Below are 115,343 nucleotides of genomic sequence, written 5' to 3'. Positions count from 1 at the left end.
AAAATAAGAGGAAAAATCACATTTTGAAAGGAGGAATAAGCATGAAGAAACTGCTCCTACCCCTCGTTCTGGCAGGTGTTCTCCTTGCAACGCTACTCGTTTCACAGAGTTCCTCGAGCCCTTCCCTGAGGGTAGCCTACGTCGATGTTGAAAAAGCGACAGAGAGTTACTACAAGTGGCAGGATCTGAACGAAAAGTACAAGAGAGACTATTCTTTCTATCAGAACAAGTTGAAGGAGATGGAGGATGAGCTCAAAAAGATGCAGGAAGAAGGAAGATCTCAGGAAGAGATACAGGCAAAACAGAAGGAGATTCTCTCGAAAAAGGCTGAATACGAAAATCTTCTGAAGACTGAATACCAGCAGAAGATTCAGGAAGTGATGAAAGAAGTTGTGAGTAAAATCCAGGAATACGCGAGTGTTATGGGATACGATCTTGTGATTGCGAAACAGATGGTTCTCTATGGAAAGCCATCTTACGATATAACAGACCAGGTGATCGCTTACATCAATCAGAAATGATGGATGTTTTGAGGTGCGAGAACCTCAAAAAGAGGTTCGGCAGAAGATACGTCGTGAACGGAGTGAATCTGGAGTTTCACAGGGGTGAGATAGTCGGTCTTCTCGGTCCCAACGGAGCCGGGAAGACCACTATTTTCAACATGATTCTTGGTGTCGTTGTACCGACTTCGGGAAAGATCATCTTCAGGGATGTTGATATAACGAAGTTTCCCGTTTACAGGAGAGCAAGACTCGGTATCACCTATCTTCAGCAGGAGACTTCGATCTTCGGGGGCCTCACTGTGAGGGAAAACATAGACCTCGTGCTTCGCTTCCATGAGAAAGATAAAGAAAAAAGAGAAAGAAAAATAGAAGAACTCCTCCACGAATTCCATCTGAAACACCTCGAGAATCAACCCGCGAGCTTTCTTTCCGGGGGAGAGAAGAGAAAGCTAGAACTCGCAAGAATGATGTGTTTGAATCCCGCTTTCATTCTGCTCGATGAACCCTTCAGCGGAATAGATCCGAAGACTGTGAAAGAAATTCAAAAAATGACCCTGGAATTGAAGCAGAAAAATTTCGGAATCGTCATCACCGACCACAACGTCGATGAACTCGTTGAAATCGCTGACAGGATCTACGTCATCTACAAGGGAGAGATCCTCGCCGAAGGTTCTCCTGAAAGAATTTTGGAAGACGAAACAGTGAGGGAGGTGTACCTCGGAACGTGAAAAAAGTCGTCGTTGTCGGATACTCCGGACCGGTGAACAAATCTCCGGTGTCGGAACTTCGAGATATTTGTCTGGAACTTGGAAGAACCCTGGCAAAGAAAGGGTACCTCGTGTTCAACGGCGGAAGAGACGGTGTGATGGAACTCGTATCTCAGGGGGTCAGAGAAGCGGGCGGAACCGTGGTGGGAATACTTCCCGATGAAGAAGCGGGGAATCCGTATCTTTCCGTCGCCGTGAAAACAGGCCTTGACTTTCAGATGAGATCTTTCGTTCTTTTGAGAAACGCAGATGTAGTTGTCTCGATTGGCGGAGAGATTGGAACAGCGATAGAGATTCTGGGAGCTTATGCGCTAGGGAAGCCTGTGATCCTGCTGAGAGGAACGGGTGGGTGGACGGACAGGATCTCTCAGGTTCTGATAGACGGAAAGTACCTGGACAACAGAAGAATCGTAGAGATTCATCAGGCGTGGACTGTGGAGGAAGCTGTTCAGATCATAGAACAGATTCTCTGAGCCAGTTCATGTATTCAGTCAGGACGTTTTCCACCTTCAGTGTGAAGATCGCGGGTGTTTCGTATGGATGAAGTTTTCTCAACTCTTCGTAGAGTTCCTTTTCTTTTTCTTCTGTAGTCTTGAAAATAGCCGCCCACTCTTTGTCTTGAACGATTTCACCTTTCCACCAGTATCCGGATCTGATTTCGAACGCGTTGAAGCAAGCTATTAGCCTTTTCTCGAGGAGTTTTCTTCCTATCTCGAGCGCTTTTTCTTCATTTGGAAAGGTCGAATACACGAGTATCATTCTATCCCTCCTCGATTAATCTGTGGAGTTTTTCGAAGTGATCGCTTTTTCCCACCACCATGAGCCTGTCCTCCGGGAGTATCTTCGTGTCTCCCGTCGGGTTGAAGATCACCTCTCCTCCACGTCTGATCGCAATGACGATGGTTCCGGCTCTCTTCGCAAGGTTTATTTCACCGAGCGTTTTGTTGGCAACAGGACTCTCTGGGGGTATTACCACTTCCTCTATTCTGAAGGATTCCTCGCCGAAGGAGAGAATGTCCAGGAAGCTTATAGTAGTGGGATTGAGAGCCATCTGAGCGAGCCTCACACCCGCGAGCTCCGATGTAGCGATCACTTTGTCCGCCCCCGCGTAAACGAGCTTGCTCAAAGCCTTCATGTCAGAGACTCTGGATACAATCTCGAGATTCGGATTCAAGGACTTTGCGGTGAGAACAACGAACGTGCTTTTCGCGTCGTCGGGAAGTGTCACCACAAGAGAACGAGCCCTTTCAACCCCCGCTTTCATGAGAATTTCTTCTTCTGTGGCATCTCCCACAACGTAGGGGAATTCCTCTCCCAGAAAATCTTTGAGTCTGGCGATTGCTTCTTCCGATTGATCTATCACAACAAAGGGCTTCTTTGCTTTCATTATCTCCAGGGTGGTGTGCCTTCCTGTTCTTCCCGCTCCCACTACGATGAAGTGTTCTCTGAGTTTATCTATCATCTTTTTCATCCTCCTGTTCCTGAAGTACTCTCCTATGTGTCCCTCAACGATCATCGATGTCACCGATGTGAAACCGTACAGCACGATCGTCACACCAGCGCTTATGAGAATGGAAGCTATCACCTTTCCAGCTTGAGAGAGGTTCTCAGGAATAGAGTATCCCACCGTGGAAACTGTGATGAGCGTGAAGAAAAATGAATCGAAAAGGTTCCACCCTTCTATCAGGTGAAAGGCAACCGTTCCAAAAACAAATACGAACACTATCATGAGTGCGAGTATGATTACATTTTTTTTCACACTTTTATACCTCCTCATACAAATATTACAATATTTTGACTGCCTCTTGTAGTCCTCTCTGTTTGTTTTATAATTAATCAAAATCTCTGGCATATAAATTCCATTTGGGGGGAACGGTAGTGGGAAACCTCAGAAGGCCAAATGCGAACGAAGCGACTGGAACGTTCAACCGCTCAAGGGATGTTGTCCCTATGTCAGGCCTGTGCGCCAAGTGTGTAGATGGCTGTACCGGAGGATGTGAAACCTGGCTTGCGTCGTTCAGGGGAAGAGAGGTTCTCTATCCAGGTCCGTTCGGTGACATCACCGCGGGTGCCGTCAAGGACTATCCTGTTGACTACTCACACCTTAACATTCTCGGGTACGCACGCGGTGCGGAAGGTCTTCCCGAAGGAGTGGAACCAGGTCCTGACACCGCAATATTCACGAACGTTGATACAACCACAGAGTACGGCTGGGACATCAAAGTGAAGATGAAGGTTCCCATATTCACGGGGGCACTCGGTTCCACAGAAATCGCGAGGAAGAACTGGGATCACATAGCGGTGGGAGCTGCCATCAGTGGAATAACGGTTGTCTGTGGAGAAAATGTAGCGGGTGTCGATCCGGATCTGGAACTCGACAGCAACGGAAAAGTGAAGAAATCACCGGAACTCGACAGGAGAATAGAAATATACAAGAGATACCACGACGGGGAATACGGTGAAATACTTATTCAAATGAACGTTGAGGATACAAGGCTGGGTGTTGCGGAGTACGTTATAAACAAACACGGCATCGAAACCATTGAGCTCAAGTGGGGGCAGGGAGCCAAGAGCATCGGTGGAGAGATAAAGGTGAGATCCCTTGAACGCGCTCTGGAACTGAAAAGAAGAGGTTATATAGTTCTCCCCGATCCCGAACTTCCGGAAGTCCAGAGAGCGTTCAAAGAAGGAGAAATCAAGGAGTTCGAAAGACACTCAAGACTTGGTTTTGTCTCTAAGGAATCCTTCCTAAAAGAAGTGGAAAGACTCAGAAAACTCGGATTCAAGCGGATCACCTTGAAGACGGGAGCTTACTCGGCTGTTGAACTTGCCATGGCTCTCAGATACGGTGCTGAGGCGAAGGTGGATTTGATCACCGTCGATGGAGCACCGGGTGGAACGGGTATGAGCCCGTGGCCGATGATGAACGAGTGGGGAATTCCTACGTTCTACCTCGAGGCTTTGACGTATCAATTCGCGGAAAAGTTGAGCAGGAGAGGAATCAGGGTTCCTGACATAGCCATAGCCGGCGGTTTCTCCACAGAAGACGGTGTTCTCAAGGCCATTGCGATGGGTTCTCCGTACGTGAAGGCCGTCTGTATGGGAAGGGCTCTCATGATACCCGCGATGGTGGGAAAGAACATAGGCGAGTGGCTCAAGAGTGGAAACTTGCCGAAGACAGTTTCGAAATACGGAACAACCGTAGAGGAAATCTTCGTCACCTACGAAGAACTGAGATCCCGATTTGGAGAGGAAGAAGTCAAGAAATTGCCTCTTGGTGCCATAGGAGTCTACACGTTCGTTCAGAAGTTCAAAACGGGTCTGCAGCAACTCATGGCGGGTGCGAGAAAGTTCAGGCTCTCTGCTCTTTCCAGGAAAGATCTCATCGCTCTCACAAAAGACGCAGCAGAAATCTCAGGAATTCCATACGTTATGGAATCTTACAGGGATGAAGCGGAAAGGATCCTCGAGGAGTGAAACAAGAAATGGGAAAAATCAAAGGGGAGCTGATGCTCCCCTTCAGCTTTTTGGAAAGACTATGAACTTGATGGCTGTCCGCTTTTCGTTTTCGATCTCGACGTCCGTGAAGGCAGGAACGAAAACGAGATCGATACCACTCGGTGCCAGGTACCCCCGCGCAATGGCGATGGCCTTCACTGCCTGGTTCACTGCACCGGCTCCAATGGCCTGAATCTCCGCTTTACCGTGCTCCCTCACCACACCGGCAATAGCACCAGCGACCTTGTTAGGATCGGACTTCGACGATACCTTCAGTACTTCCATGTTACTTACCCCCTTCGTTGTGTGATCTCAATATTATTTTACCATGTCTCAACGTTTTCTTCTAAAAATGTTCAGTGTGTTCAACCTTTCTCTGATCCACGGAACCGTTCCTGAGAAGAACGACTCCTTCACAGCCTGGATCAGAGAATCCACTTTTTGAGGTGTTCCAAGATCCATCCTGGATATTATGTACGCCGCCGATGCTCTCAAAAAGAACGATATGAACATGGTGAGTCTGATAGCGGATATTCCAAAGGGAAGACTGATGTTCTCCAGCAAGGCAACTAAAACGCTTGCAAATAAAGATCCAGCGAACAAAGAAAGATTGGACAGACTGTTGAACACAGAGAAGGCTTCAGTTTTGAGGGATGAAGGTGCTGTGTACATGAGGGTGTAGAAAACAAGCTGGCTTGTTCCTGCTGTTACGAATATACCAATTATTATCTGGAGGAAGAAGACGTAAAGGAACGATCTAGGAGTCAGTGCCCAGAGGAGAATAACAATCGCATGAATCCACAGACAGACTTTGAGAAAGTATTGAAATCCATACCTGTCTCCCAACTTTCCCCAGAAAGGTTGGAAGAGAGTTCCTATGAACATTCCCACTGCGTTCAGAACACTTATTTGAAGATAGGAAAACTCGACCTCTTTTAAAAGCATCACGTTTATATAGACCGTACCAACACCTATGGCAAATTGCCAGAAGGCGAATCCAAGAAGAAAGTTTTTGAAGTGTTCTTCTTTCAGGAGAAACTTCACGGCTTTTGTTATGGAAACAGACGCCTCGCGTGGTTTGTACGGTGGCTCGTACTGTATCTTCAAGAAGTATCCGTTCAGTGCCCCGAGAGAACCCGCTATGAGAAAGAGTGTGCCAAAACCTTTCCAGTTTTCTCCAAGAGAATCGAGTATCGCGCCTGCAAGGAACATAGCGGGAATCTGAACCGCTCCATGAATGAGATTTCTGAAACCAAAGTAGCTTCCAATCATATCTTTTGGTACCAAATCAGACATCCAGCTCTGCCAGAGAGGAGCAGACAGGGCACCAGCGATCTGGATGTAAAAATAAAGAAGATACGCAAAGAGAAGGCCATGCCTGATAGCGGGAAATACGGCGAACAGCAATATGGACGTTCTGGCAGTCCACATCAGTGGAACGATGATCTGTTTCCTGGATTTCAAACGATGTGAGAATGAGAGTGTGAGAAGTTGGAGCGTGTTTGCCAAGAAGGGAATAGAACCGAAAAGGCCGATGAAGAAGCTTGAGGCTCCCATCCACAGGAAATAGCCCGTCAGATAAGCTCCACCGAAGAACTGGTTGATGAGTACGGCCAGTGCTCCTTCTATGATGGATATGTTCAGCGCTCTTTTTATTTTTGGATCCAACACCACTTCCTCCTCAAGTTGTTTTGACTTCAGACATAGTATCACTGAAAGATTAATGGATTGGTTCGGAGAGTTTTAATGTATGTTAATCCTCTAATGCTTTGTCGGGTATAGTATCTTCACCCTCCCATATCTTTTTATTCGTCCATTCCTTGCAGGAATCTTTCCAGAAAGGGTCTGAGGAAGGAAGTCCGAGAGGCAGAAAGACCGTTGTGCACAGATACAGACTGCCTGTTGTAATGTACTCCTCACCGAGTGAGGGTTGAGAACCAACAACACCGATCTTCAACCAGCCTTTTTCATCGAAAGTTGAGGGATTTTCGAAAATCTTTTTGAGAACTGCGGTGAGCGCACACCTGACCTGAGCCGGAGAAAGACTCGCTGGAAGAAGGTGAAGAAGTGACAACTGGCTCAGAAGATGAAAGATCGCCGTCCTGTAGGTTATCGATCTACCGATGATGGGAAACGCTCCTTCAGGGGGTATCATTCTCTCGAGAACAACAGCATACCTCTGAGCCCGCCTCAATACTTTCACCTAAAGCTCTTTCCATTCTGTCTTTTCCTCGGAAAGAATCCTCAGCACGTCTATCATCATCGGATAAATAACGAAACTGTTGTAATAGTCCCACCTGAAAAAAGGACCATCACCGTAAGCTCCATCTCCTTTGTACCAGCTTTCTACATTTTTCAATATCAAATCGACTTTCGTGCTGTCCCATTCTTCCCCTGCGAAGAAGAAAAAAATCTCAACCATGGCGGAAAACAAAAGCCAGTTGGAAAAATAAGGTTCTATCTTTCTTGTTACCTTCAATTCTCTTATCAATCTTTTCTTTGTAGAAACATCGAGATTTTCCCAGAGAACCTTAGGAGCCCTCAATATAGCCTCTACAAGAAAAGCAGCATCAACCAGTGGTTGTCTTCCTTCTTTGAAGTTCATGTAATCTTTGCAGTTTGGATTCGTTGCAACATCGAGGGATTTGACTGCAAATTCTGATAATCGGGTTGCGATCTTTCTCTCCTCTGGATCCGTGCTCGGACTTTCCCTGTTCAATTCAAGAAACGGGGAGATTCCGCAGAGGATTCTCCCCAGAAGTTCTAGATGTGTGAACTTTCTCCTTTCTTCGCTCTTCTTTCCCTCCACAGGCATTGATTCCTTCAAGCGATCCGATGCGCAAAGCTCAAGAGGCATTTCACAAATTTTTTGAAGAAGAGAAAGCCAGTAGCGCCGAACATCAGTCATAGACATCAAACCTCACTCCACAGTCTTCTCAGTACATGAGCAACGAGTTTGGGTTGTCTGTCTCTTGTGAAAACACCCTTGTGATTGAGGATGGGTCTTCTCACGTTCTGAGGAGTCTTAAAATCTGCAAAGGCCCACACGTGTGTTCCAATGATGTAGTCTTTCTTCAAAAGAAGTCTGATCGTCTTTTCAACGAGCTCTGCTTGGTACTCTTCGGAGAACATCTGAGGTGGGTCGTAGTGGATGCCGGCTATCGCGTCCGCACCGAATTCTGTGACAAAGATAGGTTTTCTGTGCCTTGCATAGAGCTCTTCTATGTCTTTTTCCAGAGCTTGAAGTCCTTCTTCTATCCTTCCCTGATAGATGTACCAGCCGTAGTACCTGTTCACACAGACGATGTCGAAATACTTCAGCGCCACGTCTCTTGTCCTCTCGTCTGGTGCGTCCATCATGCTCACCATGACCACGGGACGTGTTCGATCCATCTCTTTGGCAGTCTCATAAAGGGCTTTGAAGAAACTCTCCGCGTCTGGATGGTTGGACTCGGGTTCGTTCGCCACACTCCACATGATCACGCTGGGATGGTTCTTGTCTCTGTCTATCATTCTTCTTATGTTGTCTTCTGCTATCTTTTAGGTCTCCGGGTTGTAGTGATACCTTGTGATACCAACGTGCGGGGCTTCGTCTATCACGAGGATTCCGAGTCTGTCGGCAAGATCCAGCCACTCTTCACTGTAAGGATAGTGAGAGGTCCTGAAAGAATTCGCGTTGATCCACTTCAGAAGGTTGAAGTCTTTTATCATCAGTGGATAGAAAGTACCCTGCCCCAGAACGGGGAATTCCTCGTGCTTTCCAAAGCCCTTCAGAAAGACGGGTTTCCCGTTCAGGTAGAGCTTTTTCTCGTCCCAGCTGATCGTTCTGATTCCGATGTCCAGAGTGTACTCGTCTCTTTCGAGTTCCACCTTGAGAGGATAAAGATACGGATCTTCGAGGTACCAGAACCTGGCGTTTTCGAGGATGAACTCCTCTTCGACGAATCTGTCGGATGTTCTGACCTTTTTTTCTGCCTCTCCAAGTTTGATCGTCATCTCCTGTCCCACCGCTTCTTCTGAGACTTCTATCTTCACTTTCACTTTTCCAAGTTTCTTCTCTGGTTCAGATTCACTCGTGTCCACCCAGATGTCAAGTATCCTCGCGTGGTCTGTGAACTCTATCAGAACAGGTCTTATGATTCCTCCGTAGGGAAAGAAGTCGAAGTTTGCAGGTGGAAAGCTTCCAAAGAATCCCACGGTGTGCGTGCCACTGTCTGGAACCTTCGAGGGAAATCCTCCCACCTTTAACCTGTTCTCAACAACCACTCTGAGTTCGTTCTCTCCAGGTTTCACTTTCCCTGTCACATCTACTTCGAAGGGAAGGTATCCAATGTGATTCTCTCCCACTTTCTCTCCGTTTAGGAAGACATCGCAGTCTGTGTTCACGGCAGCAAAGTAAAGTCTGATGTGTTTTTTTGAAAGTTCCTCTGGAACGTAGAAGGTGGTTTTGTGGGTGAAAGGTCCTTCTTCATAGCACAGATCCTGATACTGCTCGTTCCAGCTCCCAGGAACGGCGATTGGTCTGTTTTTTCTGTGTGCTTCCAAAAACCAGATATCGTTCAACTTCAAAACAAACCGCTTCGAGTTTGGAACGGATCTCATCATTCGATCACCCCCGTAATTACTTTGTTCCTAATTATAATCGCTAATGATAGAATACAAAAAGAGAAAATACTATGAGAAAAGAAGGAGAGAGCATGAAAGAGATAGTGAGAGAGATTCAAAAAGTAGCTTACTGGCTTGCCATAAAGGGCCTTTCCGAGGCGAACGCAGGAAACATCTCCGTCAGACTGGATGAAAGACCAGAAGGATACGAAGTCAAGAGTGTGAACGAATACGGGTTCGATTACGACGGTCCCGAGATGTACCTTCTGATCACGGCAACGGGCTCGAGAATGAGGGAAATCTACGAAGACGACAGCAAGATCTGTCTTCTTCACGTCCTTCCGGGGAAAAACTACGAAATACTCCATGGAAACGGAAAGCCCACCAGCGAGTTTCCCACACACCTCATGATCCACGCAAAATTCAAGGAGATGAATCCGGAAAAGAAAGCCATCGTTCATACTCACCCTCTGAACCTGCTCACTCTGATGAACCTGAAGGACTTTCAGGAACTTCTTCCGAAGATGATGAAGATTCATCCGGAAGTTTTGATCTTTTTCCCGCAGGGAATCTCCGTCGTTGAGTTCGAAAAACCTGGCAGTGTGGAACTCGGCCTGAAGACGGTGGAGAAGTCAGAAGGGAAAGATGCAGTTCTCTGGGACAAGCACGGTGTTGTGGCTTTCGGAAAAGATGTCGCAGAAGCGTACGACAGGGTCGAGATCCTGGAAAAAGCGGCGGAGATCCTTTTGAGAGTGCTCAGCCTCGGAAGAAATCCCACGGGTGTTCCGGAGGGATGGCTGTGAAGGTCCTCTCGATCGATCTTGGAGCAACGAACGGAAAGATCTACGAGGTGGAGTTGAAAGACAGGTTGACGGTGAAAGAAATAAAGAGATTCAGAACAGAAGGAACCTTTCTTCCTGGGAAGGATAGAGAACACTTCGTGTGGAATCTTCCCGGGTTCTACGAGGAGATAAAGGGTGTTCTTGAGGCCTCTGACGCACAGTCTGTTGGGGTGGATACATGGGGTGTGGATTTTGCCTTACTCGACGAAAACGGAAGACTCGTATCTCTTCCCTATCACTACAGAGATGTGAGAACGAAGGGAGTCATGAAAAAGGCCTTCGAAGTGGTTCCAAAAGATGAGATATTCCAGAGAACGGGTATACAGTTCATGGAGATAAACACGCTCTATCAGCTGTACTCCATGGTGCTCTCGAACGATCCGTTCTTGAAGACGGCAAAGCACCTTCTGATGATCCCCGACGTGTTCAACTTCTGGCTTTCTGGAGAGATGGTGAGTGAGTACACCATCGCGAGCACTTCTCAGTGCTACAGTGTGCCGGATAGGGAATGGGCGTACGACCTTCTCGAAAAACTCTCCATTCCCACTGAGATCTTTCCAAAGGTGGTTCCACCGGGTACCGTTCTGGGAAAATGCAGAGTGAAAAAAGGTATGAACGTGATCGCCACCGCCTGCCACGACACCGCTTCCGCCGTCGTTGCCGTACCGCTTGAAGGGGAAGGAATCTACATCAGCTCAGGAACGTGGTTTCTTGTGGGAACGGAGCTGGAAAGACCACTTCTGAGCAAAGAGGCACTGGAGAGAAATTTCACGAACGAAGGTGGGTACGGGAAGATCAGGTTTCTAAAAAACGCAACGGGCATGTGGCTTCTGGAAGAGTGCAACAGAATCTGGAAGAAGGATTATTCGGAGATCATCGAATCGGCCAGGAATGCCCCTGGTTTCCAGGCGTTTCTCGATCCCGATAGAGAAGAGTTTCTCCACCCTGGAAACATGCTGGAGAGGATCAGAAATTATCTTGAAAGAACGGGCCAGAAAATCCTGGAGAGGATCGGAGAAATCTCCCGGCTCATCTTCGAATCCCTTGCGTTCAACTGCAGATGGATCGTGGAGCAGATCAAAGAACTCACCGGCAAAAGATACGGGAAAATCCACGTGGTGGGTGGAGCTGTGAGAAACGATCTTTTGATGAGTTTCATAGCCAGTGCGACGGGGAAGACGGTGGTGGCGGGTCCTGTGGACGCCACTCCCATCGGGAACGCACTCGTTCAGCTGATCACCCTGGGAGCGATAGCAAACATCAACGAAGCCAGAAAGATCGTGAAAGAATCCTTCGAATTGAAAACGTTCGAGCCGGAAAATATGGAAGAGTGGAACGAGGGCTACGAAGAGTGGAAGAAATACAAAGAGGTGGAAATATGAACCTGGAAGAACTGAAAAATCCGGGTGTGTGGTACAGACCCGCTCCCTTCTGGAGCTGGAACGATAAGTTGTGCGAGGAGGAACTTCTAAGGCAGATAGACGAAATGTATGAGAAGGGCTACGGAGGCTTCTTCATGCACTCGAGAGTGGGGCTTGTAACGGAATACCTCTCTGAGGAGTGGATGAGACTCGTAAGAAGCTGTGCAGAACACGCCAGAAAACTCGGGATGCTCGCCTGGCTCTACGATGAGGACAAATGGCCTTCCGGATTCGCTGGAGGAATCGTGCCACTCGAAAAACCGGAACACAGGCACAAATACCTCACACTCTTGAAAAAGGATCAGATCAAACCAGAAGATGAGATCCTGAAAAAGATAGAAAGAGACGGCGAAGAATTCTACGTGGTAAAACGCGTTATGAAGCTTGGTGATCCGTGGTTCAACGGAACCTGCTACGTCGATCTGCTCTCAAGAGAGACCACAGAGGCGTTTCTCAGATCGACACACGAGAGATACAAAAAATCGTGCGGTGATCTTTTCAGAGTCTCCATCCCCGGGATCTTCACCGATGAACCCACCTATCTGAGAGTGCATCACCCTAAAGAACCCACACTCCCCTGGACAGAACGATTTCCAGAGGAGTTTTTGAGGCGAAAGGGATACGACATCAGAGACCACTTAGAAGAACTCTTCTTCAACGTGAAGGACTACATGAAGGTGAGATACGATTTCTTCGATGTTGCGACGAGTCTGTTCATCGAAAACTTCACGATCCCGTACGCGAAGTGGTGTGAAGAAAACGGCATCTTCATGACGGGACACTACATGGCAGAAGATACACTCAGAGGACAGGTGGAGTGGATAGGTGCCGCGATGCCACACTACGAATACATGCAGATACCGGGAATAGACAAACTCGCCAGACACCTGGAACAGGTGGTCACGATAAAGCAGGTTTCATCGGCGGCAGAGCAGTTAGGGAAGAAATGGGTGCTCTGCGAAACGTTCGGTACAACGGGTCAGCACGTGAGTTTTCTACACAGAAAATGGATAGCGGACTGGCAGGCGGTTCTCGGTGTCACATACATAAACCCGCATCTCAGTCTCTACTCGATGAGAGGAGAGAGAAAGAGGGACTACCCACCGAACCTCTTCTATCAACAACCCTGGTGGAAGAATGAAAGATTCCTGTCGGATTACTTTGCAAGACTGAACCACATCGTCACACAGGGAAAGAGAGAGGTCAAAGTGCTCATGATACATCCCATCTCCTCGGCGTGGTGTGTGTATTCTAAGTTCGATGACGAGATCGATAAGCTCAACGAGCTCTTCGATACGATCACAAAGGAACTCGTTGCGAACAAGATAGACTTCCACTTCGGCGACGAGATGATCCTCTCAAAACATGGAAGAGTGAAAGAGGCAAAACTGAGAGTAGGAGAGTACGAATACGAAGTCGTGGTGCTGCCACCGCTCCTGAATCTGAAAAGTTCTACTGTGGAACTTTTGAACTCACTGGCAGAAAACGGTGGTAAGGTCTTTGTTTTGAAGGATTTCAGGTACGGCAGGTTCTTCCCGGAAAGAGTGGAAGGAAAGAAGGGAAGAATCGAATTCCTCAAAAAGGCTCGTGTTTTTGAAACGCTCGAAGATCTCATCGAAGAACTCAAACCCTTCTCTTCTGTGGATGTTCTGGATACGAAAACGAAAGAGAATGCAAAAGCGGTGATCGCGCAGAAGAGAGTGCTGGAAGACGGATCTTATCTTCTCTTTCTTGCGAACACGGACATCGACCGGGAAGTGCACTGCCATCTGGAACTGAAGGAAAAGAGAAAACACACGTACGCGATAGACCTGTTCAATTTCAAATTGGTGGAGCTGAAGGAAAACGAGTTTGTCATGTTCCCAGCGTCGAGTGTTTGTATCTGGGTAACGGACGAGGAGGTTCCTGCAGAGGATGAGAAAGTGGTTTCAACAGGAGTTCTTCTGGAGAAAGAATTCGATTTCGAGACGGCACTGAACGACTTTGAAGTGAAGATGAACTCTTTCAACGTTCTTCCAGTGGACAGGGTGGAGTATTTTGAAGCGGGTGGAAGGGTTTTCAGGAACGAGTTCGTCTCGAAGATCTGGTACGAGTTCTACAGATTACCGGATGGTACACCGTTCAGGGTGGAGTACTCTTTCGAGGTCAGGAAAAAGCCTCAAAAACTCTTTCTCGTCGTTGAGTGCGCGGAAAATCTTGACAGAATCACGGTGAACGGTCGAGAGGTGAGGTACGAAAGAAAAAGCTGCATTTTCAACGAGGAACAGAATTTCCTGGATGTGAACTTTGGAAAGATGGAGATCACAGATCTCGTCAGAGAAGGAAAGAACACGGTTGTTCTGGAGGGAAGAAAAGAAAACAACATCACAGGCCCGGGGTGTCACACGAGGGTGAAAGATCCAGAGAATCACAGGCCAACAGAGGTGGAGACGATATATCTTGTGGGAGATTTTTCACTTGTGAACGTGGACGAGACGAGGTACGTGATCGATGCACCCAAGATACCGGATCACAGGGACATCACACGGGATGGGTACCCGTTCTATGTGGGATCCTTCACGCTCAAAAAGATATTTGAGTGTAAAAAAGACCCGGGGAAAAGATACTTCCTCAAGCTGAACGGTGTGGAGGCGGCCTCGGTCGAGGTGATCCTGAACGGGAAGTTCCTGGGCGTTCTTTTCTGGAGACCTTTCATGATAGATATTACAGATGCTCTGAGAAACGGAAAAAACGAACTCCAACTCGTCCTCACAAACACACTGTTCAACCTCATAGAGGCGAACCACAAGGCAGACGTTCTCGAGGAGACCTTCAGAAGACCGAAGAGCTTCATAGATTTCGAGCACCACACGGACAGATACATCCTGCTGCCCTTCGGCCTGGAAAACGTCGCCGTTCTCAGCTCTTCTTCACGATGAACTTCGGTTTTCTTCTGAACTTGAATATCTTTCTCAGAAAGAGCAGAAGGGGACACCTGAAGGCCATAGTCTCACTCCTTTCTGGCATCGACCACCTGAAAGGTGCGAAGTTTGTTGTTCTTCGATTCTCTCCACTCGATCTCGATGGGGAAGGCGAACTCCGGTTGAAGCCTTCCCTCCTTTATCCACTTTCTTGACTCTTCGTTCCTGTAGATCGCGGGACTGGCCAGAACCACGAGTTTCATAGGGCCATCGACCACGATGACCTCGTCTATCGTCTCTTCTGCGGAGAGCTTTTCGACGATCTCGTTCATCACCTTTTCTGGTGGAAGAGGTTTCACATTCACGAGGGCGATGTTTCTTGAAAGCGGCCCGATGATCTTCACGTTGGCGAGTTCCGGCTTGAAGCCATGTTCTTCGAGAATTCTCAGAAGGATCTCGTTTGCAGTAGAAACAGCTTTTCCGTGGTAATCGGGGTTTATGAGCATCTTCAGAAGGTGTTTCAGTTTGCATCCTTCTCTTCCCGCAGACTCACCGATTTTCTTCACTTCCAGTCCGAGGAACTTCAGCATCTCGTTTATCTCTTCTTTCCCGACCCTGTAGAGTGGTGAGTAGACACCGTCGAAGATCTTCAGGCCCGTTTTTCCCCAGCTGTCGGAGGCGTTTGCACCGCTCGCAACGAGGTGACCCTGAGCGTATCTTTTCACCAAAACGGTCTTCACGTCGCGGGTGCAGGCGTTGCAGGATGGACCGTGTCTCCAGACCTTCTCCTGCATCCTGTTGGAAGGAATGAAAGTGTGTTTCAGGCCGTGTTTTTCTGCGAAGTTTCGAACAATCTCTCTCGATCTCTCGTAGGTGTAAGGGCCCCAGTCCACGGTGACGAGCTCCACCCTTTCTTCTCCGAGGGCCATCTTCGCCAGGATTGCCACCAGCGAACTGTCCTTTCCCCCGGAGAAGGCAACGTAGAGCTTTCCATCTTTCACGGTTTCTCTTATGTCCTCAACGATCTCTTTTACAAGGTCTTCAACTCGAATCGTACTTCACCCCCGTCCAGTTCAAGGACGGCGTAAGAGCCTTCAGCGAGGCTTCCCGGGTTCAGAAATCTCACACCAGCTTTCACCGTGTCCTCCGGTTCGTGGGTGTGTCCGAAGAGTATCACCTGAGGTTTTTCGTTGAAGACCTTCAAAAGACGGTCTTTCAGATCCCACGGGGCACCCCACCCGTGACACATTCCTATGGTGACACCCTCTACAAGCAGGACTTTCGAGAACGGAAGGTGTTCCTTCACGTCTGGATAATCCATGTTTCCGTGAACTCCGTAGAATTCCTTAGAAAATTTCTCAAGAAGGATCACCGTGTCCAGATCCACATAGTCTCCAAGGCCTATCACGCCATCGTACTCTTTCAAAGAATTCAGTATCTCATCCGGAAGACTGGCCATGCGCACGGGAACGTGTGAGTCGGAGATCAAAAGGAACCTCTTCACGTTCTCACCCCAGGATCGTGTTATCTATGAGTCTTGCATTTCCAACCCAGGCAGCCACCGCGACGATCACCTTTCGATCGATCTTCTCAACCGGCTCCAGAGTCTCCTCGTCCACGATCTCCACGTAGTCTATCTTCACCTTATCGAACCTGGAAAGGTGTTTTATCATCTCTTCTTTTATCTTTTCTGCGTCTCTTTCACCGTTCAGATAGAGATTCTCCGCTATTTTCAGAGACTGATAGAGCGAAAGCGCCTGCTGCCTTTCTTCGGGCGACAGATACACGTTCCTTGAGCTCATCGCGAGGCCATCCGGTTCTCTCACGATGGGACACTCGATCATTTCCACGTCCATGTTCAGATCTCTCACCATCCTCCTCAGAACCCTGAACTGCTGTGCATCTTTTTGACCGAAGTACGCCCTGTGAGGTTTCACGATGTTGAAGAGCTTCGTGACCACGGTGCACACTCCACGGAAGTGTCCAGGACGGGATCTACCACACAGATTTTTTGAAAGCTTCGTTTCTTCAACGTAGGTGGAAAAATCGGGAGGATACATCTCCTCGACTGACGGATGGAAGATGCAGTCCACGTTTTCTTTTTCGAGAAGTTTTCGGTCTCTTTCGAAATCTCTTGGGTACCTCTCGTAGTCTTCGTTGGGACCGAACTGGGTAGGATTCACGAAAATACTCACCACGACCACATCGTTTTCATCCCTTGCTCTTCTCACAAGAGACAGGTGCCCTTCGTGGAGGTATCCCATGGTGGGGACGAATCCTATCGTTTTTTTCTTCTCTCTCATTTCCTCGGAGAATTTCTTCATTTCCTCTATGGTTTCTATGATCTTCATTCTCTCGCCTCCCCGATTTTGCAGAAAACATCATCACAGAATTTCTTTTCGATGAGATTCCACACGGTTTCTCCAACAGGATTTCCAACATCTGCCAGGTAATCCGCCAGGTGAAGGTGGAGGCACTTCACTTTCGAGAAATCTCGAATACCACCTGTTCCTACCTTTTCCAGAATTTCGCGGAAGGGATGTTCCCCGGTGAGGAGCCTTTTTCTTCTCTCTATCACTTCTAAGTGTGCCTTCCTCATCTTTTCTCGAAACGCCACATCGGACGCTATTCGATCTTCGAGTTTCTTTATGAACCCTTCGCTCTCGAGTTTGGATACTTCTCTTCTCAAGTGGGGACAGGTGAGCCAGTAGAGAGTTGGAAAGGGCTTTCCATTCTTGATGGGCAGACTTTCGATCACAACCGGATAGCCGTATGGACAGCGATAAGCCACCCGATTCATGTTCGTGATCTTTCTTCCAATCTGCCACTCTACGATCTTTTCATCACGAGAGTTACCCATTCTCTCTCCTGCTTTCTCTCCAAAACGTTCCATCCGTGTTCACTGGCCTTCCTTTTCACCATGTCTTCTTTCTTGTCAACGATCCCTGAGAGTATGAGCATGGAATCTCTGTGTGTGACACGATTCACATCTTCGAGTAGCTTCACGTGAATCTCAGCCAGAATATTGGACACCACAATATCGAAAGTACCCTCCACATCTGAGAGAAGATCCGACCATTTCACCAGTACGTCGACGTCGTTCTTTCGAACGTTCTCTTCAGCCACCTCGACGGCCTGCTCATCCACATCGACCGCTACCACCTGAGACGCACCGAGTTTTTTGGCAGCGATGGCGAGTATTCCCGTTCCACATCCAACGTCGAGCACAGTGTTTCCTTCCTTCAGATACTTTTTCAGGAAGAAGACGCTCATTCTCGTGGTGGGATGGAGACCTGTGCCAAACGCCACACCGGGAGACAGTTTTATCACGATCGCATCTCTTCTGTTTATCTTTTCAGTTGGATCTATGAATATTCCCTCGACGATTTCAAAGGGTTCGAGCTCGACTATCCAGTCTTTGGGAGTGGTGATCTTCTCATCAACAATCTCCCAATCTTTCAAAAAATCAGGAAGGGGTTCACCCTCCCTAAGGTAGATCTTCAACACCCTCTTTCCCTTTTCATCTTCCTCTATCGCGAAATTGAAGAATCCCTCTTCGTAAAATTTTTCTACGAGTTCTTCCTCTTCGACTCTCAAAGGAAAGATCAGCTCTTTAAACCTCATCGATCTTTCTGATTCTCCTTTCGTGCCTTCCTCCATCGAAGGGTGTTGAGAGGAAGGTATCCACTATCCAGAAAGCGAGCTCTGCTCCGATGAGCCTTCCCGGAAGAACGAGGATGTTTGCATTGTTGTGCGATCTCGCGAGTCTTGCCATGTCCGGGAAAAGACAGAGAGCCGCTCTTATGCCCCTGTACCTGTTTGCGGCGATCGACATCCCGAGTCCTGTACCACACAAAAGGATTCCAAAATCCGCTTCGTTCGACAGAATGGATTGAACGACTTTTTTCGCATAGTCCGGATAATCAACGGATTCCTCGGAGTAGGTACCGTGATCTTCCACTTCTATTCCCTTGCCCAGAAGGTAGTTTTTCACCTTCTCTTTCAGTTCAAAGGCTGCGTGGTCCGATGCAATAGCGATCTTCACTTTCTTCGCACCTCCTCCATGGCCTCCGATATCGTATCGTATATCTTCACTATGCGATCCAGATTCGTCAGAGAGAGGACTCGCTCTACTTTCTCATTTGGAGATATCAGTGCAAAGAAACCACCACTGCTGCTGATACTCTTCAAAATGTTTACAATGACACCCAGACTGAAGCTGTCTATGCTCTCCACATCCGAAAGGACCAGAAATATCTTGTTGTAACCATTGTTCAAAAACTCGTCAAAGACCCATTTTTTGAACAGATGCGCGTTCTCTATGTTGAGCTCTTTGTTCGGCATCAATATCACCACATCATCCACAATCTTGTAGGGAAACATCCTATCCCCCCTTAGAGTTTTCTGAAAACTCCCACCACTTTACCCAGGATTTTCACCTTTTCCGCCTTGAAAAACATCGACGACATCTCTCTGTTAGCGGGCCTCAACTCTACCGTATCACCTCTCTGATAGAACTTTTTTAGCGTCACCTCTCCGTCAACCATCGCCGCCACGATATCCCCGTTCTGCGCCCAATCCTGTCTTCTCACAAGAACGAGGTCCCCATCACAGATGTGTTCTTCTATCATGCTTTCTCCTTTTACTTTCAACAAAAAGTGATCGTAACCGCTCGAAAGAAAGCTCTCGGGAATTTCTATGTAATCTTCCAGATATTCGATGGCTTCTCTTTTTTCACCTGCACGAATCTCTCCAATCAGAGGTATTTTGTTCCTTATGCTTTTCGAAACCCTCAGTGCCCGCGGTTTGCCGTTTTTCCTTTCGATGTAACCCTTCTTCTCCAGAGCAATTAGATGGAGAAGAGCGCCGCGCGGGGTGATTCTGAAGCGCCGCGCAATCTCCCTCACCGAGGGGGGATATCCATTTTTCTCTATGAACTCTTCTATGAACAGAAGTACCTTTCTCTGCCTTTCAGTGAGATCTTTCAAGTGTCGAACACCACCTTCGTTTTCAGAACATCGCCATCGTGCTCGAACTTCAGAAGATGGTATGTGAGGGCTTTTATTTCGGTCCCCTCTTTTTTTCTGATCTTCCTGAAAGTTACTTTTAGCTCGTTTCCTTCCCTTTTAATCCTCCAGGAAGCCCATCCTTTCGATATCTCAAGAATCCAGTCGTTCACCGTGTCAAAGAAAACGTCTTCCATCTCTTCAAGAGGATAAGTTTTCTCTTTCTCTTCGTTATCGAGGACAATCCCTTCTTCTTCGAAAAGGATGTTCCTCGCTTCTTCCAGAAGTTCTTCGTAAGAGTTCCCGGATATCTCGTAAGCAATGTCAGCAGTGTGCTCTATGGGTTTCCTCAATCTTTCACCACCGCCACCTTCGATATGGTATCGTCTCCAAGTTCGATGAGTTTCACGCCTTTTGTCACACGACCGATGACACCGATTTCAGACACGGGAAATCTGATCATCATGCCGTTTCTTGTGACCACCACTATCTCTTCGTCGCCCCTCACGTATCTCACGGCTACTACGTACCCTGTTTTGTTCACATCGGAGATGTTTCTGAGACCCGTTCCTCCTCTTCTCTGAATCCTGTACAGCTGAACGGGTGTTCTCTTGCCGAATCCCTTCTCTGTCACGGTGAGAATCTCTCCTTCGTCACCTGGAGGTATCACGTCCACACTCACCACTTCGTCTCCTGGCTGAAGTTTTATCGCCTGAACTCCGGCTGCATTTCTTCCCATCCTGCGAACATCGCTCACCGGGAATCTGACGGCCATACCCATCTTCGTTGCCACTATGAGTGTTTCTTTTTCGCTGTTAACAACCCTGGCGCTGACGATCTCATCTCCAGGTTCTATCTTTATGGCTCTGACACCGCGGTTGCTGGTGGCGTTTTCAAACTCTTTGAGAGCGGTTCTTTTGATCTTCCCAGATTTTGTAACGATCACAAGATCATTTCCATCACCGTTCAGAGAAGCGAGTGCTACGATCTTTTCTGTGTCTTCGAGATTCAGAAACGCGGTGATGTGCCTTCCTCTCGTGTTTCTTCCGGTGGTTTCCAGCTGATAATTCTTGAGAACATACGCCCGTCCGAGGTTCGTTATAAACAGGGTCGATGCGGTGTTTTTCGCGACCACAACGAACTCGACCTCGTCATCTTCAGTGAGTTTCGAGACGGTGATTCCTTTACCCCCACGCTTCTGCGATCTGTAGCTGTTCAGCGGTGTACTCTTTAAATAGCCGTTATGACTCAATGTTATCACCACGTCTTCTTCGACAATGAGTTCCTCTTCGTTGTACTGGATACTTTGATCTGTTATTTCTGTTCTTCTGGGATCCCCGTATTGTTGCTTCAAGTAGAGGAATTCTTCTTTCATTATCTCCTTTACTTTTTCGTCCTTCTCGAGTATTTCCTTCACTTCTGAGATCTTCCTGACCAGATCGGAGTATTCGTTTTGAAGGTTCTCTATTTCGAGGGAAGTCAGCCTCGAAAGTCTCATGTCGAGAATGGCTTTTGCCTGTTCTTCGGTGATTTCGAGTGTTTCCATGAGTGATTGCTTCGCACTTTCCACATCCTTGCTGTTCCTCACGATGTCCACAACAACACCTATCGCTCTTGCCGCCTTCAGGAGACCCTCGACAACGTGTGCCCTCCTTGTGTACTGTTCGTATTCGTACCTTGCTCTTCTTCTGATGACTTCAAAGCGGTGCTCAAGGAAAGCCTCCATCAATCCTTTCAAATTCATCAACCTGGGTCTTTTGTGTTTGTCTATGACCAGCATCTGAACGTTGAAGTAATCCTGAAGAGCAGTTCTCTTGTAGAGATTGTTTATTATGACCTCTTCGCTGGTGTCCTTCGGGATCTCTATAACTATCCTCATTCCGCGTTTATCGGATTCATCTCTTATGTTCCTGATTGGGAGTGATTCGTCGTCTTTCGCTATTTTTGCTATTTGTTCTATGAGACCCGCTTTACTGACTCCGTACGGAATCTCCGTGATGACGATTCGCTTTACTCTCTTTCCATCCTCGACGTGCACCTTTCCTCTGACGATGATCCTGCCTCTTCCCTCTTCGTAAACCTTCTTCAATTCAGAAGCGTTCACTACCACGGCTCCTGTGGGAAAATCCGGTCCTTTTATGAACTGCATGAGTTCTTCAACCGTGGCTTCTGGATGATCGATCAAATAAATCAGGGCATCCACGGTCTCGGAGAGATTGTGTGGAGGTATGTTTGTGGCCATTCCCACCGCTATACCGGAGGCACCGTTTATTATGAGATTTGGCACCTTGGATGGGAGGACTTCCGGCTCCTTCAGCGTGCCATCGAAATTGTCGACCATGTTCACCGTGTTCTTTTCTATGTCTTCGAGCATTTCTTCGGCAAGCTTCGTGAGTCTCGCTTCCGTGTACCTCATCGCGGCAGGAGGGTCTCTGTCTATGGAACCGAAGTTTCCCTGACCCTCTATGAGTGGATACCTCATCGTGAACGGCTGAGCCATCCTCACGAGGGCATCGTACACGGGTGCGTCACCGTGAGGATGGTACTTACCCATCACTTCACCGACGATTCTCGCACTCTTCTTGGTGGGTGAGTTGTGTTTGAGACCGAGTTCGTACATTCCATAGAGAATTCTCCTCTGAACGGGTTTGAGACCATCCCGAACGTCCGGAATGGCCCTTCCCACTATAACGCTCATCGAGTACAGAAGATAAGACTCAACAAGTTCATCCTCTACGGGTTTGTTTATCAGGATCTCTGGCATTCACATCCCTCCGTCATGACACCTTCGCACCTGGTGTGATTTCTCCATCTACAGTCAAAAGTCTCAAGGTATCGCCGGACTTTGCGGCGAGGAGCATTCCCTGAGACTCTATGCCCATGAGTTTTGCGGGTTTTAAATTAGCGACAACGACGATCAGTTTTCCTACGAGTTCTTCGGGTTTGTAGTGTTCTGCAATTCCCGCCACTATCTGTCTCTTTTCCGTTCCAAGATCGATTATCAATCTGAGAAGTTTTCTGGAATTTGGAACCTTCTCCGCTTCGAGGACCTTTGCAATTCTGAGATCTACTTTGGAAAAATCATCTATTGTGATCACGTTCTGTTCGACCGACACCGTCTCCACCACCTTTTTGAAGTCTTTCGCGTCGATTTTTCTGAAGAGAGGTTCGCCGTGGACCACTGTGGAACCAGACTTCAGAACTCCCCAGTTTTCCAGATGTTCCTTCGAAGGCTTTTCTTCAAAGGACACTCTCCTGAACACTTCTTTGGAGGTGTCTGGCATCACCGGGAGTGTCATCAGAGCCACCTTGAACACGGCCTCCAGTGAGTTGTACAGCACCGTTCCGAGCCTTTCCATATTTCCCTCTTTTCCAAGTATCCAGGGCTTCGTGTCGTTGAAGTACTTGTTCACATCTGCTATGAACTCCCATATCTTGTCCAGGGCTTCTGTGAGCCGGTAGGAATCCATGAGTTCATGGTAAGCGTCTTTTGTTTCGAAGAATCTCTCCTTCAGCCAGCTATCGAGCCCTTCCTGAGCAGAAGGAGAAGGAAGTCTTCCGTTGAAATACTTCTTTATCATAGCCGTGATCCTGTGAAGGAGATTTCCGTAGTCGTTCGCGAGATCGGAATTCAATCTGTGGACGAGCCTTTCCTCCGAGAAATCGCCGTCTTTTCCGAACATGATATCCCGTATCAGGTAATACCTCACCACGTCGTTGCCGTATCTCTTCACGAAGAATCTGGGGTCTATAGCGTTGCCGAGGGACTTACTGATCTTCTGGCCGTTCACCGTGAGCCACCCGTGTGCGAACACCTTTTTTGGAAGTGGGAGTCCAACCGACATGAGCATCGCAGGCCATATGATGGAGTGGAATCTGTTTATTTCTTTTCCTATCAGATGCAAATCTGCAGGCCACCATTTATTGAACATCTCATCGTTCCAGCCGTATCCTATAGCGGATATGTAATTTATGAGCGCGTCCACCCACACGTAGATCACGTGTTCCGGATCGTCCTTCATGGGAACGCCCCATTTGAAGGTCGTCCTGGTGATGCTCAGGTCTTTGAGACCACCTTCGAGAATCTTCAGCATCTCGTTTCTTCTGAAGTCCGGTTCCACAAAATCGGGATGCTCCTCGTAGTACTTCAGGAGAGGATCTCTGTATTTCGAAAGTCTGAAGAAGTAATTCTCTTCCTCCACCCATTTGACGGGTCTTTTACACTCCGGACAGAAACGTTCTTCTCCTTCCTTTATAACCTCGTCCTCGTTCCAGAACGTCTCACAGGGGACACAGTACCATCCCTTGTAGATGCCCTTGTAGACGTCTCCGTTTTCTTTCATCTTCGCAACGAATTCCTGGACGGTTTTCATGTGCATTTCGTCTGTGGTTCGGATGAAATAATCGTTCGTGATCTTCAGTTCTTTCCAGAGCTGTTTGAACTTTTCAGCCAGTTCGTCACAGAATTCCTGCGGGTCCTTTCCAGCCTGCTGGGCTGCCTGCAGGACCTTCTGGCCGTGTTCGTCCGTTCCCGTGAGAAAGAACACATCGTAACCCATGAAACGTTTGTAGCGAGCGATGATATCGGCTACAATAGTGGTGTAGGCACTTCCTATGTGAGGCTCAGAATTCACGTAGTAGATTGGGGTGGTGATGTAAAATTTCAAAGTGTCACCTCCTTGTTTTCCCTATCTACTCAATGATACCACACACTGGAGGTGAGATTTGTGAGAACTAACAAAGACAGACTCGTTCGAATTTCGGTTGTTGGAGAGATCGCTCCAGCGAAAATGAGGTCTCCTTACAGTGTAACAACCGAAGGGACAGTGAGGGTAATTCCAGTGCTTGGGGGCATCACCTACAACGTGAAAGTGGGTGACAGTGCTTACGGATGGGCAGGAGACCACGTAGAACCGGGTGTGTCTGTCATGGCAAGGAATAAGGAAGAGGAAATACCGCTGATGACCCTTTCGTGTATAGGAAACGAAGTGATCGTGATGTCTGGAGACGCGAAGGGAAGCAGAGGGTTCGTCACGGGAAAACACGGAGGTGTGAACCACGTTCTCGTTTATTTCGAAGAAGAAGTACTCGGAAAGCTCATGGTGGGGGATAAGATATTGATAAAGGCCTGGGGGCAGGGACTGAAGCTTCTGGATCATCCGGATGTGAAGGTGATGAACATCGACCCAGATCTCTTCGAAAAACTTGGGATACAGGAAAAGAATGGGAAAATCCATGTACCTGTTGTTGCGAAGATTCCAGCGCACATGATGGGATCCGGGATCGGCGCCTCAAGCAGTGCTTCCACCGACTACGATATAATGGCATCGAATCCTGAGGATCTTGGAGTAGCGGATCTGAAACTTGGAGACATCGTCGCAATTCAGGACCACGACAATTCCTATGGAGTTGGAAAGTACAGAAAAGGGGCAGTATCGATAGGTGTTGTGGTACACTCTGCCTGCGTTTCAGCAGGACACGGTCCGGGCGTGGTTGTGATCATGACGGGAGACGAATCGAAGATATTACCGGAAGTGGTGGAAAGGGCGAACATATCTGACCATCTGATGAGGTGATATCGTGTTTCCTCTTTACGATGTTCTCCCAAGTAGAAAGAAGCCTTACGTAACGATAGCTTTGATTTTGATAAACGTGGTTGTTTTCGTGTATGAACTCATGTTGAACGACAGAGAACTTCTCCTGTTCATGTACAGATATGGCCTCGTGCCAGCTCGTTATACGGTTGAGAGAGTAAAAGAAGCGCTCGGCTTTTCCCTTCTTCCTTTCATAACTCACATGTTTCTCCACGGAGGGTTCTGGCACATCCTGGGTAACATGTGGTTTCTCTGGATATTCGGAGACAACACAGAAGACGAGATGGGCCATGTTGGCTACACTCTGTTTTATCTATCTGCCGGTATTTTTGCCGCACTCACCCAATTCGTTTTTGCGTTTCATTCAACAACTCCCATGGTTGGAGCATCCGGAGCGGTGTCCGGCGTTATGGGAGCTTATTTCGTGCTGTTTCCGTACTCGAGGATCGTGACTCTGTTTCCAATTTTCTTCTTCCTCACACTCGTGGAAATACCGGCGTTCTACTATCTGATGATCTGGTTCTTTATCCAGGTTCTGAACGGCCTTGTTGGATCCTACGGAATAGCGTGGTGGGCACACATAGGTGGATTTGTCTACGGGATGATTTGGGGATATATTTTAAGGATGAGAAGGATTCACAGATACAGATATTGAAGGTGAGGGAGTTAACATTATGTCAAAAAAACAAAAAAGCAAGTACATCGTGATATTCGGCTGTGGAAGACTTGGATCGCTGATAGCCAATCTCGCCTCTTCTTCAGGGCACAGTGTTGTGGTCGTGGATAAAAACGAATACGCGTTTCACAGGCTCAACTCCGAGTTTTCCGGTTTCACCGTGGTGGGAGATGCCGCGGAGTTTGAAACTCTGAAAGAGTGTGGTATGGAGAAGGCAGACATGGTGTTTGCGTTCACGAACGACGACAGTACGAATTTCTTCATCTCGATGAACGCAAGGTACATGTTCAACGTGGAGAACGTGATCGCCAGGGTCTACGATCCGGAAAAGATAAAGATTTTCGAAGAAAATGGAATAAAAACCATCTGTCCCGCCGTTCTCATGATAGAGAAAGTAAAGGAGTTCATCATAGGGAGTGAAGAAGATTGAAAGTCATAATAATCGGTGGAGAAACGACGGCGTATTACCTTGCGCGTTCCATGCTGTCACGAAAGTACGGTGTAGTGATCATAAACAAAGACAGGGAACTCTGCGAAGAGTTCGCCAAGAAATTGAAGGCGACGATCATACACGGAGATGGAAGTCACAAAGAGATACTCAGGGACGCTGAAATTTCGAAAAGAGACGTGGTGGTGATCCTCACTCCGAGGGATGAAGTCAACCTGTTCATCGCACAGCTTGTTATGAAGGACTTCGGGGTAAAGCGGGTAGTGAGTCTTGTCAACGACCCGGGAAACATGGAAATATTCAAAAAAATGGGTATCACAACCGTCTTGAATCTCACCACTCTCATAACGAACACGGTGGAGGCTCTCATCTTTCCAGATGAGTTCTCCAGCATCATACCGCTGGAACAAGGTATTGAGTTTCTAAGTGTGAACGTGGAAGAAGACAGTCCGGTTGTGGGAAAGAAGTTGAAGGATCTTCCGCTTCCAAGGGATAGTATCATCGCTGCCATCGTCCGCGGTGGAGTGCTTGTGGTTCCGAGAGGAGATACGGAGATCCTCTCCGGTGATAAACTGTACGTGATCGTAAGTGCAGAAGCCAAAGAAACAGTCGAAGAGACACTGCTTGGAAGGTGAGAAAAATTGGAAGACCTAATGACCAGTACCAAATACAGACTCAAGGTGATTTTCTGGTACGTAGGTCAGCTTTTGATATGGTTCCCTGCGATCCTTCTTCTGCCAACAATTTTTGTGATTTTCTATCCTGAAGAGTGGATATACATCGAGTCTTTTTTGGTTCCTTCAATCATTTCCTTTGCCTCTGGTGTTGTTCTTAAAAAAGTTTCAAAATTGAACGAGACTCGTGTAGTGGGGTATCAGGAAGGAGCGGTGATAGTTGTCACAACGTGGTGCGCCGCGGTAGTCCTTTCAGCACTTCCGTTCGTTATAGAGGGTCTTTTGAATTTTCACCAGGCAGTATTCGAGGCCACAAGCGGCTGGACCACAACGGGGCTCACCATGTTTCCTGACGTGGAGAGTCTTCCCCATGTGTTTCTGGTGTGGAGAAGTGTCATGCAGTTCATTGGAGGTGCGGGATTTGCCGTCATAATGCTCGCCACATTGATCGGACCTCTCGGAGCTTCCCTTTACAGTTCCGAAGGTAGGGTGGACAACATACTCCCAAATGTGACCCACTCCACGAAGGTGATCATGGTCATATACGTGGCGTACGCCGCCGCTGGTATGTTCTTTCTTCATATGGCCGGTATGCCCTGGTTCGATGCCTTCAACCATTCTCTCACCGCTCTCGCAACGGGTGGTTTCTCGGTGAAAAACGCGAGTATTGGATACTACGGCAGTGTATCGATAGAAGTGATAACCATCGTTCTCATGCTGCTCGGTGGAACGGGTTTTGGAATCCATTACACCCTCTGGAAGGGAAACTTCAAAGCCTTCGTCAAAAACGGGGAACCCTGGATCATGGGATCCACCATTGTCATCGCATCGCTGTTTCTACTGCGACCAGCCAGGAAGGTTTTTCACGAAAAGGCGCTCAGATACGTGGTGTTTCAGGTGGTCTCCGCAATAACGGGTACCGGGTTCTCCAACGCCGATCTTGTTCCGTGGGTTACTCTCTTTCCAATCGGCGTGTATCTTCTCACCGTTATCATGATGCTCGGTGGAATGATGGATTCAACGGCTGGTGGTTTGAAACAGTTCAGAGTGTTCGTCACACTGAAATTGATATATCGATCTATCATCAATTTCATGGGACCGAGGCGAAAGGTTGAAAAGATCATAGTTTGGAAAGGTGAAAACAGGAAAACCATAGACGATGGGATCATAAAGGACATGTTCGTCTTCTTTGGTGTCTACGCTCTGACCTATCTGGTGGGAACCTTGATCCTCATGAGTTACGGATACGATCCACTGGTTTCCATGTTCGAATTCTCCTCCGCAATGAATGGAGTAGGTCTCTCGGTGGGGCTCACCAGTCCGAATCTTCCGGTGGGTGTAATATGGACCATGACGGTGGGCATGTTCCTCGGAAGACTGGAATTCCTCGTCGTCTTTTACGCAATTGTGAGAATCATAAGAGATGTGAAGATTCTTCTCGAGGAAAGGGGAGGTGTGAATAGTTGAAATACAGAAGGATAAAGGGAACAAACGATATCTTCGGTGAAGAGATATGGTACTGGAGGTACGTCGAGGAAACCTTCAGAAATGTGTGCGAAAGCGCGGGAATAGAGGAGATCAGAACTCCCATATTCGAACAGACGGAACTTTTCGTTAGAAGTGTGGGAGAAGAATCGGACATTGTTCAGAAAGAGATGTACACCTTCCAGGACAAAGCGGGAAGGAGCATCACTCTGAGACCAGAAGGTACCGCGCCCGTCGTCAGGGCTTTTCTGGAGAATTCTCTGATAGACAGGGGGTTTCAGCAGAGATACTACTACATAGGTCCCATGTTCCGATACGAAAAACCACAATCGGGGAGATTGAGACAGTTTCACCAGGTGGGTTTCGAGATCATCGGCCCCGAATCTCCAAAAGCGGATTTCGAGGTGATCATGCTGGTTGATACCTTCTTGAGAAGGCTCGGACTCACGAAATACAAGATTCACCTGAATTCCATAGGCTGTCCGGTGTGCAGGAAAAACTATCGCGAAGCCCTCAAAGAGTATTACGGTCAAGTTCTGGACAATCTCTGTGACGACTGCAAAAGACGTTACGAGACGAACATTTTGAGACTGCTCGATTGCAAGGTGGACCACGAATACTCTCTGAATGCACCAAAAAGCGTCGACTATCTCTGTGATTCCTGCAGGGCACACTACAAGAAGTTGAAAGAGTACCTCAACACTTTCGAGATCGAATACGTGGAAGATCACACCCTGGTCCGCGGGCTCGACTACTACACCAGAACGGTTTTTGAGGTGAGGCACGAAGGTCTTGGAGCCCAGAGCGCCATCGCGGGTGGTGGAAGGTACGATGGCCTCTTTGCGGAGCTTGGGGGCTCTTCCGTACCCGCCCTTGGTTTTGCAGGTGGTATAGAGAGAATTATACTCGCTTTAAAAGCAGAGGGAATAGAAATCCCGATGAAAAATGTTCATCTTGTTTACATCGCAACTCTTGGTGAAAAAGCCTTTATGGATGGTGTTCGGCTTGCGGGTGAATTGAGAAAGAAAGGCCTGAGTGTGGATGTGGACATCATGGATAGAAAGCTCTCCGGTCAGCTTAAGCACGCCAGCAGAATGGGATCGAGGTATGCGGTCATTATTGGTGATGAAGAACTGGAAAAAGGAATCGTCATTCTCCGCGACCTCGAGACGGGAGACCAGGTTGAAATCGATCGGGACTTCGCCGCTGACTACATCGCTGAAAGGGTTTCAAAAGATTGATGCTATACTTGAAATGGGTGGATCAAGTTGAAAATTCTGGTTGGATCACCCGTATCTCTTGAGGAGTTTGAAACAATAGACCTTTTCATATCATGGCTGGATGTGATTCCAGACAACGCCAGATTTTCCATTGTGGGTACCAGCAAATTTTTCATCATCGGAAAGAACGGAAGGGAATGGAAGAAAGGTTACGAATTCGGAATCGTAGATGCTGACATAAATATTTTTGTGGTGGGTGGGGATCTTGCTCTCTACCCGGAAGTCTTTTACATTGCAAAAGAGAACGGTGCGAAACTGGTGGTTGGTTTCTGTGAGATTCAAAACTTCATAGATTTTAATTTTGTAAAGGCAAAGTTCTGGGCACACACGCAGGAAACATCTCTGGCCTCCATAGTCTTGTTGAATTTCCTGGGAAAGGTTCACAACAATATCTACTTTCCTCTCGAAAAAACAAAAAACCAAACGGGGGTCGTGGCAGAGGGAGTAGCTCCCGTTTTTCTGGAGTTGAAAAAGAATTTCTTCTCTTCGGAGGAAGCCGAAGATGTTTGAGAACATTCTCTGGAAGATGGTGAAAAAAAGGTTGATCCCGAAAAGAAAAATCTCAAGAGTGCACCGAAGCAGAAAAGGTGTAAAAAGGGTAGTGTGCGTCGCGTTTCCTCTGGACCAGATGTTTAAATCCGCGGACGATTTCATAGATGCTCTGATGGAAATCTTGCAGGAGGATCTTCCTTTTGTGGACCTTCTCATTTTCCCAAGACTGACAGGTAATCTCCTCGCCGGGGTTTTTCCGATAAGAATAGAGAATTTTGAAAAACTCGATCCATTTTACACAGATCTGCTTCGATACATTTCGAAAGGACTGGACGTACCAATTGTCGCTCCAGGTGTGGAGACTTTTCGAACATCTCCCGATGTGCTGGTGATAGAAAACGGTGAAGTGTTACATCGATACACCCTCAGAGAAAGGTTCGCAGTTGCGGATTTTGGGGAATGGTACGCCGCGGTTCTCAGAAAAGAAGACACACTCTCTTCAAAGGCTCTGAGGCCGCTCGTGGAAAAGAACGTCTTTACTTTCATCCACTTCGATCTGGAAACGGAAGAAAACGACTGGTGGAAAGAGAAAAAAGGTCTATGGGCACGTTCCCAGAGTCTCGAGGTTTTTGGAATCAAAGTTTCTCCAAGAGGAACTTTTCTTGGAAAAACTTACCGAGGGAAAAGCTACGTGAGCGCACCTATCCCGCTCACCCCGAACCTGACGGGTTTTCTGCGGCAGGATTGTGGTGTGAAAATGTCCGTGGACCTCGAACTGGATCTTCTAAAGGGAAAGAGGCACAGGATAGATACGGTGAAACACATTCTCTTCAGAGGGTAACAGATCAGCAGAATCCGAAACATGGAGGTGCGGTAGAGTGCTGGTGAACGCGATCAGGCAAAAGGTGTCCGAAGTCATCTCTAAGGCGTACGGTTCAGAAATCGAATTCGAGGTCGAAATTCCACCCAGAAAGGAATTCGGAGATCTGTCCACCAACGTTGCCATGAAGCTCGCAAAAACTTTGAAGAAAAACCCGCGGGAGATAGCTAAAGAGATCGTAAAAAGTCTCGATGAAGATCCCTCGTTTGACAGGATAGAAATCATGGGACCCGGTTTCATAAATTTCTTCCTGTCGAACGAACTGCTCCGTGGAGTGGTTAAAACCGTGCTGGAGAAAAAAGACGAGTACGGGAGAGAAAACGTTGGAAATGGAATGAAGGTGCAGTTCGAATACGGAAGTGCAAACCCAACGGGACCATTCACCGTTGGGCACGGTAGACAGATCATCATAGGTGACGTGCTTTCCGAGGTTTACAAAGAGCTCGGTTACGATGTGACGAGGGAAATGTATATAAACGACGCTGGAAAACAGATAAGGCTTCTCGCTCAGTCGCTCTGGGCAAGGTACAATCAGCTTCTCGGAGTTGAAAAAGAAATTCCCGAAGGGGGCTATCGCGGGGAATACCTCGTGGACATCGCGAGGGATCTGGTGAACGAAATCGGAGATAGATACAAAGATCTGTGGAACGAAGAAGTGGAGGAGTTTTTCAAACAGACAGCGCTGAACAGAATGCTCTCCTCCATGAAAGATACCCTTGAAAAGATTGGTTCTTCGTTCGATGTGTACTTCTCAGAAAAGAGTTTGATAGAGGATGGGACTGTCGAAGAGGTGCTGAAACTCCTCAAGAACAAGGACGTTGTTTACGAAAAAGACGGTGCTGTGTGGTTGAAAGTCTCTGCCTTCATAGATGAGGAAGACAAGGTTCTTGTGAGAAGCGACGGTACATACACGTACTTCATGACGGATATCGCGTATCACTACAAGAAATACAAGAGAGGTTTCAGGAAGGTTTACGACATCTGGGGTAGTGACCATCACGGCCACATACCAAGAATGAAGGCAGCGATGAAAGCCCTCGACATTCCCGACGATTTCTTCAACGTTATACTGCATCAGTTCGTTACTCTGAAACGTGGTGGGGAAATCGTTCGCATGTCCACGCGAGCGGGAGAATTCGTCACTCTGGACGAACTTCTCGACGAAGTGGGAAGAGACGCCACCCGATATTTCTTTGCGATGGTGGACCCCAATACCCACATGGTGTTCGATATCGATCTGGCGAAGGCCAAATCCATGGACAACCCAGTTTACTACGTCCAATACGCACATGCCAGGATCCACAATCTCTTCTCCAACGCGGAAAAGAAAGGTGTGAAGTTTGAAGAGGGAAAACACCTTGAACTGCTTGGAAACGAAGAAGAAAGGGTTCTGATGAGAAACCTCGGTATGTTCAACACCGCTTTGAAAGAGGTCGCGCAGATGTTCGCACCGAACAGGCTCACGAACTATCTCCAGTCGCTCGCCGAGTCCTTCCACGCGTTCTACACCAAACACGTGATAGTGGATCCTGAGAATCCCGAACTTTCGAACGCGCGACTCAACCTTGCCCTCGCAACGGGTATCGTTTTAAGAAAGGGTCTGAAACTCATAGGAGTTTCCGCACCAGAGAGGATGTGAAAGATGCTGGAGCAGGTGAGGATACAGAAGATGATCAACGGAGGTTACGGCCTTGCCCATCTTTCGAACGGCAAGGTAGTTCTCGTAGAAGGAGCGTATCCCGGTGAGGAAGTCCTGATAAAAACCTACAGAGAGAAAAGGGATTTTTCTTTTGGAAAGGTAGTTTCCCTTCTGAAAGAATCCGAAGATCGAACAAAACCACCCTGCAGATACTTTGGAAGATGCGGTGGCTGTCACTGGATGGATGTGAAGTATGAAACCCAGCTTCGTTACAAAAAGGAGGTATTGATCGATCTTTTCGAACGCTCAAATCTGAAGGTAGAAGTGGAAGATGTGGAGCCGAGTGATCTTGTTTTTCACTACAGGACGAAAATGGAGTTTCATTTTCAGGGAAGAAAATTGGGGTTGAAAAAGAGAAACTCCGATTTTGTGATTGACATAAAAGACTGTGAGGTGGCACCGGAAGGCACGGGTGAGATTCTGAACACTGTAAAAGAGGCCGTTCAGGTACTCAACATTCCTGTTTACAACTGGGAAACGAGGAAGGGAGTGCTCAAGCACCTCGTGATCAGGTACGCATTCAGCACGGACCAGTTCATGGTGATCTTTGTGACGAAGACGGAATCCTTTCCCTGGGGAAGAGATCTGGTTCGCGCTGTGTTAAAGAGATTTCCAAAGATTCACTCCATCATTCATGTGATGAACTCTAAAGACTCTGTGGTCCTAAGGGGACCGTACAGAACCCTCTACGGTGAAGGAGTAATTGTGGAAGAGTTCGACTGGGAAAGGTTTCAAATTCCACCGACCGCCTTTTTCCAGAGCAACTACTCCATCACATCCAAACTGATAGATCACGTGTACAGAGAACTGGCACTTCAGGGTAACGAGGTGGTGCTGGATCTGTACGCGGGTATCGGTACGTTTTCCGTGAGAACTTCCTTTTCGGCAGCGAGGGTGATCTCCGTTGAATCCAGCAGGGTCGCTGTGAAGGCTGGAAAGGCTAACGCGAACATAAACAGCAGAAGGAACATAGAATACGTGGAACAGGATGTGCTGGACTTTCTGAAAAACTACAGCGGAAGGGCAGACAGGATAATCCTGGACCCACCGAGATCAGGTGCGGGTCCAGAAGCGATGAAAGAAATAGCGAGACTTTCACCCGAAAGGATCGTTTACGTCTCTTGTGAGCCTTCTACTCTGGTGAGAGACCTCAAGGTGCTGGTGGAGAACGGCTATTCTATTGTCGGGGTGAAGCCTTTCGACATGTTTCCTCAGACTTACCATGTGGAAACTGCTGTGACTCTCGTGAAAGGGGATCGATGATGTTAGGTCTGGGACTTTCTCTGATCTTCGCTGTTCTCTCCTGGAAAGACAGTACTTTTGTATCGATACTCGCTCTTATTGCTTCTGTTATTTTCTTCTTCACCAGAAGTGAGAGAGAAAAGACCCTGTTTCATGTGAGTCTGATCTTTCTCCTCGTCCTCGAGGGGTTCGAATATTTGAAAGGAACAAATTACGATCGAGCCGAGTTGTTTCTGGTGCTGTCTTTCTTTCCTCTGATCGTCACCAGTTTTGCAAAGAAAAAAGCCGTGAACATACCTCTCAAATCGCTTTTCTGGTTTCTCGTTGCGATGGCGTTGTGGAAGGTGGCGAGTATTAAATATCCAACGGCTTCTTATCTTGTTTTTCCTGTTGTTGCGCTCGTGTTCATAAGAGATCTGTTTGGGAGGGAAAAAGATGGTAGAAAGGTATTCGCTGTCACCGATGAAGGATCTCTGGACGGAGGAAGCGAAGTACAGAAGATGGCTGGAAGTGGAACTGGCAGTGACGAGGGCGTACGAAGAACTGGGAACGATTCCGAAGGGAGTGACAGAGAGAATAAGGAACAACGCTAAGATAGATGTGGAACTGTTCAAAAAGATAGAAGAGAGAACGAACCACGATGTGGTGGCGTTCGTCGAAGGAATCGGATCGATGATAGGAGAAGACTCGAGATTCTTCCACTACGGTCTCACTTCGTCAGATGTTCTCGACACCGCAAATTCCCTCGCTCTCGTGGAAGCGGGGAAAATCCTGTTAGAGTCTCTAAAAGAGTTCTGCGACGTGCTCTGGGAAGTCGCGAATCGATACAAACACACCCCCACCATCGGAAGAACACACGGAGTCCACGCGGAACCCACCTCCTTCGGCTTGAAGGTCCTCGGATGGTATTCCGAGATGAAAAGGAACGTTCAACGCCTTGAGAGGGCGATAGAGGAAGTTTCTTACGGTAAGATCAGTGGAGCTGTTGGAAACTACGCAAACGTACCACCGGAGGTGGAGGAAAAAGCGCTTTCGTACCTGGGCTTGAAACCTGAACCCGTCTCCACACAGGTTGTCCCGAGGGATCGTCACGCTTTCTATCTGTCCACGCTCGCGATCGTGGCAGCGGGGATAGAAAGGATCGCTGTCGAGATCAGACATCTTCAGAGAACGGAAGTGCTCGAGGTGGAGGAACCGTTCAGAGAAGGCCAGAGAGGTTCGAGCGCCATGCCCCACAAGAAGAATCCCATCACCTGCGAGCGACTCACGGGACTTTCCAGAATGATGAGGGCGTACGTCGATCCTTCCCTTGAAAACATCGCGCTCTGGCACGAGAGGGACATTTCGCACTCCTCCGTCGAAAGATACGTTTTTCCCGACGCCACACAGACTCTTTACTACATGATCGTCACGGCCACAAACGTGGTGAGGAACATGAAGGTGAACGAGGAAAGAATGAAGAAGAACATAGATCTCACAAAGGGTCTCGTGTTCTCCCAGAGAGTCCTGCTGAAACTCATAGAGAAAGGACTCACAAGGAAAGAGGCTTACGATATTGTCCAGAGGAACGCTCTGAAAACCTGGAATTCCGAAAAACACTTCCTCGAGTACCTCCTCGAGGATGAAGAGGTTAAGAAACTGGTTACCAAAGAAGAGCTCGAAGAACTCTTCGATATCTCTTACTACTTGAAACACGTGGACCACATCTTCGAACGCTTTGAAAAGGAGTGAAGCGAATGAACCGCGTTGTGGTGGGTCTTCAATGGGGAGACGAAGGAAAGGGCAAGGTGGTAACGTATCTTTCCAGATACCACGATATCGTGGCGAGATTTTCGGGCGGAGCGAATGCCGGGCACACTGTGAATTATGGAAATTTCAAGGTGATACACCACCTCCTCCCTTCGGCCGATTTCACAAAAAACAGAGGAATCGCCATAGGAAGCGGTGTTCTCCTGGATCCTCAGGTGCTGACAGAAGAATTGAGGGAATTGAAAGAGAAATTTCCCGATTATTCAGGTGAAATCTTCATCTCTGAGAGCGCACACGTGGTTCTTCCAGTGCACAAAGAAATGGACAGGATAATAGACGAAGTGTTGAAAATAGGCACTACGAAAAGAGGAATAGGTCCCGCTTGTGCTGACAGGGTTATGAGGGTGAACGTGAGAGTTGCAGAGCTCGGCAACGAAGAAAAACTCAGATATTTCCTCGAAAAGAACCTCTCTTTGAAGAAGATCTACGGGGTGGATTTCGACGCAGAGAAAATGATGGGAGATCTTTCCACCTTCTATGAGACAATAAAAGACTTTGTCGTTTCACCGGTCCAGTTGAAAAGAATCCTCGAAGAGAAGAGCGTTCTCTTCGAAGGAACACAGGGGGTTCTTCTGGATCTGGACGTGGGAACGTACCCGTACGTCACGAGCATGAACTGTTCCTCCTCAGGCGTGAGCGCGGGAATGGGCTTTCCTGTAGAAGTAGATGAAGTTTTAGGTGTCTTCAAGGCGTACACAACACGAGTCGGGGAAGGTCCCTTCCCGACGGAGCTCACAGGAGAAGAAGGAGAGAAGTTGAGAAAAGCGGGACACGAATACGGTTCCACGACCGGTCGGCCGAGGAGATGCGGCTGGCTCGATCTGCCGCTCCTCAGGTACGCCATTGAGATCTCCGGTGTCGACTCTCTGGTCATGACCAAGGCAGATGTGCTGAACGGTTTTGAAAAGATCAAGGTCTGCGTGCGCTACTCCGATGGAAGAGATCTCGTTTCACTCAGAGATCTGGAAAAGAAAGAGCCTGTCTACGAAGTCTTCGATGGCTGGAAATCTCTGGAAGACAAGAACTTCGAGCGCTTTGTTGATTTCATAGAAAGAGAGACAGGAAGACCGGTAAGGTACATATCCACAGGTGAAAAACTCGAGGATATAGTGGAGGTGTGAAGTGTGTCTGTGAATCTGAAAGGGAGATCTCTCCTCACTCTTCTTGATTTTTCTCCTGAAGAGATCAGATACCTTCTCGATATCTCAGAGCAGGTGAAGATGGAAAGCAGATCCAGGCTGAGAACCGAAAGGTTCAAAGGAATGACACTTGCCATGATCTTCGAGAAGAGATCAACGAGAACGAGACTCGCCTTTGAAACCGCTTTTGCAGAAGAAGGAGGACATCCGGTCTTTCTCTCACCGAACGACATACACCTTGGAGCGAAAGAATCTCTCGAGGACACCGCACGCGTCCTTGGAAGAATGGTGGACGCCATCATGTTCAGGGGCTACAAACAGGAGACTGTGGAAAAGCTGGCTGAGTACTCCGGTGTTCCCGTGTACAACGGACTCACCGACGAGTTTCACCCAACACAGGCGCTCGCCGACCTGATGACCATAGAGGAGAATTTCGGAAGATTGAAGGGTGTAAAGGTTGTTTTCATGGGGGACACCAGAAACAACGTTGCGACCTCCCTCATGATTGCCTGTGCGAAGATGGGGATGAATTTCGTGGCGTGTGGTCCCGAAGAACTCAAGCCCAGATCTGACATATTCGAAAAGTGTCAGGAGATCGCGAAAGAAACCGATGGGAGCATTTCTTTCACATCAAATCTGGAAGAAGCACTCGCAGGTGCCGATGTTGTCTACACGGACGTGTGGGCATCCATGGGTGAGGAAGACAAAGAAAAGGAGAGAATATCCCTCCTAAAGCCTTATCAGGTGAACGAGAGAGTGATGGAAATGACGGGTAAATCAGAAACGATTTTCATGCACTGCCTCCCCGCGGTGAAGGGCCAGGAGGTCACCTACGAGGTGATCGAGGGAAAACAGAGCAGGGTCTGGGACGAGGCGGAGAACAGAAAACACACCATAAAAGCGGTCATGATAGCAACACTGCTGTGAGGTGAAGCCGTGAGCGTTCTTTACTCGATAATAGCCCTTGCTTTGTATCTTGCGTTCATGTTTTCGATAAATCTCTTCAGGATACACCGATTCGAGAAGGCGATCTTCTATCAGTCCCTGCTGGGACTCGCCGGCGCTGTGACGGTGTGTGTGGCCTTTCGATACGTTCCATCGTTCAGAGTAAGCTTTGTCGATCTACACTGGTTCCTGATTCTCCTCTTCGTGAACGTGTTTTTCTTAGGAGGCAGTGAAGTTCGATTTCCACCCTTCATGAACCGCTTCATCGTGATGGTTTCGGTGGTTTTTCTGTCTCCTTTCTCGGAAGAATTGTTCTTCAGGGGAGTTTTTTTGAAACTGAACGGAAACGACATATGGACCAACGCACTCGTTTTTTCTTTCCTTCACCTCTTCAACGTGATCGTGGGCTTCGAAAGATTTTCCTTTGCGAACCTCATATACAGATTCGTCGTCGCACTCATATTCGCTCACAGCGCAGCCGTCAGTGGATCTCTGTTTCCCGCTGTTCTGTACCATATCACCAACAATCTTGTCGCCTTCATCCTTATGACCAGGAGGGGAAGGAATGTTCATAACGTTCGAGGGAATAGACGGATCCGGGAAGAGCACACAGATCCAACTTCTGGCTCAATACCTGGAGAAGAGAGGAAAGAAAGTGATCTTGAAGAGAGAGCCGGGCGGAACGGAGACGGGGGAGAAGATCAGAAAGATTCTTCTGGAGGAAGAAGTAACTCCCAAAGCTGAGCTCTTCCTATTTCTCGCTTCAAGAAATCTTCTTGTGACAGAAATAAAACAGTACCTTTCCGAAGGATACGCCGTTCTTCTTGACAGATACACGGACTCCAGTGTTGCATACCAGGGTTTTGGAAGAAACCTGGGAAAAGAGATCGTGGAGGAGTTGAACGATCTTGCCACGGATGGACTGATTCCTGACCTAACTTTCTACATAGACGTGGACGTCGAAACGGCCCTCAAAAGAAAAGGAGAACTCAACCGCTTTGAAAAAAGAGAGTTTCTCGAACATGTAAGGGAAGGCTACCTCGTGCTTGCCAGAGAACATCCCGAAAGGATCGTGGTGCTGGATGGAAAACGCTCCATAGAGGAAATCCACAGAGACGTGGTGAGGGAAGTTGAAAGAAGGTGGAAACTCGATGTTTAGAATAGCCATTGTGGAACTGAAGAGGATCTTGAAGAAAAGATCTTCACTGATGATGATAATCGCTGCACCCGTTCTGGTTGTGCTGATCTCTCTTCTCTTCATGCAGGGGTACAACCTTCAGACGATGAAGCTCGGAATATACAACGAAGACAACAGCATCTGGTCCTCCCTCGTCATGAGATTCATTGGAACCATCCTGAGACAGGAAAACATAGTGAAAGTCGATCAGAACTACGAAAAACTTCTGAAGAAAGGAAAGCTGAACGCGGTCATAGTGATTCCAAAGGGCTTCGCGGCGAAACTGTATTCCAAACAGCCAACCCAGATGATCTTCATCCCGAGTCCCATCGATCTTCACCTCGCCGCCGCGATATACAACGTTCTCGATTCCGTTCTGGCAGATTTCCAGGGAAGTGCCTTCTTCGATCCCAAGGTGCTCCGGTACATATTCACAGAGTCCGATTATCCCGTACCCAGATTGACATTGAAAGACTCAGAACTCAGATTTTCTGATCTCATCTCCCCCTTCATCGTCTTTTTCACGGCGATTTTGATAACCGTATCACTGGCGAGTGTCTCCACCTTTCTCGACAGAGAGAAAAACCTGCACGAGATGTTCCTCGTGTACAACCTTCCGGCACGGAAATACGCCTGCGGGAAGATACTTGCTTACACCGTCATTGGAGCTTCCGTTTCTTTCATAGCCTACGCCCTGACGGTGATACTGACTGGAGACAACCTGGGCTTCTTCGTTACGTCTGTTCTCATCCTTCTCAACGCTCTTCTTCACACGTCCGTGGGTTTTCTGGTTTCTTCCATTTCTCCCGACAAGAGTCTTGCAAACATACTCGGTGTTTCTGTTATAGGAATATCCCTGTTCTCAAGCGGTTTTGCCATTCCTATAAGCAATTTGCCAGATATCCTCCGAAGAATCGCCATGTCGACGCCCGTGTTCAGAACCATGTACGCCCTCAGGGTATACCAGCTGGAGCACACAATCGATAATCGCTCGATCTTTGTCGTCTCGCTCTGGACAGTTGTTTTGTTCTCCATTTCTGTTCTATCGGGAAAGTTCGTTATCAGGAGGGGTTGACCTTGAGGATTCTTGTGATCTCGGATACCCACGGTTCACTTTCTTGCACAGAGAAAGCTTTGAAAAGTGCGGGGAATTTCGATGAAATCTGGCATCTTGGTGATGTTCTCTACCACGGCCCCAGAAATCCGCTTCCCGAGGGATACAGTCCAAAGGAACTCTCATCACTTTTGAAGAAACACCGTGTGAAGTACATACGCGGAAATTGTGATGCAGATGTGGACATAAGGGTTCTGGAAATTCCGGAAATGCCCAGGATCGGAATGGAATTTTTAGGAGATGTAAAGATACTCCTTGTTCACGGCGACCAGTTCGAATACGAAGGAGGAGATCCTGTGAGTCTGGCACAGGCTCATGGATGCAGTGTAGTTCTTTTCGGTCACACTCACGTTCCTCTGGCAGAAAGGTGCGAAGGGGTGCTGCTTTTGAATCCGGGATCGGTTTCTCTTCCAAAATCTGAGGTCGGTCCGACTTTTGGTATCATCGATACGGATGAGAAAAAATACTACCTCTGCTCGCTGGAAGGTGATGTTTTGAAAGAGGTGATGTTCGTTGAACGAGAGTGAGAGAAAGATCGTGGAGGAGTTTCAGAAAAAAACAGGAATCAACTTCAAGAACGAAGAACTTCTCTTTCGGGCTCTGTGCCACAGTTCTTACGCGAACGAGCAAAATCAAGCGGGAAGAAAGAACGTGGAATCGAACGAAAAGCTGGAGTTTCTGGGGGACGCCGTTCTAGAACTCTTCGTGTGCGAAATACTTTACAAAAAGTATCCGGAAGCGGAAGTGGGGGACCTGGCCCGGGTGAAATCCGCAGCGGCGAGCGAAGAAGTTCTCGCCCTGGTTTCCAGGAAGATGAATCTTGGCAAATTCTTGTTCCTTGGAAAGGGAGAGGAAAAAACTGGTGGACGTGATAGAGATTCCATACTCGCCGACGCGTTCGAAGCGCTTCTGGCTGCCATATACCTCGATCAGGGCTATGAGAAGATAAAGGAGCTATTTGAGCAGGAATTCGAGTTCTACATAGAAAAGATCATGAAGGGTGAAATGCTCTTCGACTACAAAACGGCTCTCCAGGAAATAGTTCAGAGCGAACACAAGGTGCCACCAGAATATGTACTGGTGAGAACAGAAAAAAACGATGGTGACAGGATTTTTGTTGTGGAAGTGAGGGTGGATGGGAAGACCATCGCCACGGGCAGGGGTAGAACAAAGAAAGAAGCGGAAAAGGAGGCTGCAAGAATCGCCTACGAAAAGCTTTTGAAGGAGAGAGCATGAAGATAATTCCCGTTTTTCTTCCGTACGCGGGTTGTAAGAGAAGGTGTGTCTTCTGTGACCAGATAAAAGCCACGGGACAGACAAAAGTCCCGTCTCTCGATGATATCGCACGAATCATAGAAGAGTACTCCAGAACGTCGAATGAATACGAACTGGGATTCTACGGAGGAACGTTCACCGGTCTCTCAGAGGAAAAGATGGAAGAGTACCTGAGATTCGTGAAGAGATTCCCTGTGGTGAAGTCGATCAGAGTCTCGACGCGCCCGGACGAGATAAACGAAAGAAAACTGAAGATTTTGAAGAAATACGGAGTGAACGTGATCGAAATAGGAGTACAGTCTTTCTTGGATGAGGTGCTCGAGAGGTCGAAGAGAGGTTACACCTCCGAAGAAGCTGAGAGAGCCTGCAAACTCATCAAAAAGAACGGATTCGTTCTCAGTGTTCATCTGATGGTAGGACTTCCGGGAAGTGATCGAAGAGGGGAAATCCTGTCCGCGCTGAGGACCGTAGAATGTGGAGCGGATATGGTGAGAATACACCCGACACTCGTTTTCGAAGGGACAGAACTCCACAGGATGATGGAAGAAGGAGAGTACACACCTTTGAATGTCGAAGAAGCGGTAGATATCTGTTCTGATCTCGTCTGCATTTTTGAGGGCTGGGGGACAAAAGTGATCAGAATAGGATATCACGTTCCCGTTGAGCTACGAAAGTACGTGGTCGCGGGTCCCCTCGATCCATCTCTCGGTGACAGTGTGAGGAAAACAACGATGAAGAAGGTAATTGAAAGGTTGAAACCATCGAGAATTGTTGTTCCTGAGAATTACCTTGTCTGGTTCGAGGGAGCAGAACTAGAAGTGGGAGATGAATTCAGGTTCGATGACCTTTCTTACGCGGACGCTCTCTTCTTTACCGGAAAAGAGGTGGTCGAGAGGTGGCTGAACGGTTGACCCTTCTTCTTGTCCTGATTGGGCTGTTAGGAGTTCTGATCAACAGAGATCTGATAAAGAAGATCATCTCGCTCGATATCATGGGAACGGGCGTTGTCAGTTTCTTTGTTCTCATCTCCAGAAGGCAGGGAGAAGCCGTTCCGATACCGTTTCAGCAGAACTCAGCCGACCCTGTCCCACAAGCTCTGATCATCACCTCGATAGTGATAGGGTTCGCCACCGTAGCGCTCCTTGTCACCACCGCGAGCGTGATCGCTTCCAAGTACTCTTCGGTCTCTTCCGACAGGCTCGACAGAGAAGGGGGAAAGAAAGAGTGATCTTTCTTGTTTATAATTTCCTCATTATATCGCTCGGGATTGTCTTTCTTTTCTTAAAGAGGAAAGCTCCCTGGTGGACAGCACTGGTGAATCTTGTTTTCACAGTCACGATGGTGCTTTCTGGATATCGTTTCGATCTTGTTTTGACAGGAAACTTCGGTGTCCACCTTCTGTTAGATCAGACATCATATTTCTTTCTCATCCTCACGGCCGTGGTTCTTCTCGCTGTCTTCACGAAAGACTTGAACGTCAGTCTTTCGAACCTTCTTCTGATACTCCTTGGAGCGCTGAACCTTGCGTTCGTGAGCTACGATCTCTTCAACATATACGTCACGGTTGAGGTGGTATCCCTCATCACTTTCCTTCTCGTCGTAGAGGGAAGAAAGAAGATTCAGTACTGGTCCGCTTTCAAGTATCTGATCCTGGGTACTGTGGGCATGAATCTGTACCTGATAGGAATCGGATTTCTATACGCGGAAAACGGCACACTCTCGATCTCTGACATCTCGAAGGTTGATTCATTCGCCTCCGCTCTCGTCGCGGTTGGACTTCTTTTAAGAGCCGGTGTGTTCCTCTTCAGTATGTGGCTTCCACAGGTTCATTCGGAGGCAGAAACACCCGTTTCAGCAATTCTATCCGGTGTCGTTGTGAAGAGTGCTGTGTACGCACTCGTTCGGCTGGAACACGTGGTGAACTGGGATGTGGTGAAGATCTTTGCCATCTTTTCGGCACTTTCAGGTGTTTTGTTTGCCTTTCTTTCGAAAGATTACAAGAGGATACTTGCCTACAGTACTCTTTCACAGATAGGGATCGTCCTTGCGTCACCGGTTACAGCTCCAGTTTACGCCCTCGCACACGGTGTTTTCAAATCCTGGCTCTTTCTTCTGAAAGATGAACTTCCGGAAAGGGACGTGACGAAGTGGAAAAGGCTTGATTTCTGGACGTGGCTTTCTCTTTCGCTGGCAAGTCTTTCTATCATGGGACTTCCCGGCCTTGCGGGTTTTTCGAAGAATCTGGTTCTCGAACAGCTTCACGGATGGGAGAAGATCTTCATGGAAGTTGTTTTCGTTGGCACCGCGGCTTCCTTCTGGAAATTTCTTCTGAAACCTTTTGAATTCAAAAAGAAGCTACCAGGGATGTACAATCCCGTTCTGCTCATTGCTTCCCTGACGATAGGACTCTACTTTGCCAGCTGGGAAAGAGTTCTTGAAAGCTTTCTCTTAATGGGTGCAGGACTTTTGGTTCATTTCCTCTTCAAGAACTTGAAGATAGAAAAATATCCGCTTGAAGACTTCGAGTCCATGCTCGGGGTCTATCTTTTGGGGGTGGTGGCTTGTCTTTTCTTGTCGCTGTGATAACGGGGACCGTCTTCTTCATGGTCTTGTCTCAGAAAGCAACTCTGACAACGATCTTACTTGGAGTTGTGATGAGTGTTCTCACATACATCTTCACAAGGCCCATTCACTTCGAGAAGTTCCCCGTTCTTGTGTTGAAACTCTTCTACAACGTTCCAAAAGCGGTTTTTGAATCTATCTTGGTTTTGCTCTTCCACAACGGGGCTAAAAGGGCTTACGAAGTTCCGGTGAAAGATGAGTGGGAGGAACTCGAGAAAACACTCACTATCACACTCACTCCGAAAACACTGGTGATCGTCTCAGAGGAAGGTTACATGGTAGTCCACCAGGTGGGGGAGAGAAAAACATGAAATGGCTTCTTGTTTCTCCGTTGATCTTGAGCGTTCTTCAGGTGCTCTTAGGGAAGAATCAATGGGAAAAACTCCTGGGGATTTCGTCGCTCTCGACGAAGGTCGGTGTCTTGATCTACGCCCTTTCGTACCTCGTTCCGGGGCTATCTCAGGCAAGAGATGTCGCGGTGTTCTATCTGCTCGCCGGTGGAAGTGGGGTCATTTTGTTCTCCTACTTTCTGAGGAGGAACAGAGAATGATATACGTCGGTGTGGTTTTGATGTTTCTCGGCACTCTTCTTTCGCTTCTGAAAAAAGACTTCCTTCTGAAAATCCATCTCATAGGAATTTCAGACACGGTGGGATCCCTTTTCATCGTACTCAACTTCTGGGAAGACGTCTCGAGAACGATCCTCATGGTGGTACTCCTTCTCGTATGGGGGCCTTTCGTTTCACACGTTATAGCGCGCATGTACACGGAGGGATCGTCTTGATAGAAAATCTGGTACTGATTCTGATGGTCTCTGTATCTCTGTACACGATCTTCACCCCGATAAGATTGAACGCGGTCATTGGAAGAACGGCCTTGAGCGTTCTGGCAGTTCTTCTGTACACACTCTTTTCTTCTCCCGACGTGGCCATCGCGGAGGCCCTCCTTGGAGCACTTCTCACCACCCTCGTTTATCTGATCGCTCTGAAATCGAGAGATCGAGTGAAGATCGGTTTTACATCCGTCAGGCTCCTGTTCGAGAAATTGGGAGAAGCGTTCATGGGTTTCGAATACGAACTTCTGAAGAGGTTCTGTGAAAAGTACGACTACAGATCAGAATTCGTCGAGTTTTCCTCTTTGGAAGATCTCCTTGAGGCTTTGAACGATGGAAAGGTGGACGTTGCCTGTGGCGGAGTGTTCAGTGAAGACAAAAAAGGTTATCTGGAAACAAAGATCTTCTACCTCGAGGATGAAAAACTCGATCTGCTGAGGTACACAGAGAGGGTGTACAGAGGCGAGCGATTGAACCACGTCTTACACAGAGATGGGAGTTATCACATTCTTTTCGCGGACGAGGAGTTGAGAATGAGATTCAGAGAATTTCTCAGAACCGAAAGGGAGTTCGTAGAAGAATTGAAAAAGAAATACTTTGGGGAGGAGATCGGATGAAATGGGTGTGGATCACCATCTTCGTTGTTTTTTGTTTTGCTGTTCTGCTGAACGGTAGTTTTGAAAAGGTTCAGGTGAAATTTGAAAACCCTGTGGTGAAGAATCCCATCACCCAGATCTACCTTCTGAACAGGGTGTACGATACGGTCTTCGAGGTTCTTGTCTTCTCGCTCGCAGTACTCGGAGTCTCCCTCCACATGGCCTACCTTCCCACTCCAGAGGAGATAAGAGGCATATCGGACGTCACGATCAGGATCTTTGCCAGATTCATAGCGTTCTTTCTCCTCGTGGGATCGCTCTACCTCGCGCTCGAAGGCCATGTGAGCCCAGGTGGTGGATTTTCTGCTGGAGTTGCGGGCGGAACGGCGCTCGCTCTGATTGCCATGGTAGAAGATTTTGAAAACTTCGAGAGAAAGTTCGAAAGAACGCGAGCGTACTTTCTGGAAAAGTTCATCATGATCGTTTTTCTTTTCCTCGTTGTTCTGATACTTCCCGGAAGAAACCTCATAGTTCCGGCGAACATGGTGGTGTACCTGAAAGTGATGCTGGGTAGCTGGATCATCGTGTACTACTTCATAAAACACAGAGGGCTACTCTGAGATTCCGAGGTCATAGATAGTGTCCCCTATCATCACGGAGAATACCTTTCCTTCCTGTGAAAAGTGAATTTCCTTTTTTGTTTCTATCAGGTAGTTGTTTCCCTCTCCACTCAGGCCGAAACGAACGATTTTGTACAGACCGTCTTTGAACATCACAAGGTAAGAGATTGTACCACTTTTCTTATCGTAGCTCGCGTTAAAACTCAAACTGTTCGATGTGACAGAAACAGAAGGAGACGCTGCGGCTTTAACTTCGTATTCGTGTTTCATAAAATCCACTGCGTAGAATTCGTCGGTTAGAAGATCGATGTCGTAAACAAGACGGGCGCGTGTTTTCATGGCAAGAGATAGTGAAAGAAGACCTATCATCACAACTGTGCAGATGCAGAACATGAGGGCTAACGTTTCAACGAGGGAGTAGCCAAAAGAAAAATGCACCACGCACCCACCGTCGACTTCTCCGGACCGGGGCGTGCGTGATCGGAAAGCTCCAACCGGGCTCCCCCACGGCACACGGAGACACCTGCTTATGGCTGCTCCCTTCCGGGCCTGACCAGGTTCACAGGGCTCCGTTGCGTGGGACCCGGTCTTCATCGCCCCCGAGTCACGCCGTTTCCCGACCCGAAGAGCCTCGGGTGGGAATTCGGCCCCGCGTACGGCGGATTTCGGGTACAGGGGACCGCCAGCCCCCCGCCTAGCGTGGTGCATCAGTATTCTACAACACTTTCCAGAAGGTTTCAAGTTCAAAAGAGGTTGTAGTGCTTTCTGACCGGCTCTATAACCTTCCACCTGCACCTCAAACCCTTCGGAAAGGTGACGAGGTCACCCTTCTCTATGACGTACTTTTTCCCGTCTTCTGTTGTGACTTCCACCTTGCCTTCCAGTATGTAGCAGGTCTCGTTCGTGTCGTAGTACCAGTCGAATTCGCTGACCTCTTTCTCCCAGATGGGCCATTTTTCAACACCGAGTTCCTTGAGTTTCTCGGGTGTGGGCTTTTCTATCTTCACTTCCACGTCTATCACCTCCCATCGGAAGTCTATCAGTTTTTATTGTTTTTTCATTGAACACTCATTGAAAATTTCTTTCAATTTCAACTCTGTTTCATTCATTTGAATAGAGTTTGAAACGTAGGAGGCGGTACCGTGAGAAAGTGGGGACTGGGGATAATCATTGTTTTTCTTTTCGCTTTTTCTTTTTCCACAACGATCTATAAATACAACAAAGAACTCGGGAGGTGGGAAAAAGAGATCAAAGAAGACGTGTTCGTTCTCCCACCTGCTCAGAGACAAACCACAGGAAGCACTGTTGAAATGATCTCCCATCGTGGAAAGGGTCAGTGGTACTACTACATGGAATACGATCTGGGAGATGGGGAGGAACTCTTCAGCTTCTGGGCAGGCCAGGACACAGTGGTGGGAACCGTCACCGTCTGGAACGATTCAGAATACCTCTACGTCAGAGTGGATATCGACGATGAGTGGTATCTGGAAGAAGCACACCTCAACGTTCTCTCCGAAGAACCCGAGGGAAATCAAGCGCCGGGTCAGTTTCCGTTCAAGGAAGAATTCGACTCACCCGTGAGCACCTACACCTTCGAGGTTCCTCTCTCCTTTCTTTTCCAAAACAGTTTCACCAGGTTGAACAGACTGAACAACAAATACTACATCCTCCTTCATGGAGTTGTAAACAGCAGCGGAAGAGAAGAAACCGCATGGGGAGGTAGACTCTCGCATTGCGTAGAGATCCATCTGAGCGGTACAAAGGTCACCTGGTTTGTGAAGAAACCCGGCGTGTACGTTGCGAAAGTGCTCGAAGTTGAAGCAAACACACACCTTTCGATCTACGTGAATTTTCCCGATCCTTCGAACGAGAAAGATAGTGTGGATCTGAAAGTGGCCTATGGTGACGAGATTCCCACAGAGTGGTTCGACGACCTCAGTTTTCTGGAAGACAGCTTCTCTCTGTGGCAAAAAATCAACGTTCCAAGGAGCCTTTCGGCGAACACCTACACCAGCACGGGTGTTATTACTTTCACCATCAACAATTCGAAACTCTACATCGATGTCTCACCTGAAAGGTGAGTAGAAGGAGGGGATTTTTATGAGAAAGTTACTCTGGTTAGTTTTGATGGGAGCGTTGTTCTCTTTCGCCCTGGCACAGACACCACTTGAGGTCTGGAAGTACGAGGATGGTCAGTACATCAGTCTTCCAGCAACGAACGACCTGGCAAGAGCGTTCAGTGCGTACCCGGCCGATGGATCCTGTAACAAACCTGAGTGGCAGATTGAATTCACAACAGAAGTACAGGTTGCCCAGTGGCTCGAGTGGAGTCTGAACGCAACGAAGTGGACCTGGTTTGTGAGAAAACCTGGAGACTACTATGCGAACTCCATAGTGGGAACTGTCGCAAGCAACGGAGATGTTCTGGTAACATTCAGTGGTTTTGATGACCCAACCTACACAGGAACAAGCAGTGTCAACCCAAAGATCGAAGCCTACTACACCGTTATGACCGACGAGGGAATGCCAGATCCTGAAAGCTGGGTGAGAGCACCCGATGTAAACGATCTTTCCTATACGTTGGTGGACAGCCAGGAACTCCACGATGGGATGACCTTCTATCTATGGAACAGAATCAAGGTAGTGAATTGTAACAGTGCATCCACCTACAGAGACACCGGATACATCTTGCTCACGCTTCAAAACCAGAAACCTTGGATCGACGAAGAAGGAAACTACGTGGAAGATTTGGCGAATTACGTGACCCCTGAAAGATAAGTTGGTACGTGTTGTATCATGAACAATTGAGGAGGGGATTGGTATGAGAAGACTTTTGTTGATAATGTTGGCTTTGATAGTGGGTTCTCTGTTTTTTGCCCAGCAAGAAGTAACGGTTTACACTTACGGAGATAGTGATCCAAATAACGCAAGAGCGTTAATCAGTGAAGGAATGAGCGGAAACTGTAACAGACACCAGTGGGAAATTCCCATGACTCTGGAAGTTCAGGTCGCCCAGTGGGTGAAATGGCACCTTACGGGAACGAAGTGGACCTGGTTTGTGAGAAAACCCGGAACCTACGTCGCCAACTGTATAACAGCAGAACTTCATAGCAACAGCGATCTTGAGATCACCTTCAGTGGATTTGATCACCTGAAGTACGCAACGGGAACGAGTGTTAACGACACGATCGAGGTAGAATACGCGTTCGGTCCTCAGCTTCCCATACCGGAAGAAGTGTGGACACCTGCTCCAGATCTCAACAATGTGACTCTGTTAGTACCTGACAGTCAAATCCTCCATGACGGCGCAACCTACAAACTCTGGAACAGAATACACGTTGTGAGATGTAACAGTGCATCTACCTACAGAGACACAGGCACGATCACACTCACACTTAAGAACCAAAAACCGTGGATCGACGAGGAAGGAAACTACGTGGAAGATCTGGAAAACTACGTGAACAGCGAAAGATAAGTCTCTTCAGAAAGAGAAGGCGAGGGTCCTCCCCTCGCCTTTTATTTTGTTTGGGAGAGTGATGGGGATGAGAAGGATAGTTTTGATGATAGTTGTTTTTGTTAGTGCGGTTTTTTTCGCTCAGGGAATATCTGTTCGAATGGATCCCATCGTGGTGAGCAAAACCGTGAGTCCGGGAACCAGTTTCAGTTACGAGATCTTTCTGGAGAACGACAGTGAGTTCGATCCCGTTACCCTGAAAGCGATGGTCATGGATATAACCGAAACGGTGGATGGAGCGTACGATCTGAGAGAGCCGGGAAGCACGAAGTATTCGATCGCAAGATGGGTTCGGGTTGAACCAGACACCATCACCGTACAGCCGAAAGAAACAAAGACGGTCATCGTGACGGTGAACGTACCAAGGGGTGTCTCTGGAGGACTGTACGGGGCGATCACATTCGAGATTCAGGGACCTCAAACACCGGAGACCCAGAGACCCGCTGAAGAGGGAGCCTACGGTGAAGTCGAGTTCAGGTACAGGATGGCGAGCTTTTTGGAAGTTGTTCTCTCTGGAACAAGACAGAGGGTGGTAGCATTTCCCGCTTACTTCAAGGTGGAAAGGTCCGATGATATACCTTCCATAAGGATGCAGATAGGAGACGGAGCATTGGTTTTCACTCTTGGAGTTTTGAACAAGAGCAACGCTCACATCGTCACGAAGGGTACACTCACGATAAAGACAAAAGAAGGTCGAACAATAGCAAAGATGCCTCTTGGTGCGGGAAGAGGAGTTGTTCTTCCTGACAGCACGGTCAACATGAGAACGATCACAAGAAGATTCTTTCCTCCTGGGGAATACGTCGCGAGGGCCGTTGTCGATTACGGGGGAAGAAGACCTATAGTGGCAGAAACCCCGTTCACGATCACAACCGAAAAGGTGGAAACAAGTGAGAAGGAAGAAGAGACGAATCCCGTGATGATCACAACAGACCCAGTGAATCTCGAAATAAGAGCAGTTCCAGGATCTTACAGGTCCGAGATAGTGAAGGTATCGAATCTCGGAGAGGAGACCCTTCAGGTGAAGGGAAAGATCCTGCCGCTGGCCTATGACCTCCACGGTGATCTCCTCCCAGAGGAAGAAAGAGGCGCACCACCTGACTGGATCAAACTCACACCATCTTCCTTCACCCTGAAGCCCGGTCAATCCAGGAACGTGCGTATCGCAGTGAGAATTCCGAAGGATTTCACAGGAGGATACTACGCCGATGTGCTCTTCAGAACAGGTGGTTCTCTTCAGACGGAAACGGGTGTGAATCTTCTTGTGTTCTCAGGGAAAGACGAAGATATCACCAGAGAGGCGAGTGCAGATATTGTGTACGAGATAAAAGAAGATGGCATCTACGCTGACATCGTTTTCGAAAACACAGGAAACTATCATCTCATGCCCACGGTGACGTTTGGTTTGAACAGGATCACACCTCAGCAGGTAACGAATGAAGGGCTCATAATACCGGAGAAAGTGGAGTCTCTCATCCAGGAGGAAATCAGTTCCACTGCTCCTGTTCTGCCCGGAACGAAGAGAATCTTCAGCATCTTCATACCTGTTGCTCTGGAAGAGGGCGAATACGAGCTACTTGCAAGGTGTGACTACGGAAGAAGCCCAATCGTACTGAAGAAGTCCTTTCACATAGAAGGGAGGAATGGGGAATGAGAAAACTGACCTTCGTCTTTTTCATTTTGACAGCTTTGCTGACAATCGCGCAGGAGGAACCTCTTGTGAGTAACATATTCCAGGACACCTACATTCTGGATGCCCTGGCAGACATCTCCGCACAGACCGGTGTTCCGATCATAGCCGATACCACCGTAACAGGTTTCATCACGATGGAACTGAACGAAGTTCCTCTGGAACAGGCACTGAAGATGATACTCATGCCAGGAGGTTACGTCTACAGGAAAATGGACGGATTTTACTTTGTGGGTTCGCCCGATCCAGCGAACCCCGCTTTCAGATACCTGGTGGAGACAAAAACATACAAGTTGAAGTACATAACAACTGTCGACGCGGAAGAGTTGCTACCACCACTGTACAGAAATTACGTGAAATTCAACGAAAAGAACAACATGATAACCATCACCGCGCCTGAGGAGATCATCCAGGAGTTCGAAAAAGATCTTGAAAAGATAGACATCCCGATACCGCAGGTGAAAATCAGCGTGATCGTCACAGAAGTTTCCAAAGATTACTCGAACGAACTGGGGTTGAACAGTTTAGATTACTCCTTCGGCTCTGGTCAGGAATTCAACGAGAACTGGTCGGCTACTCTCGGTCTGGTAACAGGTCTCATCAACGTTCAGACAGACGTCTTCGGACAGATTCTAGCTCAGTTGAAACTCCTCGAAGAAGATCAAAAGGCGAAGATCACAGCCGATCCCTGGATCATTGTGAAGAGCGGAGAAAAGGCTTCTCTCTTCTTGGGAGAAAGACAGGTTGTTCTCCTTCAGGCTGAAGGAGCGGTGAGCAGGATCGAGTCCATAGACGTTGGGGTGAGCATCGACATTCAGCCACGTGTGATGGACAAAGAGGAACTCGAGCTCACACTCTCACCAAAGGTCAGTCACTTCGCAGGAGAAAAACTCGGAACATTCGCTGTAAAACAGAACGAACTCTCTACAACACTTTTCCTGAAAAACGGACAAACTGTTGTGATCTCCGGTGCCACCATCGAAGACAACGCCCAGACCAACTCCGGAGTGCCCATACTGAACAAGATTCCACTCATAAGATACCTCTTCGGTGGTACGATGAAAAAAGATTCCCAAAAAGAACTCTACATATTCATCAAGGCGGAAATCCAGGGAAGTGAGTGATCATGAAATGGTCGCTGATGATCTTTCTGGTTTTCGCTGTTGCAACGGTGTTCTCGGAACCCATGATCATGTATCAGTTCGTGATGGCAGAGGTGAAAGAAAGCACTGGAACTGGAGTTTCTCTGGAGGAGCTCTATCTCAGTACCGATGAGTCCAACGAGGGTTCGATACACTACTCGAGTGATACGGTAGAGTTGAAGCTTTTTCCACTCTCTATAAAGGCGAAATTTCCCGTGATACGCGATTCCTACAGAATTCTTTCAAAACCCTGGATCCTCACTGTCCTCGGGAAATCGGCCGTTGTACGTGTAGGAAGGGAGGAGATCCTCACAGTAACACAGGGGATGACAACGGTCCAGGAGATGTACCTTTCGATAACACCACAGCAACTGGATAAAAAAAGCGTTCTATCTGATATCGAAATGAAACTGGATGGTGCGCATCTTCGAACAAAACTCTGGATCTCCCAGGAAGATTTCCAGCCGATAGCCTACTCCAAATTCAAAACGGATGAGAAAGAACACAGAATGATCGTTTTCTGCAGGGCTCTCGTTGTAGAAAAACCTCCTGAAGAAAAAGTCTTCGTTGCGGGAAATGTTTCTGGACTTGAGGAGTTCATGGGTAAAGAAGAAGAAAAGCCTGAAGAGAGTTTCATACTGCTTTCCTCTTACCAAGAAGCCAGAATAAGTCTCTGGTTGAACAAAAACATCCATTTTTCCGCTTCTTTTCCCGATGGACTTCTCATAGAAACGAAACTGTTTGGAGAAGAATTGAAACTCGGGGCTATCTACTGGCGGTTCAGATATTTGGGAGTAGGATTTTCAGATCGTACCAGTGTGGGAAACCTTTCACTTTCAGCTGGTGTGTACGCACTCTTCGATCTCACAAAATTCTCCGGAATACTCTGGTGGGGTAGGGGAGATCTGAAACTCAGCAGATTTTCTGTGAGCCTTTCTTTCAGAAGTCATTGGACACTCGAGGAAACGCCGTGGGAGGTGTCTCTAAGTGCAGGGTATGATCTCAGCAAGAATATAACTGTTCTTTTAGGAGCATCATATGACTCTACAAACTACAAGATTTTCGTTGGGGTGAGGTACTCATTTTGATCCTTCTCTATCCCCATTTCTCCCGATACATTCATTAACCACATTTCTTTGAGCGTCGCTGCTTCAAATGCGAGACAGCGGCGCTATTTTTTGATCTGTGTTTTCAGGAAATTTCGTACTGACCTTTCTTCACTCCAACTTTCTCGAGGACGTCTGCTACACGTTTTTCCATTGTTGGACGACGCTGTTCGGGACAGTGGAAGAGAATTCGGATAGTTTCACCTGAGAAGGTCATCACGTCTCCCTTTCGAAGATGAGATGCTACCCTTTGGGAGACATCTTCAGTGCTGATACTCTTATTCATCAGTTTCACCTCGACGAGGACAAAAGACTTTTCTCTCCTTCGACTCTCCAGAAAGAGGAAACTTTCAAAAAGCTTTTCATCAACCACCACTGCCTTGTTACCGTTCAGCATGAATTCTGAGCCTCTTTTGGAGAGAAAATCATCGAATTTCAATCGAGGTTTGATCCCTATCTCCATAAGATGACTCGAGAGCTTGTCGTATACGCGTTTTGCCCTTGTGATATCACCCTTTTTCAGAAGGACCTCTATTGCTTTGTAGTACATATCCTCGTCGTAAGGCTCTCTCTGAAAATAAGCGTTTACCATCTCGAGGGCGGCGTCGTAATCTTTTTTTGCCAGATACAATTTGAAGAGCTCTTTTAAAACATCTGAGTACCACGATTCGTAGATTTCTCTGATTTCCTGCACCCATTCTGCGAAAATGTCTTCGATTAGAAACGGTCCTGCATAAATCTCGAACATCCTCTTAAGAAGTTTTTCATGTTCAATATCCGATGTGGCTTTCATCAGATTTCTGTGGCACTCTTCGAAAATATCTGCGTCTATGGTGATTTTGTCTCCCGGGAAGAAACAGCAGAGATCTCCTTTCACAAAGAGTTCTTCGCTCGTTATTCCGGTGGTTCTCCTTATAATATGGAGTGTGGTGTTCAGATTTGATTTCGCGAATGTGTCGTCCATGTCTTCCCAAAAGAGGTTGTAGATCTCTTCGACGGACACTTCTTCGTTCCTTCTGAAAATGAGATACCTGAACAGGGCAAACGCTTTTTGCGATGGCCAGTCTCTTGCGTTCACGATATCATTGTTCTTGATAACTCTTGTCCCGCCAAAGGTTTTCACGAAAATACTCATAATCCCCTCTCCCGTCTATTTAAAATAATTTGAAATTTTTTTAGAGTTATTTTACTATCATTATATCACAGATAGAGTATTTTTTGTGTTTCTCTACGAAGAAACATATTATTGACATGGCAATCTCTGCGTTGTAAAATACTAAGGCACGGGGGGAGAACTAGAGAAGCAACCCTGGATGGGTTGCTTTTTGTTTTTTCAAAATCAATCCTATTCAAAGGGGGGATATGTTATGAAGAAGTTTTTTGTTCTTCTGATGATTCTTCTCGTAGTTATCAGTTTAGCGAAGGTCAAGATTCAGTTCTGGCACGCCATGGGAGGATGGAGGATCGAACTTCTTCAAAACATGGCGGAGGACTTCATGAAGACCCATCCAGACATTGAAGTAGAAGTTCAGTACACCGGAAGCTACAGAGATACTCTGAACAAACTCGTAGCAGCTGTACAGGGAGGAACCCCTCCACACGTTGTTCAGATATACGAAATTGGCACTCAGTTCATGATTGACAGTGGTATAGCCGTCCCAATTGGTGATTTGATCGAGAAAGATCCCTCCTTCGATGTTGGAAAATTCCTTCCACAGGTTCTGGACTACTACAGAGTGAAGGGGAAACTCTACTCGATGCCGTTCAACTCTTCAAATCCGATTCTCTACTACAACAAAACCCTCTTCAAAGAAGTGGGTCTCGATCCAAACAAACCTCCCAGGACATTCAATGAGTTAATAGAATACTGCAGAAAACTCACGGTTAAAGATGAAAAAGGAAATATCGTTCGTGCTGGCATCACTTGGCCACTCCACAGCTGGTTCTTCGAACAGTTCGTAGCTCTTCAGAATGCTCCTTTAGTTGACAACGAAAATGGAAGAGCGGGAAGAGCAACAAAGGCAGTTTTCAACCACAAAGCGGCGCTCAGGTTCCTCAAACTCTGGAATACACTTACGAAAGAGGGTCTTATGATCAACACAACAAAAGAAGACTGGACAGGAGCAAGACAGCTCTTTATTTCTCAAAAAGTTGCCATGCTTATCACCTCTACCTCTGACGTGAAACTGATGATGGACGCTGCCAAGGAAAACGGATTCGAGCTCGGAACAGCATTCCTTCCGAAACCAGAGGGAGTTGAGCTTGGAGGAACACCAATAGGTGGTGGAAGCTTGTGGATCATAGGAGGCCATCCAGAAGAGGAGATAAAAGCGGCCTGGGAGTTCGTAAAATGGATGGCGGAGCCAGAACAACAGATACGCTGGCACCTTGGAACAGGCTACTTCCCGGTAAGAAAAGACGCAGTAGAGACACTTCTCTACCAGGGTTACTACTCTGAATATCCTCATCATCTCACTGCGCTTTTGCAGCTTCTGCTGTCGGTTCAAACACCGAACACCAGAGGAGCTGTTATAGGACCGTTCCCAGAGGTGAGAGACATAATAGAAACCGCTATTGAAAAAATGATTAATGGAGAAATGACGCCCGAAGAAGCTCTCGCCTGGGCTGAAAAAGAAGCTACAAGGGCCATCAGAGAATACAATGAACTCTATGAGTGAGGGGTGTTCCCCCTCACTCCTTATCATTTTTCTGGGGGGATTAAATTGAAAAGAGTTCTCCCGTACTTGCTCCTTCTTCCAACTTTTGTGATCATTACTCTTTTTATTTACTGGCCTGCTGTTTATTCTTTGAGGTTGAGTTTTTACAGAATTACTCCGTTTGGAAACAGAATGGTGTTTGTTGGTCTTAGAAACTTTCAGAGGTTGTTCCAAAGTCCAGAGTACTTAAACGCCATAAAAGTGACAGTTGTTTACGTTCTTGCCTCTCTCTTTCTGACCATATTTCTTGCATTCTTTATAGCCCTGCTTCTGAATATGAACCTCCCTGGGAACAGAATTTTCAGGGCATTGATTTTCACTCCTTATGCTATTTCTCCAGCGATAGCAGGTGTTCTCTGGTCTTTTCTGCTTAACCCTGTTGTAGGACATGTCAACTACATTCTTTCTAAACTTTTTGGACTGCAGGTGGAGTGGCTTACCACAAAGCCGTACGCACTCATAGCAGTTATAATAGCTACTGTCTGGAAAACACTTCCTTTCGATATTATCTTTTATCTTGCAGGTCTTCAGGATATTCCTCAGGAATTGATAGAGGCCTCTCTTGTAGAAGGAGCCAATTCCTGGGCTAGAACCTGGAAAATCGTCTTTCCGCTTCTTTCACCGATCACTTTCTATCTTGTTATTATGAACCTTGTAAGTTTTATGTTTTCCTCCTTTGCTATCATCGATGTCACCACAAAAGGTGGACCGGGAAACTACACGACCACATTGATATACAGATTGTATCTCGACGCCTTCGCCTTCCAGAAAATAGGACCAGCAGCGGCACAGAGTGTAATTCTCTTTCTGATAATGGCGATCGTTACGATCTTCTATTTCAAATTCGGTGAAAAAAGGGTCCACTATCAATGATGGGGGAGAGAACGTGAGGAGAAAAAGATCCATCACAATCCTCTACGAAATAATTCTTGTAATGGTGACTTTCATAATGGCTCTGCCATTGTTTCTTGCGATAACCATAAGTTTTCAAAAACCTGAGGCTGTATTTTCATACCCTCCGAAGTTTTTTCCAACGAGTTTTTACTGGAAGAATTATGTAGAAGCTTTCAAATATGTTCCGCTGGCAAGACTTTTTTTGAACAGCTTGATTGTTGCATCACTGATAACACTTGGAAAACTTGCCACCGGAGCGCTCGCAGGTTTCGCTTTTTCTCATTTCAATTTCAAGGGTAAAAAGGTCATGTTCGCAGCTTTGTTTGCTACCCTATTCCTTCCCGCAGAAACCGTTATGATTCTCCCTCTGTTTTTGATCATGAAAACTTTCGGCTGGGTCAATACTTACTGGGCTCTGACAATTCCTTTCATGGCAAGCGCAACAAACACCTTTCTCATGAGACAGCATTTTCTCACAATTCCAAGAGAACTCCAAGATGCTGCACTCATAGACGGAGCGAGTTACATGCAATTTTTCTGGAAAGTGCTGATCCCCCTCTCAAAACATATGCTGGCAGGTGCCTCTATAATAAACTTCGTCTATGCCTGGAACATGTATCTCTGGCCTTTGATAGTGAGTATGGAAGACAAAATGAAAACGGTCCAGGTAGGAGTGAAGATGCTCATGCAGGCTGAATCAGCCAACAACTGGGGTGTAATAATGGCGGGTACCGTGGTTGCTCTAGCGCCAACCGTTGTGATGTTTCTCGCTCTTCAGAACCTGTTTGTGAAAAGTCTTGTGAGAAGTGGCATGAAAGGGTAATCACTTGTTGTTACTGCCCTGCAACGCTTGAGAGATCCAGCTTCCCTGGGACTGAAGCTGAGAGATCACTTCCTCCATGGCCGAAAACTTCCTCCAGAGTTCCTGTTCTCTCTTGGAGAGCCTTTCGATCCAGCTCGCTATCTGTGTGGCGAGGAATCTCTGTTCTCTTTCTATTCGACCGCTTATTCCCGCGACCTGATCGATCCTGCCGTTGAATTTCACCAGTTCCCATAGATAATCGTCGAGCTGTGTGGCAAAACCGTTCTCCCCACCGAAGAATTCCCACACCTTGTCTGGATCCTCTTCCACTATCTGCCTCAGTTTCTCCTCATCCACTTCGAGATGACCCTTCATCATGTTCTCGTATCCGGTTCCTATGTCTCCTGTGCTGATCCCAAGTTCCCAGAGGTAGTTTATGTCTCCTTCAACTTTATACGTGATGAATCCTCTGAGACGGGAGAAGATCTCTTCTAACAGATCGTCTCCTTTCAGAACCCCTTTCATCTTCTCTTCTTCTGTCATCTCTTCTTCGGATTTATCGGTTATCGGCTCTTCTGTGAGCTTTTCGTTCAGATAATCCATCGTTTCGTTCCATTTATCCACGAATTCTTTTATCTTTTCAACTATCGCATCCGTGTCGACTCTCACATCAACGGTGATCGTCTCGGATGTCATTCCAGAGATGTGGAAAGTGACACCGTTGTACTCCACGTCATTCGTGTCTGAATACACATCCGCCCAGTTCGTGCCGTCCATACTGATCTGAAGATGAGCCTTCTGACCCACGTAGAGACTGTGATTTTCTATTCCAAGAAGCGAGAACAAACCCGTCCCGTATGTGTCTTCCAGGGTGATGGCCTCGGGACCAGAGGTCTTTGAAATGATCACAACTCTGTTCGCATGGTAATCATAACTGGCGGTAACCCCGGCTTCGCTGTCGTTTATCTTCTCTATAAGAGAAGACAACGTGTCGTTCTGATCCACATCTATCTCCACACCGTTTATCTTCACCTTTCCGCTTATTATGGTCTTTGAAGTGTACGTAGCAATCTGCTGAAGAGTTTTCGCTGTGGAAAGCCCGCTCACAGAGGCGGTGCTGGTGAAAGAATAATTTCCTCCACTGTAGTTCAGACTGGCTTCATCCAGATGAAATACCTTCGTGAAGTTTCCTGTGATGTCAACGAGCGAGAAATTCTTATCGGAAGTGATGCTGATTTTGCCGGTGCTGGTATCGTAGCTGACGCTTCCCGTTATTCCAGCAGAGGAAAGAGCGGTGTTCAACTTATTGACAATATCGTCTATGGTATCTGTGGAGAGAACCTGGACTTCCACGTAGTTTCCCGTTTCGTTGTTGTACAGTCTTACAGTTCCTTCCTGAGGTGTGTACATGTAATCGAGTTCCCCAAACGTCTTCGTTGAATCGGGAGGTGGAACAACTTCACTCGCTCCAGCCAACGTGGTGTAAGTTGCGGTCTGAACGATCTTCACATGGTATACACCCGTGACGGCCACAGAGGAAGCCTCAGCTGAAAGAAGAGAGCTGGAAGAAACGGCTGTTTTCTGGACAACGGTACTCTGGAGTTTGAAACTGTAGACCAGATCTCTGAACTCTCTGAGTTTGGTCTTCACTTCTGTGTAGGCTTCTTGCATGAGCTCGTACTTTTCGTACTTTTCTGTGAGATTCTGAAGCGGCTGGCTTTCTGCTTCGAGAATAGCGTTTATGATGGACTGGGTGTCGAGTCCGCTGACAGCTCCCCCCACCTGGAAACCACCCAGCTGTGAGTAATATCTCATATTTATGGTGCTCGCTATTTTACTCAGGTCCATACCTATCACACCCTTTCGTCTACGAGAATCCCAAGCAGTTCGTTTATACTCTTTGCGATCTTCACCATCACCTCAGGAGGGATTTGTCTTATGATCTCTCCCGTTTCGGTGTCTTTTATCTTCACGATCACCATGTTCAATTCGCCGTCGTACCTGAATTCGGCTTCTCCTCTGAAGATCTTTCTCAGTTTTTCCAGCTTCTTCGAGAATTCTTCTATAGCTCTCTGAACGTCCTCTTCCTGCTGTTTTTTCATCTCAGCGACGGGTGTTGATCCGTTCTCTTTCACATGTAGTTCCCTTCTTGTTATTTCTCTATGAAGCACCTCGTTTCCTTTCCCATCCGTGGGATCGATCCTCATCGTGGATCCCTCCGTTTGATTTTCTCCATAATTTTATATCGACTCGAAATTGAAAATTTTAGTACTCTATGAGGAGATACTGCCCTTCAGAATCTGACCCTGAAGATCTATGGGAATTCATGAGTGGCACGGAAAAGCTGACTTTGGTTTGGCTCTCAAATGGTGTTAGAAAACTGATATGAAAAACAACGATCTTTCTTGGTTTGTCTTTGACAGAAAAGGTTTTCACGGTGAATGTTGCATCGGAAATGTTATCAAAGAGATATGTTTTTCCCCCATCAAAACACTCGAGGATCAGTGTTTTTCCTTCCCTGTACAGAACACACTGATTGTTGTTCAGTGATGGGTAAGTGTCCACTGCTGTGGCATCCGATGCGAACAGAAGCCGGTTTGTGATCCTGCTTTTCATCGTATTCAAAAGGTAGGAATATTCTCCAAAGTCTTTCACGATATTCAGAGTTCTTAAAGTCTTTCACGATATTCAGAGTTCTTATGGAGTACATCGAAACGATGAAAAATGTCCCCAGAACAATCATCAAAACGATGAAGGAAACAAGTATTTCGACCAGCGTATAACCGCTTTTCATCAGTCTTTCCCCCATTTGATGATTTCAAAATCAGTACTGGATCCTTCGGAAACTTCTATAGGAACGGATTGGGGTTCTACGAATTCCACATTGTTCGACAAACTTACATCACGGGCCACAACGGATCCTGTGAAACGCGCATTGTTACTGAAAGTTACCTTTGCCCTGGGTGCGTAAATGTACAGGTTTTCCATGACGGAATTGTTGGAGAATGAAATCTCAACATTATCTTTATCAGATACGATGAAAACTTTTCCACCATCTGGTGTCTTCAACTCTGCGTTGTTTGAAAAGGTAACTTTTTGATCCACATAGATAACAAAGTTTCCTTTTCCTCTAACCTCGATTATTCCATTATTATCGACATATAACTCTCCTACTCTCAAAATAACATCGCCGTTCGATGTATTGACAGTTAATTTACCACCTTTTTGAACTTTTACAGCACTGTATCCGTGGGTGCCTGATGTGAGAGTTTGTTCTCTATCCTCGAGAACCAGTTCTCCGCTTGGTGGAGGAAGATCATCTGGAATCTCAGGTGGAGGAAAGTCGGGAGGATTAGAAAAAGTGATGTCATCCTGGTTTGCAAAAATTTGACCAGATATTGTTCCGGAATTCTCTACATTTCCACCCGCATAAACGTCTCCATACAATATTGGGTTGTTATTCAAAGCAACATTCCCTTTTACCTTCACAATGGAAGGTTTATCAGGACTTCCAATACAGGAATTGTTAGACATGGTGAGGTTCGAGTTCTGAACCTCTACGTTTCCAGTTATTGTTGCATTGTTAGAAAGTTCAAGTTCGGCCTTCTCGACGATCAAATTACCTTCGAGAACGAAGTTGTTTGGAACAGAGAGCTTGTTTTCCCCTCTATACAGAACATTCCCGTGAATTTTTGCATTATTAGAAAGATTCAGATTTCCAAGAGCGACCACTGCGTAAGAAAAAAGAGCGCTTCTTTTTCTGAAAACGATCGCTTGAGTGTCGGTGAACCCATCCAATACGGAGGTGCAGGTTAGCTTGTACTCGTCTCCTTCTTTAGAGAGCACAAGCTTTACTGTCCCGGGAAACTCCTTCAACTCCGCTTGAAATTCACCGAGATACGACTGCAATTTATCTGGATTGGCTTTGAGGTATTCGTAAACTGTCTCCAGAGTGCTTCGTGTAACATTGAAAACCATGATTTTTTTCAGTTCGGTGATGTAGTCTCTTTCCACTTTCTCATAAACACTCAACGTGACGAGAAGAATCGATGTCATTAAAATCATGGTCATTAAAGTTATAACAAGTGCGCTTCCTTTCATGCTTACCATCTCACTTTGCATACATGAAGACAAAGACCGGATTTTTCTCACTCGATCTGTAAAGAGTTATGTTCAAAGTTTCCGAATCACCGTTCTTTCTCAAAACGAGAGTAGAATTGACTTCTTCGAAGCCGTCGTCGCGCAATTCCTCTTTTACAAATATCTCATCCAGTTTTTCTTGGATCTGGAAAATTTTCGTTATTTCCACGTAGTACCTCATCGATCTTTCAACAACTTGGTTGAGGAAAAGAACGAAAAACGCAAAAACAAATCCTATCAGAACAAGTGCCACCACGTTTTCTATCAAACTCAAGTTCATCCCTCCTCACTCATAAGGCCATCCAAAACTGAACGAAGTCCCATGCGAAAGCTTTTTGCCGTTCCTTATGATCTCGAAGAACACATTCACAATCTCTTCTTCGTATATGTAAAGAGTAGAGGTTGAAGCGAGAATATAGCGGTCGAATCTCTCAGAAAGAAAATTGCTTGAAAGATCAAACTCGAAACTTACCTGAGTGAAAGTAGATGGTTCGCTGTGCACCTCATCCCACTGCACCGCGTTGTCAGTCAGGAATTTTCTCCATAGGTTGGCACCAGAGATGTAGATTATTTTAGAATAAACGTTATCGATATTTTCCATGACTCTGTTCTCGATGAAAACCGCTTCTTTCAAAACATAGGAAAGCATTAGAGATATGATGGTGGCGAAAAGCATGAGTACGATAGCCACACCTATGTTAACAATCCCGCTTTTCACATTCTCACCTCACATGTTGGGAACGAGAGAAATAACACGAATCTTCTCCACCTCAAAATCCCTGTCCTGCATTTTCTGTGGGGATCTCCATTTCACAACGAACTTCAAAGCAACGATAGATTCTTGATCGAAATAAGGCATATCTTTTAAAGCAACGAGTCTCTGTTCTTTCATCCCATTCTCGTAATAAAGCGCAAAGATGTCGAAGTCTGATACGTTGTTCAGAATATCTATCCGATAGCTGTTGTTAGCTTCATCAATGAGTGGAAATGTCCTTTCTATGTAGACTCTACCCTCATCCTTTTCAAAAACCACTTTTGTCTGCCTAAAGACCTTCCTTTGATATCCTGTTGGCACTTTGTTCATCGCTATGGGATACACGTAGACATCGTTTTCAGTCAGGTCGATTACTCGATCGTTAAGAGCCACCTCTTTCAATTCAAATTTATCTTCGGGGCTAACGCTTCCAGGATAACTTCCAGAACCCTCTATTTTTGAAACCTTCAATTTCACCAGTCTTGTTTTATACCCCTCCGCTGTTGGTGAGAACTTATTCTTCACGATCGCCCACTCAAATTCTCCGAGTTCTCCGTGATAAAGCGGGGAATATGTGCCATCGCTGTTTCGAATGAGGATATTTTTGTAGGTTGTAACGTAGCTAATGTAGAATTCAAGTTTTTCATCGGATTCCACCACATCGATGGAGTCTATAAGCCATAAATGATCTGTTATCTGGGTATACTTCGATCCATCTGGTTTGTGGAGTTCCTTTAACAGTTCTCCACCGCTTCCAGCATTTAACAGCTCGCTTTCTATCACATCAAACAGAAAGGAAACATAACTTACGGCATACAGATTCTCAATATTTCTTCGTGTTATTTGGTAGGACTTTATGTAGTTTGACACCATTACGCTTGCGATTTGAATCGCTATCAACACGATAACCATCGTGATGAGAATTTCTACTAATGTAAAACCTCTCCTCACACCGTATCACTCCAGAACTTCTGGAAGAGAATTTTTTACCCTCAGAGTTTTTGAGAACCCTTTTACGGACAAATTTATCTCGAAATTTTGATAACTCACAAGCTCGTCCTCCTTTTTCAAAAACAGTCCTTCGTAGGTATACAACTCAAAGTTTTCAAAATGATTCTCGCTGTTTGTATCTTTCAAAAAAGCTTCAACGGAATCACCGATCGTGAACGATGAGATCGTATTCCCATCCGGTGTTCCATCAAGGTCTGCGTCTGGAAACACGAGAAATGTGCTCCCATCGAATTTCACACAGACAGGAACGTCTCTAACCACAGCCTCTCTTCTAGCATCCACAAGGAGAAAGAACAAATTCTGAACGGAAGCGTTCAGTTGAGCTTGAACTCTGACGTAATTGTAAACCGAGTAATAACTGAAATATCCCAGATAGAATATTACTGCCACCACACTGAGAACCAGTAAAAGCTCCAAGATCGTGAATCCCTTTCTCACCATTGCTGTGGCACCACCTGTGCTTCGATGTATCTGCCGCTCTTTTCTTCAATCACTTTCACTGTGACAAAAGTTACATCGTTGACAAAGAGTCTATCGGAACGTTTTTCAATCCTGTACTTGTCTCCTTCCTCTACGTTCGTCTTCGTAACAACTATTCGATATTTTCTTCCCTTGTAGATTATTTCTTTGTCCTCCTCAGCTATGTTGGAGACGTTGGAAAAAACTTTTTCTTCGCATTCATTCAGAAGAATCTCTGAAAGATCCATGAGGGCGGCGTTCTCTTCCGTCTTTTTCAGAATATAGAAAGTCGGAAGCATTCCTACTCCTACCGCCATCGCTATTATCACAAGAGAAATGAGGGCTTCAACGATCAGTGAACCTTTCCGCTTCACCGTATCCCCTCCGCCCCTTTAGACCAATTGAATTCCTTTATAACGGCCCTTGCTGGTTCTGTTTCCACCTCGTAAATGAGTTTCACAAGGTGTGGTGCGGAATCTTCATTCAGGGGTTTCAGAACGATTATCACCTGTGGTTTTGGAACCGGATGTTCAAATTCTATTTCGGTCTGAAAAGAACCAACATCTGAACCATCATCTGGAAGTTCAGAAACCTTCTTCCCATTTCCAGGTATGCCAGGCATCAAAGGATAGTTGTTGTAATCTATGAACCTGGAATCTTTGATACCATTCTTGATGTACCTGATCTCGAAGTAACCATCTCCAAGAGATTTATCGAATTGAACCGTAACCTTTATCTTTTTTATGAAGTTGTTGGAAAGATCACTGGGAGGAATTCCAACAACTCTGTACATGTAATCGCTGATCATGAAACCCGGCTCGGTGTTATACTTGTTTTCTATCTTTGTTATTATAGTATAATAGTTACCTGTGTGATTACCATCCGCTATCACGAGATCCGGTATTCCGTCGTTGTTCAGATCACCGATCGTTCCTGCATCGAAATCATACATCGTTCCATTTTTTCTATATTCTCCCTTCACAAGTTCTAGGCTTACAAATTTCGGCCTGTTTGCTTCGGGCTCTTTTCCCTTGAACAGATAAACACTTCCCCCAAAATTTTCATCCTGTCCCTGGGCATCAGTCGCTACCTGTCTCCAGGCATCAGTCGCTACAAAAATGTCTTTGTTACCATCCAGATCAACGTCTGTGATCTTTATTATTACGGGTGCAAAACTCGGTAGATCCTTCGGAGATTTCGATTGTGTGTTACTTTTATCAATTTCTGCGGCCTCTAAGGAACCGTCATCTCTTGTCAGGAAAATCTTTTCATCTGGATCGAATGTGAGTTTGTTGTTTTCTATTTTTCCAAGGTATATAAAAATATGTTTCTTAGAAGTGTAGCCTGCCACAATATCGGGTATGGAATCGTTGTTCACATCGCCCATATCGAAGACAGTTGCGTTATTCTTTTTATCGCTTCCTGACAAGAGATCTCTATCTTCAAAGAGAAGCTTGATATCGTCCTTTCCTATCGACTCTTCTTCGGGATCGTAGTACCAAACCCAGAATCTACCTGCCCTGTCTGCGTATATCACGTCTTTGTATCCGTCGCCATTGTAGTCGAAACTCACCATCGCTGAAACAGTCCAGTCGGTTATGAAGTCTTCATCCTGATTTTGAACATCGTAATATTTCAGATTCCCGCCATCTCGCTTTACAAATGAAACAAAGTCGCTTATAAAAACTGCTTTCTTACTGCTGTTATAAAAGAACAGGTCGTATTTTCCGTCGTTGTTGAAATCGTCAACGACCATCGTACCTTCTCCATTTCCAATCGTACCTTCTCCATTTCCATCAGTGTAGGATTCCAAATTCTTTTCGCCCTTATTTTCAAATTCAGGTGTTGTACTGCCAGCACTTTCAGGAGTATTTTTGAGTTTATTTTCAAGCAAAACCAATCTTGTGTCATACGTTATACCCACGATGTCTTGAAAACCCGTACCATAAACGTAAGTGTGTGCTATCTTTCCAAAAGAACCTGCTCCGGGATCTGCTGATATTTCCTTTGTTTTATACACATTCACTGCCACAACTTTATCAGAAACAAGCTTTGTTACGATGTTTTTAGAGTAAACAGCTCCCCACGCCGATTCTGGATACTGTGAATTCCAGGTTTGCAGAGGGAACTCTTTGTGAAAACTTCCTGAGAACAGCAAAGATGAAATCACCAGAAGATAGATCACGACAGAAAACCTCATGACGACCTCCCCTTTCAACGGATCTCTATTCAAACTTTACCAGAAAAATGTGGCAAAACTGTGGCAAGTGGTAGAATTGTACAGTAGGAGGTGAGATGATGGTTATCTCAGAAAAAGTGAGAAAAGCGCTCAACGATCAGTTGAACAGGGAGATCTACTCTTCCTATCTCTATCTTTCGATGGCAACTTACTTCGATGCTGAAGGATTCAAGGGTTTTGCCCACTGGATGAAAAAGCAAGCGCAGGAAGAACTAACTCACGCGATGAAGTTCTACGAATACATCTACGAAAGAGGAGGAAGGGTCGAACTCGAAGCCATAGAGAAGCCACCTTCGAATTGGAACGGAATAAAAGACGCCTTTGAAGCGGCTCTGAAACACGAAGAATTCGTCACCCAGTCGATTTACAACATCCTGGAACTCGCTTTGGAAGAGAAAGATCACGCCACCGTGAGTTTCCTCAAATGGTTCGTTGACGAGCAGGTGGAAGAAGAAGACCAGGTGAGAGAAATCCTCGATCTTTTAGAAAAGGCAAATGGTCAGATGTCTGTGATCTTCCAGCTCGACAGGTATCTTGGACAGAGAGAGTGAAGGGGCACTGCGCCCCTTTTTCTCATCTGGAGGTGGGAACGTGATCCTGGTTCTCGGTGTGTTCAAGATAGAAGTGGAACCCATGCTTAAAGAGATGGAAGTCCTGGAAAAAGGACGTCTCTTGAAAAGATACTACCAGCGGGGAGTTGTAGGAAGAAACGAGGTGGTCGTGAGCTACGGTTTCATCGGGAAGGTAGAGGCCGCGCTCGTTACTCAGGCTTTTCTGGACAGGTTCAACATAGATGCTGTTTTCTTGACGGGAAACGCCGGTGGTCTGGAAGGTGTTGAAGTTGGGGATGTCGTGATAGGAGATTCCTACGTCGAGTACGATTTCGAAACGGCCCTTGGTGATGAAGGAATCATCGTCTCGGGCAGTGAAGATCTCGAAGACAAGGTGATCGCTTATTCAAACAGAGAAATCAAGACAGGACTGATAGCAAGCGGAGACGCCTTTGTGACAGCGAAGGAGAAAGCCGAGGAGATAAAAAGAAGAACGGGAGCCCTCTGTGTCGATATGGACTCCGCCGCTGTGGCAAAAGTGTGCCACGAGAACGAGAAGAAGTTCCTCGCCATAAAGACGATCGTTGACATATGTGGAAAGGAAACGGAAGAAGAGTTCAGAAAAAACTACGAGAGATATGGCTTCCTCTCCAACCTGATCCTCCTCGACGTTCTGAAAAAGTGTGTCTTCTAAGCGAAGACCGCCGAGAGGGCTATGGAATAAAACTTCGTTTCTTCCGAGTCTGCACGTGATGTGAGAACTACAGGGACTTTCCCACCAAGAATGATAGATGCGGATTTCGCTTTAGCAAGAAAAACCAGAGCTTTGTACAGAATGTTCGCCGCCTCTATATCTGGCAGTATCAAGATGTCGGCCTTTCCCGCCACAGGGCTTTGTATCCCTTTCTTTTTCGCCGCTTCTTCCGACACAACGTTGTCCAGCGCGAAGGGCCCATCGACGATACACCCTTTTATTTGCCCTCTCTGGTTCATCTTCGAGAGAACGGCCGCTTCCATCGTGATGGGCATCTTTGGATTCACGACTTCTATGGCACCGACAACGGCAACTTTCGGTGTTTCTAAACCCATGACGTTTGCCACTCGAACACAGTGTTCTATCATGTCAACCTTCTGTTCCAGAGTGGGGCTTATCAGCATACCGGGATCGGAGATTATGAGAGGCCTCGGGAAATCGGGTATCTCCATCACGCTCACCATCGCCATCGTTTTTCCCGTTCGAAGTCCGTACCTTTCGTCCAGATAGATCTTCATCAAATCTCCTGTCTTTATCTTTCCCTTCATCAGAAAATCGCATTCTCCCTTTGAAACGGCCTCCACAGCGAGTCTTCCCGCTTCTTCTGGGGGACAATCTACGATTTGGGGCGTCTTCCATTCAGGGACGAGTTCCTCGATAATCCTGATGATCTCCTCCTTTGGTCCGAACAGAACGGGCTCGCACACTCTCTCTTTCCAAGCCCTGCAGACAGCTTCTATCACGTGATCATCGTTCGCAGCCGCAACTGCGAGCTTTTTTCCCTTTCCTTGAGCCATCTCAACCAGTTTTTCCAGAAACATTCTATCACTCCTCACAGAAGACCTTTTTCCTTGCCGTACTCGAGGACAACTTCCTTGAGCCTTTTGATCCCTTCAACGATCTTTTCATCTGGCGGCAGACAGAAGGAAAGCCTCATAGAGGGACTCGGCTCGTCGTATACTTTGAAAACCATTCCAGGAACGTAAAACACCTTCTTTCTCTTCGCGTACTCGAACATCTCCCAGGTGTCGAAACCCTCGGGAAGGGTGAGCCAGATGAAGAGACCACCTTCCGATTTCACCCATTTCACGCCTGGTATGTCGGAGAAGTACTCTTCAAGAGCGTTGAGCATCACCGTTCTCTTTCTTCTGTAGAGTTCGATGGTGGGTTCCAACTGCTCGAGAAGATCGTACCTCTCCAAATAACGGGCAGCGAGACGATGAGTGATAGCGGGACTGCACAGATCCGCAGACTGCTTTGCCTGAACGATCTTTCTGATGAACTCCTTGCTTCCCGCCACCATCCCTATTCTGAGACCCGGTGCCAAGACTTTGCTGAACGTGTTGAGAAGAACCACCCTTTCTGGTCCACCTATCTTGAAGATGGGATCCACAGTTTCTCCTTCGTACCTCAAAGCACCGTAGGGATCGTCTTCTACTATGAAGAGGTCGTACTTTTCTGCGATTTCGACGAGCGCTTTTCTCTTCTCCAGAGAAGTCGTGACTCCCGCTGGGTTGTGGAAGTTCGAAACAACGTAGATGAACTTCACCTGTTTTATTTTTCCATTTTTGTCGAATTCGGAAAGCTTTCTTTCCAGAACATTGAGATCCATTCCGTCGTCTTCGAGCGGGACCACCACGAAGTTCGCAAGGTACTGTCTGAACGCGTTTATGGCTCCGAGGTATGCGGGATCATCGAGGACGCAGTAACTCTCATCGTCGAGGAAGAGTTTTCCAATTAGATCCAGTGCCTGCTGGGATCCAACGGTGAATACCAGATTGTCTTCGTCGAGTCCTGTGATACCGTACATCTTCTCCAGAAGTTTCAAAATTTGCTGTTTAAGAACGGGATCGCCTTCCGTTGTGGAGTACTGAAGGGTGTAATGGTACTCTTTCTCTATGATTTCCTTTGCGATTTCTGCAAGTTCTTTCCTCGGAAAAGTCTCAGGATCGGGTACCCCCCCTCCGAAAGAAATGGCATCTTTGTCCGCGGCGAATTTGAGAATTTCCCTGATGATGGAGGATTTCATGTTTCGGCCTATCTTTGAGATCTTGTCTTCTAGATTCACAACAACACCTCCTGGGGTATTTTTTCTTCTGAAGAATTATACACCAGTACTGGTGAAATTTCTGCATTAAAATTCAACGTGTATTCTAAAAATTGAGAATTTGATAGAAAAACTGGTATACTTTGAAGTATGCAAACACTATTCTGGAGGGATCCTGGGTTGATAGAGCGGGTGATAAACAACATCGAAAAGGTGATAAAAGGAAAGAGAGAAGCCATCGAAGTTGTTGTCGCAGCGCTTCTCGCAAAAGGGCATGTTCTCATGGAAGATGTGCCAGGAGTTGGAAAGACGATGCTTGCAAGAGCCCTTGCGCTATCCCTTGGAGTGGACTTCAGACGAGTTCAGTTCACACCGGACCTCCTTCCGACAGATCTCACCGGTCTTTACATATACGATAGAAAGAAAGAAGACTTTGTCTTTAAAAAGGGGCCCGTGTTCACCGATGTTCTCCTCGCGGACGAGATAAACAGGGCAACGCCGAGAACACAATCTGCGCTCCTTGAGGCAATGGCAGAAGGTCAGGTGACTGTGGATGGAATCACACACAGGCTTTCTGAGAGATTCTTCGTGATCGCCACGCAAAACCCAATCGAGTACGAAGGGACCTTCCCCCTCCCGGAAGCTCAGCTCGACCGTTTCATGATCTGCGTGAAGATGGGGTATCCCGATGAAGAAGCAGAGATTCAGATGCTCACATCCCAGGAAAAAGAACATCCCATAAGTCAGCTGGAACCGGTCATGAACCCTGATGAGCTTTCAGAACTTCAAAAAAAGGTGAGGAATGTTTTTGTGAGTGATGAAGTGAAGAAATACATCGTCGATATAGCCAGTGCCACAAGAAATCATCCGTCGCTTCTTTTGGGCATGAGCCCCCGTGGAAGTATAGCCCTCATGCACTTCTCCATGGCTCTCGCTTTCATGGATGGGAGAGATTTTGTCCTTCCAGACGACGTGAAAAGAGCCGCTGTGTACGTGATACCCCACAGAGTGATCCAGTCTGCGGAGTCCAAACTCAAAAGGGAGAAAAAGGAGGATATAGTGAGAGAAATTCTCGACCGCGTGAAGGTGGTCAAATGAGGGTAAGGAAGAAACCACTTGTGATTCTCACAATCTTTTCCGTTGCAGTATGGATCCTCACACAGAACAACATTTTTCTTCTGATGGTTTTCTTTACCGCGACGAGGTGGTTGGATCTCTTCTTGACTCTGAAAGCCATTCCAAAAATAAAGGTAGAAAGACACATCACAAAAACCAGACTCTTCGTGGATGAAAAAGCAGAGATGATCTACGAGATCAGCTATTCCGGCCTCTTGCGGATTTCGATGAAACTCAATCCGAGTCTTTCTCCTGTAAGGTTTTTCAAAAAAGACACCGAAGAAATTTCTCTGAGACCATCTTCTTCGGAAAAGCTGGTGTTCATTTTCTCGTTTGGAACACGTGGAAGAAAGATCCTGAAGGGATTTTCCATAAAAATCGAAGACACGTTCGCAACTTTTTCTGTGGAAAAGGAGTTCAACGCAGAGGACGAGGTGATCGTTTTTCCCGAGTACGTGCCGATCGAATTCTACAAAGAGGCCCTGAAAGAGCTCCTACCGGGTAGAAAAAGTCACCAGAGGCTTCTCGACGACAACACGATGCTTAAGGGACTCAGAGATTACAACGGAGAACCGATGAACAGAATACACTGGAAGGCCTCCGCGAAATATGGAAAGTTGCTCGTAAAGGAGCACGACCACACTGCGCTGGGAAGGGTGAAGATTTTTCTCGATTTGAACCTTCCAAAAGATGTCCAGCTGGGAGAAGTCTGGAAAGAACTGAGGAGGTACTATGAAGATGAAGCGGTGCGGTTCGTAGCGAGCGTGGTGAAAGACCTGAAAGAACGTCACACACCAGTGGAATTAACGGTCATAGGTGAAGAAATCTGGAAAAATCGCGATCGAGACTGGGTGATGGATTTTGAACTGCTCGCCACCGTGAGAGGAACGGACAATTCTCGTTTCGATACGAAGAGTGTCCTGGAGACGGTCGTATTTGATCCTTCAGATACTGTTCTCCTTTTCTGCGTACACCTGACGGAGCAGGAGCTTCCCTTACTTCTCAGAGTGAGGTCTCAGGTTTCAAAATTGATAGTATTTGTCATACCATACGGTTTACGCGATCCAAACACGAAGCCTTTCAGGAGCTATCTCCTCATGAGGAAAGATCTCCTCGATCTTCTGGAAAAGGTGAAGCTACTCGAAGAGAACCACGTGATCGTGAGAGGAGTGCGGGAGAACATGACCGTTCAGGAGGTTGTAGAAAGTGTTCCATGATGTGTTGTTTGGTAGCGCTTTACTTCTGGTTCTGATGAAAGATATCAACATCTACTCTCTGTGGCTCCTTTCAGGCTCAGCGGTAGCAGCGATATTAAAGAGAATCTCCAGAGCCTACTTGATCGTTCTTCCGATCGCAGGGATCCTCCTCTGGATACTTTCAAAAGAAAAAGACTTGATTTTCGCATCTCTCATAGTTACTTTCTTTCTTGTATTTTCAGACTTCGAAAGTGAAAGGTCAAAAGTGTATTCGCTGGTCTTCTTTTTCGTGCTTTCGTTGATATTTGAGAAAAATCCATCTTCATTCCTTTTTGCCTCCGGAACTATGGCCCTCTTTTTCCTTTATGAGAAGAAGTTCCTCTACGCTTCTGTGGTTCCACTCCTGGCTTTTGTTCCAGAATTCAGACTTCCATTCCTTCTTCCAGAAACGCATCAGCCAGAAAGTGGTGTATCAGTTCAACAGATGGTGAGGAACGTTGTGGTCGTGATAGAAAAATTCACCCAGAGTGGAAGCTCTGCCATGAAACTTCTCTGGGAAGTCATTTTCTGGGTCGCTGTGGCAGGTGTGGTGCTACTCGTTGCTGTTTTCTTCAAAGAGTTTCGAATGAATTTAAAGGTGTCACATTATGTCCTTGCTGCTCTCGGTGTTTTTGTGGTCAGTTTTTATCTGTTCGTGTTGTTTGTAAACATGGTGGTTCAGAACGTGAACCTCGACGTAGGAATTCCAGAACTCACACCAGTAGGTCAGATGCTTTCGTCCACTCCTTCCGCTTCCGTAACTATCGTTGAAATCGAAAGAAATCCTTCATGGAATTTGGTAAGATGGATCCTAACCGTTGTTTCTCTTTTCGTGGCTTTGTTGTTCTTCCACACCACTTTGAAGCTCTTCCTTAGAACGTTGAAAACGTCGAGCGAAGAAATTGAAACGGAAGAATCGAGAGAGGAAGAAAAAGAAGATGTTGAAAAAAAGGAACATCGCACTGAACGGAAAGAAATACACACGTTAGAAGACGCGTACCTCTTCCTGAGGTGGAAATATTTTCCAGGGAAGGAACATCTCACTCCGTACGAGTTGATATCCGGGAAAAAGTTTCGACACTTTAGAGGTTTGACCGAGCTGTACGTCGAAAGTAAATATGCAGGAAAAGGAATAAAACTGCCTGAGAAAGAAATAGCAAAGATTTTCTCGGAATCAGAGAAAGAACTGAAAAAGGCAAACATTAACCCCCAGAAAAATCTGCATTAAGATTCAAAAGGATTTCTTGACCGTTTTATGGTGAGCCTGTAAAATACTTATAAAAATCATTCTTGTGAGGGGAGGGAAGAGATATGAGGAAGGTACTGGTAACGGTTCTTCTTGTATTTACGGTTTTGAGTCTTTTCTCGGCCGTTAGGATCGCTGTGATTCTTCCAATGACGGGTGGTATTTCCGCTTTTGGAAGAATGGTGTGGGAAGGAATTCAGATCGCTCACGAAGAGAAACCAACAGTTTTGGGAGAAGAGGTAGAACTCGTTCTCCTCGACACCAGAAGTGAAAAAACAGAAGCAGCGAACGCAGCAGCAAGAGCCATTGACAAAGAAAAGGTCCTCGCAATAATCGGTGAAGTGGCCAGTGCACATTCTCTTGCCGTAGCACCTATTGCAGAAGAGAACAAAGTTCCTATGGTGACTCCTGCCTCCACGAATCCACTCGTAACACAGGGAAGAAAGTTCGTATCCAGGGTTTGTTTCATCGACCCGTTCCAGGGATCAGCCATGGCAGTATTCGCTTACAAAAATCTGGGTGCAAAAAGAGTAGCTGTGTTCACGGATGTCGAGCAGGACTACAGCGTCGGACTCTCTAATTTCTTCAAAGACAAGTTCACTGAACTCGGCGGACAGGTGAAGAGCGTGCTCTTCAGAAGCGGTGATCAGGACTTTTCCGCACAGCTTTCCGTTGCGATGTCGTTCAACCCGGATGCAATCTACATAACAGGGTACTACCCGGAGATCGCCCTCATCTCCAGACAGGCAAGACAGCTTGGATTCACCGGTTACATTCTGGCAGGTGATGGTGCAGACGCACCGGAACTCATAGAAATCGGTGGAGAAGCAGTGGAAGGACTCCTCTTCACCACACACTACCATCCGAAGGCAGCCAGCAACCCTGTTGCAAAGAAGTTCGTTGAAGTGTACAAGGAGAAATACGGAAAAGAACCAGCTGCGCTCAACGCTCTCGGATACGATGCTTACATGGTGCTTCTCGACGCGATCGAAAGGGCAGGAAGCTTTGACAGGGAAAAGATCGCTGAAGAGATCAGAAAAACAGAGAATTTCAACGGTGCCAGCGGTATCATAAACATCGACAAGAACGGAGACGCCATCAAATCCGTCGTTGTAAACGTTGTGAAGAACGGTTCAGTTGACTTTGAGGCTGTCATCAATCCTGATGATCTCAAGTAAAAATTTCCATTAAAACAAGCAAAAGCGAGGCCCCTCAGGGGCTTCGCTTTCTTTGATTGAAGAAAGGAAGGTGAAAGAGTGGTATTCTTCCTCCAGAATCTCTTCAACGGAATCATGCTCGGAGGTTTGTACGCACTCATAGCGATCGGCTACACCATGGTTTATGGTATTCTGAGGCTCATTAATTTCGCCCATGGCGATGTTATGATGATGGGTGTTTACTTCGCCTTCTACGCTGCTACTCTTCTTTCTCTGAATCCACTTTTTTCTGCCATCGTAGCGATCCTCGGAGCAGCGCTATTGGGTTTTCTCATAGACAGAGTTGCTTACAAACCTCTGAGAAACGCTCCCAGGATTTCCGCTCTTATCACCGCTATCGGTGTTTCTTTCTTCCTTGAGAGTCTCGCTGTGGTCGTGTTCGGTGCCATTCCCAAGTCTTTTCTGAAGGTCTTCAAGGACAGGACCATACTGAACAAGGTACTGACTGTAGCGGGAGCCAGAATACCACTCCTCACGTTTCTCGTGATTTTCATCACCGTCGTCATTCTGATAGTTTTGTTCTTCATCGTTTACAGAACGAAGATCGGTATGGCTATGAGAGCGATTTCCATGGATATTCCAACGACTGCTCTCATGGGTGTCAACGTGGACGCCGTCATCGGTTTTACGTTTGCCCTCGGTTCGGCACTCGCTGCTGCGAGTGGGATCATGTGGGCAATGAGATTTCCAAATGTACATCCTTACATGGGTTTCATGCCAGGTCTCAAGGCTTTCATTGCGGCGGTGTTTGGAGGAATAGGTTCGATCCCCGGAGCTGTTCTCGGTGGTGTTCTTCTCGGTCTCATTGAGATATTCCTCGCAGCTTATTTTCCGGCTTTTATGGGTTACAGGGACGCGTTCGCTTTCATCATTCTGATCGTCATACTGCTCGTCAAACCTTCAGGACTTCTCGGTAAAAAAATCGTGGAAAAGGTGTGATGAAGATGGAGAAGAAACTATCTGCACGAACGAATTTCATTCTCACGGTTGTTTTCCTGATCTTCGTGGCCCTTCTTCTCTATCTGGCCGATAGATACATGGACAGCTACAAACTGAGGGTGGTGCGACTCATCGCCATATACGGGATCATGGCGGTGAGTTTGAACCTGATAAACGGTATCACGGGTATCTTTTCTCTTGGACACGCCGGTTTCATCCTGATAGGTGCTTACACGGCGTCTCTTCTCACACTTTCACCAGAGCAGAAAGCGATGTCTTTCATAATAGAGCCGATCGTTCCCTGGCTTGCGAACGCGCACACCGACTTCTTCACCGCCACAGTGGCAGGCGGTGTTCTGGCAGCCGTCTTCGCTTTTTTCATAGGGTGGCCGGTTTTGAGGCTTTCCGGTGATTACCTCGCGATAGCGTCCCTTGGGTTCGCAGAGGTGATAAGGATCATCGCCCTCAACGCCATCAGCATCACAAACGGCCCTCTCGGTCTCAAGGGAATTCCGGAATACTCAAATATTTGGTGGTGTTACGGCTGGCTGTTTGTAACGGTTCTGTTCATGGCAAGCCTTGTGAACAGTAGCTACGGAAGGGCTTTGAAGGCCATCAGAGAAGACCGAATAGCAGCCGAAGCCATGGGAATAAATGTTTTCAAACATCAGCTTCTCTCTTTCGTCATAGGAGCCTTCTTTGCGGGTGTTTCTGGTTCGCTCTACGCGCACTGGCTCACCACGATAGATCCCAGAACGACCACACTCGGTCCCATGCTCACCTTCTACGTTCTCATCATGATAGTTCTGGGTGGACTCGGCAGCATATCGGGTTCGCTCATAGGAGCCGCTCTCTTCGCCATACTCTTCGAGTGGCTCAGGGATCTGGAAGAGCCTTTCACGTTCTTCGGCATACACGTTCCCGGTATAAAGGGAATGAGGATCCTCGTGATATCCGCCATTTTTATCCTTGTGATGATCTTCTGGCAGAGGGGTATCATGGGAAGGGAAGAACTCACCTGGAACAACCTTTACAGATGGCTCTTTGCTCGTCGCAAGGGTGGTGAAGAGAAATGACGGTCACGGATCTTTCCAAGAAACCTCTCCTCCTTCTGGATCATGTGACAATGCAGTTTGGTGGACTCTTAGCGGTGGACGATTTCACCAACGAGATCAGAGAAGGAGAACTCGTCGGACTCATAGGACCAAACGGTGCGGGAAAAACAACCGTGTTCAACGTGATAACGGGTATATACACCCCTACGAAGGGAAGAATCGTGTTCAACGATATAGATATCACGGGGTTGAGACCGTACCAGATCACACACCTTGGAATCGCAAGGACTTTCCAGAACATCAGGCTCTTTTCTGACATGACCGTTCTCGAAAATGTTCTTGTGGCTCAGCACCACGTTCTCTCCAATCCCGATGCAGACAGAATTCTTGTGAAGCACGGAAAACCGAGAAAGGGCCACGGACGTTTCTGGTTCTGGAGGGCTGTCACGAAAATCGGATATTTGAAGAAAGAAAAAGAAATGGTGGAAAGAGCCAAAGACCTCATCAAGAGGGTAGGACTCGAAAAGGTGATGTACGAGAAGGCTTCCTCGCTTCCGTATGGAGAGCAGAGAAAACTGGAGATAGCCAGAGCCCTTGCAACGGAACCAAAGCTGATCTTGCTGGACGAACCCGCCGCAGGTATGAACCCGAAGGAAACAGAGGACCTCATGGAGTTCATAAAACAGATCAGAAAGGACTTCAACCTAACGGTGCTTCTCATAGAGCACGATATGAAAGTGGTCATGGGAATTTGTGAGAGAATCATAGTGATGGACTACGGTAGAATCATAGCGGAAGGAACGCCGAAGGAGATTCAGAACGATCCACGTGTGATAGAGGCGTACCTCGGAAGGGAGTGGGAGAGTGTCTGACATCGTCCTTGAAGTCCAGTCTCTCCACGTTTACTACGGTGCGATCCACGCCATCAAGGGAATAGACCTGAAAGTCCCGAGAGGTCAGATCGTAACGCTGATCGGAGCAAACGGTGCGGGAAAAACCACAACACTCTCCGCGATAGCAGGACTCGTGAGAGCGCAGAAAGGAAAGATCATCTTCAACGGCCAGGACATAACAAACAAGCCAGCCCACGTGATAAACAGAATGGGAATAGCCCTGGTTCCCGAAGGAAGGAGAATCTTTCCGGAACTCACCGTCTATGAGAATCTCATGATGGGAGCGTACAACCGGAAGGACAAAGAAGGAATAAAACGTGACCTGGAATGGATCTTCTCGCTTTTCCCGAGGTTGAAAGAGAGGCTGAAACAGCTCGGAGGCACTCTTTCCGGTGGAGAACAGCAGATGCTTGCAATCGGAAGAGCTCTGATGAGCAGGCCAAAGCTTCTGATGATGGACGAACCTTCCCTGGGACTTGCTCCCATCCTGGTCTCCGAAGTTTTCGAGGTCATCCAGAAGATCAACCAGGAGGGGACCACCATTCTCCTGGTGGAACAGAACGCCCTCGGTGCTTTGAAGGTTGCCCACTACGGTTACGTCCTCGAGACTGGACAGATCGTTCTCGAAGGAAAAGCCAGTGAGCTTCTGGACAACGAAATGGTCAGAAAGGCCTATCTCGGTGTTGCATAAAGGGGGGAAAACATGCTTGTCAAGGATTTCATGACGAGAAATCCCATCACCATCGCTCCAGAGACCTCTTTTTCTGAGGCCCTCAAACTCATGAAACAGAACAAAATCAAACGCCTCATAGTGATGAAGGATGAAAAGATCGTCGGTATCGTGACAGAAAAGGACCTTCTCTACGCATCTCCCTCTAAAGCCACGACACTAAACATCTGGGAACTCCACTATCTTCTTTCCAAGCTCAAAATCGAGGAGATCATGACAAAAGATGTCGTCACAGTGAACGAAAACACACCGATAGAAGACGCGGCAAGGATAATGGAGGAGAAGGATATAAGTGGACTCCCCGTAGTTGACGATGCGGGACATCTTGTTGGAATCATCACACAGACTGATATCTTCAAGGTCTTCGTAGAGATATTCGGAACCAAGAGGGAAGGAACCATAAGGTACACAATGGAAATGCCAGACAAACCGGGTGAACTTCTCGAAGTGGCAAAGAGAATCTACGAAGCAGGCGGGAACATCATCTCCATCGCAACACTTTTCGAAGAAGGGAAGGATTCTTACCTTGCCACACTCAGGGTGGAAAACATCGACCATGAAAAGTTCGTGAAATCCCTCGATGAAATCGATGTGAAGCTTCTGTACTACCATTCAAACTGAATCGTTAGCCCCCTCGCTGTGAGGGGGTGTTTCTGTGTTATAATTATTTTGGACTTTTTCAGTAGAAAAAATGAAGAGGAGAGAGAACATGAGTTTCGCCGTCGCAGAAGTGAGTTACTGGATGGCTCTCGGATATGGCTTTCTCGCATTTTTCAGTCCGTGTGTCCTGCCCCTGATCCCCGCTTTTCTTGGCGTACTCTTTGCCTCGAAAGGAGATTTCCTGAAGATCATAGGTTTTTTCGTGGGAATATCTTCTCTCTTTTCAGTCATAGGAGTCCTTTTTGGACTGTTTGGAAATTTCATTCCTACTTACATACTCACGTGGATTTCCGGGCTTGCTCTCGTAGTCTTTGGATTGTTTTACCTGTTCGATGTTGAACTTGTGAAGATGAAAAAGAATCCCAACGTGTGGCGCTACAAAGGGGAAGGATTCCTGAATGGTTTCTTACTCGGTGGTAGTGTGGGACTCGTGTGGATTCCCTGCTCGAGTCCTATACTGGGGAGTATCCTCGCGATAGTGGCGAGTGGAAGAGAACCGGTGAAGGGAGGAGTACTTCTTTTCCTTTACTCTCTGGGTATTTCGATTCCGTTCATACTGATGGGAGGATTCGTCAACAGACTTTTGAACCGCGTCAGTTTCAAAAAACCTGTGTGGATGAATGTTCTCAAAGTAGTGGGTTCTCTCTCACTCGTTCTCGTTGGAGTGCTCATTCTCACGGGAAGGTTCATCACATACTGATGGGAGGATGGTACTGTGAAAAGGTTCTTAATCATCGCGATTTTGGCTTTGAGTGTGATCTCACTGGCCCTCACTTTAGATGATGCCTACAGACTCGCAAACATCACCCAGAGAAAGCTGATCATGATGTTCTCGAGTCCAACCTGTTACTACTGTAATCTGTTCAAGAAAGAAGTATTCCCGAAAGAAGATTTCCAGGAAATTCTGATTCCAAACTTCGTCTTCGTTGAGCTGTACGCCACAGATGAAAAAACCACACTCTTTGCGAAGGAAGTTCTGGGAGAGGAATCGGTTAGCTACAGGGATCTCTTCGCTGGATTTGGTGTGAGAGGAACGCCTACGTTTTTCTTTTTCAAGGGAAAAGAAGGTCTGGGATACCTTCCTGGCTACGTGGACAAAGACAACTTCATAAAGATTCTGAAATACGTCGCTCAGGAGTTGAAAGAAGACTTCCAGACCTACCTGAAGAAAGACGATCCGTTCGTGGGTGAGCCGTTGATCATCGAAATTTCCAAAGAAGACGCAGATTTCGTTCTGAAAAAAGATAAAAACGCTGTGAAAGTGGATACCGTACCGAACGAAGTGAGAAGAGACAGGATATACGTGACGGATTCGCCAGATGTTGCAAAGACCCTTCAGGAAAAAGGCGCTCTCCGTGTTCTGCTCGTTAAATGAAAGAGGGTGCTTCCGCACCCTTTTACTTTTTGCAACGATTTCCTCTTGAGTCAAATTTCACGAAAGCGTTAAATGAAACGATGAAACTCCACATCTGAAGTCCAAAAAAGGATGGTATCATTAATAATAGCAACGATCACAGAAAAGGAGGTACGAAGAGTGGAGAAGATCAAGGTTAAAAACCCCATTGTCGAACTCGACGGTGACGAGATGGCACGCGTGATGTGGAAGATGATCAAAGAAAAACTCATCCTTCCCTATCTCGACATCCAGCTGGTTTACTTCGATCTCGGAATAGAGAAGAGAGATGAAACAGACGATCAGATCACGATCGAAGCGGCAAAGGCCATCAAAAAGTACGGTGTCGGTGTCAAGTGCGCAACGATCACCCCAGATGCGGAAAGAGTGAAGGAATACAACCTGAAGAAAGCCTGGAAGAGTCCAAATGCCACCATCAGAGCGTACCTCGATGGAACGGTTTTCAGAAAGCCCATCATGGTGAAGAACGTGCCACCGTTAGTGAAGCGCTGGAAGAAACCGATCATCATAGGAAGGCACGCCTACGGTGACATATACAACGCTGTGGAAGCAAAAGTAGAAGGCCCAGCAGAAGTGGAACTTGTGGTGAGAAACAAAGAAAACAAAACACTCCTCGTACACAAATTCGAAGGAAACGGTGTTGTCATGGCGATGCACAACCTGGAGAAATCGATCAGAAGTTTCGCTCAGTCGTGTATAAACTATGCTATCTCTGAAAAGGTCGACATCTGGTTTGCAACGAAAGACACGATCTCCAAGGTGTACCACGCGTACTTCAAAGACATATTCCAGGAAGAGGTCGACAAAAGAAAAGAAGAACTCGAAAAAGCCGGAGTGAACTACAGATACATGCTCATAGATGATGCGGCTGCGCAGATTTTGAGAAGTGAGGGCGGCATGCTCTGGGCCTGCATGAACTACGAAGGGGACATCATGTCCGATATGATCGCCTCAGGTTTCGGCAGTCTCGGTCTCATGACGTCGGTTCTCGTCTCTCCCGATGGGATCTACGAGTTCGAGGCAGCCCACGGCACGGTGAGAAGACACTACTACAGATATTTGAAGGGAGAAAAGACCTCGACGAATCCAACCGCATCGATCTTCGCGTGGACAGGTGCTATAAGGAAGAGGGGAGAACTCGACGGAACACCGGAGGTGTGTGAATTCGCAGACAAACTGGAGAAGGCTGTGATAAACACCATAGAATCCGATGTGATCACAAAGGACCTTCAGCCTTTCACAGAACCACCGATCGACAAGTATGTCACTCTCGAAGAGTTCATAGACGAAGTGAAGAAGAATCTCGAAAAATTACTGTGAGCGGGGCCTTCCCGCTCTTTTCAATATCTCACCCTGGGATCTATCAGAGCGTTGATCACATCGACGAGAATGCTTATCACCACCACGATCAAAGCGAAGAAAACGACCGTGCCCTGTATGGCAGGAAAGTCCCTGTATCTGATCTTCATCACAAGATAACTTCCAAGACCAGGCCAGGAGAAAGTGGTTTCTGTGAGGACCGCACCTCCCAGAAGGAGTGCAAACTGAAGTCCCATCATCGTGAAGATGGGTACCAGAGCGTTTTTCAGGGCGTACCTGAACAGAATTACCCTCTCCTTCAAACCGCGGGCACGAGCCGCCTTCACGAAATCCTGGGCCAGTGTTAGAACGGTGTTGTTCCTCACCATACGGACAAAGACGCTGGAGATCACGAGTCCGAGTGTGAGTCCCGGAAGTAAGAGATGTTCGAAGACGTCTTTCAGTGCTTCCCAATTTCCTGTGAAAAGCGCATCTATCGAATAGATACCCGTTATCACTTTCAAATTCATAGTGGGTGACAATCGCCCACCAACGGGAAGCCATCTCAAGATAACTCCGAAGATGTACTGCATCATCAAACCGAACCAGAAAACCGGAACCGCGTACATCACCATTGAAAACATCCTGGCACCTATATCAACACCGCTGTCTCTTTTGTACGCAGCGAAGCTCCCCCAAAAGATACCTATGAGGACGGCTACGATGAAAGCGAAGAGTGTCAGTTCCAAAGTCGCGGGAAATCTCTCCTTTATTTCTTCCCAAACGGGTCTTCCCGTCAGTGTAGATTTTCCCAGATCACCTTTGAGAAGATCTCCAATGTAATCGAAAAACTGGACGATGATGGGTTTATCGAGACCGAGCTCGTGTCTCTTCTGTTCGATGACTTCCTTCGGTGCTTTTCCTCCGAGAATAGCGAGCACCGGATCCCCGGGTATGATCCTGAGCACCAGGAATATGAGTGCCAGAAGAATGAATATCATCGGAACAGCAAGAACGATCCTTGTTATCACGTAGTTCTTCAGGGACATCACGGCACCTCCAGAAAGCCGCCCCCAGGGGGGCGGCATTACTCACTCTTCCCAGTAGAGTATGTAGTATCTGAATATCTGTGTGGGCTCAAGCAGGATCCCCTTCACCTGCTTTTTCGCTGCACAGGTGGCAACACCCTGCCAGAGCGGTATGTAGGGAACGTCCCTGGCGAGGATCTCCTGGACCTTGTAGTAGATCTCGGCTCTCTTTTCCTGATCGGTGAGCTTTCTGGCTTCTATCATGAGGTTTTCCACTTCGGGATTCGAATAGAAACTTCCCAGAGATTTTGCACCACTTTCGCTCAGGAAGGGCCACACGTAGTCATCTGGGTCGAGATAATCCGGATACCAACCAAGCAGGAACAGTCCCATGGTACCGTTCAGGAAATATTCCACGTAGGTGGACCATTCGGCGTACTTCAGGTTCACTTTTATGACACCCGTTTCTTCGAACGATTCCTTCAACACCTGTGCAACGTCCGCCTCCGTTGTTCCGTAGTGTGTGGGTGTGTACCAGAGATCGATCACGAGCGGGTTGTTTTCGTCGTAGCCAGCCTCTTTGAGTAATGCTTTTGCTTTTTCCAGATCTCTCTCAGGGAAGACACTCTTGTGTCCCCACATGCCTTCTGGAATCATCGAGTACAGCGGTTTTGCAAGCCCTGCAAACACGTCCTCGACGATGACAGACCTGTTGACCGCATAGGCGAGTGCCTGTCTCACTTTCACGTTGTCGAACGGAGGCTGTGTCACGTTTATCACGAGATATCTTATTTGCGGGCTGTTTCCTTTGTAGACAACAATGTCCTCTCTTCCCTCAAGATCGATGATATCCCTTGGATCGAGATGCCTGTATGCAACGTCGATCTCTCCTGTTTCGAGTGCCAGTCTGAGGGTGGAGGCACTCTCGTAGAAGTTGATCACGATGGTCTTTGTCTTTGGCTTTTCACCGAAGTAGTTCGGATTGGCCTCAAGAACGATCCTCACGTCTCTGATCCACTCTTTGATCCTGTAAGGCCCAGAGGCCGAAGGTATCCCTTCGTAGAAGGAATCGGCTGGATAAACCTTTGGATTCACCGGATAGGCCACGGTGTAGCCAAGAACGGAGACGAACGCGGAGAACGGGTACTTCAGTGTTACACGGAACGTGTAATCGTCCACCACTTCCGTTTTTTCGACTATGTCCGAAAGCAAAAATGCGGGATCTCCGTTGAGTCTCATAACCCTGTCGAAGGAATACTTGAACACGTGTGCATCGATCGGTGTTCCATCCTCGAACTTTGCGTCTTTTCTCAGATAGAAGGTGTAGACCGTTCCCGTTTCATCGACTTCCCATCTTTCTGCGAGCACCGGTTTCAGGTTGCTGGTTCCTATCTCGTAGTCAACCAGACCGACCAGGACGTTCTGGAGTATGTTCGAGGAGAAGTAGTCATAGCAGTTTGCAGGATCGAGAGTTCTGATCTTGTCCGTGGTACCCACCACGATGATGTCCTTTGCTGCAAAAGAAAGAGTCACCGCCAGAACCAGAAACAACCAGACAAGCCTTTTCATACCCACTACCTCCCTTCAAGTGTAGAGATGACACGCCACTCTGTGATTTCCTTCGACCACCTTGAGCTGAGGTTCCTCTTCTGTACAAACATCCATTCTGTAGGGGCACCTGGGATGGAACCTGCATCCAGATGGAACGTCTATAGGGTTTGGGGTTTCTCCTTCGGGTATGAACTTTTTCTTTTTCTTGAGCGTGGGCTCGGGCACCGCAGAGATGAGTGCCTGGGTGTAAGGATGTTTTGGGTTCACATAGATGTCTTCGAAACTGCCTATCTCCACTATCTTTCCAAGGTACATAACGGCGATCTCGTCGCACACGTACTTCGTTGTGGCAAGGTCGTGTGTGATGAAGAGCATGGTGAGGTTGAACTCTTTTCGAAGATCCTGAAGAAGTTTCAGCAGTTGAGACCTCACGGACACGTCGAGCATGGCCACCGCCTCATCGGCGACCACAAAGCGGGGTTTCAAAATCAGGGCGCGTGCTATGACCACCCTCTGTCTCTGCCCTCCTGAGAGTTCCCTCGGGTATCTTCTGTAGAACTCCTCTGCGGGTTCCAGATTCACCTTTCTGAGCATCTCGAGAACCATTTCCTTCCTCGATGACCTGTCACCGATTCCGTGTATCTCAAGGGCGTGTTCTATTGCTTTTCCCACCCTCATGTATGGGTTCAGAGAGGCCATCGGATCCTGGAAGATGATCTGCATTTCCTTTCTGAGTTTTCTCATCTCTTCCTTTGAGAGTTTCGTGATGTCTTTTCCATCGAACAGTATTGTGCCAGCAGTCGGCTCTTCCAGTCTCAGAATTACTCTACCGGTTGTGGTCTTTCCGGAACCGGACTCCCCCACCAGTCCCAGACTCTTTCCTTCTTCGATACGAAAACTCACACCATCGACCGCTTTCACGTACTTTTTTGGTTTTCTCAGTATCGCATCGATCGGTCCGCGCCTTACAGGAAAGTGCTTCTTCAGGTCTTTCACTTCAATCAGAGCCATTCCGATCTCCTCCATAGAGCCAGCATTTCACACGCGTTCCGTCCACTTCGAACTCCGGAGGCTCTTTTTCTCGACAGATCTTCATCGCCTTTTCACACCTTGGAGCGAATCTACAACCCTTCGGTGGATTCGACAGATCGGGGGGAGAGCCAGGTATGTACTTCAGTTCCCTGTCGTTTATATCGGTGTTCGGTATGGACTCCAGCAGTGCCACTGTGTAGGGATGAAGGGGCTCGGTGAAGATCCTTTCCTTGGTTGCCAGTTCCACCAGATGGCCTGCGTACATCACACCGATTCTATCTGCCGCTTCGGCGACCAGTCCCATGTCGTGGGTTATCAGTATCATGGATGTGCTGTGTTCTCTGGAGAGTTTCTCAAGTAGCTCCATTATCTGGGCCTGTACGATCACGTCCAGAGACGTTGTGGGCTCGTCCGCTATCAGAACGGCTGGATTCAGAACTATGGAGAGAGCGATCATCACCCTCTGCCTCATGCCGCCGCTGAACTGAAACGGATAATCCCTCAACCTGTTTCTGTTTATACCAACGTCTTCAAGGGCACTAGCCGCAAGTTCTCTGGCCTCTTCTTCACTGAGATCGGGCCTGTGTGTGAGTATCATCTCCACAAAGTGGTCTCCTATTCTGAGGATTGGGTTGAGCGATGTCATCGGATCCTGGAATATCATGGAAACCTTCGAACCTCTGATTTTCCTCATCTCCTCGTTCGACAGCGAAGAAACATCTATTCCGTCCACCTTTATACTTCCTTCCACGATGGTTCCCTCTGGAAGAAGTTTCATGATGGCAAAGCCGAGGGTCGATTTTCCACAGCCGGACTCACCAACAAGTCCCAGCGTTTCTCCCTTCTCCAGGTCGAAAGAAACATTCTCAACAGCCCTTACAAAACCCTTCTCCGTTCGATACCTCACACTCACGTTTTCCAATTCAAGCACCTTCATTTGCTTCTCTCCCCGATATTCGGATTGAGAATTTCGCTCAACCCTTCACTGAACATGGAAAAACCAAGAACGGAAGTGATGATTGCAAGGCCGGGGAACAACACACCCCACCAGGCTCTGCTCAGGATGAACCTCTGGCCGTTGCTGAGGTCGAATCCCCAGTCCGGAGTGGGAGGAGCTATTCCAAGCCCAAGAAAACTGAGACCCGCTTCCGTCATGATTGCATCGGCGAGGTTCATGGAGAGAACCACCACTATCGATGGGAAAACGTTGGGAAGCACGTACTTAACAAGGATTTCCCAATCTTTCGCACCGAGTGCCCTTGCCGCTTCCACGTAGAGTTCGTTTTTCACGCTCGTGACCTGGTTTCTCACCACTCTAAAATACGTGGGCGCATAAACAACGGCGATCGAAACGGCTATGTTCATCATTCCGGGCCCCAAAACCGCTGCAACTGCTATGGCAAGAATCAAACCCGGGAAAGAGTAAACGGCGTCCATCACAAGAGTTAAAACGCGGTCGAAGATACCTCCAACGTAACCAGAGATCAAACCGAGGGGAATACCTATCGCAGCCGCTATAACAACAGCGAGAAACGCCACCATCAGGGCGATTCTCGAACCGTAGATCACTCTGCTGAAGATATCCCTTCCAAGGTTGTCGGTGCCGAATAGATGCTTTTCCGAAGGAGGTTGCAAAGATCTTCCCACCCGTACGGTAGGATCGTAGGGAGCAAGAACTGGGGCGAAGATGGCCAAAAAGATGTAAAACAAAAGAATGATCATTCCGACGAAAGCCAAAACACCTGTTCTTCGTCTGAACAGCTTGAAGACCGGCCTGAAGACTCTCTCAGAGACCACAACCTTCGACCTCGCTTCTCTTTTTTTATAATAATACCACATAATGGAATAAGTTTCAATTTCCGAATTATTTTCCCACAAACCAGACGGTTTTCTCTTTGCCTCTCACGGAGTAAGCGGGAAGGGGTGTATCTCTTAAGATCTCCGTTAGTCTGTTTATCTTTTCTTTCCCCCTGATGAGAAAGAACACGTACCGTGATGTGTTCAGTGCACGAAACGTCAGGGTGACTCTGGGAACCTTAGGATCACCGGAAGGATCCGTGAAAGTCACAAGGCCGTCTTTATTTCCCGTTTCCAAGTCGAATATGGACGCGACATGGCCATCGGGACCCATTCCAAGAATAGCGAGGTCGAACTGGTCAGTAGCTGATCTTATTCCCCTCTCATATTTCTCACAGGCTTTTTCAACAGGAAGAGAAGTGTCAACGTAGTGAACATTACTTGAAGGGATCTTTGCTCTGCTGAAAAGGACCTCGTTTATGTTCCTGAAATTGCTTTGATCTGAGTCGAGAGGTACGTACCGCTCGTCGCTCAAAAAGAAGTGGATGCGATCCCATGGGAGCTTCTGTTCTGCCAGTTTCTCGTAAACGGGAAGAGGTGTTTTCCCACCGGCAAGAATGACGAAGATCTTATCCTTTTCCTCGAGAAGTTTTTCCATCTTTGTGCGAATTTTCTCGACTACAAAATCAACGTACCCATCTTCGAGCAGGTATATCACAGTTTTCTCCATTTTCTACCGTCCCTCTCTATGAGTAGATCGGCTTCTCTCGGTCCCCACGTTCCCGCCGGATACACATGCGGTGAAAAGCGAATAGGATCGTTTTCCCAGGCCTTGAGAACGGGATCGAGAAGTTCCCAGGAAACCTCGAGGTCGTCTCTTCTCATGAAAAGTGTAGGATCTCCAAGTATCACGTCCAGAAGGAGTCTTTCGTAAGCGTCGGGCAGTTTCACTCCAAAGTAATCCTCGTACCTGAAGTCCATACTGAGAAGCTGTGGAAACATGCCGGGACAGGGCCTTTTCACCTGAAACTCAAGAGAGATTCCCTCGTTTGGCTGCAAGGTGAAAACTATCGTGTTCGGCTCCAGTTCATCAGAAGGTACACCGGCAAAGATCGAATGAGGAATCTTCTTGAAGACAACAGCAACCTCGGTTATTTTCCTGGGAAGTCTCTTCCCGGCTCTCAGATAGAAAGGTACACCGCTCCACCTCCAGTTGTCTATGAAGAGTTTCATGGCAACGAAGGTCTCAACGTTGGAGTCTTCATCCACTCCTGGTTCTTCCCTGTAAGCCGGCACTTCTTTTCCGTTCACAACCCCTCTTCCATACTGGCCTCTGACGATCCAGTTTCCCATTTCCTCCACAGGGAACGGTCTGATCGATCTGAGAAGTTTCACCCGCTCGTTTCTGAAATTCTCTCCATTGAAAGAAGAAGGAGGTTCCATGGCGATCAGTGCGAGGACCTGAAGCATGTGGTTCTGGAAGATATCCCTGAGGAGTCCCACGTTTTCGAAGTATCCTGCTCTGTGTTCAACACCTATGTCTTCGGCCATCGTGATCTGAACGTGATCCACGAACTTGTTGTTCCAGATCTCCTCGAATATGAAGTTGGCAAACCTGAACACCAGTATGTTCTGAACGGTTTCTTTTCCAAGGTAATGATCGATTCTGAAAATCTGATCTTCCTGGAAGTACTTCTTAAGAGTTTCTTCCAGTCTTCTGGCCGATTCCAGGTCTTTCCCGAACGGTTTCTCAATCACAACGCGCGCAGGTTTTTCGTTCAACCCAGATTTCGAGAGATTTTCCAGAATAGGAATGTAAAGATCCGGAGGAACAGCGAGATAGAAGACCAGATTGTTGGAATCGATCCTTTTCATGAGAGTCTCGATGGTGTTTTTCAACTGTTTGAAGCTCTCAGGATCCTGATAATCCACGCTGATGTAACTGCAATGTTCCAAAAAATCAGGGTTGGCATCGAATCTGGATCTGAATTTCTTATCGTCCATTTTCGTTCGTGCCGCACCGAGAACGAAAAAGCGTTCGGGCAGAATACCTGCCTCGAACAACCTGTTCAAAGCGGGAATGAGCTTTCTTTTTGTGAGGTCACCAGAAGCACCGAAGATCACAATTCCGAAAGGTTGTTCGATCTTTGGAAAACACCGGAGGGTATCATCCGGACATTTCTCCAATCCCAGACTGCACTTCATGATCTCACCTGCCTTTCTGGATTTTTACCACGAAATGAGGAATAACTAATTTCCTTTGTGTTAAAATTCCTTAAAAGGGGGGATGTTCATGAAACAGCTCAGACGATCAAGAAAGAACAGGATCATAGCGGGTGTTTGTGGAGGATTTGCAGAGTACTTCGGTGTCGATCCGACCCTTGTAAGACTGATCTGGGTTCTCATCACACTCGCGTGGGGAGCGGGTCTTCTGCTATACATCATCGCCTGGTTGATCATGCCTGAAGAAGAGGGAGAAACAGAGAGCGAAAAAAAACCACTTCAGAACACAGAAGGATTGAAAGTATTGGTCGGTGGCCTTCTCATCTTCCTGGGAATCGTCTTTCTCGTGTCCGCTTTCTTTCCAATCTTCTTTGGAGTGGCATGGAAGGTGGTTCTTGCCCTTCTGTTAGTGATTTTTGGTGTGCTCCTTCTTTTGAGGAGAGATGAAAAATGAAGATAATATTCGGTATCTTTCTCATTTTCATTGGAACTCTGCTCCTTACAACGATTTTTCTGGATGTCTTTTCTCTTTCATTCCTCACAAGGATATTCCACAATCTCGGCCTCTTCTGGCCTCTGATACTGATAACTTTCGGTGTTTATTTCATCTATCTCAGCGTGAGGAAAAGATGGTTGTACTTTTTGAGTGTGGGTGTGTTTTCTGCTTTTCTTATATTACTTCTTGTGTGGCCATACGAATCTGTTTCAACACCCGGGAAATATCAAGTTTTCACTGGTGTGAAGAGAATCTCGTTCAAGAGCGGAGGGTTCACCGTCAGGTTCATTGAAGGTGAAGAACTCAGAGTGTACGCGTCCAGCGGAATAGAAGTATCAAAACTCGGTTCAGATCTGATCGTGAAGGGTTCTCTCTGGAGAAAACTCGGTCCAAAGATAGTGGAGATCGAGTTTCCGAGGGACATTTTCGAACTTTCTTTCGAAAACGGTGCTTTCACGGTGAAGGGTGAATTCGAAGAAAACAGATTCACGCGAATTGAAACAAAAGACAGCGTTTTGAATATAAGATTCAATTTCCAAAAGATGAACGTTCCGCTTTATTTCGAGGCAGAAGATTGCGTTCTGGAGGTCCTGTTCAGACTACCCACTGGGGTCTCTTACTTCATCGATAAAAAAGACGGACTTCTTTTGAAGACCATCGAAGGGAATATAGTTGAATCGGATTTCAATCCTGATCTCTTCTTCAAACTGAAAGACGGTGTCTTTCGAGTTCATCTTGAAGGAGGAATATAGTGTGAGAGTGCTCGCTATTAGACACGTCGAGATAGAGGACCTTGGAATGATGGAAGATATCTTCAGGGAGAAGAACTGGAGTTTCGATTATCTGGACACTCCAAAAGGGGAAAAACTCGAAAGGCCTCTCGAAGAGTATTCTCTCGTGGTGCTTCTTGGAGGGTATATGGGAGCCTACGAGGAAGAGAAATACCCTTTCTTGAAGTACGAATTTCAGTTGATAGAAGAGATCCTGAAAAAAGAAATCCCGTTCCTTGGAATATGTCTGGGTTCTCAGATGCTCGCTAAAGTCCTTGGGGCGAGTGTCTACAGAGGAAAAAACGGAGAAGAAATAGGCTGGTATTTTGTTGAAAAGGTCTCCGACAATAAGTTTTTCAGAGAATTTCCAGACAGACTGCGGGTGTTTCAGTGGCATGGAGATACTTTCGATCTTCCACGCAGAGCAACCAGGGTCTTTACTTCTGAAAAGTATGAAAACCAGGGATTCGTCTATGGAAAGGCTGTGGGGCTCCAGTTCCATATAGAAGTGGGAGCCAGAACCATGAAACGCTGGATAGAGGCATACAAAGATGAACTTGAAAAAAAGAAGATAGATCCCAGGCTTCTCCTTGAAACGGCGGAGAGGGAGGAAAAAGTCCTGAAAGGCCTCTTGAGGTCTCTTTTGGAAAGGATGGTGGAAAGCTGAGGAGGTGTTATTGTGATACCTCCTCACATCCACATCCTCGATTTCAACGGAATTTACGAAGAACAGCGGATCCTAAAATCTCTCGCTGAGTTTGTGTTTTCCAAAAAAATCGAAGGCATCAGGTACATGGTCCTTCCCGAAAAGATTCCTGAAATTGAAAACATCCTTCCTTCACATCTGGGAGTGACGTTTCTGGGCGATGGAGAGTTCCACCACCTCACCTACTTCATCATCAAGAAAATAAAGAGACCTTTCGTACTGGTTGTTTTCGACAATCACCTCGATGCCAGAGAGGAAGAGTTCCTCACCTGCGACAGCTGGATCAGAAAAGCTCTGAAGCTGAAACATCTGGTGAAAGTGGTGGTTGTTGGCACTCAGGAACAGGAAAAGATCCACAGAGTGTTTTACTCTGAAACGGATCCGCAGAAGATCCTGAAACTCCTCGGAAGACATCCGGTGTATCTGAGTATTGACAAAGATGTTCTGGATATCGGGATAACGGGATGGGAGAGCGGGAGAGTCTCGCTGGAAGAGCTTCTCAACGTGCTCCGTCACATCCCCTTGAGAAAGATCCTGGGAGCGGACATATGCGGTGAACCGGATCCTTCGGAATTCTGGAAGATGCAAGAAAGTGAGAAGGTGAATCTTTCAATTCTAAGCGCTTTGTTCTTTGAGAAGCTTCATTATGTACCTGGCAGCGAGCACCTGGAAGGGAAGCCAGCTCACGTGACTTGATGGAACCTTTATCCTTTTGGGCTTTCCAAGATGCTCCCATAGAATGTCTCTTGTGCTCTTTGGGAGCGCTTTATCGAACATCGCTTCCAGCATCACGATCCGTGAGGTATCCACGAACTTCGCGTAAGCGAGCGGATCGAGTTTCAAAAGGGGATGTATGTTTGAACTCAACATCTCCTGCACCGAGGAAAATTCCTTCAGCCTCTCCAGATCGCTCCTGTAGACATCGTAGAAATTCTCCTCGTTCGTCATTCCGTGTTCTTCTCCCTTTCCGCTTTTCAATTCACGTCTCACAAAGGACAGAGTGGGTGACTTCCAGAACAGAGTGGCAAAGTCACCACCCGCCATCATGATGATCGTCTTTTTGAAATCACTGCTCAGTGCGTTGAGTAAAACAGCGATCATGCCTCCAAGGCAGTATCCAAAGAGGCAGTTTCTCTCGTGCCACATCTTCTTAACTTTCAAAAGTTCCAAAAGACTGAGAAGATCTGTGAGAGCGTGTTCCCAGAACCTGGTCATCTTCCCCAGATCGGAGGAAAAATAATCCTTTCCGCTCACAGAACCGTGTGCTACACGGGTGAAGTTTCCCGGCAAAACGGGAACTACCGCCTCTATCTTCCTTTTGGAAAGGTAGTAGGCCATCCGAAGAAGATACAGAACGTTTCGGCTTCCAAGTCCTTGAAGTATCATCACCGATCCTACTTTTCTCCTCTTCGGAGAGAAGATGTACACCTCCACAGGGTCCGTTCCTTTTTCTGCGTCTGGATAGGTCGATTTGAACTTCAGAATGGAAATTCGGACGTTCTTTGTCCTGTGAACGTATCCGAGAGAATAATCGGAAGGCATCCTTACATGTTCAAACACACTTTCACCTCTTCAAAAACGAGACCGTTTCGTAGAGGATCTTCACCGTCAAAGGATCTTTCAGAACGAACTCGAAGCCGTGTTTCCCTTCCGGATGAAGTCTCAGTTTTGCTTCCACTCCGTTTTCTCTGAGCTTTTTGTACATTTTAACAGATGAGATGTAGGGTACAACGTCGTCTTTCATGCCGTGAACCAGCATGGTGGGAGGTGCCTTCGGGTTCACCCAGGCTACAGGAGAGTAGAACACATAATCTTCTTTCTTTCGTACAGGAAACCCTTTCAATGTTGTGGCAACGGAGAACCTCGCAAAGAGAGAGGATGTCTCCATGCTCCACAGGTCGAGAAGATCGCAGGGGGCGTACCAGGCTACCACGTGACCATCGAAATCTTTTTTTCCTTCCTTCGAAGATCTCATCGCGTGGTACAAAACGAGATGTCCTCCCGCTGAAAGTCCCATGAGATTCAGGTTTTTAATCAAAAGATGCTCCCTGTTTTCGTTCAAAAACGATATCGCACTTTTCAGGTCTTCCAGAATATCTTCGATGTAATGAAAGTAGCCGTATCTGTAATCAAACGTCGCTACAGCGAAACCGTTTGCATTGAGGAATCTGTACCAGGAAACGTTGTTGGGTTGTCTCCTGTATCCGGAGATCCATCCCCCACCGTGTGCAAAAAGCACGAACGGGTAACTCTCTCTCTTCACAGATGGATAATACACGTCCATTTTCAGGCTGTTTTTGTATTCGTAGGTGTAGACGTTGCCCGTTACCGATTTTTTTAGCTTTATCGGAAGTCTTCCCAGAACGGCGTTTCTCACCACAGGAAGGGAAAGCAGGAAAAAGAAAAGAAGCCCCAGAAGGGCATTTGAAAACAGCACAACGAAGGAGATTATTATCAAGCCAAACTTGATTATCAGCTTAACCATGGTCTCCCCTCTTCAACTCAAGAAGCTGTGCACCACGTAGAAATATATCATGATGCCTGTCACGTCGACGATCGTGGTGAGAAGAGGCCCTGCCATGAAGGCCGGGTCGATTTTGAAAATACGGGCGATGAACGGAAGCAGCGCTCCCATGATGTTCGCGTAAAGAATCAACACGAGCAAGGCCGTTGCTACGGCGAAATTCAGTGTGGGATCAGAAGAGATCAGAAAAGCCCTCAGGTAGAGAACACCCGCAAGAATCAAACCCAAGGTGGAACCTATCAGAGATTCCCTCAACAGAACCTTCCACCAGTCTTTCAAACTTATCTCGTTCAGTGTGAATCCTCTTATCATGAGTGCAGATATCTGCGCTCCTGTGTTACCCGCAGAACCTATCATTGTCGGTATGAAAGCTGCTATGATCGGTATTGAGGCGAGAAATTTCTCGTAGCTTGATATGATGTTCCCGTTGACGCTCTCGAGGAGAAGGAGTACCACAAGCCATGGAGATCTTTTGAGGATGAGTTTCCACGCGGGAGTGTGAAAATAAGACGTGTACGTAGCACTCATTGAGGCCATCTTCTGTATGTCTTCCGTTGCCTCTTCTTCGATGACGTCAACGAGATCGTCGAAAGTGATCACACCTATCAATCTCTCTTCGCTGTCAACCACCGGTAGTATGATCAGGTCGTACTTCTTCATGAGTTCTGCCGCGAGTTCCTGGTCATCGATGGCGTGAACAAAAACAGGATCTTTGTTCATGATTTCTGATACCTTCTGATCGGGATCGGCAACTATCAGGTCTCTGAGTTCAACGGTTCCCTTGAGCTTTCTCGTTCTATCTATCACCATGAGAGAGTAGATATTCTCTTTTTTCTTTCCTTCTTTTCTCACCTTTTCCAGCGCTTCTCTGACGGTCATATCCTCGAAAAGCTCTACGTATTCCGTAGTGGCGAGTCTTGCCGCAGAATCTTCAGGATAATTCAGGATGTAAAGAAGTTCCTCCCTTTCCTGTGGAGGAAGGTACGAAAGGAGTTTTTTCACCACGTTTGCGGGCATCTCTTCGAGTAGTTCCACTCTGTCGTCCGGGTCCATCGATTCGAAGATCTCTTTCAGGCGTTCCTCTCTGAAAAGCTTTATGAGTTCCAGCTGATCGTCGGGTTCGAGTTCACTGAACACTTCAGCAGCTTTATCTTTGGGAAGGAGCCTGAAAACAACCACTTTCAGGTCGGGCGGGAGCTTTTCGATCATCTCTTTCACATCGGCGGGATCCTGCTGTTCGAGAACCCTTTTGAGCGTCTTGAAGTCTCCTTTTTCGATCAATTCCTGAAGATCGATCTCTACCTTGATCTTCATTTTCACACCTCCTCGGACCGCTTTTTTACGGAGGAAGACTGGTGCTTTCCACTTAGAAATCACCTCCCGAAAAAGCATCTGCGTAGAACTATTCTAACATCACACCGGAAGAAACACCAGTACAGAAAGAAAAATTTTTCAACGAACACATTCCTTCTTCAACGTTAATTTCCGAAAAGAGTATAATCTAAAATGGGAGGTGGTAACATGAAAGTCACATTCTTAGGACACGCCGTGGTGCTGATAGAGGGAAAGAAAAACATCATCATCGATCCTTTCATTTCAGGGAATCCCGTCTGTCCCGTAAAGCTGGAGGATCTTCCAAAGATCGATTACATACTCGTGACACACGGACACGGTGATCATCTCGGTGATGCCGTGGAAATAGCGAAGAAAAACGATGCCACGGTGATATCCAACTACGAAATCTGCCATTATCTCGGAAAAAAGGGTGTGAAGACCCATGCCATGCACATCGGTGGAAGCTATCTCTTCGACTTCGGAAGGGTGAAGATGACACCTGCCGTTCATGGCTCCGGAATTCTCGATGGTGACAGTATGATCTACGGAGGGAATCCCAGTGGTTTTCTCATCACAATTGAGGGAAAGAAGATATACCACGCAGGAGACACCGGTTTAACCAGGGAGATGGAACTTCTCGCTGAGGAGAACGTGGATGTTGCGTTTCTTCCGATCGGTGGAAATTTCGTCATGGACGTGGAGGACGCCGTGAGGGCGGCAGTGATGATAAAACCGAAGAAGGTTGTTCCCATGCACTACGGAACCTGGGAACTCATCTTTGCGGATGTAGAGCTGTTCAAGAAAAAGGTCGAGGAAAAGGGTGTTGAATGTGTGATTCTTGAGCCGGGAGAATCATTAGAATTGTGAGGGGGAAATAGTTTGCAAGTTTTTTTCTACGTTGTCTCGTTCGGATTTCTTGTGTTTGCGCTTTATCTTTTCTGTCATGTGAGAAAGAAGATCGAGTATTACAGACGGCTGGAAAAGAGCTTCGATACCATAGTTGATGGACTTTCAAAACTCGATCCGAATTCACCCGAAGAAGAGTTCTTTCAGAAAATTCTGAATATCGCGATGGAAGTTGTTCCGGAAGCAGTAAAAGGGAGCGTCTCCAGGATCACACCATCGGGGGACTGGATCTTTGTTGCCTCGAGGGGACACATCGTAGATTTGCTTGGAAAGAGATTTCCATCCAGATACTTGTTCAGAGCTGGAAGAGATCCAGTAGAAGTGAATTTTCTCGATTATGACAGAGATCTTTTTCCAGACGACATGTGGAAATTCTTTGAAAGGACTCTTCGGGGTACAAAAAAGAGGCTTGTTGTGGGTATTTTTTCTGGAGACGAATTCGTGGGAAACATCGCTCTCGACAGTCCGTACTCTGGTTTTTCAGAACTTTCAAAAAAGGTCTTGAAATCACTGGGAAACCTTGCGAGCACTTATCTTCTCATGAGGAAAACACTGGCAAACGAACAGCAGCTTCAAAAGGTCATGAGCACTATATTCACTCTCTTGTTTCTCTTCAGAAAATCCATCTCCGTTGAAGAATTCCTCAAGGAAGCCCTGCAGAAGATCGTTGAAGCGAGCAATGTCTTCACAGGCGGAATCGTATTCGAAGGGAACATTCCCGTGTTTCATACGGATCTGGAAGAGATACCGGAATTCGATTTTGAAGAATCAAAAGAAGAGGAAAAAATAGAAAAATTAGTAAAAGACGGTGTTCATTACATTGTCGTACATCTGGACTATAAAGATATGCCCTCTTACCATATGGTCTTTCTGTCAAACGAAGACATAGCACCCTCTTTCTTCAGTGTTCTCAATACGTTCGCGGAAGTAGTTTCTCTCTATCTGAGAGAGTACCATCTTCATCAAAAGTACCGTGAACTCGCACTGAAAGATCCTTTAACCGAAGCTTATTCAAGGCACTACTTCAACGAGTGGATATTCTCCCACATGGCGTGGCTCAGGCGAAATCAGAAGAAATCCGTTCTGGTGATCATGGATGTGGACGGTTTGAAAATGATAAACGACACTTACGGCCACCTCATGGGGGACAAAGCACTCGTCGAATTCGTCAAAACCCTGAAGAGAACCGTTCGAGAGTCGGATCTTGTTTTCAGATACGGTGGTGACGAGTTCCTTCTGGTACTCGTCGATAGCACCAAAGATAACGCTGCCAGTGTTTTGAAGAGAGTTGAAGAAAACCTTAAAGATGTAGACCTGCCCTTCAAAATAGAATTCTCCTTTGGTTATGAAGAGATAGACGGTTTCATGCCGATAGAAAGAGCGCTCGCGAGAGCGGACGATCTTCTCTACAAAAACAAGTTCGAAAAGAGAGGTGGTTCAGAATGAAAGACGTGAGCATCGTCCTGAGCGGAGAAGCGGGACAGGGAATACAAACGGTCGAGAACGTTCTGACACGGGTTTTAAAAGACTCCGGATTCCATGTGTTTGCCACCAAAGAGTACATGTCGAGAGTGAGAGGAGGAAACAACACCACGGAGATCCGGGTTTCATCGAGAAGGGTTCGTTCCTTCGTTGACAGAATAGACGTGCTCATACCCCTGGGAAAGGGGGCCACAGAAAGGCTGAAGAATCGTATCACGGAAAAAACACTGGTCATCGGAGAGGAAGAGTTCATCAAAGAATCACCCGGAGAAAAGATCGTGATTCCATTCCTGAACATAGCAAAACAGATTGGAAAGAGCATATACGCGAATTCAGTTGCCATAGGTTTTCTCTCTGGACTGCTCGGCGCCGATGAATCCGCTCTGAAAGACCAGATCACCAGACAGTTCAGCAGTAAAGGTGAAGACATCGTGAACGACAACATCCGCGCTGCGCTGGAAGGATACAAGAAAGGTCAAGAACTCTCTCAGAAAATCGAATTCGACGTTGAAAAGGATCCATCGATAAAGAATGAAGTTCTTCTGAATGGGGCGGAGGCTGTGGGACTTGGAGCGATCGCTGGAGGCTGTAATTTTGTCTCCTCCTATCCCATGTCTCCTTCCACCTCCGTGCTTGTTTTCCTTGCCCAGCACAAGAACGACTTCGGAATAGTGGTGGAGCAGGCAGAAGACGAAATCGCCGCCATGAACATGATCATCGGAGCGTGGTACGCCGGTGCGAGAGGTCTTGTCACCACATCGGGTGGAGGCTTTGCCCTCATGGAAGAGGCACTCAGTCTTGCAGGAATGATAGAATCGCCCGCTGTGATCCATCTGGCACAGAGACCTGGACCCGCTACCGGCCTTCCCACAAGAACGGAGCAGGGAGATCTGAACCTGGCTCTGTACGCCGGACACGGAGATTTTCCAAGGGTCATTTATGCTCCCGGAAACGTGGAAGAGGCTTTTTATCTGACGCAGAAAGCTTTCAACGTCGCCGACAAATATCAGGTGCCTGTCTTCGTCCTGACGGATCAGTACCTCGTTGACTCGTATTACAATCTTCCCGGTTTTGATCTGAACGAATTGAAAGTAGAAAAACACTTCATAAAAACAACCAGGGATTACATCAGATACGCCATCACCGAAGACGGTATCTCTCCAAGAGGAATTCCCGGATACGGTGAGGGTCTTGTGAGGGTCGACAGCGACGAGCACGACGAGTTCGGTCACATAACTGAAGACTTCAATACCCGTGTGAGGATGGTCAACAAGAGACTCAGAAAAGGGGAAACTCTGAAAAAAGAAATTGTGAAACCAAAACTGATCGGTGATGAAAACTACCGCGTTCTCCTGGTGGCATGGGGCTCCACTCTGGAGCCGATAAAGGAAGCGATAGAAGGCCTTGACGGTGTGGCGCTCCTTCATTTCTCTCAGGTCTGGCCGATCGATGAGTCCGTCGCGACATACTTCGAAAAGGCCGAGAAAGTTGTGGCAGTGGAAGGAAACGCGACAGGGCAGTTCGCGAATCTGATCCGCCAGGTGACGGGTTTCCATATAAAGGACAGAATCCTAAAGTACAACGGTCTTCAGTTCTCCGTCGAAGAGCTGAAAGAGAAAATAGCGGAGGTGTTGTGAATGAGGCTGGATGAATACATAAGCAGGGACATCGCCTGGTGTCCGGGGTGCGGAAACTTCGGAATAAGGACCGCTCTCATGAAGGCGCTGGAGGAACTGAACGTCGATCCACGACAGGTGGTCATAGTATCGGGTATAGGCCAGGCGGCGAAGATGCCCCAGTACGTTGGAGTTAACATGTTCAACGGACTTCACGGAAGGGCACTTCCCGTGGCAACGGCGATAAAGACGACGAATCCGAACCTTCTCGTGATCGCAGAGAGTGGAGATGGATGTATGTACGGTGAAGGTGGAAACCACTTCATACACACGATCAGAAGAAACCCGGATATCGTGAACATAGTCCACGACAACCAGGTTTACGGTCTCACGAAGGGTCAGGCTTCTCCCACGAGTCTGAAAGGTTTCAAAACACCAGTGCAGGTGGACGGTGTGATTCTGGAACCGTTCAATCCTCTGGCTGTTGCCATAGCGCTCGATGCTTCCTTCGTTGCAAGAACTTTCATAGGAGACATAGAGTTCACAAAAGACATACTGAAGGAAGCGATGAAACACAAGGGATACGCTTTGGTGGACATTCTTCAGCCCTGTGTCACCTTCAACAAGTTGAACACCTACGAATGGTACAGGGAAAACACGTACTATCTGAAAGACCACGACCCCACAGACAGAGAACTCGCCTTCAAAAGAGCCATTGAAACTGAAAAACTCCCGCTTGGAATATTCTACGTGAACAAAAACAAAGAGACCTTCGAAGAACTCGCAAGAAAGGGAGATAGAACACCACTCTACGAGTACGAGGTGAACTTTGAGAAATTGAAGGAACTGATCGAAAGCAAAAAATCATGAAACTGGCAGTGTACGTTCACATACCCTTCTGCAAGAAAAAGTGCGTGTACTGTGATTTCTACTCCGTTGCCTCCGAAGATTTTGAAGAGTATCTGTCTCTCGTCTTTGAAGAGATAGAACTCTACAGGGATGTACTGAAAGAAAGTGAGATAGAGACGGTGTACTTCGGTGGGGGAACACCTTCCCTTGTTCCCCCTTCTTTTCTGGAGAAGATTTTAGAGAAACTGAAAGAGGTCTCAAAGAAGTTTTCACCGCTTGAGACAACGATCGAGGTCAATCCGGAGTCCGTTGACCGGGAAAAACTGAGATCTTACAGAAAGATGGGTATAAACAGAATCAGCCTGGGCGTTCAGTCCTGTGACGATGGAGTGCTGAAAAAGTGTGGCCGTCTGTACGATGAGAAGATGCTCAAGGAAAAAGCGGAACTCGTTCTGGCGGAATTCGACAACGTCAATTTCGATTTCATACTCGGCCTTCCCGGTGAAACAGATGAAACACTGGAGAAAAACCTTCATTTTCTTGAAGAGTTCACCCCGCAGCACGTGTCCCTTTACTTCCTCGAAGTGGATGAAAACACCCCGCTATACAGCCTTTTAAAGAAGAATCTTCTGACACTGCCAGACTCTGATGAAGTGGAAAGAAGGCACGATGTGTTCGTCGAATTTTTGAAGTCCAGAGGTTTTGAAAGATACGAAATCTCGAACTTTGCCAGACCGGAAAGAGAATCAAGGCACAATCTATTTTACTGGAGAAATCATGACTATCTGGGTTTTGGTCCCTCTGCAGGTGGCCACCTTGGAAGATTCCGATACACCAACGTTTCCGACCTTTCCATGTACGCAAAAATGGTGAAGGAAAAAACCTTTCCATACGACTACCGGCATGAAAATTCGGAGGATGAGGAAGCGCTGGAGACCCTTTTCATGGGACTCAGAACGAAAGAAGGAGTGGAACTGAAACGCGTGGAAAGGCTCATGTTTCTGGTGGAGAAGTTACAAAAAGAGTATGCTTGTTATGTGAAGGTGAAAGATGGTAAAATTTTTTTGAGCGAGGAGGGTATGGACCTGTCGAAAAAGATCTTCGAAGATCTGATCGAATGGTACAGGGAGGCTGAAAAATGACACACATAATCCACAAAGGGCTCGACTTCTTCGTCAAACCAAGGAAGATCTCACTCAATCTCAACATGAAGATCGGAAGTGCGAAGGTTCACCCGGAAGATCTGAAAATTCTGATGAAGAAAGTCCCCGTTTTCATGATGAGTTACTACGACAGCAAGGCCTTCATGGAAAGGGAACTCGAGATCTCCTCGGCGGATTTTCCAAACGGTACCATCTTCTTCTCGTACTACGAGCCCGTTCCAGCCGAACTGAACTGGGATGTGGACAAAAATCTCCTCTCTCAACTTGCCAGGTACTTCCATCTCTACGACCTTGTCTCCTCCATGAACTCTCTCATAGACGAGTCAAAAGGGCTTTCAATAGGAATCTACGAGGAGTGGCTTGAGTCCACCATGGTGAAGGTGCCAGGTGAAAACGCAGAAGAACTCAGAAACATGCTTTCGAAGTTCTCACTCATGTACACAACGAAGATCCTCTGGAAGATGTTCCACGGAAACTTCGAAGAGTTGAAGAAAAGAACACACGAGATAGCTTACAAGTTCTACGAAGTAGCAGGGTTTTGAATTCCACCATCTCTCCTGCCTTAAAGTTTTTCTTCCACTTTTTTACAAGAATATTTTTTAATTGACACCATCTTATAATCAACGTAGAATACTTCTGAAAGAAACTTCTCTGAGAGGAGGAGAAACCGTGTCGAAGAAACTTCCGGAGAACCTGAAGCATCTGGAAGAACTCGCTTACAACCTCTGGTGGAGCTGGTCAAGGCCCGCTCAAAGGCTCTGGAGAAAGATCGATCCGGAAGGCTGGGAGGAACACAGAAATCCTGTTAAAATACTGAAAGAAGTTTCTGATGAAAGACTCGAAGAGCTTTCAAAAGATGACGATTTCATATCCCTCTATGAACTCACCCTTGAAAGGTTCAAGGACTACATGGAGAAAGAAGACACCTGGTTCAACGTGAACTACCCCGAATGGGACGAGAAGATCGTCTACATGTGTATGGAGTACGGTTTGACCAAAGCCCTTCCGATCTATTCCGGTGGTCTTGGAATCCTCGCGGGAGACCATCTCAAATCCGCAAGCGATCTTGGACTTCCTCTCATAGCGATCGGACTTCTCTACAAACATGGATATTTCACCCAGCAGATCGACAGAGATGGAAAACAGATAGAGATTTTCCCTGATTACAACCCAGAGGACTTACCCATGAAGCCCCTGAAGGATGAAAAGGGAAACCAGGTGATCGTGGAGGTTCCTCTCGACAGTACCGTTGTGAAGGCACGTGTTTTTGAAGTGAAGGTAGGAAGGGTGAGTCTGTACCTGCTCGATCCGGACTTTGAGGAAAACGAGGAAAAATACAGAAAGATCTGCAACTACCTTTACAACCCGGAACCCGATGTGAGGATCTCCCAGGAGATACTCCTCGGAATTGGGGGAATGAAACTTCTCAGGGCGCTGAACCTGAAACCAGGAGTCATCCATCTGAACGAAGGACATCCGGCGTTCTCTTCCCTCGAAAGGATAAAGAACTACATGGAAGAAGGATATTCCTTCACAGAGGCCCTTGAGATCGTGAGGCAGACGAGTGTGTTCACAACCCACACACCCGTTCCCGCTGGACACGACAGATTTCCCTTTGACCTCGTGGAAAAGAAACTTTCGAAATTCTTCGAAGGATTCGAAAAGAAAAATCTTCTCATGGATCTTGGGAAAGATGAAACAGGCAGTTTCAACATGACGTATCTTGCTCTGAGAACATCCTCCTTCATAAACGGTGTCAGCAAACTGCATGCGGAAGTTTCCAGAAGGATGTTCAAAAACGTGTGGCAGGGTGTTCCCGTGGAGGAAATACCGATCGAAGGGATAACGAACGGCGTTCACATGGGAACCTGGATCAACCGTGAGATGAGAAAACTGTACGACAGATATCTCGGAAGGGTATGGAGAGATCACACCGACCTTGAGGGTATCTGGTACGGTGTTGACAGGATTCCAGATGAAGAACTCTGGCAGGCTCACCTGAGGGCAAAGAAGAGATTCATCGAGTACATAAAAGAATCGGTAAGAAGAAGAAACGAGAGACTGGGAATCGACGAAGATGTGCCGAACATCGATGAAAATTCGCTCATCATAGGTTTTGCAAGAAGGTTTGCCACTTACAAGAGGGCAGTTCTCCTGCTCAGCGATCTGGAGAGACTCAAGAAGATCCTCAACGATCCAGAAAGACCCGTTTACGTGGTCTATGCGGGGAAGGCCCATCCAAGGGACGATGCGGGGAAGGAATTTTTGAAACGCATCTACGAAGTCTCGCAGATGCCTGAGTTCAAAAACAGGATCATCGTACTGGAAAACTACGACATTGGAATGGCACGGCTCATGGTGTCGGGAGTGGATGTGTGGCTGAACAACCCGAGAAGACCCATGGAAGCAAGTGGAACAAGCGGAATGAAGGCAGCAGCCAACGGAGTTCTTAACGCGAGTGTTTACGATGGATGGTGGGTTGAAGGGTACAACGGCAGAAACGGCTGGGTCATAGGCGATGAAAGCGTTCTTCCAGAGACGGAAGTGGACGATCCCAGGGACGCAGAAGCACTCTACGATCTCCTCGAAAACGAAATCATCCCAACCTACTACGAAAACAAAGAAAAGTGGATCTTCATGATGAAAGAGAGCATAAAGAGTGTTGCTCCAAGATTCAGCACCACCAGAATGCTCAAAGAATACACGGAGAAGTTCTACATAAAGGGACTTGTGAACAAAGAATGGCTTGAAAGAAAAGAAAACGCCGAAAGGTTTGGTGCATGGAAGGAAAGGATCCTCAGAAACTGGAGCAGCGTTTCCATAGAAAGAATCGTCCTTGAGGACACAAGGAGTGTTGAGGTGACGGTGAAACTGGGAGACCTTTCACCTGATGATGTACTGGTTGAACTTTTGATTGGAAGAGGAGAAAGCATGGAAGATCTGGAGATCTGGAAGGTGATACAGATAAGAAAGCACAGAAGGGAAGGGGATCTGTTCATCTACAGTTATGTCAACGGTGCCCTCGGTCATCTTGGCTCTCCGGGATGGTTCTACGCGGTGAGGGTGCTACCTTATCATCCGAAACTTCCCACCAGATTCTTGCCGGAGATACCTGTGGTGTGGAAAAAGGTTCTCGGGTGAGGGGCTCTGCCCCTCTTTTTTCTTTCAGAGGGGAAATCTCGAAAGGCCTCCATCTACAACAACGGTCTGTCCCGTGATGTAGGAAGCCTTCTCAGAACACAGAAAGGCCACCACGTTTGCTATCTCCTCAGGTTTCGCCATCCTCTTCATGGGAATCTGTGATTCCACCTGTCTTTTTTTGTCCTCATCGAGAAGTTCTTTCACTCTCTCCGTTTCGGTCCAGCCGGGTGCCACACAGTTCACGGTGATGTTGTACGGGGCCACTTCGAAGGAAAGTGTCTTCAGAAAACCTGTGAGGGCCATTCTTGCAGAGTTCGAAGTGTAGAGGTTCTCCAGAGGAGAGACCACGGAGAAAGAAGTGATGGCAACGATTCTTCCCCAGCGCTTTCTCTTCATATCGGGAAGATAGTTCCTCACGATCTTCACCATGTTCAGGAACAGACCGTCGATGGCATCTTTGAAATCTTCATCCGTCAGATCGTCGAGGTATCCCGGTTTTGGTCCTCCCATGTTCAGAACGAGGATGTCCACCTCTTTTATCCTCTCAAACAACCTGTCTGGCTCTCTCTTCAGATCACAGACCACATACTCGTGTCCTGTTTTCTTCAACAGTTCCTCGTTTCTTGAACAGACCACAACCCTGACACCTTCTTCCCTCAGGGCATCTGCAACTGCCCTTCCTATTCCCCTGCTTCCTGCAAGAACGAGGGCGCTTTTACCCCTGATGCCCAGTTCCAAGATCTCCCCCCTTCCTCAGAAACTCAACGAATCTTTCCACGATCACAGGATCGAACTGTCTTCCAGCGTTTCTGAGAAGCTCCTGAATTGCCTCTTCGACGGTCTTTCCCTTCTTGTACGGCCTGTCGCTTCTCATCGCCTGATAGGAATCCGCCACACACAGAACACGGGCTTCGAAGGGTATTTCTTCACCTTTGAGACCGTCCGGGTAACCTTTTCCGTCCCATCTTTCGTGGTGATGCCTTATCCAGATTGCAACATCTTCAAAACCCTCGATCTCCTTGACCAGCTCGTATCCCTTAACGGGATGTATCTTTATCAGCTCAAATTCTCGTTCGTCGAGTTTACTTGTTTTGTTCAAAACAACCTGGGGTACGTAGATCTTCCCGATATCGTGCAGAAGGCCTGCCCAGTAGAGTTTTTCCAGTTTTTCTCCATCCACGTTGAACATCTTTCCGATCTCAACAGCGTAATACGCCACCTCTTCAGAGTGTCCCTTCGTGTAATAATCGTAGTACTCGAGTGCCCTTACCCACGTTCTCACGATGTCTCTGTGCAGTTTCTTTTCCTTTCTCACCAGTTCTCTGTAAGTATGAATGGCAGAGACGATGTTCAGAAAGGCCTGAAGAACCTCTCTTTCATCCTCACCCAGATCACCTTCTATCACCACGTAACCGTGACTTTCCTTTGAATGGGAGATCTCAAAGGTCTCTCCTCTCGCTTCTCCGGTCACCTGACCGTCCAGCACCACCTTCACGTTCTTCGCCTCAATAAGATCTCTGATTATCTCTGCAAGTTCAGAGGCAAATTTCGAAGTATCCTCTATGAAAACCAGTTTCGAAAGTTCCTTGATCGAGTGCCTGAATCTGTCGTTCAGTTCTCTGATCTCGCTGTAGAGCCTTTCTATCTCTTCCTGATTCGCCGAGACCTCCTGATAGAGTGCCTCTATCTCTTCGTTCTGGGCTTTCAGTTCTTCGTTTTTCAACTTCAACTGGAGGGTTTTTTCTTCCACCTTTCTTCTGAGAAGGTAAACGAAGGCAAGAGAAATCCCGAGGGCTGTTGAGAACAGGACAGAACCGTAAAAGACCACCTTCATCAACCACGGTGGTGTTACCACAACGAGTGGGATGTACCTTCTTATGATTTCGTTCCTCTCATCTTCCGACACAAGGGACAAGCCCGAGTTTACGGTTTCCAGGATGCTTTCGTTTCCTTTTAAAACAGCAACGTGGAGATAGTTCGTTTCAAGGTGAAGTGTTAGAAAATCAGAAAGAAGTCCCTCTTTTGAAAGATAGTATCTTGCAACAACGTCGTCTCCAAGGAAAACGGATATCTCCCTTTTCTTGAGAGCTTCCATCATGGAGGAATAGTTATCGAAAAATTCAAATCGCACATCCGGGTTCTTCCTAAGAAGGACATCTACCATGCCTTCTCCTCTGAGGGCACCAACAACGTACGAAGAAAGATCGGAGAAGGTTTTCACAGGAAGGTCTTTTCTGAAGAACACGCAGGATCTCATCTCAAAAACGGGTTTAGAAAAGGAGAGAAACTCTTCTCTTTCTGGTGTTTTGAATATCTGATCGATGGCATCCACCTTTTTTTCGAGGACCATCTGCTGAGCCAGTTGCCACTTCACTGGGACGAGTTCCACCTCTATCCCTGTCTTCTCAGAAAAGAGTTTCCAGAAATCAACGGAGATGCCAGCAAGATTTCCGCTTTCATCGTAAAAGGAGAAAGGAGCGTAATCTTCATCGAGGGCTATTCGAAGATGCTGAGAAAAGACAAAAACAGACAGAATCAGAAAGAAAAAAGCAACGCCCCTGATCCTATTACCCCCCTCCTTTGTTCAGATTTTACCATCCTCCAGGGGGTTTCTCAGAACCCTTATCCTTCTTCCCTTTTTCTCTATGAAACCCTCTCTCTCAAGATCCTGAAACACCCTGGAGAGTGCCGGCCGGGCACATCCAAAGATTCTGGAAAGTTCTTCCACACTCACAGGAAGCACCAACTCTCCATCTTCGTTCATGTGATGAACGAGGTAATGAATAACCTTCTCTTTCAGCGTCTTTGTGGTGAGAAAGAAGAGTTTTTCAGAGACGATCCTGAAGTGCTCTGACACATCTTCGAGGAAGAAAAGAAGGAGATTTCTGTCTTTCATGAGAAGGTCAAGGAACTTCTCCTTCGGTATCGATAGAATCTTTGAATCTTCTTTCGCTATCACGTTCACCGGATACACCGGATCTCTGGAAAAAACAAGGCCAGATGCCACGATCTGAACGGGCCTTATCGTATCGATCTCTAGAACCTTTCCATTCTCAGAGACGTGTTCTGTTCTCAGAGAGCCCTCAAGAAGGACAAGGATATCATCTATCGGATCTCCCTGATATCTGACCATTTCCCCTTCTCTAAACGTGAGTACCTGACCGTGCTGTAGAAGATTTTTCAGCAACACTCCCCACCCCCGTAACAATTGTTACGGACAGAGTTATTACAACCTAATTATAATCTACGTGAAAGCTTTAACAAGAGGAGGGAAAAGCATGCAGATGTTCTGTTACCAGTGTTCACAGACGGCAAAGGGTGTGGGTTGTACCGAGTACGGAGTCTGTGGGAAGAGCCCGACAGTTGCAAGACTACAGGACAACCTCGTCTTCGCAATAAAAGGAATTTCCGCCTACTACTACCACGCGAGAGAACTCGGTTACGACGATCCAGAGATCGCCGGTTTCCTCGATGAGGCGCTCTACAGCACTCTCACCAACGTGAACTTCGACGCACAGTCCTTCGTGGAGTACGCACTCGAAGCAGGCCGAATGAATCTGAAAGCGATGCAGCTTCTGAAAAAGGCACACATCGAAACCTACGGAGAACCCACCCCCGTCGAAGTGGAAACCGGAACGAAGAAGGGAAAGGGAATTATCGTGACGGGACACAACCTGAAAGCCCTCGAAGAACTTCTGAAACAGGTCGAAGGAACGAACGTCTACGTTTACACCCACTCCGAGATGCTCCCAGCGCACGGATACCCCGGTCTGAGAAAGTACAAGAATCTCGTTGGAAACCTGGGGAAAGCCTGGTACGATCAGAGAAAGCTGTTCGCAGTGTACTCCGTTGCCATCCTGGGAACTTCGAACTGTGTCCTGATTCCCTCTGAATCTTACAGAGACAGGATGTTCACAACGAGCATCGCTAGACTCCCCGGTGTAAAGCACATAGATGGATACGACTACACCGAGGTGATAGAGAAGGCAAAGAGCCTGCCAGATCTTGAAGAAAAACCGGGAAGCTACAAACTCAGGACAGGATTTTCCACGTCTGTTGTGGTTTCTCTCGCGGACAAAATAAAAGAACTCGTGGAGGCCGGGAAGATAAAACACTTCCTCGTCGTAGGAGGATGCGATGTGCCGTTCAAGAGGAACGAATACTACAGAGAGTTCGTTCAGAAACTCCCGAAAGAAACCGTTGTGATCACGCTCGCGTGCGGAAAGTTCAGGATAAACGACCTTGATCTTGGGGACATCGAGGGCATCCCGAGACTCATCGATGTGGGACAGTGTAACGACACGATCGTCGCGATAGAGATCGCTCAGGCACTCGCGAAAGTTTTCGGTGTGGAAGTCACAGAGCTTCCTCTCACACTCGTTCTCACCTGGATGGAGCAGAAGGCAGTTGCGATCCTGTGGACACTTCTTGCACTCGGCCTGAAAAACATATACGTTGGTCCTGTTCTTCCCGCGTGGGTGAACGAGGACATTCTGAAAGTGCTCACCGCAGAATTCGGATTGAAGACGATCTCGGAACCGGAAAAGGACATAAAAGAAATACTGAAAGTGTGACTTTCCCCGCCGCCCGGCGGGTTTTTTACTTCACGAATCTCACAGAAGCTCTTCTACTATCTTCTCCAGTTCTTCGAAATTCCTTGCAACCGGGAAATCTCCAGAGGAGTCACCGTCAGGTGAGAAGAGCACGAAATCTATCCCGGTGTTTCTGGCACCCTTGAGATCACTGCTGAGATCGTCCCCCACATAGAGGACTTCTTCCTTTTTCAATTTCATTCTTTCGAGTGCCATCCAGAAGATGTGTGGATCTGGTTTTTCGACTCCCGCTTCTTCGGAGGTGAGGACGAACTCGAAGAATCTGTCGAGTTTCAGCTTCCTGCTTCTTTTTTCCTGAACGAACCTGACTCCGTTCGTCACAGCAGCCATTCGAAGATCTTTCTTCTTCAGCCTTTCGAGGAATTCTTCTGCACCTGGAAGGAAATGAGCTTCTTCAGAGAGAAACTCCAGATAATCTTTTGCAACCTCTTTTGGATCCAGTGGGATGTTCAGCGTTTTCAGAAATTCTTCGAATCTGGCAACAACAACGACATCTTTCGACACCTTGCCTTCTGCAAGCAGCTTCCACCATTTCCTGTTTATTTCTCTGTACAAAAACACCTGATCCTCGGTGAGAGGAATTCCGTACTTCAGGAAGGTTCTTTTCAGAGCCTGATCTTCGCTCTTTTCAAAATCCAGAATCGTTCCGTCTAAATCGAACAGAACTCCCTTTTTCAACTCAATTTCAACTCCATTTCGTACTGTACGAGAACTCTCTGAAAGCCGTTCACTTCGAGTGAACGAGAAAGGGGATCGTCTTCAGGCACCGCGGTGCACGTCACAGCCGTTTTTCCGCTCTCTTTCTGGATGTGATCCACACACTCTCTTATGAACTCGTCCATGCTTCCACGCAGGGCAAAAGCGTCCACTATGAAGCCACTCTGGGGAGTCTCACCCCAGACCAGATAACCTTCTCCGTCTCTCCAGCTTGCCCTTTCCATTCGATACCGTCCATCTGCGAGAAGAAGAGTGGTACACTCCCTCTGCCAGTTCGGGTTTCTTTTAAAATCCGTTCTCGCCTTGAGGGCATACATGTGGATCCTCTTTTCGTCCGTTTCGAAGAACTTCACCGAACCCGTTCCATCTATTCTTCTGTCGAAGAAATAACTGTAGAGCTCTCTTCTCTTTTTGAAACCGTTCTTCTCGTAAAATCGAACCGCCCTTTGATCATCCGCCACAACCTCAAGAACAACGCTTTTTACACCTTTCCACATGAGATGTTCCAGTGCATGCTTCAAAATCATATCCGCAAGTCCCGTTCCTCTCTTCGGTTTGATCACACCCATGGAGTCTATTCTGCCCCTGTCTTTCCTTATGCACAGTAGGATGAATCCCACCGGAACATCATTTTCAAAAAACACGAAAGAATCGTCAAGAGAGATCGAATTTTCTCTCACGTCGAGGTTGAAGTTGTAAACATCCCAGTTCACAGGCACCGCATAATCCTTGAAAATCTCATTCACGAGGTTCACAAGATCTATCACAGAAACTTCGCTCGCTTTCTTTATGGTCACCCCATGAGATTCAACCCCCCTTGCTTCTTTTCGGGAGGAGTCACGTTCCCTGCTTTCTTCATAGCTTCTTTCCAGACTTCGAGCAGTTCTTCGAGCATCCCGCGAACTTCCTTGATTTTCTCCACATCCTTTTTCACGTTCCCCTCTACGAGCCTCTGGAACATGTAGTTGTAGAGAGCTCTCAGATTCTGCGCGATCGTTCCTCCCTTTTCCATGTCGAGGGAGAGGTTGAGCTCGGTGATGATGTCCTGCGCCCTCGTCACCTTCTCGTTGAATTCAACAAATTTTTTATCGGCCAGCAAATTCTCGGCCTCTTTCAGAACCTCTACCGCCTTCTCGTAGAGCATCTGAACGAGTTTGGCAGGACTTGCGGTCATCACCATCTTTTCAAGATAGGTGTTTTCCTTCATCTTTTCACCTCTCAGGACGGTTCTTTCTGAAGCAACTCTTCAACCCTCTTGAAAAACTCTTCGTAATATTCAAAAACGTCTTTGAGCTCTCCATCTATGAGATCCGCTATTTTCACCAGATCTTTGCTTTGAAGAGCGTTCACAAAGTCCGTGAGGATACGAACCAGATTCTCCTCTTCGACTTTCAGCCCGAGTTCCTTCGAGTTGATTCCAGTGATTCTCACAGTGTTCATGCGGACGTTCTCCATCGCGTTCAGCCCTTCGGCAAGATCGTTTATACTCCTGTATCCCTCTGTGGTTCCAGCAACAACCGCGTCCGCCACCTTACCGAGGAGAGGTTTCACCCGTTTTATATACCTGAGCACCTCTTCAATCGTTTCGAGGAGAAAATCCCTCAACGGGGAGAGTTCCAGTTCGATCTCCATTTCCTCGTTTATTTCCATCTGTTTCAGGTCTTCCAGGCTGGACAGAGGTTGTTCTTCATGGTCTATAACTATTCTCTTCACAACGAGATTCTCTTTGTTTTCTCTCACCCGATTCAGAAGCTCTCCCAGGGTTTGGACCCCTTCAACGACTATCTCCTCTCCGTTCACGATCACCTTCATCGAATCACTCCCTTCGCAAAGAAAAATCGTGTTAGCGCACAGATGGTTTTGGAATCTTCTATCTCCGCGTTCTTGAGCAGAGAAAGTGCTTCTTCAATGGACACTTCTTTAACATCGATGAATTCATCTGGGTCTGTGTTCTGAGCGGTCTTTTCCAGGTCTTCGGCAGCGAATATGTGTATCACTTCCGTGGTGAAACCCGGTGTGGTGAAGATCTTTCCAAGATAAGAAAGCTTCTTCGCCTTGTAGCCCGTTTCCTCCTCGAGCTCTCTTTTTGCACATTCTTCCGGTGACTCCCCAGGATCCAGTTTTCCCGCGGGAAGCTCCAGAAGGACCTGCTCGATGGGATACCTGTACTGTTCAACGAACAGAATCTTCTCACCGAGCACGGGAACGATCACCACGGCACCGGGGTGATCCACCACTTCACGAGTGGATTCCTTGCCGTCTGGAAGCCTCACGCGGTCCACCCTCACATTTATCATCTTTCCCTCGAAGACTCTTCTGCTGTCTATCTTCTCTTCGTAGAACTTCATCGCTACACCTCCAGTATTTTCTCCACCTCTACCGGAACGATGGCCGACACACCGTTCACCATGGTCACCCCATGTAGAAGATCGGCCGCTTCCATCACGATTTTATTGTGCGTGATCACGATGAACTGGGTGTGCTTCGAGTTCTCTTTGAGGAGCCTCTTGAACCTCTCTGCGTTGTAGTCATCGAGGGGAGAATCAACCTCGTCGAGCACGTAGAAGGGACTCGGTTTTATCTCCATGAGAGCGAAAAGCAAAGCCAGTCCCACGAGCGCCTTCTCGCCACCCGAAAGAAGACTCAACTTCTGATCTCTTCTTCCCGGCTTTCTTATGGATATTTCAAAACCCGCATCGAGAATGCTCTTGGCTTCAGAAACGATGTTGAGTCTTCCTTCGCCACCGAAGAAGAGCAGAGAAATGAACCTGTTGAAACTCTCATTCACCTTCTGGTAAACGTCAAAGAGCAAGCTCTCCGCTTCTCGATCCGTTTTTTCTATGATCTCTTCAAGTTTTCGTTTTGCTTCCTCAAGATCCTCTTTCTGTTTTAATATTTCCTCGTACTCTTCGCGGAGTTTCTCGTACTCGTCTATAGCCGTGAGATCAACAGGACCTAGGTACTTTATCTTGTTTTCCAGATCTTTTATCTGTCTGTAGACCTCCTCGAGTTGTTCTTCGCCGAGTTCTTCAACGTCCTCTTCGTTTCCGGAGAACTCTTCCAAGAGGTTTGCTATCTTCAACCTGGTTTCCTGGAGAGCCAGATCTATCTGGTGGAGGTGATTTCTCAATCTTTCCTTCTCTTCTTTCAGTTCGTTCATCCTGTTTTCTACTTCCTGAAGCTCTCGCATCTTTTCTTCTTTACCTGATCTGTGAAGTTTCATGGCTTCAAACACACTGTCCATTTCTTTCTTCAAATGCTCGATTTCTCTCTCGTGTTCTCTTATGAACTTTCTGTAGTTTTCCATCTCTTCTTCGAGGCTCGTCATCTGCAGTTTTATGTCTTCTGTTTCTCGGGCAATGCGTTCTATCATTTTTCCCGTGTCGCGCATTTCCTTTTCGTATCGATCTTTTGTTTCCAGAAGATTTCCAACCTCTGCCCTGAGCGTGAAGATCTTTTCGTTGAGTTCATCGAGAATCTTCTTTTCTTTCTCGAGTTCTTCGGAGTATTCGGTCAGCGATTTTTGAAGGTTTTCTCTGTTCTGCTTCAGCTCGTCGATCTCCTCGAAGATCTTTTCTCTTCTCGCGTTCAGTCCTTCTTCTTTTGCCCTGTACTCAACCAGGAGCTTCTCCAGATTTTCCACCTCTTCCTGAAGCTGATTGATAGATCTCAAGATCTCGGACAGAACGGTTTTAGTCGAAGACGATTTCCTGGAGAGTTCGAACAGTTCCCTCTGAACGAGCTTTTCCTGATTTTTCAGGTTTTCCTGTTCTGTCTTCAGGCTGGCCAGTTCGTCCCTCTTTTCTTCGATTTGTTTCTCTGTTTCTTCCATCTCCTGCTCCAGATGCTTCAGCTTTATGCGTCTTTCAAACACGTTGCTCGATCTTTCTTCTCTTCCTCCTGTTATGGCTCCTCTTCCGCTTATGAGTTCACCATCGAGAGTAGCGATCCTGGTGTTCAATCGGTATTTTTTCTTCATTCTGATAGCGTCGTCTAGTGTTTCCACCACCACGGAATTCCCAAAGAGAAATCCTCCCAGAACTTCCAATTCCGAAGGAAGTTTCACCAGATCAACAGCGTACCCCACAAATCCTCTTTCGTTTTCCAGACCGGATATCCTGTTGAATGAACCGTCTATCAAATCGAGTGGAAGAATGGTCACCCTTCCCGCTTCGTTCTGTTTCAAAAACTCCACGATCGCTTTCGCCGTATCCACATTTCTCACCACGATGTTCTGAGCCGTCCCACCGAGAAGCACGCTCACAGCGAGGGAGTACTTTTCATCCACCTCTATCAGATTCGAAACCACGTCCACAAGTCCGGGAAAGCGCTCCTTTTCCTCGAAGACTACCTTCACTGCTTTTGAGAATCCACGGTACTCTCGCATATCGCGCTCGATCATTTCTTTTTCGAACTGTATCTCTCTCAATCTCTTCTCTTTCGCGTCTATTTCCAGATTGACCCTTCTGATCTCTCCCTCGATCTCCTCCAGTCTTTCACGAACAGCGTTCAATTCTTCAGTCAATTTTCTCTCCTCTTCATCGAGTTCTTCTACACGCTTGGATATCTCTTTGAACTCGCTCTTTTTATCTTCGAGCTCTCTTCTCCTCGTTAGTATCTGATTTTCCGTTATTTTCCTTCTCTTTTCAAGGTCTTCGAGAGTTTCTCCTATCCTCAAAAGTTCGTTCTCAAGTTTGAGTATCTGTTTTTCTAACTTGGAGATCTCGTCTCTGACTCTCAAAAACTCTTTCTCTTTCTCGCTGAATCTCGAAAGGAGATTCTCTTTTTCTTTTTCGAACTCTTCGAGCTCTTTCGCTTTCCTCTCGTAGTCTCCCATCACTCCTTTGAATATGTACTCCATCTCTTCAAGACGTTTTTTGTACTCTTCTCTTCGCTTCTCCAGTTCATCGAGCCTGGTGGACAATTCCACGTACCTGTTTTCACTGTCTGCGAGCTTTGAAGAGTAGAATCCTTTCATCTCCACAAGGTCGTTCTGTCTTTTCTTGTAGTCTTCAAGGAGTTTCGTGTAGCGTTCTATTTCCTGGTCCATCTCCCCAAACTCGCTTCTCAGGGTGCTCCACTTCGTTTCCAGCTCCACCAGTTCTTTCTGGATGTTCTTTATCTTCTCGTTTGTCTTCTTTTCTTCTTCCTGGTAGAATTCCAGTTTTTTTCTTTCTCTCTTAAAAACGTTTCCGTAGTAGATCTTTTGAAGTTCCTCGAGCTGGGCCGTGTACTCCTTGAACCTTTCAGCGCGCTTGGCTTTGAGGTAGAGAGATTTCATCTGCCTTTCGCGCTCAAACAGAACGTCCTTCACCCTGTCGAGGTTCGCCTTCGTCCTTTCGAGGTTCAGTTCTGTTTCCTTTTTCTTCTCTCTGTATATGGAAACACCCGCCGCCTCTTCCAGCAGTAATCTCAGTTCTTCCGGTGAGGCATTAACGATTCTGTCTATCTGTCCCTGTCCCACGATGGAGTAGAAGTCCACTCCAAGACCGGTACCCGCGAAGCGATCCCTGATGTCTTTCAATCTAACCGAGCTTCCGTTGAGGTAGTAAGTGTTCTCTCCCGTTCTCTTTAACTCACGGGCCACGGTTATTTCCTCTCCGTTTTCTTCAAAGACAAGCTCCACATAG

Annotated in this window: 117 protein-coding genes, 1 other RNA gene and 3 pseudogenes (2 of these 121 only partly in view); 69 read left to right on the top strand and 52 right to left on the bottom strand. The window is 47.1% G+C overall.

Annotation, left to right across the window (positions count from 1 at the left end; genetic code table 11):
* The 4 genes in view from TRQ2_RS09055 to TRQ2_RS09040 are tightly spaced (at most 14 nt apart) and all read left to right on the top strand, a layout consistent with a single transcriptional unit that may run on beyond the window.
* On the top strand, positions 1-27 hold the 3' end of the coding sequence (locus TRQ2_RS09055; protein ID WP_012311322.1) for a ComEA family DNA-binding protein. 519 nt of this gene lie to the left of the window's left edge; the window shows 27 of its 546 coding nt (coding positions 520-546); the start codon falls outside the window, past its left edge; it ends in the stop codon at positions 25-27.
* Positions 28-41: 14 nt separating this feature from the next.
* On the top strand, positions 42-521 hold the full coding sequence (locus TRQ2_RS09050) for an OmpH family outer membrane protein (RefSeq protein ID WP_004080454.1): 480 nt from the start codon (positions 42-44) through the stop codon (positions 519-521).
* Complete coding sequence (gene lptB / locus TRQ2_RS09045) at positions 518-1,231, top strand: LPS export ABC transporter ATP-binding protein (RefSeq protein ID WP_004080452.1); 714 nt, start codon at positions 518-520, stop codon at positions 1,229-1,231. Before TRQ2_RS09050 ends, lptB begins: the two co-directional genes overlap by 4 nt.
* Positions 1,228-1,743: a TIGR00725 family protein gene (locus TRQ2_RS09040; protein WP_004080450.1), complete on the top strand. Its 516-nt coding sequence runs from the start codon at positions 1,228-1,230 to the stop codon at positions 1,741-1,743. The genes lptB and TRQ2_RS09040 overlap by 4 nt, the downstream gene beginning before the upstream one ends.
* Here TRQ2_RS09040 and cutA read toward each other — a convergent pair.
* Both cutA and TRQ2_RS09030 read right to left on the bottom strand, forming a co-directional pair.
* Positions 1,724-2,029: a divalent-cation tolerance protein CutA gene (gene cutA / locus TRQ2_RS09035; protein WP_004080448.1), complete on the bottom strand. Its 306-nt coding sequence runs from the start codon at positions 2,027-2,029 to the stop codon at positions 1,724-1,726. The genes TRQ2_RS09040 and cutA overlap by 20 nt on opposite strands.
* 1 nt (position 2,030) lies before the next feature.
* Positions 2,031-3,029 (bottom strand): TrkA family potassium uptake protein, encoded by a 999-nt coding sequence (locus TRQ2_RS09030; protein WP_012311321.1) that lies wholly within the window; start codon positions 3,027-3,029, stop codon positions 2,031-2,033.
* A 119-nt stretch (positions 3,030-3,148) separates the two neighbouring features.
* On the opposite strand from TRQ2_RS09030, the gene TRQ2_RS09025 reads away from it, so the two are divergent.
* Positions 3,149-4,747, top strand: coding sequence for an FMN-binding glutamate synthase family protein (locus TRQ2_RS09025; protein ID WP_004080443.1), 1,599 nt, complete (start codon positions 3,149-3,151; stop codon positions 4,745-4,747).
* Positions 4,748-4,789: 42 nt separating this feature from the next.
* Here the strand turns inward: TRQ2_RS09025 and TRQ2_RS09020 are convergent, their stop codons facing one another.
* From TRQ2_RS09020 to TRQ2_RS09005, 4 genes and pseudogenes are all read right to left on the bottom strand, one after another.
* Positions 4,790-5,053, bottom strand: coding sequence for a stage V sporulation protein S (locus tag TRQ2_RS09020; RefSeq protein ID WP_004080441.1), 264 nt, complete (start codon positions 5,051-5,053; stop codon positions 4,790-4,792).
* Between the two features lie 48 nt (positions 5,054-5,101).
* Positions 5,102-6,436, bottom strand: a complete 1,335-nt coding sequence (locus TRQ2_RS09015; RefSeq protein WP_012311320.1) for an MFS transporter — start codon at positions 6,434-6,436, stop codon at positions 5,102-5,104.
* Positions 6,437-6,521: 85 nt separating this feature from the next.
* Positions 6,522-7,676 (bottom strand): annotated as a pseudogene (locus TRQ2_RS09010) (DUF2264 domain-containing protein).
* A 5-nt stretch (positions 7,677-7,681) separates the two neighbouring features.
* Positions 7,682-9,373: pseudogene (locus tag TRQ2_RS09005) on the bottom strand (glycoside hydrolase family 2 TIM barrel-domain containing protein).
* Between the two features lie 71 nt (positions 9,374-9,444).
* Between TRQ2_RS09005 and rhaD the strand changes: the two are divergent.
* The 3 genes from rhaD to TRQ2_RS08990 are packed head-to-tail and all read left to right on the top strand — an operon-like array spanning position 9,445 to position 14,554.
* The gene (gene rhaD, locus TRQ2_RS09000; RefSeq protein WP_238514448.1) at positions 9,445-10,176 is read left to right on the top strand and encodes a rhamnulose-1-phosphate aldolase; all 732 of its coding nucleotides are present in this window, start codon (positions 9,445-9,447) and stop codon (positions 10,174-10,176) included.
* Complete coding sequence (locus TRQ2_RS08995) at positions 10,167-11,597, top strand: rhamnulokinase family protein (RefSeq protein WP_041434376.1); 1,431 nt, start codon at positions 10,167-10,169, stop codon at positions 11,595-11,597. Before rhaD ends, TRQ2_RS08995 begins: the two co-directional genes overlap by 10 nt.
* A complete protein-coding gene (locus TRQ2_RS08990; protein ID WP_012311317.1) occupies positions 11,594-14,554 on the top strand; it encodes an alpha-L-rhamnosidase in 2,961 nt (986 codons plus the stop codon). The genes TRQ2_RS08995 and TRQ2_RS08990 overlap by 4 nt, the downstream gene beginning before the upstream one ends.
* Positions 14,555-14,625: 71 nt before the next feature.
* On the opposite strand, the gene TRQ2_RS08985 is transcribed toward TRQ2_RS08990, so the two are convergent.
* Genes TRQ2_RS08985 through metG form a run of 11 tightly spaced genes read right to left on the bottom strand, consistent with a single transcriptional unit; the run spans position 14,626 to position 24,209 of the window.
* Positions 14,626-15,537, bottom strand: a complete 912-nt coding sequence (locus TRQ2_RS08985; RefSeq protein ID WP_012311316.1) for a 7-cyano-7-deazaguanine synthase — start codon at positions 15,535-15,537, stop codon at positions 14,626-14,628.
* 29 nt (positions 15,538-15,566) lie between these two features.
* Entirely contained in the window at positions 15,567-16,040 is a 474-nt protein-coding gene (locus TRQ2_RS08980) for a metallophosphoesterase family protein (protein WP_010865261.1), read from the bottom strand.
* A 4-nt stretch (positions 16,041-16,044) separates the two neighbouring features.
* On the bottom strand, positions 16,045-16,887 hold the full coding sequence (gene panC / locus TRQ2_RS08975) for a pantoate--beta-alanine ligase (protein ID WP_012311315.1): 843 nt from the start codon (positions 16,885-16,887) through the stop codon (positions 16,045-16,047).
* Positions 16,884-17,396, bottom strand: a complete 513-nt coding sequence (locus TRQ2_RS08970; protein WP_012311314.1) for a DUF501 domain-containing protein — start codon at positions 17,394-17,396, stop codon at positions 16,884-16,886. The genes panC and TRQ2_RS08970 overlap by 4 nt, the downstream gene beginning before the upstream one ends.
* Entirely contained in the window at positions 17,366-18,160 is a 795-nt protein-coding gene (locus TRQ2_RS08965; protein ID WP_012311313.1) for a 50S ribosomal protein L11 methyltransferase, read from the bottom strand. The genes TRQ2_RS08970 and TRQ2_RS08965 overlap by 31 nt, the downstream gene beginning before the upstream one ends.
* A complete protein-coding gene (gene rpiB / locus TRQ2_RS08960; RefSeq protein ID WP_004080405.1) occupies positions 18,150-18,581 on the bottom strand; it encodes a ribose 5-phosphate isomerase B in 432 nt (143 codons plus the stop codon). The genes TRQ2_RS08965 and rpiB overlap by 11 nt, the downstream gene beginning before the upstream one ends.
* Positions 18,578-18,919, bottom strand: a complete 342-nt coding sequence (locus TRQ2_RS08955) for an anti-sigma factor antagonist (protein ID WP_012311312.1) — start codon at positions 18,917-18,919, stop codon at positions 18,578-18,580. The genes rpiB and TRQ2_RS08955 overlap by 4 nt, the downstream gene beginning before the upstream one ends.
* Positions 18,920-18,930: 11 nt before the next feature.
* Positions 18,931-19,524 carry a transcriptional repressor LexA gene (gene lexA, locus TRQ2_RS08950; protein WP_012311311.1) on the bottom strand — a complete coding sequence of 198 codons (594 nt, stop codon included), beginning with the start codon at positions 19,522-19,524 and terminating at the stop codon, positions 18,931-18,933.
* Positions 19,521-19,895, bottom strand: a complete 375-nt coding sequence (locus TRQ2_RS08945; protein ID WP_012311310.1) for an archease — start codon at positions 19,893-19,895, stop codon at positions 19,521-19,523. Before TRQ2_RS08945 ends, lexA begins: the two co-directional genes overlap by 4 nt.
* Positions 19,892-22,306 carry a DNA gyrase subunit A gene (gyrA, locus tag TRQ2_RS08940; RefSeq protein WP_012311309.1) on the bottom strand — a complete coding sequence of 805 codons (2,415 nt, stop codon included), beginning with the start codon at positions 22,304-22,306 and terminating at the stop codon, positions 19,892-19,894. Before gyrA ends, TRQ2_RS08945 begins: the two co-directional genes overlap by 4 nt.
* Before the next feature lie 13 nt (positions 22,307-22,319).
* Positions 22,320-24,209, bottom strand: coding sequence for a methionine--tRNA ligase (gene metG / locus TRQ2_RS08935; RefSeq protein WP_012311308.1), 1,890 nt, complete (start codon positions 24,207-24,209; stop codon positions 22,320-22,322).
* A 60-nt stretch (positions 24,210-24,269) separates the two neighbouring features.
* Here metG and TRQ2_RS08930 point away from each other — a divergent pair, with 60 nt between their 5' ends.
* The 26 genes and pseudogenes from TRQ2_RS08930 to TRQ2_RS08805 all read left to right on the top strand — a co-directional run bounded on the left by TRQ2_RS08930 (position 24,270) and on the right by TRQ2_RS08805 (position 46,140).
* Entirely contained in the window at positions 24,270-25,118 is an 849-nt protein-coding gene (locus TRQ2_RS08930; RefSeq protein ID WP_012311307.1) for a DUF4438 domain-containing protein, read from the top strand.
* Between the two features lie 4 nt (positions 25,119-25,122).
* Positions 25,123-25,791 (top strand): rhomboid family intramembrane serine protease, encoded by a 669-nt coding sequence (locus tag TRQ2_RS08925; RefSeq protein ID WP_012311306.1) that lies wholly within the window; start codon positions 25,123-25,125, stop codon positions 25,789-25,791.
* 19 nt (positions 25,792-25,810) lie between these two features.
* Positions 25,811-26,242, top strand: coding sequence for a TrkA family potassium uptake protein (locus TRQ2_RS08920; protein WP_004080386.1), 432 nt, complete (start codon positions 25,811-25,813; stop codon positions 26,240-26,242).
* Complete coding sequence (locus TRQ2_RS08915) at positions 26,239-26,895, top strand: TrkA family potassium uptake protein (RefSeq protein ID WP_012311305.1); 657 nt, start codon at positions 26,239-26,241, stop codon at positions 26,893-26,895. Before TRQ2_RS08920 ends, TRQ2_RS08915 begins: the two co-directional genes overlap by 4 nt.
* An 18-nt stretch (positions 26,896-26,913) precedes the next feature.
* A complete protein-coding gene (locus TRQ2_RS08910) occupies positions 26,914-28,401 on the top strand; it encodes a TrkH family potassium uptake protein (protein ID WP_012311304.1) in 1,488 nt (495 codons plus the stop codon).
* On the top strand, positions 28,398-29,660 hold the full coding sequence (gene hisS / locus TRQ2_RS08905) for a histidine--tRNA ligase (RefSeq protein ID WP_012311303.1): 1,263 nt from the start codon (positions 28,398-28,400) through the stop codon (positions 29,658-29,660). Before TRQ2_RS08910 ends, hisS begins: the two co-directional genes overlap by 4 nt.
* A gap of 27 nt (positions 29,661-29,687) precedes the next feature.
* On the top strand, positions 29,688-30,209 hold the full coding sequence (locus tag TRQ2_RS08900) for a hypothetical protein (protein WP_004080370.1): 522 nt from the start codon (positions 29,688-29,690) through the stop codon (positions 30,207-30,209).
* A complete protein-coding gene (locus TRQ2_RS08895; protein ID WP_012311302.1) occupies positions 30,202-31,032 on the top strand; it encodes a hypothetical protein in 831 nt (276 codons plus the stop codon). Before TRQ2_RS08900 ends, TRQ2_RS08895 begins: the two co-directional genes overlap by 8 nt.
* A gap of 37 nt (positions 31,033-31,069) precedes the next feature.
* Positions 31,070-32,710, top strand: coding sequence for an arginine--tRNA ligase (gene argS / locus TRQ2_RS08890; protein WP_012311301.1), 1,641 nt, complete (start codon positions 31,070-31,072; stop codon positions 32,708-32,710).
* Between the two features lie 3 nt (positions 32,711-32,713).
* On the top strand, positions 32,714-34,033 hold the full coding sequence (gene rlmD, locus TRQ2_RS08885; protein WP_012311300.1) for a 23S rRNA (uracil(1939)-C(5))-methyltransferase RlmD: 1,320 nt from the start codon (positions 32,714-32,716) through the stop codon (positions 34,031-34,033).
* A 414-nt stretch (positions 34,034-34,447) separates the two neighbouring features.
* Complete coding sequence (gene purB, locus TRQ2_RS08880) at positions 34,448-35,743, top strand: adenylosuccinate lyase (RefSeq protein ID WP_012311299.1); 1,296 nt, start codon at positions 34,448-34,450, stop codon at positions 35,741-35,743.
* Positions 35,744-35,748: 5 nt separating this feature from the next.
* Positions 35,749-36,942 carry an adenylosuccinate synthase gene (locus tag TRQ2_RS08875; protein ID WP_012311298.1) on the top strand — a complete coding sequence of 398 codons (1,194 nt, stop codon included), beginning with the start codon at positions 35,749-35,751 and terminating at the stop codon, positions 36,940-36,942.
* A gap of 3 nt (positions 36,943-36,945) precedes the next feature.
* Entirely contained in the window at positions 36,946-37,887 is a 942-nt protein-coding gene (gene argF, locus TRQ2_RS08870) for an ornithine carbamoyltransferase (protein WP_012311297.1), read from the top strand.
* A gap of 57 nt (positions 37,888-37,944) precedes the next feature.
* Positions 37,945-38,427, top strand: a pseudogene (locus TRQ2_RS10030) (CPBP family intramembrane glutamic endopeptidase); the annotation flags it as partial.
* 43 nt (positions 38,428-38,470) lie between these two features.
* Positions 38,471-39,064, top strand: a complete 594-nt coding sequence (gene tmk / locus TRQ2_RS08860; protein WP_012311296.1) for a dTMP kinase — start codon at positions 38,471-38,473, stop codon at positions 39,062-39,064.
* Entirely contained in the window at positions 39,057-40,157 is a 1,101-nt protein-coding gene (locus TRQ2_RS08855; RefSeq protein ID WP_012311295.1) for an ABC transporter permease, read from the top strand. The genes tmk and TRQ2_RS08855 overlap by 8 nt, the downstream gene beginning before the upstream one ends.
* A 2-nt stretch (positions 40,158-40,159) precedes the next feature.
* Positions 40,160-40,723: a phosphodiesterase gene (yfcE, locus tag TRQ2_RS08850; RefSeq protein WP_012311294.1), complete on the top strand. Its 564-nt coding sequence runs from the start codon at positions 40,160-40,162 to the stop codon at positions 40,721-40,723.
* The gene (gene rnc / locus TRQ2_RS08845) at positions 40,710-41,432 is read left to right on the top strand and encodes a ribonuclease III (RefSeq protein WP_012311293.1); all 723 of its coding nucleotides are present in this window, start codon (positions 40,710-40,712) and stop codon (positions 41,430-41,432) included. The genes yfcE and rnc overlap by 14 nt, the downstream gene beginning before the upstream one ends.
* Positions 41,429-42,382 carry an elongator complex protein 3 gene (locus TRQ2_RS08840; protein WP_012311292.1) on the top strand — a complete coding sequence of 318 codons (954 nt, stop codon included), beginning with the start codon at positions 41,429-41,431 and terminating at the stop codon, positions 42,380-42,382. Before rnc ends, TRQ2_RS08840 begins: the two co-directional genes overlap by 4 nt.
* Positions 42,367-42,699 (top strand): Na+/H+ antiporter subunit C, encoded by a 333-nt coding sequence (locus tag TRQ2_RS08835; protein ID WP_010865264.1) that lies wholly within the window; start codon positions 42,367-42,369, stop codon positions 42,697-42,699. The genes TRQ2_RS08840 and TRQ2_RS08835 overlap by 16 nt, the downstream gene beginning before the upstream one ends.
* A complete protein-coding gene (locus tag TRQ2_RS08830) occupies positions 42,696-44,054 on the top strand; it encodes a cation:proton antiporter (RefSeq protein WP_012311291.1) in 1,359 nt (452 codons plus the stop codon). Before TRQ2_RS08835 ends, TRQ2_RS08830 begins: the two co-directional genes overlap by 4 nt.
* Positions 44,033-44,404 carry a Na+/H+ antiporter subunit E gene (locus TRQ2_RS08825; protein WP_012311290.1) on the top strand — a complete coding sequence of 124 codons (372 nt, stop codon included), beginning with the start codon at positions 44,033-44,035 and terminating at the stop codon, positions 44,402-44,404. The genes TRQ2_RS08830 and TRQ2_RS08825 overlap by 22 nt, the downstream gene beginning before the upstream one ends.
* On the top strand, positions 44,401-44,643 hold the full coding sequence (locus TRQ2_RS08820) for a hypothetical protein (RefSeq protein ID WP_004080321.1): 243 nt from the start codon (positions 44,401-44,403) through the stop codon (positions 44,641-44,643). Before TRQ2_RS08825 ends, TRQ2_RS08820 begins: the two co-directional genes overlap by 4 nt.
* Positions 44,640-44,876, top strand: a complete 237-nt coding sequence (locus TRQ2_RS08815) for a monovalent cation/H(+) antiporter subunit G (RefSeq protein WP_004080319.1) — start codon at positions 44,640-44,642, stop codon at positions 44,874-44,876. The genes TRQ2_RS08820 and TRQ2_RS08815 overlap by 4 nt, the downstream gene beginning before the upstream one ends.
* Positions 44,873-45,541, top strand: a complete 669-nt coding sequence (locus TRQ2_RS08810; protein ID WP_004080317.1) for a Na(+)/H(+) antiporter subunit B — start codon at positions 44,873-44,875, stop codon at positions 45,539-45,541. Before TRQ2_RS08815 ends, TRQ2_RS08810 begins: the two co-directional genes overlap by 4 nt.
* Positions 45,538-46,140 carry a Na(+)/H(+) antiporter subunit B gene (locus TRQ2_RS08805; RefSeq protein WP_004080316.1) on the top strand — a complete coding sequence of 201 codons (603 nt, stop codon included), beginning with the start codon at positions 45,538-45,540 and terminating at the stop codon, positions 46,138-46,140. The genes TRQ2_RS08810 and TRQ2_RS08805 overlap by 4 nt, the downstream gene beginning before the upstream one ends.
* Here TRQ2_RS08805 and TRQ2_RS08800 read toward each other — a convergent pair.
* The 3 genes from TRQ2_RS08800 to TRQ2_RS08795 all read right to left on the bottom strand — a co-directional run bounded on the left by TRQ2_RS08800 (position 46,132) and on the right by TRQ2_RS08795 (position 47,153).
* Positions 46,132-46,578 (bottom strand): hypothetical protein, encoded by a 447-nt coding sequence (locus tag TRQ2_RS08800; RefSeq protein WP_235231223.1) that lies wholly within the window; start codon positions 46,576-46,578, stop codon positions 46,132-46,134. The two genes, TRQ2_RS08805 and TRQ2_RS08800, sit on opposite strands and share 9 nt — an antisense overlap.
* An RNA gene (ffs, locus tag TRQ2_RS09675) (signal recognition particle sRNA large type) lies at positions 46,578-46,843 on the bottom strand. Before ffs ends, TRQ2_RS08800 begins: the two co-directional genes overlap by 1 nt.
* Before the next feature lie 40 nt (positions 46,844-46,883).
* Positions 46,884-47,153, bottom strand: a complete 270-nt coding sequence (locus tag TRQ2_RS08795; protein ID WP_012311288.1) for a cupin domain-containing protein — start codon at positions 47,151-47,153, stop codon at positions 46,884-46,886.
* 129 nt (positions 47,154-47,282) lie between these two features.
* Between TRQ2_RS08795 and TRQ2_RS08790 the strand changes: the two genes are divergently transcribed.
* The 6 genes from TRQ2_RS08790 to TRQ2_RS08765 all read left to right on the top strand — a co-directional run bounded on the left by TRQ2_RS08790 (position 47,283) and on the right by TRQ2_RS08765 (position 53,574).
* Positions 47,283-48,221, top strand: coding sequence for a hypothetical protein (locus TRQ2_RS08790; protein WP_012311287.1), 939 nt, complete (start codon positions 47,283-47,285; stop codon positions 48,219-48,221).
* A gap of 19 nt (positions 48,222-48,240) precedes the next feature.
* Complete coding sequence (locus tag TRQ2_RS08785; RefSeq protein ID WP_012311286.1) at positions 48,241-48,918, top strand: hypothetical protein; 678 nt, start codon at positions 48,241-48,243, stop codon at positions 48,916-48,918.
* 43 nt (positions 48,919-48,961) lie between these two features.
* Positions 48,962-49,615: a hypothetical protein gene (locus tag TRQ2_RS08780; protein ID WP_012311285.1), complete on the top strand. Its 654-nt coding sequence runs from the start codon at positions 48,962-48,964 to the stop codon at positions 49,613-49,615.
* 61 nt (positions 49,616-49,676) lie between these two features.
* Positions 49,677-51,308 carry a hypothetical protein gene (locus TRQ2_RS08775; protein WP_041434374.1) on the top strand — a complete coding sequence of 544 codons (1,632 nt, stop codon included), beginning with the start codon at positions 49,677-49,679 and terminating at the stop codon, positions 51,306-51,308.
* On the top strand, positions 51,305-52,468 hold the full coding sequence (locus TRQ2_RS08770) for a type II secretion system protein GspD (protein WP_012311283.1): 1,164 nt from the start codon (positions 51,305-51,307) through the stop codon (positions 52,466-52,468). Before TRQ2_RS08775 ends, TRQ2_RS08770 begins: the two co-directional genes overlap by 4 nt.
* A 2-nt stretch (positions 52,469-52,470) precedes the next feature.
* Positions 52,471-53,574 (top strand): hypothetical protein, encoded by a 1,104-nt coding sequence (locus tag TRQ2_RS08765; RefSeq protein WP_041434372.1) that lies wholly within the window; start codon positions 52,471-52,473, stop codon positions 53,572-53,574.
* A 103-nt stretch (positions 53,575-53,677) separates the two neighbouring features.
* Here TRQ2_RS08765 and TRQ2_RS08760 read toward each other — a convergent pair whose 3' ends face one another.
* Positions 53,678-54,727 carry a BTAD domain-containing putative transcriptional regulator gene (locus TRQ2_RS08760; protein WP_012311281.1) on the bottom strand — a complete coding sequence of 350 codons (1,050 nt, stop codon included), beginning with the start codon at positions 54,725-54,727 and terminating at the stop codon, positions 53,678-53,680.
* A 232-nt stretch (positions 54,728-54,959) separates the two neighbouring features.
* On the opposite strand from TRQ2_RS08760, the gene TRQ2_RS08755 reads away from it, so the two are divergent.
* Genes TRQ2_RS08755 through TRQ2_RS08745 form a run of 3 tightly spaced genes read left to right on the top strand, consistent with a single transcriptional unit; the run spans position 54,960 to position 58,026 of the window.
* Complete coding sequence (locus TRQ2_RS08755) at positions 54,960-56,270, top strand: ABC transporter substrate-binding protein (protein WP_012311280.1); 1,311 nt, start codon at positions 54,960-54,962, stop codon at positions 56,268-56,270.
* A gap of 45 nt (positions 56,271-56,315) precedes the next feature.
* Positions 56,316-57,182, top strand: coding sequence for a carbohydrate ABC transporter permease (locus tag TRQ2_RS08750; protein ID WP_012311279.1), 867 nt, complete (start codon positions 56,316-56,318; stop codon positions 57,180-57,182).
* A gap of 13 nt (positions 57,183-57,195) precedes the next feature.
* On the top strand, positions 57,196-58,026 hold the full coding sequence (locus TRQ2_RS08745; protein ID WP_012311278.1) for a carbohydrate ABC transporter permease: 831 nt from the start codon (positions 57,196-57,198) through the stop codon (positions 58,024-58,026).
* Here TRQ2_RS08745 and fliD read toward each other — a convergent pair whose 3' ends face one another.
* From fliD to TRQ2_RS08695, 10 genes are all read right to left on the bottom strand, one after another.
* On the bottom strand, positions 58,027-59,853 hold the full coding sequence (gene fliD, locus TRQ2_RS08740) for a flagellar filament capping protein FliD (RefSeq protein WP_041434371.1): 1,827 nt from the start codon (positions 59,851-59,853) through the stop codon (positions 58,027-58,029).
* A 5-nt stretch (positions 59,854-59,858) separates the two neighbouring features.
* The gene (locus TRQ2_RS08735) at positions 59,859-60,212 is read right to left on the bottom strand and encodes a flagellar protein FlaG (RefSeq protein WP_012311276.1); all 354 of its coding nucleotides are present in this window, start codon (positions 60,210-60,212) and stop codon (positions 59,859-59,861) included.
* Between the two features lie 278 nt (positions 60,213-60,490).
* Positions 60,491-60,799, bottom strand: coding sequence for a type II secretion system protein (locus tag TRQ2_RS09975; protein ID WP_238514447.1), 309 nt, complete (start codon positions 60,797-60,799; stop codon positions 60,491-60,493).
* Positions 60,799-61,881, bottom strand: a complete 1,083-nt coding sequence (locus TRQ2_RS08725) for a hypothetical protein (RefSeq protein ID WP_238514446.1) — start codon at positions 61,879-61,881, stop codon at positions 60,799-60,801. The genes TRQ2_RS09975 and TRQ2_RS08725 overlap by 1 nt, the downstream gene beginning before the upstream one ends.
* A 235-nt stretch (positions 61,882-62,116) precedes the next feature.
* Complete coding sequence (locus TRQ2_RS08720; protein WP_238514445.1) at positions 62,117-62,425, bottom strand: hypothetical protein; 309 nt, start codon at positions 62,423-62,425, stop codon at positions 62,117-62,119.
* Between the two features lie 6 nt (positions 62,426-62,431).
* Positions 62,432-62,863, bottom strand: a complete 432-nt coding sequence (locus tag TRQ2_RS08715) for a hypothetical protein (protein ID WP_012311273.1) — start codon at positions 62,861-62,863, stop codon at positions 62,432-62,434.
* 9 nt (positions 62,864-62,872) lie between these two features.
* Positions 62,873-63,850: a PilW family protein gene (locus TRQ2_RS08710; protein ID WP_012311272.1), complete on the bottom strand. Its 978-nt coding sequence runs from the start codon at positions 63,848-63,850 to the stop codon at positions 62,873-62,875.
* A gap of 6 nt (positions 63,851-63,856) precedes the next feature.
* A complete protein-coding gene (locus tag TRQ2_RS08705) occupies positions 63,857-64,351 on the bottom strand; it encodes a prepilin-type N-terminal cleavage/methylation domain-containing protein (protein ID WP_012311271.1) in 495 nt (164 codons plus the stop codon).
* Complete coding sequence (locus TRQ2_RS08700; protein ID WP_012311270.1) at positions 64,345-64,743, bottom strand: hypothetical protein; 399 nt, start codon at positions 64,741-64,743, stop codon at positions 64,345-64,347. The genes TRQ2_RS08705 and TRQ2_RS08700 overlap by 7 nt, the downstream gene beginning before the upstream one ends.
* Complete coding sequence (locus tag TRQ2_RS08695) at positions 64,740-66,569, bottom strand: VCBS repeat-containing protein (protein ID WP_012311269.1); 1,830 nt, start codon at positions 66,567-66,569, stop codon at positions 64,740-64,742. The genes TRQ2_RS08700 and TRQ2_RS08695 overlap by 4 nt, the downstream gene beginning before the upstream one ends.
* Positions 66,570-66,667: 98 nt before the next feature.
* Between TRQ2_RS08695 and TRQ2_RS08690 the strand changes: the two genes are divergently transcribed.
* Both TRQ2_RS08690 and mtnN read left to right on the top strand, forming a co-directional pair.
* Entirely contained in the window at positions 66,668-67,159 is a 492-nt protein-coding gene (locus TRQ2_RS08690; protein ID WP_012311268.1) for a ferritin, read from the top strand.
* Positions 67,160-67,199: 40 nt separating this feature from the next.
* Positions 67,200-67,853 carry a 5'-methylthioadenosine/S-adenosylhomocysteine nucleosidase gene (gene mtnN / locus TRQ2_RS08685; RefSeq protein ID WP_012311267.1) on the top strand — a complete coding sequence of 218 codons (654 nt, stop codon included), beginning with the start codon at positions 67,200-67,202 and terminating at the stop codon, positions 67,851-67,853.
* Here mtnN and TRQ2_RS08680 read toward each other — a convergent pair.
* Both TRQ2_RS08680 and TRQ2_RS08675 read right to left on the bottom strand, forming a co-directional pair.
* Positions 67,850-68,734, bottom strand: coding sequence for a phosphate acetyltransferase (locus TRQ2_RS08680; RefSeq protein WP_012311266.1), 885 nt, complete (start codon positions 68,732-68,734; stop codon positions 67,850-67,852). The genes mtnN and TRQ2_RS08680 overlap by 4 nt on opposite strands.
* A gap of 11 nt (positions 68,735-68,745) precedes the next feature.
* The gene (locus tag TRQ2_RS08675) at positions 68,746-69,981 is read right to left on the bottom strand and encodes a PLP-dependent aminotransferase family protein (RefSeq protein ID WP_012311265.1); all 1,236 of its coding nucleotides are present in this window, start codon (positions 69,979-69,981) and stop codon (positions 68,746-68,748) included.
* Between the two features lie 159 nt (positions 69,982-70,140).
* On the opposite strand from TRQ2_RS08675, the gene TRQ2_RS08670 reads away from it, so the two are divergent.
* The 12 genes from TRQ2_RS08670 to TRQ2_RS08615 all read left to right on the top strand — a co-directional run bounded on the left by TRQ2_RS08670 (position 70,141) and on the right by TRQ2_RS08615 (position 81,785).
* Entirely contained in the window at positions 70,141-71,058 is a 918-nt protein-coding gene (locus TRQ2_RS08670) for a MoxR family ATPase (protein WP_012311264.1), read from the top strand.
* Positions 71,055-72,293 carry a DUF58 domain-containing protein gene (locus tag TRQ2_RS08665; RefSeq protein WP_012311263.1) on the top strand — a complete coding sequence of 413 codons (1,239 nt, stop codon included), beginning with the start codon at positions 71,055-71,057 and terminating at the stop codon, positions 72,291-72,293. The genes TRQ2_RS08670 and TRQ2_RS08665 overlap by 4 nt, the downstream gene beginning before the upstream one ends.
* Complete coding sequence (locus TRQ2_RS08660) at positions 72,283-73,539, top strand: hypothetical protein (RefSeq protein WP_012311262.1); 1,257 nt, start codon at positions 72,283-72,285, stop codon at positions 73,537-73,539. Before TRQ2_RS08665 ends, TRQ2_RS08660 begins: the two co-directional genes overlap by 11 nt.
* Positions 73,540-73,622: 83 nt before the next feature.
* A complete protein-coding gene (locus tag TRQ2_RS08655) occupies positions 73,623-74,735 on the top strand; it encodes an ABC transporter substrate-binding protein (protein ID WP_012311261.1) in 1,113 nt (370 codons plus the stop codon).
* A 78-nt stretch (positions 74,736-74,813) separates the two neighbouring features.
* Positions 74,814-75,713: a branched-chain amino acid ABC transporter permease gene (locus TRQ2_RS08650; RefSeq protein ID WP_012311260.1), complete on the top strand. Its 900-nt coding sequence runs from the start codon at positions 74,814-74,816 to the stop codon at positions 75,711-75,713.
* The gene (locus TRQ2_RS08645) at positions 75,713-76,789 is read left to right on the top strand and encodes a branched-chain amino acid ABC transporter permease (protein ID WP_012311259.1); all 1,077 of its coding nucleotides are present in this window, start codon (positions 75,713-75,715) and stop codon (positions 76,787-76,789) included. Before TRQ2_RS08650 ends, TRQ2_RS08645 begins: the two co-directional genes overlap by 1 nt.
* Positions 76,786-77,640, top strand: a complete 855-nt coding sequence (locus TRQ2_RS08640) for an ABC transporter ATP-binding protein (protein ID WP_012311258.1) — start codon at positions 76,786-76,788, stop codon at positions 77,638-77,640. The genes TRQ2_RS08645 and TRQ2_RS08640 overlap by 4 nt, the downstream gene beginning before the upstream one ends.
* A complete protein-coding gene (locus TRQ2_RS08635; RefSeq protein ID WP_004080267.1) occupies positions 77,633-78,352 on the top strand; it encodes an ABC transporter ATP-binding protein in 720 nt (239 codons plus the stop codon). Before TRQ2_RS08640 ends, TRQ2_RS08635 begins: the two co-directional genes overlap by 8 nt.
* Positions 78,353-78,364: 12 nt before the next feature.
* Positions 78,365-79,012 (top strand): CBS and ACT domain-containing protein, encoded by a 648-nt coding sequence (locus tag TRQ2_RS08630; protein WP_012311257.1) that lies wholly within the window; start codon positions 78,365-78,367, stop codon positions 79,010-79,012.
* Positions 79,013-79,100: 88 nt separating this feature from the next.
* Positions 79,101-79,751 carry a cytochrome c biogenesis CcdA family protein gene (locus tag TRQ2_RS08625; protein ID WP_011944019.1) on the top strand — a complete coding sequence of 217 codons (651 nt, stop codon included), beginning with the start codon at positions 79,101-79,103 and terminating at the stop codon, positions 79,749-79,751.
* A 15-nt stretch (positions 79,752-79,766) separates the two neighbouring features.
* Positions 79,767-80,426, top strand: a complete 660-nt coding sequence (locus tag TRQ2_RS08620; RefSeq protein ID WP_011944018.1) for a thioredoxin fold domain-containing protein — start codon at positions 79,767-79,769, stop codon at positions 80,424-80,426.
* A gap of 159 nt (positions 80,427-80,585) precedes the next feature.
* Positions 80,586-81,785: an NADP-dependent isocitrate dehydrogenase gene (locus TRQ2_RS08615; RefSeq protein WP_012311256.1), complete on the top strand. Its 1,200-nt coding sequence runs from the start codon at positions 80,586-80,588 to the stop codon at positions 81,783-81,785.
* Positions 81,786-81,805: 20 nt separating this feature from the next.
* Here TRQ2_RS08615 and TRQ2_RS08610 read toward each other — a convergent pair whose 3' ends face one another.
* The 7 genes from TRQ2_RS08610 to zwf are packed head-to-tail and all read right to left on the bottom strand — an operon-like array spanning position 81,806 to position 89,377.
* On the bottom strand, positions 81,806-82,813 hold the full coding sequence (locus TRQ2_RS08610; RefSeq protein WP_012311255.1) for an ABC transporter permease: 1,008 nt from the start codon (positions 82,811-82,813) through the stop codon (positions 81,806-81,808).
* 42 nt (positions 82,814-82,855) lie between these two features.
* Positions 82,856-84,361 (bottom strand): ABC transporter substrate-binding protein, encoded by a 1,506-nt coding sequence (locus tag TRQ2_RS08605; protein ID WP_012311254.1) that lies wholly within the window; start codon positions 84,359-84,361, stop codon positions 82,856-82,858.
* 15 nt (positions 84,362-84,376) lie between these two features.
* Complete coding sequence (locus tag TRQ2_RS08600; protein WP_012311253.1) at positions 84,377-85,354, bottom strand: ABC transporter ATP-binding protein; 978 nt, start codon at positions 85,352-85,354, stop codon at positions 84,377-84,379.
* On the bottom strand, positions 85,341-86,312 hold the full coding sequence (locus TRQ2_RS08595; RefSeq protein WP_012311252.1) for an ABC transporter ATP-binding protein: 972 nt from the start codon (positions 86,310-86,312) through the stop codon (positions 85,341-85,343). The genes TRQ2_RS08600 and TRQ2_RS08595 overlap by 14 nt, the downstream gene beginning before the upstream one ends.
* A complete protein-coding gene (locus TRQ2_RS08590; RefSeq protein WP_049749669.1) occupies positions 86,309-87,214 on the bottom strand; it encodes an ABC transporter permease in 906 nt (301 codons plus the stop codon). Before TRQ2_RS08590 ends, TRQ2_RS08595 begins: the two co-directional genes overlap by 4 nt.
* 25 nt (positions 87,215-87,239) lie before the next feature.
* Positions 87,240-87,902, bottom strand: a complete 663-nt coding sequence (gene pgl, locus TRQ2_RS08585; RefSeq protein ID WP_012311250.1) for a 6-phosphogluconolactonase — start codon at positions 87,900-87,902, stop codon at positions 87,240-87,242.
* On the bottom strand, positions 87,887-89,377 hold the full coding sequence (gene zwf, locus TRQ2_RS08580; protein ID WP_012311249.1) for a glucose-6-phosphate dehydrogenase: 1,491 nt from the start codon (positions 89,375-89,377) through the stop codon (positions 87,887-87,889). The genes pgl and zwf overlap by 16 nt, the downstream gene beginning before the upstream one ends.
* An 88-nt stretch (positions 89,378-89,465) precedes the next feature.
* Between zwf and TRQ2_RS08575 the strand changes: the two genes are divergently transcribed.
* From TRQ2_RS08575 to TRQ2_RS08560, 4 genes are read left to right on the top strand one after another with little or no spacing between them, the layout of a single operon-like run.
* Positions 89,466-89,849: a PspC domain-containing protein gene (locus TRQ2_RS08575; RefSeq protein ID WP_004080225.1), complete on the top strand. Its 384-nt coding sequence runs from the start codon at positions 89,466-89,468 to the stop codon at positions 89,847-89,849.
* The gene (locus TRQ2_RS08570; RefSeq protein ID WP_012311248.1) at positions 89,846-90,643 is read left to right on the top strand and encodes a hypothetical protein; all 798 of its coding nucleotides are present in this window, start codon (positions 89,846-89,848) and stop codon (positions 90,641-90,643) included. The genes TRQ2_RS08575 and TRQ2_RS08570 overlap by 4 nt, the downstream gene beginning before the upstream one ends.
* A gap of 1 nt (position 90,644) precedes the next feature.
* Positions 90,645-91,328 (top strand): GMP synthase, encoded by a 684-nt coding sequence (locus TRQ2_RS08565; protein WP_004080220.1) that lies wholly within the window; start codon positions 90,645-90,647, stop codon positions 91,326-91,328.
* 12 nt (positions 91,329-91,340) lie between these two features.
* Positions 91,341-92,063 (top strand): arginase family protein, encoded by a 723-nt coding sequence (locus TRQ2_RS08560; protein ID WP_012311247.1) that lies wholly within the window; start codon positions 91,341-91,343, stop codon positions 92,061-92,063.
* Here TRQ2_RS08560 and TRQ2_RS08555 read toward each other — a convergent pair.
* The 3 genes from TRQ2_RS08555 to mgtE are packed head-to-tail and all read right to left on the bottom strand — an operon-like array spanning position 91,983 to position 95,205.
* Positions 91,983-92,927 carry a hypothetical protein gene (locus TRQ2_RS08555; RefSeq protein WP_012311246.1) on the bottom strand — a complete coding sequence of 315 codons (945 nt, stop codon included), beginning with the start codon at positions 92,925-92,927 and terminating at the stop codon, positions 91,983-91,985. The genes TRQ2_RS08560 and TRQ2_RS08555 overlap by 81 nt on opposite strands.
* Positions 92,928-92,931: 4 nt before the next feature.
* On the bottom strand, positions 92,932-93,852 hold the full coding sequence (locus TRQ2_RS08550) for an alpha/beta hydrolase (protein ID WP_012311245.1): 921 nt from the start codon (positions 93,850-93,852) through the stop codon (positions 92,932-92,934).
* A gap of 12 nt (positions 93,853-93,864) precedes the next feature.
* Complete coding sequence (gene mgtE / locus TRQ2_RS08545) at positions 93,865-95,205, bottom strand: magnesium transporter (protein WP_004080209.1); 1,341 nt, start codon at positions 95,203-95,205, stop codon at positions 93,865-93,867.
* Between the two features lie 207 nt (positions 95,206-95,412).
* Between mgtE and TRQ2_RS08540 the strand changes: the two genes are divergently transcribed.
* The 7 genes from TRQ2_RS08540 (at position 95,413) to malP (ending at position 104,383) form a co-directional block, all read left to right on the top strand.
* Positions 95,413-96,093, top strand: a complete 681-nt coding sequence (locus TRQ2_RS08540; protein WP_012311244.1) for a metal-dependent hydrolase — start codon at positions 95,413-95,415, stop codon at positions 96,091-96,093.
* 12 nt (positions 96,094-96,105) lie between these two features.
* Positions 96,106-97,578 (top strand): GGDEF domain-containing protein, encoded by a 1,473-nt coding sequence (locus TRQ2_RS08535; protein ID WP_012311243.1) that lies wholly within the window; start codon positions 96,106-96,108, stop codon positions 97,576-97,578.
* Positions 97,575-99,251, top strand: a complete 1,677-nt coding sequence (locus TRQ2_RS08530; RefSeq protein WP_004080205.1) for a 2-oxoacid:acceptor oxidoreductase subunit alpha — start codon at positions 97,575-97,577, stop codon at positions 99,249-99,251. The genes TRQ2_RS08535 and TRQ2_RS08530 overlap by 4 nt, the downstream gene beginning before the upstream one ends.
* Positions 99,252-100,100, top strand: a complete 849-nt coding sequence (locus tag TRQ2_RS08525) for a thiamine pyrophosphate-dependent enzyme (RefSeq protein WP_004080204.1) — start codon at positions 99,252-99,254, stop codon at positions 100,098-100,100. It begins immediately after the preceding gene.
* The gene (hemW, locus tag TRQ2_RS08520; protein WP_012311242.1) at positions 100,097-101,221 is read left to right on the top strand and encodes a radical SAM family heme chaperone HemW; all 1,125 of its coding nucleotides are present in this window, start codon (positions 100,097-100,099) and stop codon (positions 101,219-101,221) included. Before TRQ2_RS08525 ends, hemW begins: the two co-directional genes overlap by 4 nt.
* A complete protein-coding gene (locus TRQ2_RS08515) occupies positions 101,218-101,784 on the top strand; it encodes a hypothetical protein (RefSeq protein WP_012311241.1) in 567 nt (188 codons plus the stop codon). The genes hemW and TRQ2_RS08515 overlap by 4 nt, the downstream gene beginning before the upstream one ends.
* A 127-nt stretch (positions 101,785-101,911) precedes the next feature.
* Positions 101,912-104,383, top strand: a complete 2,472-nt coding sequence (gene malP / locus TRQ2_RS08510; RefSeq protein ID WP_012311240.1) for a maltodextrin phosphorylase — start codon at positions 101,912-101,914, stop codon at positions 104,381-104,383.
* Positions 104,384-104,407: 24 nt separating this feature from the next.
* On the opposite strand, the gene TRQ2_RS08505 is transcribed toward malP, so the two are convergent.
* The 3 genes from TRQ2_RS08505 to TRQ2_RS08495 are packed head-to-tail and all read right to left on the bottom strand — an operon-like array spanning position 104,408 to position 107,573.
* Complete coding sequence (locus TRQ2_RS08505; protein WP_012311239.1) at positions 104,408-105,121, bottom strand: SDR family oxidoreductase; 714 nt, start codon at positions 105,119-105,121, stop codon at positions 104,408-104,410.
* Positions 105,099-106,916, bottom strand: a complete 1,818-nt coding sequence (locus tag TRQ2_RS08500; RefSeq protein WP_238514494.1) for an HD domain-containing phosphohydrolase — start codon at positions 106,914-106,916, stop codon at positions 105,099-105,101. The genes TRQ2_RS08505 and TRQ2_RS08500 overlap by 23 nt, the downstream gene beginning before the upstream one ends.
* A 51-nt stretch (positions 106,917-106,967) precedes the next feature.
* Positions 106,968-107,573 carry a Crp/Fnr family transcriptional regulator gene (locus TRQ2_RS08495; RefSeq protein WP_038067813.1) on the bottom strand — a complete coding sequence of 202 codons (606 nt, stop codon included), beginning with the start codon at positions 107,571-107,573 and terminating at the stop codon, positions 106,968-106,970.
* Between the two features lie 88 nt (positions 107,574-107,661).
* On the opposite strand from TRQ2_RS08495, the gene hcp reads away from it, so the two are divergent.
* The gene (gene hcp / locus TRQ2_RS08490; protein WP_012311236.1) at positions 107,662-108,957 is read left to right on the top strand and encodes a hydroxylamine reductase; all 1,296 of its coding nucleotides are present in this window, start codon (positions 107,662-107,664) and stop codon (positions 108,955-108,957) included.
* 39 nt (positions 108,958-108,996) lie between these two features.
* On the opposite strand, the gene TRQ2_RS08485 is transcribed toward hcp, so the two are convergent.
* The 6 genes in view from TRQ2_RS08485 to smc are tightly spaced (at most 11 nt apart) and all read right to left on the bottom strand, a layout consistent with a single transcriptional unit that may run on beyond the window.
* The gene (locus TRQ2_RS08485) at positions 108,997-109,674 is read right to left on the bottom strand and encodes a YjjG family noncanonical pyrimidine nucleotidase (protein ID WP_011943995.1); all 678 of its coding nucleotides are present in this window, start codon (positions 109,672-109,674) and stop codon (positions 108,997-108,999) included.
* The gene (locus tag TRQ2_RS08480) at positions 109,671-110,510 is read right to left on the bottom strand and encodes an N-acetyltransferase (protein WP_011943994.1); all 840 of its coding nucleotides are present in this window, start codon (positions 110,508-110,510) and stop codon (positions 109,671-109,673) included. The genes TRQ2_RS08485 and TRQ2_RS08480 overlap by 4 nt, the downstream gene beginning before the upstream one ends.
* Entirely contained in the window at positions 110,507-110,920 is a 414-nt protein-coding gene (gene fliS / locus TRQ2_RS08475) for a flagellar export chaperone FliS (RefSeq protein ID WP_012311235.1), read from the bottom strand. Before fliS ends, TRQ2_RS08480 begins: the two co-directional genes overlap by 4 nt.
* Before the next feature lie 11 nt (positions 110,921-110,931).
* Entirely contained in the window at positions 110,932-111,525 is a 594-nt protein-coding gene (locus TRQ2_RS08470; RefSeq protein WP_012311234.1) for a hypothetical protein, read from the bottom strand.
* On the bottom strand, positions 111,522-112,061 hold the full coding sequence (locus tag TRQ2_RS08465; RefSeq protein WP_012311233.1) for an NUDIX hydrolase: 540 nt from the start codon (positions 112,059-112,061) through the stop codon (positions 111,522-111,524). The genes TRQ2_RS08470 and TRQ2_RS08465 overlap by 4 nt, the downstream gene beginning before the upstream one ends.
* Before the next feature lie 2 nt (positions 112,062-112,063).
* Positions 112,064-115,343, bottom strand: partial view of a chromosome segregation protein SMC gene (gene smc, locus TRQ2_RS08460; RefSeq protein WP_012311232.1) — the 3' portion only. Its footprint extends 233 nt past the window's final position; the window shows 3,280 of its 3,513 coding nt (coding positions 234-3,513); the start codon falls outside the window, past its right edge; the stop codon is at positions 112,064-112,066.

Source organism: Thermotoga sp. RQ2 (assembly GCF_000019625.1).
Taxonomy (GTDB): domain Bacteria; phylum Thermotogota; class Thermotogae; order Thermotogales; family Thermotogaceae; genus Thermotoga; species Thermotoga maritima.
The sequence above is the reverse complement of the archived record's forward strand: the minus strand, read 5'-3'. Positions and strand labels throughout refer to the sequence as shown.

Bases quoted from the DNA above. Each gene is read 5' to 3' on its own strand.
- panC (WP_012311315.1), bottom strand. From the start codon at position 16,887: ATGAAGATCATAGAAACCATAGAGGAAATGAAGAAATTCTCCGAGGAA.
- TRQ2_RS08540 (WP_012311244.1), top strand. From the start codon at position 95,413: ATGAAAGTCACATTCTTAGGACACGCCGTGGTGCTGATAGAGGGAAAG.
- TRQ2_RS08465 (WP_012311233.1), bottom strand. From the start codon at position 112,061: ATGAAGTTCTACGAAGAGAAGATAGACAGCAGAAGAGTCTTCGAGGGA.
- TRQ2_RS09975 (WP_238514447.1), bottom strand. From the start codon at position 60,799: ATGAAAAGCGGTTATACGCTGGTCGAAATACTTGTTTCCTTCATCGTT.
- TRQ2_RS08820 (WP_004080321.1), top strand. From the start codon at position 44,401: ATGAAATGGCTTCTTGTTTCTCCGTTGATCTTGAGCGTTCTTCAGGTG.
- TRQ2_RS08600 (WP_012311253.1), bottom strand. From the start codon at position 85,354: ATGGCTCTGATTGAAGTGAAAGACCTGAAGAAGCACTTTCCTGTAAGG.
- TRQ2_RS08665 (WP_012311263.1), top strand. From the start codon at position 71,055: ATGAGGGTAAGGAAGAAACCACTTGTGATTCTCACAATCTTTTCCGTT.
- hcp (WP_012311236.1), top strand. From the start codon at position 107,662: ATGCAGATGTTCTGTTACCAGTGTTCACAGACGGCAAAGGGTGTGGGT.
- pgl (WP_012311250.1), bottom strand. From the start codon at position 87,902: ATGGAGAAAACTGTGATATACCTGCTCGAAGATGGGTACGTTGATTTT.
- TRQ2_RS08590 (WP_049749669.1), bottom strand. From the start codon at position 87,214: ATGTGGTATTATTATAAAAAAAGAGAAGCGAGGTCGAAGGTTGTGGTC.
- TRQ2_RS08805 (WP_004080316.1), top strand. From the start codon at position 45,538: ATGAAATGGGTGTGGATCACCATCTTCGTTGTTTTTTGTTTTGCTGTT.
- TRQ2_RS09020 (WP_004080441.1), bottom strand. From the start codon at position 5,053: ATGGAAGTACTGAAGGTATCGTCGAAGTCCGATCCTAACAAGGTCGCT.
- TRQ2_RS09050 (WP_004080454.1), top strand. From the start codon at position 42: ATGAAGAAACTGCTCCTACCCCTCGTTCTGGCAGGTGTTCTCCTTGCA.
- fliD (WP_041434371.1), bottom strand. From the start codon at position 59,853: ATGGACCTGAGTAAAATAGCGAGCACCATAAATATGAGATATTACTCA.
- TRQ2_RS08920 (WP_004080386.1), top strand. From the start codon at position 25,811: ATGTCAAAAAAACAAAAAAGCAAGTACATCGTGATATTCGGCTGTGGA.
- rlmD (WP_012311300.1), top strand. From the start codon at position 32,714: ATGCTGGAGCAGGTGAGGATACAGAAGATGATCAACGGAGGTTACGGC.
- TRQ2_RS08695 (WP_012311269.1), bottom strand. From the start codon at position 66,569: ATGAGGTTTTCTGTCGTGATCTATCTTCTGGTGATTTCATCTTTGCTG.
- TRQ2_RS08955 (WP_012311312.1), bottom strand. From the start codon at position 18,919: ATGTTTCCCTACAAGATTGTGGATGATGTGGTGATATTGATGCCGAAC.
- TRQ2_RS08780 (WP_012311285.1), top strand. From the start codon at position 48,962: ATGAGAAGACTTTTGTTGATAATGTTGGCTTTGATAGTGGGTTCTCTG.
- TRQ2_RS08570 (WP_012311248.1), top strand. From the start codon at position 89,846: ATGAAGATAATATTCGGTATCTTTCTCATTTTCATTGGAACTCTGCTC.
- TRQ2_RS08720 (WP_238514445.1), bottom strand. From the start codon at position 62,425: ATGAACTTGAGTTTGATAGAAAACGTGGTGGCACTTGTTCTGATAGGA.
- TRQ2_RS08470 (WP_012311234.1), bottom strand. From the start codon at position 111,525: ATGAAGGTGATCGTGAACGGAGAGGAGATAGTCGTTGAAGGGGTCCAA.
- mgtE (WP_004080209.1), bottom strand. From the start codon at position 95,205: ATGAAGATCAAGGTAGAGATCGATCTTCAGGAATTGATCGAAAAAGGA.
- TRQ2_RS08735 (WP_012311276.1), bottom strand. From the start codon at position 60,212: ATGAGGATCGATCCCACGGATGGGAAAGGAAACGAGGTGCTTCATAGA.
- TRQ2_RS08655 (WP_012311261.1), top strand. From the start codon at position 73,623: ATGAGGAAGGTACTGGTAACGGTTCTTCTTGTATTTACGGTTTTGAGT.
- zwf (WP_012311249.1), bottom strand. From the start codon at position 89,377: ATGAAGTGCAGTCTGGGATTGGAGAAATGTCCGGATGATACCCTCCGG.
- lptB (WP_004080452.1), top strand. From the start codon at position 518: ATGATGGATGTTTTGAGGTGCGAGAACCTCAAAAAGAGGTTCGGCAGA.
- fliS (WP_012311235.1), bottom strand. From the start codon at position 110,920: ATGAAGGAAAACACCTATCTTGAAAAGATGGTGATGACCGCAAGTCCT.
- TRQ2_RS08680 (WP_012311266.1), bottom strand. From the start codon at position 68,734: ATGTTTCTGGAAAAACTGGTTGAGATGGCTCAAGGAAAGGGAAAAAAG.
- TRQ2_RS08755 (WP_012311280.1), top strand. From the start codon at position 54,960: ATGAAGAAGTTTTTTGTTCTTCTGATGATTCTTCTCGTAGTTATCAGT.
- TRQ2_RS08875 (WP_012311298.1), top strand. From the start codon at position 35,749: ATGAACCGCGTTGTGGTGGGTCTTCAATGGGGAGACGAAGGAAAGGGC.
- TRQ2_RS08785 (WP_012311286.1), top strand. From the start codon at position 48,241: ATGAGAAAGTTACTCTGGTTAGTTTTGATGGGAGCGTTGTTCTCTTTC.
- TRQ2_RS08840 (WP_012311292.1), top strand. From the start codon at position 41,429: ATGAAGATAATTCCCGTTTTTCTTCCGTACGCGGGTTGTAAGAGAAGG.
- TRQ2_RS08530 (WP_004080205.1), top strand. From the start codon at position 97,575: ATGAAAGACGTGAGCATCGTCCTGAGCGGAGAAGCGGGACAGGGAATA.
- hemW (WP_012311242.1), top strand. From the start codon at position 100,097: ATGAAACTGGCAGTGTACGTTCACATACCCTTCTGCAAGAAAAAGTGC.
- TRQ2_RS08765 (WP_041434372.1), top strand. From the start codon at position 52,471: ATGAAATGGTCGCTGATGATCTTTCTGGTTTTCGCTGTTGCAACGGTG.
- purB (WP_012311299.1), top strand. From the start codon at position 34,448: ATGGTAGAAAGGTATTCGCTGTCACCGATGAAGGATCTCTGGACGGAG.
- TRQ2_RS08525 (WP_004080204.1), top strand. From the start codon at position 99,252: ATGAGGCTGGATGAATACATAAGCAGGGACATCGCCTGGTGTCCGGGG.
- TRQ2_RS08550 (WP_012311245.1), bottom strand. From the start codon at position 93,852: ATGGTTAAGCTGATAATCAAGTTTGGCTTGATAATAATCTCCTTCGTT.
- TRQ2_RS08595 (WP_012311252.1), bottom strand. From the start codon at position 86,312: ATGAAGGTGCTTGAATTGGAAAACGTGAGTGTGAGGTATCGAACGGAG.
- TRQ2_RS08910 (WP_012311304.1), top strand. From the start codon at position 26,914: ATGACCAGTACCAAATACAGACTCAAGGTGATTTTCTGGTACGTAGGT.
- TRQ2_RS08760 (WP_012311281.1), bottom strand. From the start codon at position 54,727: ATGAGTATTTTCGTGAAAACCTTTGGCGGGACAAGAGTTATCAAGAAC.
- TRQ2_RS08775 (WP_041434374.1), top strand. From the start codon at position 49,677: ATGGGGATGAGAAGGATAGTTTTGATGATAGTTGTTTTTGTTAGTGCG.
- TRQ2_RS08815 (WP_004080319.1), top strand. From the start codon at position 44,640: ATGATATACGTCGGTGTGGTTTTGATGTTTCTCGGCACTCTTCTTTCG.
- rhaD (WP_238514448.1), top strand. From the start codon at position 9,445: ATGAGAAAAGAAGGAGAGAGCATGAAAGAGATAGTGAGAGAGATTCAA.
- TRQ2_RS08965 (WP_012311313.1), bottom strand. From the start codon at position 18,160: ATGAGGTTTAAAGAGCTGATCTTTCCTTTGAGAGTCGAAGAGGAAGAA.
- TRQ2_RS08630 (WP_012311257.1), top strand. From the start codon at position 78,365: ATGCTTGTCAAGGATTTCATGACGAGAAATCCCATCACCATCGCTCCA.
- TRQ2_RS08970 (WP_012311314.1), bottom strand. From the start codon at position 17,396: ATGGGTAACTCTCGTGATGAAAAGATCGTAGAGTGGCAGATTGGAAGA.
- TRQ2_RS08610 (WP_012311255.1), bottom strand. From the start codon at position 82,813: ATGTCCCTGAAGAACTACGTGATAACAAGGATCGTTCTTGCTGTTCCG.
- TRQ2_RS08770 (WP_012311283.1), top strand. From the start codon at position 51,305: ATGAGAAAACTGACCTTCGTCTTTTTCATTTTGACAGCTTTGCTGACA.
- gyrA (WP_012311309.1), bottom strand. From the start codon at position 22,306: ATGCCAGAGATCCTGATAAACAAACCCGTAGAGGATGAACTTGTTGAG.
- tmk (WP_012311296.1), top strand. From the start codon at position 38,471: ATGTTCATAACGTTCGAGGGAATAGACGGATCCGGGAAGAGCACACAG.
- TRQ2_RS08515 (WP_012311241.1), top strand. From the start codon at position 101,218: ATGACACACATAATCCACAAAGGGCTCGACTTCTTCGTCAAACCAAGG.
- TRQ2_RS08995 (WP_041434376.1), top strand. From the start codon at position 10,167: ATGGCTGTGAAGGTCCTCTCGATCGATCTTGGAGCAACGAACGGAAAG.
- TRQ2_RS08705 (WP_012311271.1), bottom strand. From the start codon at position 64,351: ATGGTGAGAAAGGGATTCACGATCTTGGAGCTTTTACTGGTTCTCAGT.
- TRQ2_RS08690 (WP_012311268.1), top strand. From the start codon at position 66,668: ATGGTTATCTCAGAAAAAGTGAGAAAAGCGCTCAACGATCAGTTGAAC.
- cutA (WP_004080448.1), bottom strand. From the start codon at position 2,029: ATGATACTCGTGTATTCGACCTTTCCAAATGAAGAAAAAGCGCTCGAG.
- TRQ2_RS08575 (WP_004080225.1), top strand. From the start codon at position 89,466: ATGAAACAGCTCAGACGATCAAGAAAGAACAGGATCATAGCGGGTGTT.
- TRQ2_RS08895 (WP_012311302.1), top strand. From the start codon at position 30,202: ATGTTTGAGAACATTCTCTGGAAGATGGTGAAAAAAAGGTTGATCCCG.
- TRQ2_RS08645 (WP_012311259.1), top strand. From the start codon at position 75,713: ATGAAGATGGAGAAGAAACTATCTGCACGAACGAATTTCATTCTCACG.
- TRQ2_RS08605 (WP_012311254.1), bottom strand. From the start codon at position 84,361: ATGAAAAGGCTTGTCTGGTTGTTTCTGGTTCTGGCGGTGACTCTTTCT.
- TRQ2_RS08640 (WP_012311258.1), top strand. From the start codon at position 76,786: ATGACGGTCACGGATCTTTCCAAGAAACCTCTCCTCCTTCTGGATCAT.
- TRQ2_RS08855 (WP_012311295.1), top strand. From the start codon at position 39,057: ATGTTTAGAATAGCCATTGTGGAACTGAAGAGGATCTTGAAGAAAAGA.
- TRQ2_RS08625 (WP_011944019.1), top strand. From the start codon at position 79,101: ATGAGTTTCGCCGTCGCAGAAGTGAGTTACTGGATGGCTCTCGGATAT.
- TRQ2_RS08990 (WP_012311317.1), top strand. From the start codon at position 11,594: ATGAACCTGGAAGAACTGAAAAATCCGGGTGTGTGGTACAGACCCGCT.